This window comes from Paraglaciecola mesophila KMM 241 (genome assembly GCF_000315015.1).
In the GTDB taxonomy this organism is placed as follows: Bacteria; Pseudomonadota; Gammaproteobacteria; order Enterobacterales; family Alteromonadaceae; genus Paraglaciecola; species Paraglaciecola mesophila.
Map to the genome: position 1 here is coordinate 288,356 of NZ_BAEP01000075.1, position 102,103 is coordinate 390,458.

Here is a 102,103-nt window from a genome sequence, read left to right on the forward strand (position 1 = left end):
AGTTTGCTAAGAGGCAGCGTGCCAGCGGGCAGTGAAATTTGGCTTGATGACAAGTCTATCTTAGTGGGCAATGGTGGCAAATTTGCTTTTGGTTTTAGCAGAGATGATACGTTGGAACATCAACTAACATGGCGTGACCCTGAAGGTAAAAAGCACGAAAAGCGCATCACGTTAACCTCGCGAGAATACGACATTCAGCGTATTGAAGGCCTGCCCAGTAAAATGGTCTCTCCTCCACAAGAGGTGCTAGATAAAATCCGTCAAGATAATGTGCAAGTGGCTGCAGCTCGCGCACGTCGTGATGAGCGCACCGACTTCGCTCAAGATTTTGTATGGCCGGCAGAAGGCCCGATAAGTGGTGTTTACGGTAGCCAGCGCGTATTGAATGGTCAGCCTAAACGCCCTCACTATGGTGTGGATGTCGCAGCGCCTACAGGTACTCCTGTTTATGCGCCGGCTGATGGTGTGGTCACGCTATTTGTCCCTGATATGTATTACTCCGGGGGCACTATGATTATCGATCATGGGCTTGGTGTGTCATCTACGTTCTTGCACTTAAGTAAGGGATTAGCTAAAGCGGGCGATGAAGTGAAGCAAGGTCAATTGGTTGCTGAAATTGGTGCCACAGGACGTGTGACTGGTGCGCACTTAGATTGGCGGATGAATTGGATGAATGTACGAATCGACCCCGCTTTATTAGTGCCTAAGCGATAATCCCCCAAAGTCGTTAGGCGCACCATGTTGAATATTGGCGTTTTAGCACAAATATAACGCTGGCTCAGATACTCAATGCGTTTCAGAGAATTTACCCTCAAGCTCTTGAGGGTTTGAGCGATAACCTAGTTAATCAATCATTTTACTATCTGCCGTTTTACGAACGATATTTATTGGTGAGCTAGGCTTGCAGGAAACTCAATCAGCACAACATAATCAAACGGTCAATAAGGCTTCTCAGGATCTTGAATTCGGCGGGTCGCTTAATCGCGCGTCGAACCAAGGAGCGAAATTTGCCCTGTTGTTATCGATGCTGCAACAAGACGTATTAGCTCGCCCTCGCATTGGTCCCACAAGCGAATCTGTTACGCAGCATGCTTATGACGTCCAATCTGATTACCCCGAAGCCCCATTGCAAGCAATTGCCCAAGACTGGCCTTTAGCGGATACAACCTCGCAAATACTGCACAGCGATGGTATTCGCAGTGCTCAGCTATGGTTAGCAATGCACCCACAACCTTTATCATTGCACAATGATGCTTTTCATATTGATGAAGATATTTTCGAGAATTGCGATATACATACCCAAAGCCGCTATGCACAACACTTTGCTCATAGCCAAGAAGCGGAGGGGTTCAATGGATCGCCAAATGAAATTAAAGTGGATGAAACCGGTATCTTTGATTTGCTGGAAGAAATAGGCCTGCAAATGCAGGCCTGATAAACGCTAAATCAACCTAAACGTTCGGAATAAGCTAATGGAGTTTAGCCGTCTTGATTAATCTTCCGGGTGATTTCTTGCAATACTGCTTCGGCTTGCTCGGTGGCAATTTGACAGGTACCGGCATTCTCATGACCGCCGCCCCCGTGTTTCAAACACACTTCACCAATATTAGTATTAGACGACTTATTCAGAATCGATTTACCAATAGCAAGCACCACATTCTGTTTCTGAAAGCCCCACATTTTATGAATAGAGATATTGCATTGTGGGAACAAGGCATAAATCATAAAACGATTGGTGGCATAAATAGGATCTTCGTCTTTTAAATCTAAAATCACCAAGTTGTCTTTGATTGTCGCGCAGCGTTTAATTTGTTCAACCGCTAACGGGCGGTGCTCTTGATAGATTTTGATCCGTTCTTGTACGTCGGGAAGTTGAATAATTTCATCTACGCTGAGATCTAAACAGCAATCGATAAGCTTCATCATCAAATTGTAGTTTGAGATAGTAAACTCACGGAAACGGCCTAACCCAGTGCGTGCGTCCATCAAGAAATTCATTAAATCCCAACCTTGTGGGTCGAGTACTTCTTGCTGGTTAAAGTTGGCTGAATCCCCTTTATCAACCGCGTCCATTAGCTCGTCAGAGATTTTAGGGAATTTACTTTTACCGCCATAATAGTCGTATACCACTCGCGCGGCAGAAGGGGCGGATGGGTCGATAACGTGATTATCGTGCGCTTTGTTACGCATGGTTTCACTGTGATGATGGTCGAAGCACATATGACAGCCTTCGACATAAGGCAAGTTGGTTAAAATGTCTTGCGGCCCTACCTCAATTTTTCCGTCTTGCATGTCTTTAGGATGAACAAACTTAATGTCGTCAATCATGTTCATGTTCTTAAGCAAAGCTGCACAGACTAAGCCGTCGAAGTCGCTGCGGGTGATAAGTCGAAAAGTACTGTTTGACATAATGCTCTCTTGGTTGTGAATTGAAACTTGAACGTTTTTAGTGCTCTGAATATGAAAAATCAGACTAACTATTATCGCCGAGTGTTAATTGAGTCTAAAACGTAACAAAGTATTATTCAAAAACTAAATCTCTGATAAGTATTGATATTTAGTCTAAGGACGACGTGACTAGTTATATTTTTGAGTAAAAATAATACCGCGTACAGCGTAAGGTATAAGACACACAGGGAAAAAAGAAATTTTTATTTTTATCTTCATTAAACTTTTTGCCTGTATTTGGCGACTAACCTAATGACAGCGTAGTGAACTGTCGTATTATCCCTGGGCCGCTTCATGTTTCATGTTGCGGCTTTTTAATGGGCGTCACAATGGCGCAGCAAGGTTAAAACCCTTAGACGAGGGCATAAGGTTGGCAAAAATAATATCCTTGTCCGTAATCCACACCGAGCTTCTTTAGTGCTTCCATCGTTTTTTTATCTTCAACAAATTCAGCGATAACGTCCTGCTTTGCCGCTTTAGCAATATCACAAATAGATTTAACCGCTGTGTAATCAAGAGGGTTTTCCATCATGCTGGCAACGAAAGAGCCGTCGATTTTAATTTTTTCGGTGGGAAGCTCCTTTATGTAGCTATAAGAAGAGTGTTCGCTGCCGAAATCATCCAGTGCAAAACTGCACCCAAGCGTCTTGATGTTATCCATAAACAATCTTGCCCGTTTAACGTTAGTTATTGCGACCGTTTCGGTTATTTCAAAACATATTTTGGTCGCTGGGATAAGCCCGGTGTGTACCTTAGTAATAATAAACTGCTCTAACTCTACGTCATTCATTGAGTGACCTGACAGATTAATTGAAATCATTTGGATACTGTCGAGCTGCTTTTTGTTATCTGCGTAATGCTTGAATACAGCGTTAATCACCCAGCGATCTATCTTGCTGGTAAGGCGGTAACGCTCGGCAATGGGGAAAAAACTTGCGGGACTAATAATGATGTCATCTGGTCCCTTCATGCGCAGCAATATCTCAAAGTGCTGATCCGGCTGAGTATGTTGAAGCGATATAATATCTTGCCTATATAGGACAAAGAGATCGTTTTTAAGGGCGTTATTGATTTGATGTACGGATATTATGTCTTGACGCTTGTTGACGCCCGTTTCATTGCTCACATCATATAAATGCACCGTATTACGCCCAGCATTTTTTGCTAACCCGCAAGCCACGTCAGCTGAATTAAGCAGCTCAGTGGTCGTACTACCATGTACTTTAGGTGCCACGCCAATACTGGCACTGAGGTGGAAGGTTTCACCTTCCCAATGATATGTTAAGCCTCGAATATTCTCTTTTATATTTTTGGCGATTTGCAATGCGTTATCAAAAGGACAGTCTTTAATTAAAATTGAAAACTCATCGCCTCCTAAGCGAGCCACTACGTCGTTGCTTCTCACATTGGCTTTTAAAATACGCGCGACCTTGACCAGAATTTCGTCCCCAGCAGCATGACCACAGGTATCATTGATCGTCTTAAAGTAATCTAGGTCTATAAAACACAAAAAGTAGCTAAGCCTTCTGTCACCCATTATCTCATGGAGATTGCGCTCAAACGCCCTTCGGTTTTGTAGCTCAGTCAGTGGGTCGTGAGATGCTTGATGAAACAGCGTCTCGGTTAAATGCTTAAAGTCGTTGCTCAGCTCTAAAATTTCTGTTGGTGCCTTTTTAGAGGCTTCAAAATCATGACCTGAAAGGGCGCGGTGCGATGAATAAACTAGGCCGTTCAATGGCTTACAGATCCGATTGTTAGCCCACCACCAAAGACCGACTATTAACATAAAAAAGCCAATACGCGTCATCCAGCTTACTTCGACCATGCGCTGTTTTTCGTTTTCTAACTTTACTGCCTCTAGCTTAATAAGTTCGGTGGTTTTTTGGGTTAAAAACTGAATGTTGCGAGATAGAGTCAAACTGACGGGATCATATTGATTGAGCAATTTACTCAAGCTCAGTTGTAAATTGCTCGGCGGGAGATCTGAAACAATATCAAGTGTACCGATAATATTTTTAACCGAAGATCGAGATTCGTATATCTTAGAGGTGAGCTCAGGAAAACGCACATCGGATTGCATTACCTCTAGCTCATCTACGAGATACTGTCCCATGTTTTTAGCGCCGAATATAAGGTAGGTATTGCCGGAGCCAATCACTAAATCACAGGACACTAAAAACTGGGAGGCGGTGCTTTCAATTCGCTGTAAATCTTTCTCCCAAAGTAGGCTTTTACTATGCTCTTCCGCTAGGGCCTGTACATTGTTAAAACGATAAGCGAGCACCTGCTCTAATACATATGCACCCAGTAAGCAGGCGCAAACAAGTAAAGCTAAGTAACTGCGTATTCTCATTAACTTCCTTAGTCTCGCTGAGTGATATTCTGGATTTCGTGCTGCCAACTAATATCGGTAATAGCCAGGGTTTTTAACGCTGAATGCAAGGTCAGAAGAGCTAAATTAGGGGCGATAGGGAAGGCCGCTTCACCGGTAGCAGACAAGGCGTTTCCATCCTCACTAAGTAAGCCCTTTAGTTCAGAAAAGTTTTTGCCTTTCAACGCCTTAGAAATGCTTGCTACAACGGAGTCATTGCATTGTGGGCTTCGGCAACGCTGAAAATAAAACCCTTTTACACTTCTATCTAGATTCATTCCCCAAGCAATTTCCACCAATCCCCATTTTGCCCATTCAGAACGGGCCTGTAAGAATCCCTGAGGCGTTTCGCCGTTATAAACGACGTACAAGGTGTGCTTGGCCACTTCACTTTGATGTATTGTAAAGGGCAGTAATTGCTTAAGTTGCTCTCGGTCTTCGTGTGTCACATCGGTGACCACAGAGCGAAATTGATTATCTTCATCAAACAAAGTTTGAATGGCTGAAATAGGATCTCGTAACGAACAAAAAGCCGCGTTGGCGGTGGGTACAGCTAAGGCTAAAACGAGCAAGCCTAAGCGAATGGTGGGGGCGATGAAACGTGGGTATTTGTTCTTCATTATAATCTATACCTTACTTGCAGGCTTAAATCTGGCGCTGTCTCAATTGTAGACGCTGAATTAAGATCATGTTTAAACTGAGCACTTAAATCAAACCCATCGTCATTTTGCCATCTCAGTCCGAATATCCAATAGCTGGCAAAGTCGTTCCTTTGTTCCACGTCAATATCTTGATAAACCAACTGAAGGTAACTTTTCCAATGCTCTTGAGGGCTCATCCAAGCGATCTCGGCAAAGCTGTGACTTGTGTCATTGCCTTGTGTTTCACCCAAGGATGATTCAAGCATAAACTGCCACTGGTAATAGAAGTACGATACGTCAAAGCCATATCTTTCTCGCTCTACCACGCCATTTCTTGTAAGTACGTCACCTTTGAACCAAGAAATACCAGTGATCAGGTTACGATGGCTCGGTGAACCAATCCGACCTGAAAATACATGAGGGTTGTCAGTGCTCTTTATCTCGTTCCCTGAGCCCCGCGTAAGGGCCACTTCATATTCTAGGTAGGGTAAAATGCCGTTAAGAGAAATACCCCAATCTGCTTTTATGCCACGATCACTGGCCGTCAATTGTCTTAAAGTGCCATTGGTGTCTTCGGCATACTCTAAACCATAAGGTATTTCAAAGTGACCTAGACGAATATTGAATTTACCTTGCGCTAAAGCGGTGTAGTTAAAATTTGCAATTCGCCAGGTCAGTTCAGTGTCATCACCATCATCAAACGTAAATGGGGGGCGAGCTACATTACTGATTTTCACTAAGTAAGGCTGAAAGGTAAGGGTGCCGATATCGTGAGAGTCATCGCTAAATACTTTATGAAAATCCAATCCCAATGCATAGGTTTGTGCATTTTTTTCGGTGTCAGTATTGCGACTGCCCCGCGCGGAAGCGTCGATTGTCCAGCGGCTTGAATCAATCCATGAGCCGGATGTTTGGGATGCGGCTTGAACGAAAAAAGAGATTAGATAAGCACCTATCGCCAGAATGAAATAATTAAGTGCAAGGGTGAATCTCATGAACAGCAGCGTTCCTTAATTTACTTTATGTATCAGAGGCAGTAGGGTAGCTTTGAATCACAGCGTTTCATATTAGACCTATACCTGATTGGTACATCAGGATGACTGAAACTGTTATTCATTCTAGTCGAGCTGCGCTGAAAATTAAATCTGACATAGGGTTTTAAGCATAGCGTGCTGCAAAATGGTTATTTTCCCATAGTGAACTTTAATAACGCCTTGCTGCTGTAATTCTTGCAATAGCTTATTCACCGTTTGCCTTGAACTGTGCAGCATCAAGGCGAGAGATTCTTGAGAAATGCACAAGCTCGCCCCATTTTCGATAGGAGCTTGATGCTCTAAACCCTCTGCGAGCAGTAAAATACGGCCGCATAATTTCCCTTTTAGAGACAAGCTTCCGGTTTCATCGATGAACGAAAATGTGGTGCGAATGCGCTGACATAGCAAACGCATGAAATGTGGGTAAAGCGCGGGACGCTCAATCAGCAAGGCTTTAAAGTCCTGACTGGAAATTTTCAGTAACTCACAGGGCTCATCTGCATGAGCATCGTGAGCCCGTGGTAATCCGTCAAACAGTGAAATCTCCCCAAACCAATTGCCGGGTTGCATCCAAGTTAAAATGAGCTCCTTTCCTTCCAGAGTGACATTACTTAAACGTACCTTACCCGACATTACGCAATACAAGCCGTCGCCTAAATCATGCTTTTGATAAACCAATTGACCTGTGTCTACGCGCTTCAATTTTGCCGCGGTGACAAGCTGTTCAATCGCGTCTTGAGGAAGTGATTTGAACCAAGAACTTTGATTAAGAATGGGCCTGATAGAGTCTAATAACATGGGATTTATTTTTAATTGTCGCATAGGCGACAGTTTGAATGGTGTCGGTAGATTAAGTTGTGAGCACAAATTTAACAATCGAAAAGAAGTAAATTAATGTCATCAGTAAAGCAACATGTCAGTGAACAAGAATGGAAAGCCAGAGTCGACCTAGCGGCAGCCTACCGTATGGTTGCTCATTATGGTTGGGATGATTTGGTCTTTACTCATATCTCAGCACGAGTGCCTGGGCCTGAGCATCACTTTTTGATCAATCCATACGGCATGATGTTTGACGAAGTTACTGCATCCAGTTTGGTGAAAGTGGATTTACAAGGCAACAAGGTAATGGAATCAGAATATGACATAAACCCAGCTGGTTTTGTTATCCATAGTGCTGTGCACGAAGCGCGAGAAGATGCTCAATGTGTGATGCATTTACACACTACGGCAGGTATCGCTGTGTCTACGCAAAAAGAAGGATTGTTGCCCCTAAGTCAGCAGTCTTTATTCGCGTTATCCTCTATTTCATATCACGAATATGAAGGGGTTGCGTTAAATCCGGATGAGAAAAAACGTTTGGTGGCAGACCTTGGTACCACTAGCTTTATGATTTTACGCAATCATGGACTACTCACTTGCGCTGAGTCTATCGCAGATGCATTTTTAGGGATGTTTCTGTTGCAGCGCTCTTGTGAGATTCAGCTGCAAGCGCAAGCATCAGGACAAGAGCTTAATCCCATTCCGGAGCATATTCTGGCTGGTATCAGAGCGCAAGCAAAACAAGTGACACGCTCAGCTGGTGGCGCTCTCGCTTGGCCGGGTATTTTACGTAAACTTGACCGTACCAACCCAGGCTACGATGAATAATGCATGATTTTCCTACTCTTGCGCAGTATCAATCAAGTGCGAGTTACGCCCAGATTGGTGAGTACCAAATTGCCTACTGGACTGCACAAGACAAGGAAGCTGTAGCAAATGACGCACCATGGATCTTACTGATCCATGGCTTTCCCAGCGCAGCATGGGATTGGCACTATCAGTGGCAGATATTACGCCAACAATACCGGTTAGTGTGCCTGGACTTACTGGGATTAGGGTTATCAGATAAGCCGCATAAACACGATTATAGTTTGCTCGAGCAAGCGGATATCGTTGAAAAGCTGATGGCCTATTTAGATATTGGGCAATGCCATATTCTTGCTCATGATTATGGAGACTCAGTCGCCCAAGAATTATTGGCTCGCCAACATGAAAAAAGAATGGGCTTGAACGTCAAAAGCCTTTGTTATCTAAATGGAGGGTTGTTTGCGGATCACCATCGCCCGCTGCTAACACAAAAGTTACTTAAAAGCCCTTTGGGGCCTTTGGTGGCAAAATGTATGAGCTTGAGGAGTTTGCACAACAGTTTTGCGAAAATCTTTGGACCACGAAGCCAGCCTGAAGCAGCGCATGTTGCAATTTTGTATGAGTTACTTGAATGGAAGCAAGGAAAACGAGTACTGTCCAGCTTACTGGGCTACATAGATGAGCGCAAAGTGCATGGTGCACGATGGATCACTGCCATGCAGCGCACACCAGTTGCTCAGTGTTTCGTGAATGGTATACACGATCCAATATCGGGTCGGCATATGTTACGTCAATTTGAAAAACTACTGCCTAGTGCTCAAACCCATGGGCTGGACGTTGGCCACTATCCTCAACTTGAAGCGCCCCAGCAAGTCACAGAATTATATCAAGCATTTGTGGCGCTACACAGCTGATAGAGCGATAACCCTGGGTTGCTTTGATAAACCTGTATGGTTTGCGTCTTTTGAATTGCGGATTTTGTCTACATTCAGTCGCGCAAGTGATTAGACCATTACCTAAACACCCTAGAAAATCTCTTATGGGCATTTAGCTTATTGATTCACCGTGGCATACTTGCGCTCTTTTTTTCGGGCGTAGCGGCAATTCGCTGGCGTGCTATGAGGTCCCATCAGTTGAAAATTTATTATGAAGACAGTCTGCCTTATGCTGCTGAATTTTTTGCAGGGTTAGGTGACAGCCAGATTTTTTCCCACAAAGACGTCAATGGCGCGCTCGTCGCAGATGCTGACGTGTTATTGGTGCGCTCGACGACTAAGGTCAATGCTGAGCTTCTTAAAGCCAATCAAAACATCAAATATGTGGGCACAGCGACCGCAGGTATTAATCATCTCGATAAAGATTACTTGCGCAGCCGTGGATTAGATATTCACTCTGCAGCAGGCTGCAATGCAATAGCGGTTGCCGAATATGTCCTTAGTGCGTTATTCGTTATGGCTGAAAAACTTGGTTGGCAGTTAACCGCTAAAACGGTGGGTATTGTCGGAGCGGGCCACGTAGGCACTCGCTTAACTGAGAAACTGACAGCGCTGGGTATTCGCTACCATTTGTGCGATCCCCCGTTGGCAGATGCTGGCGACACCAGAGATTTTGTCGATATGGATACCATCATGCAGTGCGATATCATTAGCTTGCATGTGCCTTTAGTTGAAGGCGGTCAATACAATACAGGGCATATGTTTGATGCTAAACGTATCGGGCAATTGGGTGAAGACCAGCTTTTGATTAACGCTTGTCGCGGTGAAGTCATTGATAATAAAGCGTTGCTAGATAGCTTTGAATCAGGGCGCAAGCTAAATGTTGTGTTAGATGTGTGGGAAAACGAACCAGATATCGACCAAGCACTTGTACCCTATATCGCATTAGCCACAGCGCATATTGCTGGGCACACCGTTGAGGGAAAAGCGCGCGGTACTGAAATGCTTTATCAGCAAGTGTGCGAACAATTTGGTTTTAATGCGACGAAAAAGCTTAGCGATTATTTGCCAGCACCACAGCCAGACAGTATTACTCTTGATGAAACTTTAAGCGGGCAAGCGCAACTAAGTGCATTAGTGCTCAGTGTGTATGACATTCGAAAGGACTCAAAGCAGTTTAAAGAGACCATTGAACAGCCGGATCAGTTTAGATATATCCGAAAAAACTATTCTATTCGAAGAGAATTCGCTGCACTTAGCGTAAATACTGGAAATTATACCGGATCAGAGGCAATCTACGCACTCGGATTCAACCGTAAATAAGTTACTTAAATAAACAATCACATTTTAGGAGTTATGCTACATGTCTCGGTCTTTTGATGTCGCCGTGTTGGGTGCTACTGGTTTAGTAGGACAACACATGATTGAAATTCTTGAACAAAGAGGATTTCCAGTCAATAAACTTTACCCATTAGCGAGCTCACGTTCAGCTGGTGGTACGGTGACGTTTAAGGGTGAAGAAGTGACGGTGCTAGACGCAGATACCTTCGATTGGAGCCTAGTGCAATTAGGTTTCTTTTCAGCGGGCGGCAGTGTTTCTGAGAAATTTGCTCCTATCGCTGCAGAAGCAGGTTGCGTGGTTATCGATAATACATCGCACTACCGTTATGAACCGGATATCCCACTAGTGGTGCCGGAAGTGAATGCCCATGCATTGGCTGACTTTCGTAATCGCAACATCATCGCTAACCCTAACTGTTCAACCATTCAAATGATGGTTGCACTTAAGCCAATCCACGACGCAGTGGGTATTGATCGCATTAACGTGTGCACTTACCAGTCGGTATCAGGGGGCGGTAAAGAGTCTATGGATGAACTGGCGAAGCAAACTGCCGCGCTACTAAATGGGCAAGAAGCAAAGCCTGAAGCCTTTAGTCGCCAAATCGCGTTTAACGTTATTCCACAAATAGATGTGTTTTTAGACAACGATTACACCAAAGAAGAAATGAAGATGGTGTGGGAAACTCAGAAAATTTTGGGTGACGAAAGCATTCGTGTGAACGCCACAGCAGTGCGTGTTCCGGTATTTTATGGTCACGGTGAAGCGATACACATAGAAACGCGTACCCCGATTGATGCACAAGATGCGAAAAACTTACTGGCTGAAGCGCCAGGTATTGTTCTAAAAGCGGACCCAGCCGACTTCCCTACTCAAGTAAGTGATGCGAGCGGAAATGATGATGTGCACGTAGGGCGTGTTCGTAACGATATCAGTCACCCCAATGGCCTAAATATGTGGGTTGTTTCTGATAACGTGCGCAAGGGCGCAGCGACTAACAGTATCCAAATTGCAGAGGTGCTTATTCGCGATTACATGTGATCAACGAATAGCTCAACTTTAACCCACGGTGCGTACTTCACGGCCGTGGGTTAATTATTTGTGCAGTCAATAGTTCTAAATATTTGCTTATAGTTTAATGGCTTATATATTCATATTTTTACTGCATGTGCCGATAATAAGACATAGCCTTAGCATAAATCGTGTGATGTTTTAGTTGTTATGTTCTTAGGCGAATTGATAGGAAAATGGCAATTATGCCATTCTAGATCATCTGAATCTTCTGGTTTATAGTAAGTCGTGAAGATGTAATCCACTTAGTTTATGAATTTGTGGAATATTCTTTGCTATGATTCGTCGTATGCAAGTGCGCGTATCGATAATAATAAATGATATTGTAGATAACCAGATGGCGGCTTATTTACCCTAATTTCGAGGCATAAAGGATCAATGAATTTGCGAACGCTAGCCCTCTTATTTGTAGCGAGCCTCACCTTAACCTTTTCTATTGGTTTACACTCAGCCGATTTTCAGCAAATCCGTATTAAAGGTCCCAAAAGTAGCGATTCAGATTACTCAGGTCAAACATATGGCCCAATAACGGCCGCTGACACACTTTGGCGTATCGCAAGTGACGCAAGACAGAATACCAATCACTCCATATATCAAGTGATGCTCGCCACCTACGAGCTCAACCCCGATGCGTTTGAACGCAATAACATAAATCTGATGCGAGACGGAGCCATTTTACGTCTTCCGGCTTCTAAGTATGTGAAAAGGGTAAACGAAGCCCAAGCGATTTCAAAAGTGCGCTACGACAACCAGCTACTTAATTTAGGTGGTGAAACTCTTGGTGCTGGCGCAACAGGTAACGTCAATAAAAAATTAGCCAGTAAAGACGATTTAGACGAAACCAAAGACATAATTGAAAAACGTTTAGGTGCTATCGATGAGGAACAAAATCGTCAATTTCAAGAAATTCGGCAACAATTTGCCGAGTCTATTCTTAGCGTTCAAACTATTATCAATGAAAACCAGCGCGTTTTCGAAAGCCTTGATTCGGTTAACAAAGACTTAGCAGAAATTCGCAATCAAGAAGAAATGCGAGACGAACAAATGTCGCAAATGGGCAAGAGCATTGAAGAGCTTCTTGCTAAATCTCGTGACGCTGAGGCCAAAGCGTTAGCAGAGCAGCAACGAGGCGGTTTCACGGATTGGTTGATGAAACCACTGACCCTGATTATATCCTCAATCTTAGTTTCTTTGCTGATCTTAGGTGGTTTTGCTTACTGGCTGGTGAAGCGTAAAAAGCCGCAGGAGATGGATCTAGACTTATTGGCAACAAAAGACGAGCCGGCTGATACCTATGTGGCCAGCGAGATGGACGATCTGTCTGATGCCTTAAGCGAAGAATTAACCTCGGAACTAGATGACGATAATTTATTTGGCGAACAAGATGTTCCCGACGACGTATTAGCAGAAGAGCTGAAGGAATCATTTGACGACGCGCAAGAGCTCGATGACACCCAAGAACTTGATGGCAAAGAAGAATTCGATGATCTTGGCGATGATATGTTGGTGCCAGATAGCGAACTCAATCCGACAGAAGAGTTCGAAGCAGGAAGTGACGAACTTGACCAAGATGATCTAGACAACCTATTCGAAGATGAAGACGATCTGTTGGCTGAAATCGATGAGGAAATGGATAACATCAGCCTGTCTGATGAAGATAAGGAAGAAAGCCAGGCAGACGCGCAAGAAGCCGAAACTGCGAAGGTAGAAATAGACGAAACTCAAGCAGAAACTTCTGAAGCTGAAAACACAGAGGAGTCGAGCGCCCTAGACGACGAAAATTTTGACTTTGATATAGATCTCGACGAGTCGGCGAAAGTAGAAAGCGCAACTGAAGCCGAAATTGTCGAAGAGCTAGGGGATGAAGACCTAGATTTAGACGATAACGATTTGGATGACATCGACGTCGAAACCACTGATGATGCATCTAACGAGCCACTGCAGGAAACATCAAGCGACGCTGGGGCAGTCTCCCAGGTGGATGACACTGATGAGCAACCTGAAATCAGTATCGATGATTTACTCGTGGAGCCTAAACCTGAGTTGCCAGAATCATCTGAAGTGAATGCAGATGACCCCATCAATGAAGATATGCTCGAGCAACTCGATAAAGAGATTGCATCGCAAAGTGAAGAGCTAGACAACATCACCAGCAACTTGATTGATGAACTTGAACAAGTCGAGATGATGCAGGACATGCTCCCTGATGAAGAGGATGCATCCGAGCCAGAATTTACCGGTACGCCGCAACATGATATTCAGGAACTAGACAAGATTACGGAAGGCTTAGGCGATATTTTTGCTGAAGCTGATAGCCATGGAACTGAAAAAATTGAACATGATGTTGAAAATCTGTCAGTAGAAGATTTGACGCCAGCAGATGAAGATATTGGAACTGAAGTTGAAGAGCCAGCGCTAACAGCTGAGCAGGCCGATGAGTTTGAAGCAGAAGAATCAAAGTCTTTAGAAGAGGAATTACCCCCAGAGGCCGCAAACACTGACGAATCAGTAGATGAAATCCCGGGGACAGAGGACGTGCCGCTTGAAGAGGCTGCAACAGACCATGAAGAATCAACGCCGATAGCTGGGCAGGCCAATGAGTTTGAAGCAGAAGAATCAAAGTCTTTAGAAGAGGAATTACCCCCAGAGGCCGCAAACACTGACGAATCTGTAAATGAAGAATTAACACCGACGGCTGAGCAGGCCGATGAGCTTGTAACAGAGGAATCACAGTCTCTAGAAGAAGATTTAACTCCAGAAGTAGCAGAGACTAACGAGTTATTAGAAGTCTCAGTAGATCAAAATTCGGCGACAGAAGACGAGCCGCTTGAAGAGGCTGGGACAGACCATGAAGAATCAACGCCGATAGCTGAACAGACCGAGGAGTCTGTAACAGAGGAATCACAGTCTCTAGAAGAAGATTTAACCCCAGAAGCAGCAGAGGCTAACGAGTCATTAGACGACTCAGTAGATGAAAGCCCGGCGACAGAGGACGAGCCGCTTGAAGAGGTTCGGGCAGACCATGAAGATTCAACGCCGATAGTTGATCAAACCGACGAGCTTGCAACAGAGGAATCAGAGCCGTCAGCGGAGGAAACCGCACCTGAGACGGCAATCACTGACGAACCAGTCGATGAGCCAGAAAGTGAAGAGCTGGAATTAGATACTGACTCAGATGTTATCAGTGAAGATAATGCGTTAGAGCAAGCACTTGCTGATTTCGATGAAACGACGTCTGAGGCGAATGACGAGCCCTCTCAAGCGGATGAAAGCGAAACGTCATCTGATCCGATGAATTTGGACGATATAGATGCCTTAGGTGATTTCGATGATGGCGAATTAGAAAAAGCCCTAGCAGATTTTGACGATGATGGGCCTAAAACGAGTGTTGAGCCATCTCAGCCTAAGGAAAGTGCTCTGCCATCTGATGCGATGGATTTAGACGATATAGATGCCTTAGGTGATTTCAATGATGATGAATTAGAGCACGCGCTAGAGAACTTTGTTCTAGACGATGATTCTGGCAATAGCGAGACGTTGTCCGATAACGAATCATTAACACCTTCTTCTGCGAAAGATAGTGAAGAATTAGATGAATTTCCTGAACTTGGGGATTGGTTAAACGAAGTCAATGAAGACGATAAAGGGGCTATTGAGAACCTAGAATCAGCCTCATTCGATGACATGTTACAGACTTTAGATGAAGATTTAGGCGATGCCATTTCTGCAACGTCTGAAAGCGAGCCATCACTCAGCAACACCAATCAAGCTGGGCAAGATATTGATGGCGCGGTGGACATAGCAACGTTACTGGAAGAAAGCGATCCCCATGGGCAAGATCGCGATTTTCTAGACGTTGACGACTTGCTGAATGACAGTATCACTGCGGATCCCTCACCGGAAAAAGCACTAGATTTAGAATCCGTGATGGGTGAATTCTCAGGGGCACAAGGCGACGTTGATCATATCGACGTGGACAGTGATGACGGCTTTGGCGCTAAGCTTGATTTAGCCCATGCCTATATCGAAATAGGTGAGACTGAATCAGCTACAGAGCTACTTGAAGAAATCATTGAAAACGGACATCCCCCGCAATCAGATGAAGCTAAGCGTGTCTTGGCTAGCCTATCCGAAAATGACTAAGTAAGAAATTACGACAAAGACGACGTGATGTCGTTGTCTCTACCCGATTAAATGTCGTAAAAAAGCGTCTTTATTTAATACATCAACAAAAAATAAGTTAGTATTATTCAAAAAATTGAGGCGGCTGTGACTAGGTTCATTTTCTTTCTATTGCTAATCATGGCAAATTCAGTCAGTTATGCTGGCAACATTGCGGTTACTCTTTTGGATAATCAGCAAAAACCGTTAGTGAATGCTGTGGTTTATCTTTTACCGAAAACGGCATCTGTAGAGCCCGTTGAAAACATGGCGATCATGGATCAAGTCGACACCCAGTTTTACCCGCATATTCTTGCAGTTCAGCGTAACACTCAAGTGAGTTTTCCTAATTCTGACTCGATTCAGCATCACGTATACTCGTTCTCTAGCGCTAAGGTATTTGAGTTAGAGCTATACAAGGGGTTGCGGGCGGATCCGTTGTTGTTCGACAACCTTGGTGTGGTGGAAATGGGGTGTAATGTGCATGACTGGATGCTGGGTTATATTTATGTAGTGGATACGCCGTATTTTAAAAAATCGGGCAGCGCAGGTGAGGTGACAATCAACGTGCCTGACGGTGAATATACGCTTAATGCATGGCATCCACGTATCAGCGATAGCCCAGAGTCATTCCAAATGATGTTATCAGTAAAAGGTGATACTCAGATTAAGATGAGTGTGCCTTCAGCTCTGTTACCTGATGTAAATGCCTTTGAAGATAGTGCAGATGAATTCGGTGAATATGAGTAGCAAAAGCGTGTTGATTAAACCCTCTTTGCAAATGCGAATGTCATTCATATTTTTGCTCTTGCTTGGTATTATTGTTGTGGTGACCATTTATTTCGTTCAGCAAGCCACCTACAAACACGCTAGAGCTCAACTGTTAAGTCATATTCAAACCTCTGCTGGCGTTGTGCAAGATAATGTTGAGGGACGAGCCAGTGCGCTAGATAACGGAATGGCTACACTCGCCAAAGATTTCAGCATGAAGCAACTCATAGCAACAGCTAAAAATGATCAACGCTCTTTAGGCTCTGCTATGTCTAACTACCAAAGCCGCTTAGGAGCAGATATCTACTGGGTTTTGGATAAGGACTTCACACCACTTATTGCAGCGCAATCGCCGTTTGCAAACAGCAAACAAGTTGTTCCTGCATTTTCCAAAGCCACTCTGCATTGGTTTACTTACCAAGGGCGTAACTATCTTATGCGCTCAATTCCTGTGCGCTTTGTTGAAACTTCGGCTCAAATCAATGCTTGGGTCGTGATGGGGATTGATGCAAAGAAACTGTTCACACCGCATCTGGTGGATTTAACCGATATGCAAATAACACTGTTCGGTGGCAATGCTAGTGTGCTTTTGGGAGCGACCCCTGAAACGCATTTCGTTGTGGGCTCAAGGCAAGGCGAAATCGCTGAAACGCGAGGACTTCACAGTTTACCAGTAAATTCTACCAGCATAATTTACAGTGCTTTTGAGCTTGGTACTTGGCAAGGTGAATCGGCTTTTATCGTATTGTCGATGGATGAAGATGATGCGTTTCTTTCTAATGAAAGTTTAATTGGTCAGTTAATCTTCATTTTGTTGGCCGCTGCCGCGCTGGGTTTATTAGGTGCGACACTGCTATCACGGGAAATTACCAAGCCGTTACATAAACTGATAGATGCCGCGCGCAGAATGCGTGCAGGTGAAAATGTTGATAGTTTTCCCAATGCAAACACCCGAGAAGTAGAAACGCTTTCCAGCGCCTTTAGTGATATGCAACTAGGTATACAAGATCGTGAAGCACAAATTCACCAACTGGCTTATTTTGACGAGCTAACCCATATCCCAAACCGGATCCAATTTTCTAACCATATCAGGGGCATGATCAGGCAAACTCCAGAATGCGAGTTGATCGTTTTAATGATAGATGTAGACAGGTTCAAAGAGATAAACGATACCCTAGGTCATGATTTAGGCGACGAACTGCTTATTGCCATCGCCAAGCGCTTACATAACCACACGCAAAACAAGGGTTTTTGTGCGCGATTAGGGGGAGATGAATATGCTTGGGTCGGCCTTCAAGAGGTTGATACACGCCCGCAAGATGTGGCTCAAAATCTTCTAAGCGTGTTCGAGCAGCCCTTTAAGATAGAAAATCTAGTGCTAGATGTGGACTGCTCAATGGGGATTGCCCTTTATCCACAACACGCTTCGTCGCTGCAAGGGCTTATGCAATGTGCTGATATTGCGATGTACAGTTGTAAAGAGCAGCATAATCCATTCGCTCTTTATAATGATGCACTTAACAAACATTCAGTGGTTCGATTAAGTCTTATGTCACAGCTTAAAGGCGCGTTAGCTGAGGGACAATTAGAGCTACATTACCAACCCAAATTAACCATCGCGAACGATAAAATAGAAACGCTAGAATGCCTAATACGCTGGTTTCACCCTGAACATGGTTTCGTTCCCCCTGATGACTTCATTCCATTAGCCGAGCAAACAGGCGCTATTCGCCACGTTACCCAATGGGCATTAAGAACAGCGTGCGAGCAACTTAAACAATGGCGCGATAAGAACATATATTTTTCCGTGGCAGTGAACATTTCAGCGATCGATTTAGTTGATCTGTCGTTACCAGCGAGCATTAATTCCTTGCTCAATGAGTTCGATTTACCTCCCAGTTCATTGACAATGGAAGTGACTGAAAGTGCGGTTATGGGCGATCCAGAAAATGCCCTCAAGGCATTAAACTTACTGCGAGATATGGGCGTGTCCTTGTCTATTGATGACTTTGGTACGGGCTATTCTTCGATGGCTCAACTAAAAAAAATGCCTGTAGATGAACTCAAAATTGATAAGGCATTTGTACTTGCGTTAGCCACAAATCAAGAAGACAGAGTGATGGTGAAAACGCTAGTCAGCCTAGCGCGAAATTTAGGGCTTACAACAGTAGCTGAAGGGGTTGAAGACCTCGCAACGTTAGAGTTTTTAATAGAAGTCGGTTGCACCAAGGCACAAGGCTATTACATGACTAAGGCATTGCGCGCTGATGAATTAATCGCTTGGTATGAAACGTTTACCGAACAGGGATTAGCTTCGTGCTCACAATGAGGTGGCCGCGTTTTGGGCCTGCAATGTTACTTGGTTTTTATATAATAGTCGGTTGGCAAAATCCTGTAAGTGCCCAGCAATTCAGCGGCCTCATTCAGGTGAATATTGTGCACGGTGGTGATCATACACCGTGGCTTGATAAAGGAACCGGTATTCTTGCGTATCAAGATAATGCAGTGCATTTACAGCAAGGCGTATTAAGAGTAGCGGATCGGTTATCATCGAGTTTCTCCTATGATGTCAGCGCTAACCTGTATCAGCTAGGTGAGCAACGCTTGGGTATTTCACAAGCAACCATACACTATAAGCCTTTGTCTCATCGTCAGGTCCGTTTTAAATCGAGAGCAGGGTTCTTTTACCCGCGTTTGTCTCTTGAGAATGTGGATTTAGGATGGCTATCGCCCTATACCTACACGCAATCTGCTATCAACAGTTGGGTTGGCGAAGAACTCAGGATTGCAGGTATCGAAGGATCGTTATTTAGTTCAGGGCGCAGTCGTCGCAGTCCATTGACTTGGGAAGTAACAGCTGGGGCTTTTAAAGGCAACGATACCTTGGGTACCGTGCTTAGCTGGCGAGGCTTTGCAATGCACGATAGACAAAGCTTGCACAATGATAGAGTTGTGTTCGCTAATTACCCTACGGTTGTGGATCCTAACGGAATCTTTCATCCGTCTTATGTGGAGCCATTTCATGAGCTTGATAGCAGAGTAGGGTATTACCTAGGTGCACACCTGAATTACTATCACAGCAGTAAAGTCCGTTATTATTTTTACGACAATCAGGCCAATCCAAACGTCGTGAATTCTCAGCGTTTATACGCTTGGCGTACTAAGTTTCATTCGTTGGCGCTCTCACATGACGTCACGCCAAATGGACGATTCATTGCCCAATGGTTAACAGGCAGCAGCCACATGGGGCAGCGATTTGTATACATCAATTTCGACGCATACTATGTCATGTATAGCCATAAAGTCGGCTCACATCGATTCAGCGCCCGCTACGATGACTTTAATGTTGGGGAAGATGACATATTCCCAGACGATCCAAACAACAGCGACGGGCAGGCTGTGACCTTCGCATGGCGTTATACCATTGATAAAAATTGGCAAGTGGGGCTAGAGCAACATTTTAATCGTAATAGCGCTGATATTCGTTCGACGCTTGGCGAGCAACAAAGACAAAATCAGCAACAAACCCTTGCCGTGGCCCAGTACAGATGGCGCTAGAAGCACTAATATATAGATACAAAAACGGCAACCCATGGTTGCCGTTTTTTTCACGCTTGACCGTTGTTTAGAAGAAAGTGTAAACGATGGTTGCTGCTGTTTGCGTATCTAGTTTTTCTGTTCCCTCAGACACACTTGAGTTGTGATCGAAAGTTAAGGTTAGTTTCATTGACAATGAACTGTTTATTTTGGCTGAGATAGAGCTAATGGACTTAGATTTGGTGTTATCTTCACCCACTTCCGTACTCATTGTTTGTTTGAACGTTGCCGTATCAGAAATTTTCCAATTGAAGCCTAATGCGCCACGAACGATGAAACTATCTGCGTCTTCACCTTCAGAGGTTTCAGCAAAAGAGTAACCAGGACCGATACTGTATTCAAACTTGGTGGTTTCGTTGTCCCACAACTTTTGGCTCCAACCCGCGGCAACGGTTGACTGATAATTAAAGCTGCTGAAGCGGTCATCTTCGTATGAACCGAACGCGAATAAACGGTGATCAGGGTTGGCTAACTTGTAGTTACCTTGACCAGAGATAAAGAATTTCTGCGCTGTAGTTTGGCTTTCACTGGTATCATCATCGAGGGTGACATCATCTTTCTTATATAGCCCTTCGAACAAGAAATCATTGCTCCATTGCTCTAATTCTTGATGAGCAGATAACTTAGCATTTAAAGACGTGGTCTCTGTGTTGCCCGAGGTGGCGATAAAGCCTAGCTCGCCATCCATAGTAAATGGTTTAACTTCTTCTTGGGCGAAGGCATTTCCCGCGAGGAGTAATCCAGAGGCGATAAGCGTTTTTTTCATTTAAAAATATCCTTAAGTTGAAAAGTAAAATTTGTTAGGGCAATGGCGAATTAGAAAAATTGATACACGAGCGTAACAGCGGTTTCCGTGTCTAGGCTCTCTTGGGCCACTTCGGCGTTGCTGTTGTGTTCCATAATAAAAGACAGCTTCATGGCCAAAGAGCCAAAGATTTTAGTGGAAAGTGACGTCTCTGATTTTGTTCTGGTGTATTCAGGATCGGTTTCAGTACTGATGAACTGGCGAAACTGCGCGGACTTAGATATTTCTAAGGTGTATTCCAAAGCGGTGCGAAGAATGACGCCTTGTAAGTCATCATTTTCTTCGTCGTTTTTGGCTTCAGCAATAGCATAACCCGGTCCTACACTGTATTTGAACTCGCTAAATTCGTCGCGCCAAAGGCGTTCACTCCAACCGCTGGCGACTAAAGTTTGGTAGTCATAAATATCGAACCGATCATTTTCATATTCGGCATAAATAAAGATCCGTTCATCCGGCGAGGCGAGCTTAAAGTCTATTTGGGTGGAGATAAAGTTCTTCTGAGCCGTAGTAACGTCATATTCATCCCCACCATCGTCTGCTTCTTTTGAGGTTTTATACCGAGTATTGGCAATCGCTTGGTAGCTCCATTTCTCGAGCTCGTGACTGATATTAAATTTAGCATTGATACTGGAAGAGTTGGTGTTGCCTTTGTTATACAGTAAACCTAATTCACCGGTGGCCGTGATGTTGCTTCCAGATGCTGGAAGGTTACCACCGCTATCGGACATGTAGAGCGAGCGCATAATGTTTATTTGAGCGTGGCAGGGGAAACACAGTGCCAGCAAGATGAGGTATCTAAGCATTATTCTTCGAAACATGTTAGGTGGCTAAAAGACAATGCCGTGCAGTATAGCTAAACGGGATAGTAAATGCATCCATAAACATGGCTGAAGCCTTCTACTTTAGGCTACCACCAGAACATCATGGGCTAAGAAGTTCAATCATAGTTTGTGCTTCCATGTGTGCGAATTTTATACCGTCCGTTACGTCTTGTTCTTCTAAACCCGCTTTGCGTAAAATCATCGGGTGAATCAAACTCAAAGCACTAAATTTATCAGGAGAAACCATAGCCACAGCTACGCGGCAAATGGTAAACATTAGGCTTACTTCGCGGCTCGAGTTTGCTGCCGTTTCATTGTTGGCATCTGGCAACACTTGGTACAAATGTGCAGGGAGTCCCCATTGTTTTAATAAAGCGTAGGTGCAATCCGTATAAAAGAACCCCAGTACCGACTTTTGGCGTTTCCAAGGTGGTACATGTTGGTCGTAATCGTTACAGGCAATTGCCAGTTCAGGGGTTTGCACTGCAACGATGAGTTCTCCGATATTGTGCAATAAGCCGATAACAAAATACCGAGCACTGGTGCGGGTTTGCGTCATTTTTGCTAAGTGTTTAGCCACCAATGCAGCGTAGATACTTTGTAACCAGAAACGCTTTAAATCAATTACGTCGTTGCTGAAATGTTCAAACGCAGACCCAGCCGTCTCGGCCATCACCAAATTGTACAGGGCTTCACCGCCCACTACATTAACGGCTTTATTCATGTTATCCACTTGAGACTCAAAACGGAATAAGGCACTGTTGGCCAACTTCAGAAGCTTAGAGCTAAGGGCTGGGTCGGTAGACACAAGTCTCGCGATATCGTCCGTGCTGGCATTGTTGCTGTCTAGCAGCGTGCGAATTTGTACACAAATTTTAGGTAAGGCGAATGACTCAGTAGCACGGGTTGCGTATTCATCAGCAGAAAACATAAGCTAGCCCTTTGATTTTTTTATTATTAGTTGCTCAGTATAGCCCCCATTGTTGCAATATTGATATTGAACTAAAGGCGCTTTTACAGGCCAAAACGGAGTGTCTTCATTTAGGTCTTTTTTTATGTCCAATGCTCTACCTGTAGAATTGAGAAATCACTCCGGCGCTGTTCGCCTTGCTTTTGATGCTTTTGGTGAGCGCGAAAATCCTCCCATCATGTTGATTATGGGGCTAGGGGCTCAGCGGTTTTTTTGGGAAGATGGATTTTGTAAAATGCTCGCAGAACAAGGCTTTTGGGTGATCCGTTTCGATAATCGAGATGTGGGTGAGAGCACAGTACTAGCTGATAGGTTGCCTCCAAATTTATTGCAGTTGGCGGCAAGCGGATTGTTTGACGCAGCCGTTTCTACTCCATATTCATTAAAAGATATGGCAGACGATGTGGTTAGTTTGATGGCGCAACTGGGGATCACTAAAGCCCATATAGTGGGCGCATCAATGGGAGGAATGATCGCTCAGCTATTAGCCATACATCATCCGCAAAATGTTCTGAGCTTGACTTCTATTATGTCTAGTACGGGTAATAAAAACCTGTATAAGCCTGACAAAATGGTATTACTTAAGTTGCTGAAACCGATGTCTAAAAAGCGGGAAAAATGCATCGAAAGTGGTGTTGAATTTTGGCGATCACTGCATGGCCATTTTTATACCTTCGACTTACTACGTACTGAAAGTCTAGTGCGACGAGCTTATGAAATAGGGGTTAGCACGGATGGGGTACTACGCCAGTTTGCCGCTATTTTGACTGCTAAGGATCGCACCAGCGGCCTGAATCGTTTATCTGTGCCAACATTGGTTATTCACGGCGAGGATGACCCCTTGCTTCCGGTGAGTAATGGTCACGCAACCGCGAGCGCAATTGATAACGCGATATTAAAAATTTATGCAGGAATGGGGCATACCTTGCCCATTGAATTGTGGCGGTCTATCGTCAGCGATATAGCAAACATGGCGCACCGTGCAGATTTAAGCGAGGATTGCGAGCGACTACGGGCCGCGGTTTAGTCCAGTAAGTCGCCCTGGATAGGGGGAGCAGGGGGCTGCGCATCTTGGTTACGCTTACGCGCAAAAGCACGCTTTTTACGCAAGGCACAAGCCTTCACAATTTTACTTTTCACCTGGTCGTCTAAGTTCACCCAATGCAAACGTTCTTCTCTGGAGCGATAACAGCCTAAGCAATATCCACGCGGGCCTGCTTGGCAAACGCCAATACAAGGACTTTCAATGTGGAATATTTCAAGTTGCTGCAACAGGGTGTTCCTATATGAGGGATAACATAAAGTTTACGTCGAGCGAGGGACAATTGGTACTGTTTAGGTCACACATACCGGTTGGCAAGATACTAGAAAGCCAACTAGGGTGCGAAACCCTAGTTGGCTTTTTTAAAGCAAATTGTTTAAATCTGTGGTGTTTGCTCTACCAGATTTTCACACGATCTTCTGGTTTCAGATACATATTGTCGTCTTCTTTCACGTCAAACGCTTTATAAAATGCATCCACATTGCCAACGATACCGTTTACTCGGTACTCACCAGGTGAATGGGGGTCACTAAGCAAACGTGCGCGAAGAGCATCTTCACGCATCTTGCTGCGCCACACTTGCGCGTAACCCATAAAGAAACGTTGATCGCCCGTTAAGCCATCAATTACCTTGCCCTCTTTTTCACCTAATGACATGTGGTATGCCTTATAACCTATGGTTACACCGGCTAAATCACCAATGTTTTCGCCTAGGGTCAACTCGCCGTTAACGTTTTGACCAGGGATTGGCTCAAAAGCATCAAATTGGGCAACAAGTTTTTTGCCAAGCACATCGAAAGCGGCGCGATCTTCGTCGCTCCACCAACTACGTAGATTGCCTTCGCCATCGTACTTTGAGCCTTGATCATCAAAGCCATGGCCGATTTCGTGACCTATGACTGCACCAATAGCGCCATAGTTGACGGCATCATCAGCGGTCATATCAAAAAATGGTGATTGCAAAATACCCGCTGGAAAGACGATCTCGTTACGCACTGGGCTGTAGTAAGCGTTAATTGTTTGCGGTGTCATGCCCCAATCAGCTTTATCGACAGGTTTGCCAATTTTGGCTACATCTACGGCGTGATCGAATTCGAAATAACGCAGATAGTTGCCCACCAAGTCGTCTGCGGCAATGGTTAAGTCATCGTAATTCAACCATTTATCTGGATATCCGATTTTAGGCGTAAATTTCGCGAGTTTTTCACGTGCTGCTTTCTTAGTCTCGGGCGTCATCCACTCGAGCTGATCAATGCTTTCTCCGTATGCTTTGGTCAAGTTTTTAACTAACTCATCCATTTTTGCTTTCGCTTCAGGAGTAAAGTGACGCTCAACATATTGCTGGCCTAATACTTCACCTAACACACCACTGGTTGCGGCGACAGCGCGTTTCCAACGAGGTTGCTGCTCTGGTATACCATTGAGAGTTTTCGAGTGAAAATCAAAATGCAGGTTTACCAACTCTTCATCTAAACGCGTGGCATAGGCATCGATCAAATTGTAAGTGAGGTAGTTCTTCCAAACTTGTACGTCATGGTTAGTGTATATTTCGCCTACGGCTTCAAAATAAGGCATATTACGCACGATGACTTCATCTACACTGCCGATACCACTTGCATCAGCATAAGCCTGCCAGTCAAAGCTACTGCCCATTAGGCTGATTACTTCTTGCGTGCTGCGTTTGTTGTAATTTTTTTCTGCGTCGCGGCTTTCTACGCGCGAGATATGCTTGGAGGCAATGTCTTTTTCTAAATCCATTAACTCTGAAGCGGCTTGAACAGGGTTACTTACGCCAGCTTTTTCTAGTAGAGCTGCCATGTATGTTTGTGTTGCATTACGAAAGTTAACGAATTTTTCTTCGTCTTTACTGTAATAGTCACGATCAGGCAAGGTCAAGCCGCCTTGCACTAAGTACATACCAACAACTTCAGGCTTTTTGGCATCAGGTGACACATAGAAATTGAAGATCCCGCCAATACCTTTGGTGTAAAGCTCGCCAAATTTAGCCGATATTTGCTTCATATCACTGATATCGTTAATACTGTCAAGCTCAGCTTCAAGTGGTGAGAGGCCTAACGAGTTGGCTAATTCAACGTTCATGTAACTATTATACATGTCGCCTAATTTTTGCGTATTTGTGCCTTTCTCGGCGTTGCTGTCAGCAGCTTCTTGGATAATGGTTTTAAGATGATCTTGGGTATCATCGTATAACACGTTAAATACACCGTAGTTTGACTTGTCGCCAGGGATTTCTGTGGTTTCAAGCCATGCACCATTCACATGGCGAAATAAATCATCTTGAGGGCGAACGGTTTTATCAATTGCTGTTAAGTCTATACCTGATAATTCAGGGGCCTTTTGCTCGGCGACTTTTGTGGTGTCTTGCTTTGTTTCTGGCTCTTTTTCAGGGCTAGGACTACAGGCGCTCAAACCCAATGCAATGCATACGCTCATTGCCACTAAAGATAGCTTTTTCATATTTTTCCTTGTGAAGTGATGTTACACCATTATGCCTAAAGTTCGTGATACGTCACGAGAACGGGCAGTGCACTCACTTTTATTCTGTCGTTTAGGCAGCGAGCAGTCTAATGTCAACGAACGAGAAGTGCAAAATCCTTAACTCCAAGAATCGTATAATAAGTGTGAAAATTTGTAACATCCTATATTTAGCTGAATTTTAGGTAATTTCAGCGCATTTCACGCTATAAAGGTTATTCGGCGAGTCTTCGCCGTTGGAGGTCAGACCGCATGTTGGGAGAAATAAAAAAGGGCCCTGAGGCCCTTTTTAAAATTTAACGTGCAAGCGGTTGAGTGTTACTTACTTTTTCTTTTTCGCTTTCGGGTTAGGCAAATCTGTAATGCTACCTTCGTACATTTCAGCGGCCAGACCAATAGACTCATTCAAGGTAGGGTGAGCATGGATAGTCAATGCGATATCTTCAGCATCTGCACCCATCTCGATCGCAAGGCCGATTTCGCCTAGCATTTCCCCTGCGTTGGTACCCACAATGGCGCCACCGATAATACGGTGAGTGTCTTTATCGAAAATAAGCTTAGTCATTCCGTTGGTCGCAGCAGAAGCGATTGCTCGACCAGAAGCTGCCCAAGGGAAGTTAGCTGTTTCAAAGCTTATGCCTTGCTCTTTTGCTTCTTTTTCAGTTAAACCAACCCAAGCCATTTCTGGCTCAGTGTAGGCAACAGAAGGAATGCATTTCGGGTCAAAGTAATGCTTCATACCAGAGATAACTTCTGCAGCTACATGGCCTTCATGTACGGCTTTGTGAGCAAGCATAGGTTGACCTACTAGGTCACCGATAGCAAAAATGCTGCTAACGTTGGTACGCATTTGCTTATCAACATTGATAAACCCGCGCTCATCAACGGTTACGCCAGCTTTGTCAGCGTCAACTAACTTACCGTTAGGACGACGACCAACAGCCACCAATACTTTGTCGTATTTAACCGGTTCTGCCGGTGCTTGTTTACCTTCAAACGTGACATACAAACCGTCATCTTTTGCTTCAACCGCAGTCACTTTGGTTTCAAGCATGATGTTGAATTTGTCTTTAACGGTCTTTTGATAAATCTTAACGATGTCTTTATCAGCTGCTGGCACCAATTGATCCAAGAACTCAACCACGTCAATTTGTGAACCTAACGCACTGTAAACCGTACCCATTTCAAGACCGATGATACCACCGCCTAAAACTAGCATTTTACCAGGGATGTCTTTCATCTCTAGGGCGCCAGTTGAGTCGATCACCCGAGGGTCATCTTGAGGGATAAAAGGCAAACTAACAGGCTCAGAGCCGGCTGCAATAATAGCGTTATCAAAAGAAATTGTGGTCGTGCCATCTTCGCCTTTCACTTCAAGGGTGTTACTGCCTGTGAATTTGCCGTAACCTTGCACGTGTTTGACTTTACGCATTTTAGACATACCAGCAAGACCGCCAGTGAGTTTGTCAACTACACTGTCTTTCCAGTCACGAATTTTGTCTAAATCAAATTTTGGCGCGCCAAAATCGACACCATGAGCAGATAATGCTTTGGCTTCTTCGATTACTTTTGCTACATGCAGTAACGCCTTAGATGGGATGCAACCTACGTTTAAGCACACACCACCCAGCTTGCTGTTTACGTCAACAATTACTGTTTCGATTCCTAAGTCAGCAGCACGGAAAGCTGCGGAATAACCACCAGGGCCCGCACCAAGCACTACCAACTGAGTTTTAATTTCACTCATTTTGACCTCAATCTATTGATTTTCTTCCAGACTCCGGGAAATTCTACCTAGCCGATGTCTGGTTAGCAAAGAAAAGGCGATAACTTTTTGTACATTATCGCCTAGCTGTTCGTTACAGTAACATTTCGCGCAAGTCACCTAGGACTTTGCCCAAGTGTACAGCGAAGCGTGCGGCAACTGCGCCATCAATGACTCGGTGATCGTAAGACAAAGATAAAGGCAACATTAGCCTTGGTTCGAAGTCTTTACCGTTCCATTTCGGCTTCATTTCACTTTTAGACACACCTAATATGGCGACATCTGGCGCATTTACAATAGGAGTAAACGCGGTTCCGCCAATTCCGCCTAGGCTAGAAATGGTGAAACAACTGCCTTGCATGTCAGCCGCCTTAAGTTTGCCGTCTCGCGCCTTGATGCTGATTTCCATCAATTCTCTCGATAGCTCGTAAATGCCTTTCTTATCAACATCACGTACCACAGGTACCACCAAACCGTTTGGTGTTTCCACCGCAATACCCACGTGGAAATACTTCTTCTGGATCAAGCTCTCACCTGACTCAGACAAAGAAGAATTAAACACAGGGTACGCTTGAAGAGCATCCGCTACGGCTTTCATCATGAAAACCAACGGCGTTATTTTAAAGCCAAGCTTTTTCTTTTCAGCAACCACATTTTGTTGTTTGCGGAATGCTTCTAAGTCTGTGATATCAGCTTCTTCAAACTGGGTGACGTGTGGGATAGTGACCCAATTACGATGTAAGTTCGGGCCAGAAATCTTCTGGATACGGGTCAATGGAATTTCTTCTACTTCGCCGAATTTGCTGAAATCCACTTTAGGTGGCGCAAGTACTTGTAAACCGCCACCGCCAGCGTTAACCGAAGACCCTGAGGTCATCTTAGGACGAGACAATTCATACTTAACGTAAGATTGAACATCTTCTTTTAACACACGGTTTTTAGGGCCAGTGCCTTTGACTTGAGTTAAATCAACTCCAAATTCACGAGCAACACGACGTACCGAAGGTGACGCATGTACTTTCCCTGCTTTGCCGCGCTCACCCGCAGACGGGTGGTGAGGCACAGGTGCTGATTTAGGGGCCTGTTGCGCAGGCGCCGATGTTTGTGCTGCTTGTGGCTCAGGTGCAGCCTTTGGCGCTGCCTTCACAGCGCTACCAGCAACTTCAAGCAAGAGCACGACTGAGCCTTCAGAAACCTTATCGCCCACATTGATCTTAAGCTCCTTTACAACACCGGCTTTAGGGGCCGGGACGTCCATGGTCGCTTTGTCTGTTTCAAGGGTGATCAAACCGGTTTCTTCTTCGATTTTATCGCCCACAGCAACTAAGACTTCAATGACATCAACGTCGGTGTCGCCACCGATATCCGGTACGGTCACTTCAATTGTTTCAGGCTCGCCAGATGCTTGTTCTTCTTGCGCTGCAGGGGCACTTTCGGCTTGAGTCTGCTCTTGGGCAGGTGCTGCTTGTGCTTGAGGAGCGGAGTCAGCTTGCGCTGGCGCACTGCTTGCGACTTCTAGCAAAATCACCAACGAGCCTTCAGATACTTTATCACCAGTACTTAGCTTCACTTCTTTCACAACACCGGCTTTAGGTGAAGGAACGTCCATGGTGGCTTTGTCTGTTTCAAGGGTGACAAGGCCTGTTTCTTCTTCGATGCTATCGCCGGCGGCGACAAGAATTTCAATGACCTCAACATCGGTGTCACCACCGATGTCGGGTACGGTCACTTCAATCACTTGTGCTGCTGAAGAAGCCGCTGGTGCTTCTTCTTTCGCAGGGCTGGCAGTTTCAGTCTTAGCAGGCTCAGGGGCTTGTTCTTGAGGTTCTTCAGCTGCGGGTGCGCTATCACCACTAGACATTTTCATGATTAGTTGGTCTTGGCTGATTTTGTCACCGACCTTGACCGAAATATCACTGATTTTACCAGCGAAAGGGGCAGGGATATCCATGCTCGCTTTATCGCTTTCTACCGTGATAAGGGATGCTTCTGCGTCAACGTCGTCGCCAACAGCAACAAGTACTTCAATGACTTCTACTTCGTCGCCACCAACATCGGGTACCAATACATCTTTTATATCTGACATTTTGATTTAATCCTCAATGGTTATGCGTAAAGCGGGTTAATTTTATTTTGATCAATGCCATATTCTGAAATTGCATCTACCAATACTTTCTTATCGATGTTACCCGCTGTAACCAATTCACGAAGGGCAGCAATGACCACGAACTTAGCATCTACTTCAAAATGATGACGCAAGTTAGCGCGGCTGTCTGAGCGGCCAAAACCATCTGTGCCTAGTACTTTGTATTGACCAGGAACAAACGCACGTACTTGGTCTACGTAACTCTTCATGTAATCTGTTGCTGCAATGGTCGGGCCATCAAAGCCGTCCTTTAAGACTGTTGTGATGTAAGGAACGCGTTGCTCTTTTTCTGGATTTAACAAGTTAAAGTGTTCGCAATCTATACCGTCACGACCTAACTCATTGAACGAGGTCACGCTATAAACTTCTGATGCAACAGAGTATTTGTCATGCAATATCTTAGCGGCTTCACGCACTTGCTCTAAGATAGTGCCAGAGCCAAGCAGTTTTACCTTGGTCTTGTTGCTGGCGTTACCTTGATGCTCAAGTTTGTAAATACCTTTGACGATACCTTCACTAACGTTCTCAGGCATAGCTGGTTGAACGTAGTTTTCATTCATTACGGTCAGGTAATAGAACACGTTCTCTTGCTCTTCAAACATGCGACGCATACCGTCTTGAACGATAACGGCTATTTCGTAACCATAGGTTGGGTCATAAGAAACACAGTTAGGAATTAAGCCCGCTTGAATATGGCTGTGACCATCTTGGTGTTGTAAACCTTCGCCGTTAAGGGTTGTTCTACCCGCAGTACCACCCACTAAGAAACCACGTGTTTGACTGTCACCCGCTGCCCACGCCATGTCACCAACACGTTGGAAACCGAACATTGAGTAGTAGATATAAACAGGGATCATAGGCAGATCGTTGGTCGAATATGACGTGCCAGCTGCAACAAACGAGGCCATTGCGCCTAGCTCGTTAATACCTTCTTGTAGTACCTGGCCTTTTTCGTCTTCACGATAATAAGCCACTTGGTCTTTATCTTGAGGAACGTATTTTTGACCGCCGTTTGAGTAAATGCCGACTTGACGGAATAAGCCTTCCATACCAAACGTACGCGCTTCATCAGGAATGATTGGCACGACGCGAGAACCGACCTTTTTATCTTTCAACATAACGGTTAATACGCGAACGAAGGCCATAGTTGTCGAGATTTCACGATCACCGGATCCTTTAGTAATAGCTTCAAACGCTTTAAGAGGAGGAGCAGGCAAGTCTTCAGTGCTCTTTGCGAGGCGCACTGGCATATAACCATGGAGTGACTCACGACGAGCACGCATGTATTTCATTTCCTCGCTGTCTTCAGCGAACTTGAAATATGGCAAGTTGGCAATATCTTCATCAGCGACAGGAATATTAAAACGGTCACGGTATTCACGTACTGAATCTACGTCCATTTTCTTCACGTTGTGAGCGATATTTTTCCCTTCGCCTGCTGAGCCCATGCCGTAACCTTTCACGGTTTTGGCGAGAATAACCTGTGGGCGACCTTTGGTTTCAGTTGCGCGCTTGTATGCTGCGTATACTTTAACCGGATCGTGACCACCACGGTTCAAGCGCCAAATGTCATCGTCTGACATGTTTGACACCATTTCTTTTAGCTCAGGGTATTTGCCAAAGAAGTTCTCACGAGTGTAAGCACCGCCTTTCGCTTTGTAGTTCTGGTATTCGCCATCAACTGTTTCATTCATAACGTCAAGCAACTTGCCTGATGAATCGCGAGCCAATAGTGGATCCCAATAGCGACCCCAAATCACTTTCAATACTTCCCAGCCTGCGCCGCGGAACGTACCTTCTAGTTCCTGGATAATCTTGCCATTACCACGAACCGGGCCATCTAGGCGCTGTAGGTTACAGTTGATAACAAACGTTAGGTTATCTAGGCCTTCGCGTGATGCAAGACCGATAGCGCCCAAGCTTTCTGGCTCGTCTACTTCACCGTCACCCATAAAGCACCATACGCGTTGGTCTGAACAGTCTTTCAGGCCTCGGCTGGTTAGGTATTTCAAGAAACGTGCTAAGTAAATCGCCTGCATCGGACCTAAGCCCATAGATACAGTAGGGAACTGCCAGAAATCAGGCATTAATTTGGGGTGCGGGTAAGATGAAACACCTTTACCGTCTACTTCCTGACGGAAGCCGTCAAGTTGGTCTTCGCTCAAACGCCCCTCAATGAAAGCACGTGAGTAAATACCAGGAGATACGTGACCTTGTACGAACAAGTAATCACCGCCATCTTTCTCGTTAGGTGCACGGAAAAAATGGTTAAAACCGACATCGTACAACATAGCTGAAGAGGCGAAGCTTGAAATATGGCCGCCAAGCTCTAAGTCTTTTTTAGAGCCGCGAAGCACCATCATCATCGCATTCCAGCGAATGGCTCTGCGGATGTTGGCTTCAATGGTTTGGTCACCCGGCATAGTTGGCTCTTGGCCTGCAGGGATCGTATTGATATATGCTGTGGTCGCATCATAAGGCAAATACGCACCATTGCGACGGGCTTTTTCTACTAAGCTTTCTAGCAAATAATGCGCACGGTCAATGCCTTCTTCTTCTAATACTGCGTCTAAAGCATCTAACCATTCTTGCGTTTCTTGTGGATCCACATCCGGATGCATCATATCAGCCATGGTGCTCTCCTATATTTAAAGTTGTTTATCAAATTTACTTTTATTTCAGTAGCACTTATGTAGTGCATACTGGTTATAAAAGCGATTCATTGTTTACTTAAAACGACTACTCTTTTACTTCTATTCTTCGCAACGCTCTTTGCATACGCATGTCTTGACGATTAATATCTAACAAGGTTTTTTCTATGTATCCAAGATGTTCGTTACTTGCCTCGCGAGCCAATTCAGGGTCGCGTTTAATAATGGCCTGTACAATATTTTTACGTTGTGAATTAATCATCAGCTGAGCGTCAGGGTAGGCAGATAAAAAAACTAAATTTCGATAAATATTATCTTTCAAAAGGGCTTCGAAGCTGCGCATGACATGTAATAACACCACGTTATGGGCTGCAATAGCCATTGTCAGATAAAATTCAACCAATGCTTCGGCTTCTTTATTATGATCACTTTGCTGTGTTGCACTGGGTAAATTTGACAGTGCATTTTGCAAGGCATCGTAATCACTCTGCTGTCCTCGCAGCGCAGCGTAATAAGCTGCCATTCCTTCGAGTGCGTGGCGAAATTCCAGTAAATCAAATTGAGTTTCAGGCCGGGTAGTTAACAAGGCCATTAACGGGTCGGTGAGCAACGTGTTCATCCGACGTTTTACAAATGTTCCGCCGCCTTGCTTGCGTTCAACTAATCCTTTGGCTTCCAATTTTTGTATTGCTTCACGAACGGAAGGGCGTGACACCGCAAACTTTAATGCCAACTCACGTTCAGACGGCATTTTTTGTCCAGAAAGAAAAGTGCCGTCAATTAACATGGATTCAATTCGCTCCATTATTTCATCGGACAATTTTTTTGTACGAACATGCTGCATGTCGTGTAACCACTCCTGTCTTTTAAAATTGCATGCTTGGGACGCAAAACCTGCAAATTGGACAATTGGTAAGACCAATTAACCCAATAGCTTAGAGCAGTATCTCCATTGGGTAAATGTCTAATTGTTTAAAAGGAGCTGAATAAAGTAAAAAAAAGTGAACAGATAACCCAAATCGCGGGAGATTAAGGGGATCTAGTCCGACTGGTCTGAGGTGTTAACTAAGCCAGCCTCCAAGGGTTAATCCAGCGATAACGGCCATTAAGAACAGAATATTTCGTTTTGCTAGCTTGACGAGGGTGCAAGGTTCTTCAGTGCAATTGCGTTCATCAGGCTCAATTTCTTCTGCTGCTCTTGACACATCCACCAGCAATTTCTTAGCGGAAATACTCGGCGTGAGAAAGTGACCCAGCCAAATGGGTAGTGCACGAGAGAAATGCCCGACAAGCAAAAAGCCTAAAGACGTAATGCGTACAGGCAGCCAATCAAGAACATGCATGAGTTTATTAGCGGTTTTATTCTCAAAGGCCATTAGAGATTGCATCGCCCGCGCCAATACGTAAAAAACCGCGCCCGGTGCGCCAAGTAGCACAAAGAATAAAATGACAGCGGCATAGTGACGATAATTTTGCCAAACTAAATTTTGCCCGAATGTGGCTGGGATGTGTTCGCTCTCACAGATTTGGTCTTCATATAAGCTACAAGCTTCCATGTCACCGCGATTAGCAGCTTGTAAATAACACTTATAGGTTGCACGAACGCTAGGGCAGCCCATGCACACCATGAGTATGGTCGTGCTTATGATAAAAGCGATAATCTGACCAACAGCAAATGCCATAAAACAAAAAATAATCACAGGGGGAATAACAATCGCTATAAGTAAAAATAGCAATGAGGTGTCACTCGTTAACCGTTCGCGCTTTTGCCACGCGGCTAAGTATTTAATGCTATAGAAATCGGCCTGCCAGTATTTGGACTTAGTGGTAACGCGCTCCACAAATAGCACTAGTAATAAACTGATCAAGGTCATGTCTTATTCCTCATTTTTATCGTTTTTATCGTTATTTTTATATTTTATTAAAAGCACAAACCTTGTCTTAAGCGTTGCCAGTTGAATGAGCTTCCTGGGTCTGTTTTTCGGCCTGGGGCAATATCATTATGCCCTACTATTCGGCCAAGTGTGATTTTTGGGTAAGCCAGCATGATAGCTTGGGCGAGTTGCTCTAATGCGTCGTATTGCTTTGTCGTATAGTCACTATCGTCAGTTCCCTCAAGCTCAATGCCGATGGAATAGTCATTGCAGCGCCCACGTCCTTGAAAACTGGATACGCCGGCGTGCCAAGCTCGTTCATTAAAGGGCACAAATTGTATGACTTCACCGTCACGCTTAATCACGCAATGGGCTGACACGCGTATTTGGTGGATCTCTTTAAAGAAAGGGTGTGCAGTTGGGTTCAGTTTGCCAACAAAGAAGTCTTCAATATAGCTATTGTCGAACTGATTTGGCGGCAGCGATATATTGTGAATAACCAAAACGGAGATATCTTGTGGGTCAGGGCGTTCATCTTTGTGAGTCGTTGTGATGTGCCGCGCTTGCATGACGCTATGCTGCTTGATGATTAATCGAGTGGAAATATCAGATGGTGGTAATGAGGACAACACAGCAACCCTGTTAAATCTCAGTGAGGTTGGTATTATTTAACGTCACAGGATAAAAGTCGAATTGAATATGCCAAAAGATGGGCCATCGCAGGCCGCACAGACTGAACAGAGCCCGATGGGTAAATGGATGCTAATACTGGCTTGGGCCGCAGGGTTGGGGCTTTTGACCTTGTTGTTTCATAAACAACTTGCCCAGCAACTCAATCCTAATACGATGCCGCAAAGCCAAACCCGAGGTGAGCGTATCGAGGTACAACTACAGCAAAATCGGTACGGGCATTACGTTACCAGTGGTTTAATCAATGCTCAGCCAGTTGTATTTATGCTGGACACAGGCGCGACTAATGTCTCAATCCCCAGCGCGCTGGGCCCGTCCCTTGGGTTAATGCCTGGTCGTCAAGCTTGGGTGCAAACAGCCAATGGGCGTTTGCGCGTCTCGCAAACCAGTATTGATGAACTGCAAATTGGCGGTATTGTTTTGCGCAATGTCACGGCGCATTTGAATCCCGGTATGATGGGCAACGAGATATTGCTTGGGATGAGCGCCTTGAAACAAGTAGAATTCGCGCAAAGAGGCGACCAACTAATACTGCGAAGCGATTAACGCTTTGCTCATCGTTAAATTTTCTTATTCATAAATAAAGAGTCAACATGTTACAACACGCAATTCAAGAGGCCGTTAAGGCTGCATTACTCGAAGATTTAGGCGGACCAGAGTGCACCGTGGGCGATATTACTGCCAACCTCATCCCTGAACCCCAGCAAATCATGGTGAATATTATCACCCGTGAAGATTGCGTGATAGCGGGTAAGGAATGGGTGAATGCGACATTCAGGCAGTTAGACGACAGTATCGACATCAGTTGGCACGTAGAGGATGCACAGCACGTCAAAGCAGATACTGTATTGTGTCAGATTAGCGGTAACGCCCGGGTGATTTTAACCGGCGAGCGAACCGCTTTAAACTTCTTACAGACCTTGTCTGGCACTGCCACGGTTGTGGCTGATTATGTACAGGCTTTAGGTGACAGTAACACTAAGCTGCTAGATACCCGCAAAACCCTTCCAGGCATGCGCCTAGCGCAAAAATATGCGGTGACCTGTGGCGGCGGCAAAAACCATCGTATCGGTTTGTTTGATGCGTATTTGATTAAAGAGAACCATATTTTGGCCTGTGGCTCTATCGCTAACGCCATAGGAAAAGCGCGTGAAATGCACCCAGATATTCCTGTTGAGGTTGAAGTAGAAAACCTAGAGGAACTCAAACAGGCATTAGATGCGAAAGCCGATATTATTATGCTGGATAATTTCTCAATACAGGATACGCGAGAAGCGGTTGCGTTGACCCAAGGTGCGAGTAAATTAGAGGTGTCCGGTAATATCACCAAAGAGCGTATTGCTGAACTTGCACAAGTGGGAGTGGATTACATTTCAAGTGGTGCACTCACCAAACATGTGCAAGCCATTGATCTATCATTGCGCGTGGTCGGTTAATTTTTGATACCGCCTTGTTTTTCAATAGGATTAGGTTGGTGATGAGTTAAGTCACTAATTTCATAAACCTAGGTATAGCCCCGCATACTTGTCAGTTGGTCGGGGCGTTCTATACTGAACTGGAATTAACAACACGCCTTGTTACAAAATCGTGACTAGGGCCTAACTTACAAAACATGCACCGAGCAAGTGCAGGAGAGCTCCATGAACACAACTGACAACAATACAGTCGCGACAAAAAAACAAAGCGGTTTTACCTTAATCGAATTAATGATCGTGGTGGCCATCATCGGCATCTTAGCCATGATTGCCTTACCTGCCTATCAAACTTACACCGCAAAAGCCGGTTTCAGTGAAGTGGTATCAGCAGCTGGTCCAGCGAAAAAAGCAGTAGAGATTTGTGTGCAAACCGGTATTCCTGCGGACTGCACAGATATAACGGTTCAAGCTGGTTGGACTAACGCTGAGCTAGTAGACACCATAGCTATAACAGGAGATGCAGCAGCCTATATTATTACTGTTACGCCTGACGCGGGCGTGCAATCAGGTGTTACGGCACTTGAAACTTATGTGTTAACAGGCACAGTGGCCAACGGCGCAGTGAACTGGGCTACAACAGGTGGCTGTACTGACGCTAATTTATGTTAATTAGCTAATAAAACGAATTTTTGCCCAGCCTCTTGCTGGGCTTTTTCATTTAAGAGAGTGCCCTATGCCAAAAGCCACCACTACCTTTGTATGGAGCGGAGCCAACCGTAAAGGTCAAACTGTAAAAGGGGAGATCAGTGCGGTATCGGTATTAGAGGCAAAAAACCTGTTACGTCGCCAAGGCGTATCGGCTAAGAAAGTCAAAAAGCTCTCAAAGCCTTTCTTCGGTGCTCAGAAAATCAAACCCGTGGACATCAGTATTATCTCTCGGCAAATCGCTACTATGTTAAGTGCCGGGGTCACTTTGATCCAAACCATAGATATGATAGCGGGTGGGCATAACAACCCGAATATGCGCAAAATGCTCGGTGAAATAGGCGGCGAAGTAAAAGCCGGAAACCCTTTTTCAAGTGCGCTGCGCAAACATCCAGAGCAATTTGATGATTTGTATTGTGATTTAGTGTCGACTGGGGAGCAATCGGGTGCCCTTGAAACCATTTATGACAGGATCGCCACGTACAAAGAAAAGGCTGAAGCGTTAAAATCGAAGATTAAAAAAGCGATGTTTTATCCGGTGGCCGTTATTGTCGTGGCCTTTATTGTCACCACCATATTGCTCATATTCGTGGTGCCGCAATTTGAAGAAATCTTCAGCAGTTTTGGTGCTGAGTTGCCGGCGTTTACTCAGTTTGTGTTAGCTATTTCCCGCTTTTTGCAAGATTACGGTCTTTTTGTTGGGGCGGGCTTAGTGGTAGCGAGTATTTTATTCAGTAAGACTTATAAAAAATCAAAACGATTGCGGGACAACCTAGACGGCAAAATGCTTAAAATCCCTGTGATTGGTGAAATATTAAAAAAAGCCGCGGTGGCGCGCTTTAGTCGCACCTTGGCCACGACTTTTGCTGCCGGTGTCCCCTTAATTGGCGCCCTTGATTCTGCTGCGGGAGCGTCGGGTAATGCGGTGTTTCGGGATGCTATTTTATTTGTTAAAAAAGAGGTGGCTGGCGGTACGCAAATGAACACGGCCATGCGCGCCACGGCTGTATTTCCTGATATGGTGACGCAAATGGTTGCTATTGGTGAAGAGGCCGGCGCAGTAGATGATATGCTGAGTAAAATAGCGACGATATACGAGGCAGAAGTCGATGATATGGTGGATGGCCTAACCAGTTTACTAGAGCCTATGATAATGGCCGTGCTCGGGGTGGTGATTGGTGGGTTAATTGTTGCCATGTATTTACCGATATTCGAAATGGGCAATGTGGTTTAAGGATTAAAAAGGCTGCAACAGCTGTACAATCTATCCTGAGGCCTAGTTTCGTCTTGCCTTTTCTGGCAAGCTAGCGGCCATTAATCGCCTTTAAAAGCTTCTGTATAATGGATGCAATTTTTCAGCTGATGGCTGACTCTCTCATTTTTTTCCTCGGTTTTGTTTTTATCATTAGCTTGATGATAGGCAGCTTCTTGAATGTAGTTATTTATCGCTTACCCATTATGATGGAGCGCAGCTGGAAAGCGGATTTTCACGCGCATTTTGATACTGACACAGCGCTGGAAAATACATCTAGCAACACACCTACTGAGCCTGCCAATTTTAACCTTGTGAAACCCGATTCAACCTGTCCAAACTGCCAGCATAAAATTCGTGCGTGGGAAAATATCCCGGTGCTAAGTTGGTTGTTGCTCAAAGGGAAGTGCAGCCAATGCCATACCGCTATTTCAGTTCGCTATCCTCTTGTTGAGCTAGGCACTGCACTTTGCTCTGTGTGGATAGCCTGGCATTTTGGTTATTCTTGGTCAGCGCTGGCAGGCGTAGTGTTGACTTGGGGTTTGGTTGCGCTGATTTTTATCGATATTGACACCATGTTATTGCCTGACCAGCTCACGCTACCGTTACTGTGGATGGGGTTACTGTTCAGTATTATTAACCCCGACGTAACAACCACAGATTCAATTATAGGCGCGACCGCAGGCTATTTAAGTCTTTGGTCTGTGTATTGGGCATTTAAGTTACTCACAGGTAAGGAAGGCATGGGGTATGGTGACTTCAAATTACTGGCTGCGCTTGGTGCTTGGTTGGGCTGGCAGTATTTGCCTATCGTTATCTTAATGTCGTCATTGGTTGGGGCTATTATTGGAGTAACCGTATTGACGATTCAAGGCAAGGACAAAGGTCAAGCAATTCCCTTTGGACCGTATTTGGCCATTGCTGGTTGGCTAACCTTGTTATACGGAGATTGGATTTCTGCCTATTACTGGCAGTGGGTTGGTATACGATGAGCAACATCATGATAATAAGATACGAGAAAGCGCTATGAGTAACTATGTTGTTGGGATCAGCGGCGGTATTGGCAGCGGTAAAACTACTGTTACCAACGAGTTCGCCAAATTAGACGTTGATATTATTGATGCAGATGTTATTGCCAGAGATGTGGTTGCACCAGGAACCGAAGGTTTACGCGCCATTGTTGCTAAATTTGGCTCAGGGATTTTAGATCAAGGGCAATGCCTAAATCGGCGCGCGCTTCGGGAGATCATTTTCAGTGATGAGCAGGCTAAAACGTGGCTTAATGCATTATTGCACCCCCTAATTAGACAAGAAACCTTGCGCCAAACAATTGAAGCTACGTCAGCCTATTGTATGTTAAGCGTTCCCTTACTTGTTGAAAACGGTAGTTACAAAACTGTCGATAGGGTTTTGATCGTCGATGTGCCCGAGGAAATGCAATTGCAGCGAAGCATGGCGCGGGATAAAGCAGACGAGACTTTGATTAAATCGATTATGGCGTCTCAGGCAACTAGGCAACAACGGCTTGAGGTTGCTGATGACGTGATAGATAATAGTGGTAACGAAATCGCGCTGGTAAAACAGGTTGCTAATCTTCATCATAGCTACCTTAAGTACGTTGGCGCTATCGACCAGTCTTGATTTGAGCTGATTATCGACGTTATATAGCTGTGTCGATGCGCTAAATCGAATGATAAACAAATTGGATTTTTTGATGTCCAACTGTTTACGCCTTTTTTCATACCCACATTCACATAACTTTGAGAGAGTAATGCCCCAAGCTATTTACGAATTTCCGCTCAATGAAAAGGTCAGAACTTATCTGCGCCTAGAGCAACTTTTTCAACAATTAAATCAAGTGAAAGAAGCCACCAAGAGTTGGCAATATATTCAGTTTCTATCTTCATTATTCACTTTGTTAGATTTACTTGAGCGTTTGGACCTTCGCACAGATGTGCTAAAAGATATTGAAATACAAGAAAAAAACCTTGTTCTATGGTCGCAACACCCCAACATTGATAACGACGCTTTACAGTCTGCTTTGCAGCAGATATTGCGTTTGCGTGAAGAGCTTAAAAGTGCCAAAAAATTCGGTTCAGATTTAAAAGAAGACCGCTTTCTTGCAGCGATACGTCAACGTTTTTCCATACCAGGAGGAACCTGCAGTTTCGACTTGCCGAGTCTACATTTTTGGCTGCAACAGCCTTTTGAGCGAATTCAAGGAGATATCAAAGGATGGATGTCTGACATTGATCTAATCGATCGCGGCTTACAAGTCATTCTGGCATTTTTGCGCGAACGAGGTCGATTTGTACCAATAGAAGCCGCGAAAGGCTTTTACCAAGGTATAGCAGATGATAAAAATGAACTCATCCGTGTTATCAGTGCAACTGATCAAGGTTATTACCCCATGTTAAGCGGTAATAAATATCGCTATGCGATCCGCTTTATGTTGTTCACACCGAACATGCAAGGCTCAACAACAGTGGACGAACAAGTGACGTGCAAGTTGGCCTGTTGTTGACCAACAATAGTTTACGATTTGAAAGAGGAACCGGTCATGAAGGTGAATTGTCCGTCATGTAAGACATCGGTCGAGTGGCATGAAAGTAGTCCATTTCGACCCTTTTGCAGTAAGAAGTGTCAGCTAATTGATTTAGGTGAATGGGCAGACGAACAAAAAGCGATACCCTGCGGCCCGTCAAAAGACGCAGAAACGTCACAATTACCTGATATAGAAGAGATTGAGGCGATGCTGAGTCAACAAGGAGACGACTTTTTCAAAGAGTGAGGTTCAAGGGAGGAGCATACAGGCGAAGCCTCTGTCCTTAATCGAGTAATTAGATTTAGCTGATAGATTTTAATTGTTTTTTATGTTCGTGGTGGTGGGCTATAGTAGCTACATCAAATTGATTAACCCAATAACTAACTGGAGATATTATGTCTAATCCAAATTTTGCAGATAAAACAGGCCAACGTGTTCCTGATGTGACTTTCCCTGTACGTGTGAACGACGAATGGGAAAAGCGTACTACAGATGAAATATTCTCAGGAAAAACAGTAGTTGTGTTCTCTTTACCTGGCGCATTTACGCCGACCTGTTCATCTACTCACTTACCGCGTTACAACGAATTGGCGAAAGTGTTTAAAGCCAACGGTGTAGACGAAATAGTATGTGTTTCTGTAAACGATACGTTCGTGATGAACGCGTGGGCGCAAGACCAAGAAGCACAAAACATCAGCTTATTACCAGATGGTAACTGTGAATTTACTGACGGCATGGGCTTGCTTGTTGATAAAGCCGACCTTGGGTTTGGCAAACGCAGCTGGCGCTATTCTATGCTGGTAAAAGACGGTGTGGTAGACAAGATGTTCATCGAGCCGGACTTACCAGGTGACCCGTTTGAAGTTTCTGATGCTGATACCATGCTTGAGTATATTGCTCCAAATGCGGCTAAACCCGCTCCCGCGGCAATTTTCACTAAACCTGGTTGTCCGTTCTGTACCAAAGCAAAAGCCTTGTTAACAGAAAAAGGTTACGAGTTTGAAGAGCTCGTGATGGGCAAAGAAATCACTTTCACTGGTATGAAAGCTATCTCAGGTAAAGATACTTGGCCGCAGGTGTTCATCAATGGCCAGCACATCGGTGGAAGCGATGAATTGGCAGAGTTTTTTAATAAGTAAACTTATCGCAGCACAAATACCTTAAGGGCTAACCATGTTAGCCCTTTTTTGTGGGCGAGAAAAATGCCAGCCGTGGTAATCGATGGCACTGCCAGCTATGATAAGGCCAAAATTTATTGGACAGACACCTATTTTATGTCATTTAAGCGATTGGTATTTAAACCATTATTAACTCTCACTTTTATATTACTAAGTGCATCACAAGCTAACGCCACCGTGACTGTTGGTTTAGCCAAGTTTGATCAGCTTTATAAAAATCAACTAGGCCAGACTTTGCCATGCTCAACTCAGCCAGCGTATCGCCATAAGGTATGCTCCTCGTTGCTAAAAAATGAAGGTAACGCGCCGTTTGTTTTGCATCATGGTGACAAAACCCAAAAGGTGTTCGTGCTTTTTCATGGACTCAGTGATTCGCCTTTTTTCTTAACGACGATTGCTCAGTCGCTATATGATCAAGGCTACAACGTGTTGGTTGCTCTACTGCCTGGGCATGGTAAAAAAGAGGCTGATGCAGACATGCAAGATCCTGAATTGGCGGCGCGTTGGCATGATAATGTACAAAATATGATTGGCTTAGCACCAGAGTTTGGCATTGATTTATATATCGGCGGATTCTCTACTGGTGGCGCATTGGCTGCGCAATATGTACTTGAAAACCCAAATGAAGCAACAGGATTACTGCTATTTTCTGGGGCGTTAGCGCTAGATTCAAGTGTTGAAACCATGGCCAATATTTGGGGCATAAAGTGGTTAGCCAAAACGTTAGATGGTGATTATCAAAGCGTTGGGCCGAATCCTTTTAAGTACCCCAGTGTGGCGCGTTATTCGGCGTTTCAGTTAACGGACGTTATATTCTCAGTTCGCGACTTGATAGAACAACAAAAGCCGCTAGATATTGCTCTTTTTGCGGCGCACTCCGAGGCGGATAACACCACGCCCATTTCTGGCGTGAAAGACCTAATTGCATACAATAAAGGTGAGAGTATCTTATTTTCCATCGAAAAAGATTTGGATGTTTGCCACGCGGATTTGGTGGTAAATAATGAGCAAATCCAGCAAATGGACTTTGACGAAAGCCAAGTCACTGAAATTCTGCCTTGCAGTGTGCCAAAAGCTAACCAGATGCACCAAGAAATGCTTGCGGCCCTTAAAGCATTCATAAGCAAACATTAGCGAGTTGTAGGCCTTTTTGATAACAAGGCCTACAATACAACTCGATAGTTTTCGTGCACTTATGTTCCAATATCAGTGAACAAAATGATCCGCCGGCACACTGCGTATTAATCTAAGTACACGTCTTACTCGCGGATATCTTTTTATGTACACCTTATATGGCTCAGAAGTCTCACTCTATACTGGCAAAATTCGCGCCTATCTCAGGTTTAAACAATTGCCTTTTATGGAGGAGCTATCCACTGTTAAGGTGTATAAAGATATCATTCTCCCTGAGACAAAAGTGGCGTATATCCCTGTTGTAAAAACACCGCAAGGGCAATATTTACAAGATACCGCACGTATTATCGACCATTTAGAAGCGCAGCATAGCGAGCGCTCTATCATACCTACTGCACCCACACAGCACTTGGTCAGTGAGTTATTCGCGTTGTGGGGAGATGATTGGTTAGTGATCCCTGCTATGCATTATCGCTGGAATAAAAACAACTTTCCCTTTATTTATCAAGAGTTCGGGCGAGTTGTTGCGCCTAAAGCTCCAGGCTTCATAAGAGCATATTTTGGCAAAAAACTGGCTAAGAAGTTCAGTGGTTTTGTGCCGGTACTGGGAATCACACCTCATTCTATTCCCAGTATCGAGGCGTGGTATGAAAAAACAGTGTTGCATCATTTGAACGTGCATTTTGCCACGCATCAATACTTACTCGGCTCTCGTCCATGCGTGGGAGATTTCGGGCTGATGGGCCCATTATATGCTCATTTATATCGCGACCCAGCCCCAGGTAAATTAATGAGAGAAATTGCACCGAATGTGGCTGCATGGGTGGAGCGAATGAGCAAACCAGACGTGGAGCTTGGTGAGTTCCTGCCAGATGATGACATTCCGAAAACCCTGTTGCCCCTGATCCAGAACATATTTGAACAGCAATGGCCTGTACTTAGAAGCACAGTTTCAGCACTCAGTGAATGGCGAGAGGCTAACCCTCATGAGCATTTTATTCCGCGCAGTGTTGGCCAGCATAGCTTTTCAATTAACCAAGTGTCTGAAAGCCGCGCGATATCAAGTTTTCATCAATACAAGTTGCAAAGAGTGCTAAACACATACCAACAGTTTAGCGCTTCGGAAAAAGAAAACGTCAGCGCTTTTTTAGCAAGTGTCAAAGCCGATAACTACCTGCAGATGACGGTGAAAGATAAGGTGATAATGGAGCATAATAAGTTGGTTTTTGCCCAAGACTAAGTTAGCTGTGCAAGTCTACTGATAGTCTATTGGGCTTGTATTTAGGTTGAGCCTTAAGCCTAAATAGCCTTAAACCGCTATAGTCCTAAGCCAATAGAGCGTTACATCGGAATAGTTAATTCAAAGCGCACGCCGCCGTTGACACTGGTATGGCAATCGATTGTGCCTTTTAAAAACTTGACCACTAAGTTATAGCAAATATGCATGCCTAGGCCGTTATCACTATTTTTATCAGCAAGGCTGAAAAACGGTTTATATAGATTGCTAACGCTCGTTTGCTCCATACCCTGACCGTCATCAATGTAAACAATGTGCAAGCTTGGCCTTGAGTCGATATACGTGTTGCTCGCCTCAATGGTAATCTTTCCAGCCTGGTTTTCTGTATAAGCATGCTCCACCGAGTTGATAATTAGGTGGGTTAGTACTTGCCCAATTGCGCCGGCATGACAAACAACAGACAAATCGCTCGGTATATCCAAACATACTCTGTGGCGGGTGGTTTTTAATTTGGGTTTGAGCGATAGCAAGACTTCAGTCAAATAATGACAAAGATTGATTTCACGCTTACTGCGCTGGTGCTGGTCTTGCACCAATTGGGTAAAATTTTCCATAAGTTGATCAGCTCGCAACACATTGCGCTTGATGATAGTGAGCGCGGTGTGAGCGTCTTGATGAAACTGCTTTAGCTCAGATTTTTTCAGTGAGTTGTTTGCTAATTTCTGCCCACAACGCTCATTGAATGTTTCCAGATGAGATGCGGCCGTCAAAGCAGCGCCTAAAGGGGTGTTCATTTCGTGAGCGAGGCTCGAAAGCATAGTGGTCAAAGCAGTAGCGTTCTCCATTTCGACGAGTTGCTCTTGAACACGATCCCGTTGATACAGCGCTTTTTGCAGCACGAGCTTTGATTCATCTATCTCTTGTTGTTGTTGAGCAATTTGTATGGATTGGTGTTTTTTAAGTGAGCGTAACTGGCGTGTATTCGCTTCATTGTGCATCACCTGACAAAGAGCAGAGCAGAGTATATCGATACGCGCTTGTTGCATTTTCGACACTGTTGTATTGACAAGATTAAATGCACTTACCACAGCGAGGAGCTCATTTGCATGGGTGACAACTGGAAGGGCAATGCAATTATCGATTGCTAGCTTCTGTGTATCCTGATGCAAGGCTACCCAATTCGCATCAGCACTGATATTAGTGATGAATTCTGTCTGCAAGTGAGTCAACACACTGTGAGGCAAGCTTTTTGATTGAGTTCCATTTAGGGCTAACATGGCATTTAATAACGCATCAGGTGTGGCCAAGTTTAACGCTACAGACACGCTGTTATTCAGCTCTGTGTGCCACAGAACTAGATATTGGCTGTTTAAGGTTTCTTTGAGTAATGTCGCGAGAGTATGAACAGCACTTGCTGTGTCTCCAAGCAGCGCTGCCAGTACATCGGACTTAAAGTTATCAATGCTAGGCGTGTGGGCTCTGCAAAATGTGCTGTCATGCACAGTGTCATACCTCGACGTTTGGGCTTTTTATCGCACACCATCAATTTAATGTTGGCGGCTTAAGCCTCTTTATTATGGGGGAACAGTCACGTTAACGTGCGCTTAGTCTCAAGCTTTAGTCAATATTTGCCTAGCTAAGATGCTCAAAATAGCACAAAAGTTGGCCAAGTATACATAGTTGTCAGGTTTATATATCGCCGTAAATGGCTTGCAAGGCGCTGATAGCGGTGATTGCAGCGGTTTCAGTACGCAGTACCCTTGGGCCTAATTGAACGGTTTGAAATCCGCCTTGTTCGGTTTGGTAAAGCTCCTGATCGGAAAACCCACCTTCCGGGCCGATTAGCAAACGTACGCCATCTTTGCCGACGTTGATATGACGAAAGCTCTTCTGCGCTCTAGGGTGCAAGGTTAAGCGCAATGCTTGAGTGGATTGATTAACCCAGCTCTGAAAATCCATCGGCATATGTAATATGGGCAAGACATTACGGCCGCACTGTTCACACGCCGCAATAATAATTTTTTGCCACTGTGCATGTTTCTTCTGCCAACGTTGTTCGTCTAGCTTAACGCCGCAGCGCTCTGTGATAAGTGGCGTTATTTCAGTGACGCCTAACTCAACAGATTTTTGCAGCACCCAATCCATTCTGTCGCCACGTGAAACGCCTTGGCCTAAGTGAACGCTTAAAGGTGACTCAAGACTCATGCTGAGCTTGGCGTCGATTTGTACACGTACCTTACGCTTGGACACATCGATAAATTCACCGCTGTACTCATTGCCATCACCGTTAAACAGGACAACAGGCTGGCCGACCTTAGAACGCAATACATTGGCCACATGATTACTGGCGTCAGGGGTTAATGCCAATTCTTGGTCAGGATGGAGGGTATCAGGGTGATAAATTCTGGAGATTCGCATAGTTCAAACAATTAGTCGGTTTGCGTCTATGGTATCAAGGTCTCTTGGAATTAGGAAAGTGTATTAGAAACGTGTAGTAGAAGAGTGAATTAGAAAAAAGTCGTAAAGTCAGTTTGCGGTCAATAAATCAATTCTAATACTTAGAACAATACTCGATAGGGGGTTCAAGCCTATCGAGTATTAGATTTAGTTTACTTCTGCTACCTCACCAGTATCTATTGATGACGCCTGAGCTATGGCGTTAGCCCCCTTGCGTGCATACTTAGTGTTCTTACCCGTGTCTTTAAATAACGAATAAGCAAATAGAACTGCTACGATAGTCGCGAGTATTACGAGTAGCAACATTTTCAATTCCTTTAAAAATATTATGCCAAATCGATTAAGTCGACGAGGCCAGTATATCACCAACAGCAAAGCGTGTTCAAAGAATAAACATGTCTCCTTCATGTCTTACAACTAAAGGGTAGTAGCCGAAAGTTGTAAGCAAAAACAATATATTTATTAAAAATTACAGGTATATTAAGCCAGCGTAAAAAAGCACTGTTTTTGTATTATTTAATCAATATGTAATATTAAGTAGTACCTGCACAGATATGCTAGGCGTGATGGTAGAGGATTCGGAGTAACCATCGAAAAATAATGAAATAAATGGAGAAATACATGTTTGAATTTGACTCAGAACAAATGTCACAAATGATGGACACTTACGTTATTCCTTGGGGAATTAATATCGTAATGGCCATCTTGATCTACATCGTTGGTAAAATAGTTGTTGGCATCATCGTTAACTTGTTTGGCAAGGTAATGAAGCGCTCTAAATACGACGATATGTTAGTAAATTTCATCAAAGCGATATTGAACGCCATTCTGATGTTGTTCGTTATCATCGCATCATTGAACGAATTAGGTGTTGATACTACCTCACTTGTGGCGATTTTAGGTGCTGCTGGTTTAGCCATTGGTTTATCTTTACAAGGCTCACTACAAAACTTTGCTGCAGGCGTTATGTTACTTGTATTTCGTCCATTTAAAGCGGGTGACTTTGTTGAGGCGGGTGGAGCAGCAGGTGTCGTTAAGAGCATCAGTATTTTCACTACTATCATGACCAGTGGTGATAACAAAGAAATTATCGTACCTAATGGCCAAATATACAGCGGCACCATCACTAACTACTCAGCAAAAGAAACGCGCCGTGTAGATATGGTCGTTGGTATCGGCTATGACGCCGACCTTAAGCGCGCTAAAGAAGTATTGAAAGAGCTAACAGCTGCTGACCCACGTATTCTTCAAGATCCAGCGCCGACTATTGCTGTTGCTGAGCTTGCTGATAGCAGCGTTAACTTTGTGGTACGTCCTTGGGTGAAATCTGCTGATTTCTGGGGTGTTAAATTCGATTTTACCGAAGCGGTTAAATTACGTTTCGACCAAGAAGGTATTTCAATTCCATTCCCACAAATGGATGTACACCTTCACAAAGACGCAGAATAATTTTTAGTGTCTTACAAAAATGCCGCTTTAAAGCGGCATTTTTTTTGTCTGTTATTTGCATGACTAAGCTGATTATTTCTTACATTGGGGACGGTCTTGAGCCTGTTGATATAAAGCAAGGGCCGGCCCCATATTCTCACCTAACTTTTCGATTCTGCTTTGCGGTGCGGGGTGGGTAGACAGCATCTCTGCTTGGCGATTGTCACCACTGGCTTTATCCATGTTCTGCCATAGGTTGACCGATTGCTTTGGGTCAAAGCCTGATTGTGCCATTAACTGTAGGCCAATTAAGTCAGCCTCGGTTTCATGTGTACGGCTAAATGGCAGTTGTACGCCGACTTGCACGCCCATACCGATAGCGGCCATTATCATATTGTTATTGGCGATTTGATTGGCCTGTAGTAATTGATTGGTTGCTTCCATGCCAATACCTATCAAGGTACTGCTCGACATCCGCTCATTACCATGATCTGCGATAACGTGTCCCACTTCATGGCCTATGACAGCAGCTAATTGATCTTGGTTCTCTGCGACACCAAGCAAACCTGTATACACACCAATTTTCCCCCCGGGGAGCGCAAATGCGTTGACTTGCGGGTCATCGAAAACTACCAATTCCCATTCACCAGAGAACACTGATTTCGGTACATGCTTGGTGATGGCATCCGCTACGCAAGACACAAATTTATTGGTGACTTGGGTATTAGAGACTTTCTGCTCTGATTTCATGCCATCAAATGTCTGCTGGCCCATGTTAGCTAGCTGGTCAGAGGAATAAAGCTTAAGTTGGTTGCGCCCTAATGGAGACTTGGCACAGCCGCTAAGTAATAAGGTTGAAACACAGACGGCGGTGAACACTTTGCTAAGTGAAAATGTCATGGCGTACTTCCTGTAAATTAATGTAAAGGGAATAGGGTGATACTACCTTGTTATCTCGATGGGGTTAATACTTAAGTCAATTGATGTTCTTGAGCAAAAAAAAACGTATCAAGCACTTGCCGATACGTTTTTTGTGTCATTGTATTAGTACTCAAGATGCTAGCCAGCAACCAGTCTCTATCAATTATAGATTTGCAGCAGCCCGTAAAGCGTCCGCTTTATCTGTTTTCTCCCAAGGGAATTCTTCACGGCCAAAGTGACCGTATGCGGCGGTGGCTTGATAAATTGGACGTTCCAAATCAAGCATTTTAATTAAGCCGTATGGGCGAAGTTCGAAGTGTTCGCGCACCAAGGCGGTTAACGCTTCATCGGAGACTTGCCCGGTGCCGAAAGTTTCAACATTAATGGAGGTTGGCTCAGCAACACCAATTGCGTAAGAAATTTGAATTTCACAACGCTTTGCTAAACCAGCTGCCACTATGTTTTTAGCAACGTAGCGTCCAGCGTATGCGGCACTGCGGTCAACTTTTGACGGATCTTTACCCGAGAACGCACCGCCACCGTGTCGTGCCATACCGCCGTAGGTATCAACTATAATCTTACGGCCAGTTAAACCGCAATCACCCATTGGGCCGCCAATCACAAAACGACCTGTCGGGTTAATAAAATACTTAGTTTGTGCTGTTAACCATTTAGCAGGTAATACCGGTTTAATGATTTCTTCCATCACGGCTTCACGTAATTGCTCTGTGGTCACGGAATCACAGTGCTGGGTTGAAAGCACAACGGCATCTATACCTACGGGCACATTATCTTCGTATACAAAAGTAACTTGGCTTTTTGCATCTGGGCGTAGCCAATCTAACTGGCCGCTTTTACGAATTTCAGCTTGGCGTTTCACTAAACGATGAGCGTAGGTGACTGGTGCAGGCATTAGTACGTCAGTTTCATCACTGGCATAACCAAACATTAAACCTTGGTCGCCAGCGCCTTGATCTTCTGGGCGAGTGCGGTCAACACCTTGATTAATATCAGGTGATTGCTTACCAATGGCGTTCAATACTGCACATGAATCAGCATCAAAACCCATATCCGAATGGGTGTAGCCAATTTCACGAACGGTATTGCGTGTTAGTTCTTCAATATCTACCCAAGCATTAGTGGTGACTTCACCGCCCACCATTACCATGCCGGTTTTTACGTAGGTTTCACAGGCTACGCGAGCCTTCGGGTCTTGCTTTAGAATTGCATCGAGAACCGCGTCAGAAATTTGATCTGCGATTTTATCTGGGTGCCCTTCGGAAACCGACTCGGAGGTAAAAAGATGCTTAGCCATGTTGGATCCTTATAAAATTAAAATGGTTTAACGAATATAGTGACATTTTACTGATTAAGATCAAAAATACCAGTCTTTACTTCTAGACGTCCAAACGGCTGGGCGTAAACGAACCGTTCCAGTAAAAAAAGTCAACCGCAAATGGAGTTTCGTTAGGTTTTGTCGTTGCAGTTAGGCGAGGCGTAAGCCAGAATGTAGCGCTATATCGGTCGCTATCTTACACTTTCGATGAGTTTTTAACAGCGAGCGTCAACCAGTCATTAATAATCAGGAGACCACATGCCTTCACGTCAACAACTCGCTAACGCAATACGTGCGCTTAGTATGGATGCAGTACAACAGGCTAATTCAGGACACCCAGGCGCCCCAATGGGCATGGCGGATATAGCCGAAGTATTGTGGAACGATTTTTTAAAGCACAATCCGGCTAATCCAAATTGGGCTAACCGCGACCGCTTTATTATGTCTAACGGCCATGGTTCGATGTTAGTTTACTCATTGTTGCATTTGACAGGTTATGAGTTACCCATTGAAGAGTTGAAAAACTTCCGTCAATTGCATTCTAAAACACCAGGCCACCCAGAGTATGGCTACGCGCCTGGCGTTGAAACAACCACTGGCCCCCTTGGTCAGGGCATCAGTAATGCAGTCGGCATGGCGATTGCCGAGAAAATGTTGGCTGCACAATTTAACCAAGAAAAATTCGATATCGTTGATCACTTCACTTATTGCTTCTTGGGCGATGGCTGTTTGATGGAAGGTATCTCTCATGAAGCCTGCTCACTTGCTGGAACATTAGGTCTGGGCAAATTAGTGGCATTTTGGGATGACAACGGTATTTCTATCGACGGCCACGTTGAAGGCTGGTTTACTGATAATACCCCTGCACGTTTCGAAGCTTATGGTTGGCAAGTTATTGCCGATGTTGATGGTCACGACCCACAAGCGATTAAAGCGGCTGTTGAAACGGCGAAAGCCAATACCACTCAACCGACGTTGATATGCTGTAAAACCGTCATCGGTTTTGGCTCACCGAACAAATCAGGTAGCCATGATTCACATGGCTCACCATTAGGTGTAGATGAAGTCACTGCGACCCGCGAATTCTTAAAATGGCCATATGGGGCATTTGAAATTCCGGCAGACATCTACGCAGGTTGGGATGCAAAAGCGTCAGGTTCTGATTTAGAGCAAGCATGGAATGAACAATTCGCTGCATACGGGAAGGCCCATCCTGAATTAGCAGCTGAATTAACACGTCGTCTAAACGGTGATTTACCTGCTGATTTCGCTGAAAAGGCCCAAGCATTTGTTGAGCAATCTCAACAAAAAGCTGAAAACGTAGCGAGTCGTAAGGCGTCACAAAACTCTATCGAAGCATTCGCTGGGATCATGCCTGAAATTTTAGGTGGCTCGGCAGATTTGGCCGGTTCAAACCTAACGCTTTGGTCAAAGTCTAAAGGCGTCACAGCTGACGATGCCAGCGGTAACTATTTATACTACGGTGTACGTGAATTCGGTATGAGCGGCATCATGAACGGTATTGGTTTGCATGGTGGATTCCGTCCATTTGGAGCCACCTTCCTGATGTTTATGGAATATGCGCGTAATGCAGTGCGTATGGCTTCTTTAATGGGTATTCCAAATATCTTTGTATATACCCATGACTCTATCGGTCAGGGCGAAGATGGCCCAACTCACCAGCCTATCGAGCAATTAGCAAACTTGCGCTTAACGCCTAATTTAGCCACATGGCGCCCTTGTGATGGTGCTGAAACAGCCGTTGCATGGAAATCTGCGCTAGAGCGTAAAGATGGCCCGAGTGCATTGGTATTTAGTCGTCAAGGTTTGCCTGCTCAAGTGCGTAGCGCTGAACAACTCGCTAACGTTGCCAAAGGGGGTTACATCCTGAAAGAGTGCGATGGTGAGCCTCAAGTGATTTTGATTGGTACTGGTTCTGAAGTCGGTGTTGCTGTGGATGCAGCTGAGCAATTAGCTGCCAAAGGCGTTGCTGTGCGTGTTGTGTCTATGCCAAGTACGTCAGTGTTTGACCAACAAGACGCGGCTTATCGCGAATCTGTATTGCCGCGCGCAGTGACTGCACGTGTAGCCGTTGAAGCTGCCCATGTTGATTACTGGAGCAAGTATGTAGGTCTTGATGGTGCGGTAGTCGGAATGTCTACTTTTGGTGAGTCTGCACCGGGTGGCGTACTACTCAAGCACTTCGGTATCACAGCTGATGCCGTGGCTGAGAAAGCACAAGGTTTATTGAATTCTTAGGAAATGGCTTCCAGTTGAAACAATAAAACTATAATCTAAGGCGCTTTCGAGCGCCTTAGCTATTTTAGTGACGCACTTTTTACGTTTTAAATTGCGTTTTAAATCATATTGCAAATAGTGTTTTAAATTTCAGTAAGAGCCAAATGATACGAGTAGCAATTAACGGTTTTGGTCGTGTTGGTCGCAACGTATTACGTGCGTTATACGAAACAGGGCAAAACAAACAAATTCAAATTGTGGCGATCAATGAACTCGCCGAGCCTGAGGGCGTAGCACATCTATTAAAATATGATACTGCGCATGGGCGTTTCCGTTTTCCTGTGGTGCTAGACAACCATCAGCTAGTGGTTGCCGGTGACCCTATCACGTTATTGCAGCAAGAAAATATTCACGACCTACCTTGGGCTGACCTAGATATTGATGTGGTTCTTGAGTGTACCGGTGTCAATAATGAGCGGGCTCACGGTGAACAGCATATCGCTCAAGGGGCGAAAAAAGTGTTGTTTTCTCAGCCCTGTGGCCCAGATGTTGATGCAACGATTATTATGGGCATCAATGAGGAATCTCTTAAAACCAGCGATAGTATAGTCTCCGCTGGCTCATGCACGACCAACTGTATCGTGCCTGTCATACAAGTCCTTGATGAAGCGTTTTCAGTTTCAAGTGGCACCATCACGACTATCCATTCATCCATGCATGACCAACAAGTCATAGATGCTTATCACCCAGATTTACGCCGAACCCGCGCTGCCAGCCAATCGATTATCCCTGTGGATACCAAACTGGCGCGCGGAATAGAGCGAGTTTTGCCCAAGTTTGCGGGCAAATTTGAAGCCATCGCCGTACGCGTGCCGACTATTAACGTTTCAGCAATGGATTTAAGCGTAACCCTTGATGCCAAAGTCACTATTGATGAAGTGAATCAAGCGTTAAAAACGGCCAAGAATGGGCGTTTGAATGGTATTTTAGATTTTACTGAAGAACCTTTGGTGTCAGTGGATTTCAATCACGACGCGCATTCTTGCATCGTGGATGGCACACAAACGCGAGTGAGTCACAAGCAACTGGTTAAATTACTGGTATGGTGTGATAACGAATGGGGGTTCTCAAACCGAATGATTGATATCGTACTCGTCATGAACACTTTATCGCTGGGCAAGACGGGAAAATGATTTTTATCCCGTCAATCGAGAATGCATTTCAGCACCTAACTCGCGTAACGCGATATGCAACGAATTTACAGATTACATTTTTTAATTAGCAATTCACGTTTAACACGTCAAATGGGGAAAATATGTCAATAATCAACATGACTGATTTAGATTTAGCAGGAAAGCGGGTACTTATTCGTCAGGATCTGAACGTACCTATCAAGGACGGAAAAGTCACTTCCGATGCGCGTATTAAGGCGTCTTTAGGCACGCTTAAACATGCACTTGAAGCCGGTGCCAAGGTCATGGTTATGTCTCATTTAGGTCGTCCAACAGAAGGTGAGTACGACAGTGCATTCTCATTGCAGCCAGTGGTTGATTATTTAAATGACGTTCTAGAGTGCCCAGTAAGCCTAGCGAGTGACTATTTAAACGGTGTTGAAGTGAAGGCAGGTGAACTGGTCGTTCTTGAAAATGTACGTTTCAACGTGGGCGAAAAGAAAGACGACGAAGCGCTTTCTAAGCAATATGCCGCATTATGTGATGTTTACGTAATGGACGCTTTTGGCACTGCACACCGTGCACAAGCTTCAACTCATGGAGCGGGTAAATTCGCGCCTGTTGCCTGTGCAGGACCACTACTAGCCGGTGAGCTAGAAGCTCTAGGTAAAGCACTGCACAACCCTGCACGTCCTATGCTGGCGATTGTTGGCGGCTCTAAAGTGTCAACCAAGTTAACCGTACTTGAATCTTTATCGAATAAAGTGGACCAGCTTATTGTGGGTGGCGGCATCGCCAATACCTTCATCGCCGCTACTGGCAACAACGTGGGTAAATCCTTGTACGAAGCAGATTTAATCCCTGAAGCGAATCGTTTATTAGCGGCTGCAAAAGATGCTGGTGGGAATATCCCAGTGCCTGTTGATGTCGTCACAGGCAAAGAGTTCTCAGAGCAAGCACAAGCAACGCTTAAGGCCGTTAGTGACGTAGCAGACGATGATATGATTTTTGATATCGGGCCACAGACTGCCACTGAACTGGCAGAGTTGATCAAAAACGCCGGAACAATCGTTTGGAATGGCCCTGTAGGGGTATTCGAATTTGACCAATTCGGTGAGGGCACAAAAGCCATTGCTATGGCAATTGCACAAAGTAATGCATTTTCTATTGCAGGTGGTGGTGATACGTTAGCAGCAGTGGACAAATATGGTATCGAAGATAAGATATCGTATATCTCTACTGGCGGTGGCGCATTTTTAGAATTTTTAGAAGGTAAAGCGCTTCCCGCAGTGACTATGTTAGAAGCGCGCGGCGCGTAACTTACTTGATAATTTGATAAAGCGCGTAAACAAAAGCGCTAACAAGAAATTCAATAATAAGAAAAGCAAAAGCTTTCATTAACCTTTGTAACCTACTAGCCGGTTTACCCCCGGCTCACAACACAATTAAGGAGTGTTGCTCATGGCATCACAAGCACAATTGGATATGCTAAAAAAAATAAAAAGCGACAATGGATTTATCGCGGCCCTTGACCAAAGTGGAGGCAGTACGCCTAAAGCTTTGCGTTTATATGGTGTTGAAGAAACTGAATATAGCAATGATGATGAGATGTTCACTCAAGTTCACTTGATGCGAACTCGCATAGTCACTAGCCCTGCCTTTAATGGTAAGCGTGTACTGGGCGCTATATTATTTGAAAATACATTAGATCGTGAAATTAACGGTAAGTCATCTGCGCGCTTCCTATGGGAAGAAAAGAACGTAGTTCCGTTTTTGAAAGTAGATAAAGGCCTGTTGGATGAAGAGAACGGTGTTCAGTTAATGAAACCTATCGCTGATCTAGATAACTTGTTGGCTAAAGCAAATGCACAAGATGTGTTTGGCACTAAAATGCGCTCAGTGGTTAAACTGGCTAACAAGGCTGGTATTGACGCTATTGTTGCTCAACAATTTGAAGTAGGTAAGCAAATTTTAGCTGCCGGGTTAATGCCGATAATTGAACCTGAAGTGGATATTAACAGTCCAGAAAAAGCGCAAGCAGAAGCATTGTTGAAAGCGGCTATCTTAGCCGAACTTGATGCCCTTGATGCTGATCAAACTGTGATGCTCAAACTGACTCTTCCTGAAGAAACTAATTTCTATAGTGAGTTGGTTGAGCACCCTAAAGTATTGAAAGTGGTAGCTCTCTCAGGTGGTTATAATCGTCAAGAAGCCAACCGTCGTTTGTCAGAGAATAAAGGCATTATTGCTAGCTTCTCTCGCGCGTTGACGGAAGGTGTGAGTGCTAAACAAACAGATGAAGAGTTTAACGCGACATTAGACCAAGCGATTGAAGGTATCTATCAAGCATCAGTTAGCTGATAACGAGCTGAATGTGTTCATGAAAGCCAAGCCTAGTGCCTGGCTTTTTTGTGTTTGAATTTTTTATTTAGCCAAATAGTGTCTATACCTTTGCCTAGTGGATTTACCCTCTACACTTGCTATTATATTAACTAACCTATTTTCGTCATTCCAATAGAGATAAAATTATGTTTATCAACCGCTTAAAGAAAATGGTGCGCGTTACATGCAAGTGACATTGCCCTTGCCATTATATAAAAAACTGTCAGTTACATTCAGGGTAGAGCCTGGCTGTTTAGGGCCAGATGGGGTTGAGCATATTGAAGGGTTTTGTCAGTTTGCGAAAAAGCAAGTGGCCTCATTGCATAGTGACTTTGTGCGCTGGCGTATCATACCTCGATACGACAAAAGTTTGCCTGAAACAGAATACAAAACTAATAATAAGCGTCTTGATCATAAAAAAGCGACCCTGTATTTACGGGTATTCGAGCAAGAGTTAGAGACGTTCGAAGAGCACTTTCAAGACAAACTAGCCGAGTTGATTGACCAGTATTTAGGTCGTTAAGCGTCCAGTAACCACTTTTCACCCACCGCAATTTCCACTTGATTCAAGACATACTCCCAAAGCTTAGGCGCAATATCTTGCAAATGCGTATTTCGTTTAAGGACTTGGCTTTTCTTAACTTGATTTACCTTCCAGCTACCACCTTGATTACTCATGTTTTGCAACACAGGCAATACTCTGTCCATGCCTTTGGCAAATCTTGCATCTGCGGTGTGGGCTTGCTCAAATTCGAGCCACATATCTAACATGCTTTGCCCTGTATGCTTGGGTAACAGGCCAAATATACGTTTGGCAGCTTCTAGTTCTTTTAGTTCTTGCGCTTGATGATCTTGCTCGTCAGCAAAAGCAAATAAATCCCCAGCGTCTATTTCAACAATATCGTGAATAAGCAGCATTTTAGTCACGCGTAATATATCTACGGGCTCGTGCGCATAATCCACCATTATTTGTGCTAAGAGTGCAATGTGCCAACTGTGCTCGGCGCTGTTCTCTTGACGATTATTATCAGCTTCAACAACGGTCTTTCGATACACCGCTTTAAGTTTGTCTATTTCGAGCATAAAGGAGATTTGAGCAGAAAGGTCGTGCATGTCTTGGGGGATCCTAAATGTGGAAAACGGCAACAGCGAAATGCGCGTTGCCTTGTTGCTATTTACAGTTCGCTGGTGTCGTTTCGATCTGCGATTTTTTTTAAGTTTTCGTGAATTTTAAATAGTACGATCAGTAGCTCGCACCAGATTCGAGCTCCCACTGCGCCCGCAATGAGTATCCCGGCTCCAGCGAAAAAACCACCGCCGTAAGAATTAAACATGGTGCCTACGCCTGATACTAAAGCTGCAAGCAGCATCAGCCAGTAAACAACTGTGATAATTTTGGGGGTGAGCATGGAGTCGAAGAAAAAAAGATCTTTCATTGAATAGCTTCCTTGTTATGTAAGTTAGAAACGCCTTTATGCGTCTGAATTAGCACACTGTTAAAACAATGCAGCCGATGAACTATAAAGTAGTTTCGCTTGTAATTACAAGGTGTTATATGCAATGTAAAAAACAAGAAATTGGAATATCACGGAGAAGCATCGCGCTAGGTTACTCATAGCGCAACTGTAGGTCTAAAGCGTGTAGATAGCGCTCTTCAGTTGCGAGATCTGCACTAAATATAAGCTTATTTTCAAGCCATCCTTCGGGGAATGTTAGCCGTATGCTGTTTGCCTTCACTTTCACGCTAACGGGGGGGAGTATGTCGTCCTGACGCTTTATGTTTAACAGCACCGCTAAGCGCAAAATAGCGATTAATTTGTGTACCTGCTCTGCGGGATGTTGGGTAAAATCTGCAATCTCGCTTGGGCGAATTTTTTTACGGTAGTAACGTACTAATGTAGCCATTAGTGTTTGTTGCTCTTGATTAAAACCGGGTAAGTCAATGTGCTGTAAAATATAGGCAGAGTGGCGCTGGGTGCCATGAGTGTTGATTTGCAAGCCCACTTCATGGAGCAGCGCCGACCAACCTAACATGCTCTTGAGCTCTTTGGTGGCAATATTCCAGCTATCTTTACATTGTTGATAGATATCCATGGTCACACTATGCACTCGTCTCGCTTGTTCTATATCAACATCGTATCGCGTCGCAAGACTTTCAGCAGAGCGCTGGCGTACGTCAGGGTGGGTCAACTGGGTTTCCATTTCATATAAGACCCCTTCGCGCAATGCCGCTGAAGAGAACACCATATGGTCAATATTCAAGCTTTTGAAGATGGCAATTAAGATTGCCAAACCCGCAGCGAAAACAGGCTTACGATCTTCACTCATTTGACTGATGTTAAGCTTATCTAGCGTGCCGGCCTCGCAGCTGATTTTCACTAAACTGGTAAGTTGTGACAGCGTGACTTTGCCTTCGGTGGATTTGACACTGTCATTTTGCGCGATTTGAATAATATTGCGAATAGTGCCTGAGGTGCCAATACAGCTTTTCCAGCCTGCGCGTAGATAGGCTTTGTCAATCATCTCCAGTTCTTGCTGGGCTGCGGTGATAGCACGTTCGAACGACTTGTTTTTCAGCTCATTGTTTTTGAAAAACTTTTTAGTGTAACTGACACAGCCCATTTGTAAGCTGCGCAACATCTTAGGTTCAAACCCTTGGCCAATAATAAATTCAGTCGAGCCGCCACCTATATCGACCACTAACCGTTGGCCATTGTCATGGTTGGTATGAGCGACGCCTAAATAAATTAAGCGAGCTTCTTCGGCGCCACCTATCACTTCAATAGGGTAGGGAAGAATATTACGTGCTGCGCGGATAAAGGTTTTGGCGTTGCTGGCTTTACGTAAGGTATAGGTGGCGACGATTCGTACATTCTCTGGTGGGAAGTCCTGCAGGCTCTCAGCCACTACGTTGAGGGCATCTAACCCGCGTTGTTGGGCCTCGTCATCAAGGTGGTAATCACTGCTCAAGCCCTGCGCTAAACGCACTTTTTGTTTAACCCTGTGCAGGATCTGAACTGATCCTGCAACGACGCGGGCGACTACCAAATGAAAGCTGTTAGAGCCAATGTCTAATGCGGCAATTTTGCTGGTGTCTCTTACTTCTACACCATCAAATGGCGCATTGTCATTGGGCATCTTTCTTTTTTTCCTGCTGTTTAATGTACTCATACGTCTCTATTTGGGAGCGCAGCTTTTTGCGATTACCACGACGTACGTATTTGTTCGATTGATGTTGGTCAATGATACGGGCTTTAAGGGTATCTTGAAATTGAATTTCGAGAATATCCAAAATTTGCTTGATGAGCTTGGGTTCGTATATGGGGCAACCCACTTCGATACGAAAATCCATGTTGCGGGTCATCCAATCCGCGGATGAGATAAACACGCGTTTATCGCCAGCATTCTCAAACACCATAACTCGAGGATGCTCTAGGAATCGGTCAACGATGCTGATTACTGATATATTTTCACTCAACCCTTTGACGCCAGGAACCAGTGAACACATCCCTCGAATAATTAAACGAACTTTCACCCCTGCTTGACTGGCTTTGTACAAGTCATCTATTAACAGTTGGTCATCCAAGTTATTCAATTTTAGCGTAATCCCAGCGCTCAAGCCTTCTTTGACGTTCTGTATTTCTTGCCTGATCAACAGTTGTATTTTGGTACGAGCATTAATTGGCGAGATCTGTAAATGCTGGAATTTTTGGCGACGATAAGGCTGCTGAATAAAGTTAAAAACGTTTTCTGCTTCTAATGCCAATTCTTGATTGCGGGTAAATAAACTGAAATCAGTATAAATTTTAGCGGTTTTTTCATTGAAGTTGCCTGTTCCGAAGTGAGCGTAGTGGATCAGCTCACCCTTTTCTTCACGGCTGACTAAGCATAACTTACTATGGATTTTTAGCGCGTGCATACCAAATACGACTTTAATGCCGGCATCGGTCATGGTTTTAGACCAGCTAATGTTGGCTTCTTCGTCAAAGCGCGCTCTTAATTCAACCACTACAGTGACTTTTTTACCGTTATCGACTGCATCAATAAGCGAGTCTATGATGCGCGAATTCTTAGCCACGCGATACATATTCAACTTAATTTGCTTAACTTTAGGGTCAAAAGCCGCTTGGCGCACAAACTCAGTCACATGCAAGAAGCGATGGTAAGGATAGTAAAGCAAGATGTCCTTTTCACTGATCGCATCGAACACAGTGTTGTGGCGGGCAAAATCGCTCGAGGTGATGGCCGGTAGTTTAGGATTTTCCAAGTAGTCACGGCCGACATTTGGAAAGCCAATAAAGTCTTTAAAGTTTCGGTAAGTACCGCCAGCAATTAGGCTATCGTAAGAGGATATCTTTAAGCGTTTCTTCAGGTTACGTACCATGTCACTGGGCATCTGCTCGTCGTATACCACCCGCACGGGCTCGGCAATCAAACGTTGTTTCATGCTTTCTGACATTTTCTCCACGTAGCTTTCTTCAATTTCATCGTTTATGGAGTATTCAGAGTCACGAGTCATTTTGAAGGAATAGGCTTCACCGGATTCAAAATCGACAAAGCCTTTAAAAATGCTTTCAAGATTGAGTCGTATAATGTCATCGAGCAATATAATATATTTCTTTTTACGGCTATTTTCCGGGGGGATCACCACAAAACGTGACAGGGCATTGCTGGGCACTTCAATTGTCGCGTATTGAGTACTCTTGCCGCTATTGTTAATCGCTACATATAAATAAGTGGCTGAGTCATTTAAGCGAGAAACGAGGTTTACTTTGCTATGCAATAATATGGGGGCGATATGGCGCAGTACTTTATTTTTGAAGTAATTCTTTAGCCAAGTGGTTTGGTATTCGGACAACTTTTCATCTTCAAGTAAGAAGATATTATAGCGAGCGAGTCGAGCAACAACGTCTTCACGGACGCGCTCAAAGTCTTCTGTCATGCCTAAGACTTTTTCTTGGATTTGCTCCATGAGTAGCTTAGTTTTATCTGCTTTTTCTGTTTCGCCCTCATCTAAGTGGATGTAAATTTTGCGTTTAACATCCGCCACTCGAACACGGTAAAACTCATCCATATTACTTGAGTAAATACCGAGGAATCGAATCCGTTCAACAATAGGATTTTTGCGATCTGCTGCTTCTTGAAGAACGCGTTGATTAAACGCCAGCCAACTGATTTCACGAGAAAAGTAGATATTGGGTTGAGAATTCATTACGTCTTAATTGTCAAAGTAAACAAAATTTGAGCGATATAGTGTCAATTGTGTATGACGAATTTATGACAGCCATATCGCAGCCTTGTGCGCCTTGCTCACCGCAGACTTAGGCTGCACATAACAGCCAAGCCTAGTATTAATTTATTTTGTCGCTGTTGAGCTTATATCAACCACCAAATCGTTGGCGATGGACTCTAATTCATCACTTAACTCATCCAAATCGAAACCCTCTTCTATGGCAACTAGTGCTTTAGCTTTAAACAGTAAACCACCCCAATTAGGTGCGCTGTCGCAGGTGGAGTCGAATTTAACAATGTTGAGGTTAAAGCGATTTAAAATAGTTGTAAGTTCTTGCACGATCCCAGGCTTATCATTGCCCATAATGTCTATTTGAACCGTTTGAGTGTGCGGGGCAAGGTTAATATCCCCTTCGACCAAGTTAATAGAGAGATCCGGGTGGGTAGAAAATTGCTCTATTAATTTAGTTTGTTTCTCTTCAGGCAATTGAATTTCGACGAAGCCAGCGAAGTGACCTGCCATATAGGACAAGTTACTGCCTAGCCAATTTCCACCCAATTTGAACACTGATTGAGCAAGTGAGTCGACCAAGCCGCGCTTATCCTTACCAACAAGTGTAAAAATCAATGATTTCATATTAATGAACCTCGCGTTAAAGTGATGCCCTAAGTATTGAGATTTAGCATAGCGTAGAATCATAGTGAATGTGTGTAATTTTTCCTTAATAATCAATTGATAGTATAATATAGACCTTCCAAATTTGGCTATGATGGCCGAGCAAATGTGACAGTTTATTGAAATACCAATTGAGCGCTATTATTACCATGTGTTGTAAAACTGATACGAAAAGCACGTCACTGTCATGTTACTGTCATTTTTCTTCAGGTATCATGCGCGACGATTAAATTCGAATTGTAGTATTTAAACCATAGAGATACTTAACGTATGCCAACAAACACATTTCTTGGGGTTTTCGCAAAATCTCCCCTGAAGCCGCTTGAAGATCACATTAAAGTGGTGAATAAATGTAGCCAAGGGCTGCTTCCATTTTTTAATTCTGTTTTCGCCGGCGATTGGGAAAAAGCAGCGCTATTTCAGAAAGAAATTTCTAATTTAGAGAAGCAAGCTGACACGCTTAAGCGAGATCTTCGCATCAGCTTGCCCCGCGGTATTTTTATGCCAATTCAGCGTCAAGACGTTCTTGAGTTGTTGACTCAGCAGGACAAAATTGCCAACAAAGCGAAAGATATCTCTGGTCGTGTGTTAGGTCGACACATGGATATTCCAGTGGTCATGCGTGAAAGCTTCATGGCTTACTTGGAGCGTTGCCTAGATGCAACCAAACAAGCAAAACGCGTGATAAATGAGCTAGATGATTTACTTGAAACTGGGTTTCGCGGACGCGAAGTGCGCTTAGTAGAAGATATGATTGTCGATCTAGATAAAATTGAAGATGATACTGACGTCATGCAAGTTGCTGTTCGTAGAGAATTATTGGAATTAGAGTCACAGCTTAACCCGGTTGATGTCATGTTTTTATACAGCATCATCGAATGGGTTGGGGAGTTGGCTGATATTTCAGAGCGAGTTGGTTCAAGACTCGAACTCATGTTAGCCAATTAAGAGATAGCATTAATGGATATTTTACAAACATACGGCTTCACACTAATTGTTGTAGCCGCTTTGGTCGGTTTCCTCATGGCATGGGGTATTGGTGCAAATGATGTAGCAAATGCCATGGGCACATCTGTTGGCTCTAAAGCCTTGACTATCAAGCAAGCGATTTTGATTGCTATGGTTTTTGAATTTGCTGGCGCTTACTTAGCGGGGGGCGAGGTAACCTCTACCATCCGCAAAGGTATATTGGATTCTACCTTCTTTATTGATAGCCCTGAATTACTTGTTTACGGGATGATATCTGCATTACTCGCAGCGGGTATTTGGTTGGGCTTTGCTTCGTATTTAGGCTGGCCGGTGTCGACCACACACTCAATTGTGGGCGCATTAGTGGGTTTCGCTGCTGTGGGAGTAAGTGCTGATGCTGTTGCTTGGAATAAAGTAGGAGGCATAGTCGGTAGTTGGGTCATTACTCCCGCTATATCGGGTTTCATTGCTTTCCTTATTTTCCAAAGCGCGCAAAAACTTATTTTTGATACTGATAAGCCATTCAATAACGCTAAGCGTTATGTGCCTTTTTACATGGCTGCAGCGGGCTTTGTGATGTCGTTGGTGACGATCAAAAAAGGCCTAAAGCATGTTGGTTTTGAAATTGGTGCCGCAGACGGATATTACGTCTCCATCGCCATCGCCATTTTGGTAGGGATTATCGGCAAGTACGCAATAAATCGCATTAAATACGATGAAAAAGCAGACAAGCGTACCCACTTTGCTAACGTTGAAAAAGTGTTTGCTATTCTGATGGTCGTGACGGCATGTTGCATGGCATTCGCCCATGGTTCAAACGATGTCGCCAATGCTATTGGGCCGCTGGCCGCCGTCGTTAGTATCATTCACAATGATGGTGAAATAACCAGTAAAGCCGGGTTGGTCTGGTGGATCTTACCATTAGGTGGTTTAGGCATTGTTGCAGGTTTAGCGCTTTTTGGTCATCGGGTTATTGCTACCATAGGGAACGGTATTACTCACCTCACTCCTAGTCGTGGTTTTGCAGCAGAGCTTGCTGCTGCATGTACCGTGGTAATAGCGTCTGGTACTGGCTTGCCTATATCAACTACACAAACCTTAGTTGGGGCCGTATTGGGTGTGGGAATGGCGCGTGGTATCGCTGCGATTAACTTAGGCGTAGTGCGCAACATAGTGGTGTCTTGGGTGGTAACCTTGCCCGCGGGCGCTGGCTTGTCAATATTGTTCTTCTTTGTCCTTAAAGGCATTTTCGCCCCATAAAGGAGAAACGTTGGCGGGCAACCGCCAAAATGGAAACAGAACCCGTGTACTTCCAGTCTTAAGGCTAGGTACAGGTTCTGTTTTTTTATATTTGAAATTCACCTGAAAGAAAATTTAGTTCTTTGGCATGACTGTAATATAACCGTTATAAAACTGTCATATTATGGTCAGCTAATCTAAGTCTTTTATGAAAATAGTTGAATGAAACCAAGTGCTTTATCGATAATTTGTGCATGTGTGTGGACGCTAATTAGCGCCCCTGCAAACGCTATGCGCGACTATATCGATGTGGTTGGCTCGTCAACTGTGTATGCCTTCTCCACGGTCGTGGCTGAACGTTTCGGCAAAACCTCACAGTTTCATACACCAAAAATTGAATCTACCGGCTCTGGTGGAGGGTTGAAACTATTCTGCCAAGGTGTGGGGATGAAGTTTCCTGATATTGCCAATTCATCTAGGCGCATCAAACCATCAGAAATTGATCTGTGCCAGCAAAACGGTGTTAACGAGGTGATCGAAATCTTGATCGGATTTGATGGGATCGTGCTTGCGCAAAGTAAATTGGCTGAACATATCCAGTTAACACGCCGCGAACTTTACCTAGCATTGGCTAAAAGCGTGCCGAATCCAGATGGTAGTGCCACTACTATCGATAATCCGTTCATCACCTGGCAAGACATCAACCCTAGATTGCCAAACATCGAAATCGAAGTGTTTGGTCCTCCACCGACCTCAGGCACAAGGGACGCCTTTTCTGAATTGGTACTCGATTATGGTTGTCATACCTTTGACTGGTTAGCACAGATGAGTGAGCCACAAAGTCAGGCACAGACGTCGTCAAGAGAAGCAAGAACCCGAAAAAACCAGCAAAGACGCTTATGCCGGATGTTACGAGAAGACGGCGCATACATTGATGCAGGGGAAAATGATAATTTGGTTGTGCAAAAATTAAATGCCAATCCAAATGCGCTGGGTTTATTGGGCTTTAGCTTTCTTGATCAGAATAGAGATCGCATTAAAAGCGCTAAAATTGATGGATTCTCACCGAGCTTTAGCTCTATTGCCAATGGTGATTACCCTATTTCAAGGCCACTCTACTTTTATGTTAAAAAAGCACATATTGGTATGATCCCAGGAATAGAAGCGTTTATACGCGAATTTGTTAGTGATAATGCGTCCGGCGAAAGTGGTTATTTGCCGCGCAAGGGCATGATCCCACTGTCCAAATCAGAACGCCAAGCCATCGAATATCGAATCAACGCCCTGCACACAATCATGCATCAATAGATAAGATATACGAGCTATGAAAACCCCGACTCTCATCATTTTGACCCTACTATGTGCTGCAGGCGCTTATATTTTAGTGCGTAATCGTGCCTCGGATATCGCCTACCGTGCTGGCAAGAAGCCTGCGCTTCATTCGTTACCCTATTACTACGGTATGCTTAGCGCACTTTGGTGCGCCTTGCCTTGCTTGTTAATTGTGTTTGTTTGGACTGTCCTCGATGATTACGCAGTCCACGCCGCCATTGTGAATTTGTTACCAGAATCGGTGCAAGCCTTGCCCGCAAGCGAAATTGATTTAGTGGTCAACACTGTCATCAATCTAGCCTTGTATCCTAATGCGTTGTTAAGCAGCAGCACGCCAGATTACTTAATTCAAGCAGGGCAAGATTACTTGCGATGGCAGCAACTTAGCCAGCTTAGTCTGACGGTCGTGGTGTTGGTCAGTTTGTTTTTGGCTTTTTCATTATGCTGGGCGCGAATAAAGCCCAAAGTGAAGGCGCGTCAACAAGTTGAGCGTATATTCCAATGGGCACTCCTACTGTGCGCTAGCATCGCTATTTTGACCACTATCGGTATTGTGCTATCGGTATTATTTGAATCCTTGCGGTTTTTCCAATCTGTGAGCTTTTTTGAATTTATATTCGGTACACATTGGAGCCCTCAGACAGCCTTGCGTATTGATCAAGTGGGCGCTTCCGGTGCTTTTGGGGCGGTTCCTTTGTTTGTTGGTACATTGCTGATTTCTTTTATCGCCATGCTAATTGCTGTACCCGTTGGCTTAATGTCAGCTATTTATTTGTCTGAATATGCCACTCCACAATTGCGTGCCATCGTCAAACCCATGCTTGAAATTTTGGCGGGTATTCCTTCGGTTGTGTATGGTTTTTTCGCGGCACTCACCGTGGCACCGTTTATTCGTCAATCGGGCGGATTTTTGGGCTTAGAGGTATCCTCTGAGAGTGCGCTAGCAGCAGGCTTAGTGATGGGCGTGATGATCATTCCGTTTGTGTCATCTTTATCCGATGATGTTTTAAAGGCGGTGCCTCAGTCGCTACGTGATGGGTCATTAGGATTAGGGGCAACCCAGTCTGAGACCATCAAGCGAGTGGTTATTCCCGCGGCGTTGCCGGGTATTGTCAGTGGGGTGTTACTGGCGGCATCACGGGCGATTGGTGAAACCATGATAGTCGTGATGGCGGCCGGTTTGGCCGCGCATCTTACGGTAAATCCACTCGAGTCAGTGACGACCATTACCGTGCAAATAGTCACGCTATTAGTAGGTGATCAAGAATTTGATAGCCCTAAAACCTTGTCTGCATTTGCTTTGGGCTTAATGCTGTTTACCGTGACGTTAGCACTTAATTATGTGGCCTTGTATGTGGTGCGCCAATATCGTGAAGAGTACGAATAATCATGCGCAAGGCCAGTCATAAATCGTCCACTGCTAAGGTGCCTAGCACAATCGACCTAGTTAACCGTAATCTTGCTAAACGTAAGCGCGCAGAATGGCGTTTCCGTGTGTACGGCATCGGGGCCATCCTATTCGGTTTTATCTGTTTGCTCATTCTGTTTACCGATATTATCAGCAAAGGACACGGGGCCTTTTTCAAGACCCAGATTCATTTACAGATTCATTTTAACCCCCAGCGGTTGCAGGTATTACAGCCCGGTGCTATCGAGCAATTTAACAATGCCAACTACGATAATGTTATCCAGGACGCCCTATTTGCAGATAATGCACGTATATCACCAGCATTATTGAGTGCTGTGGATAAGAGGCAACTGCTGAGTTTGATCAGTACCGGAGCGGTGTACAGCCTGAGGGAAACCTTGACTGATTCACCTGGCGTACTTAACCAATCTGTCGGGGTATGGCTAACAGTCGATGATGATGTGGATAATTACGTCAAAAGTCTTGCCCATGGCGGAGAGGGTTACACTGGCCGTTTAAGTCAGCAGCAGCAAAGTTGGGTAAACCGCTGGATTGAAAACGGGCAAGTAAGGCAAACATTCAATACCACTTTCTTTACTTCAGGTGACTCCCGAGAGCCAGAGCAAGCAGGTATTCGTAGCGCACTAATGGGCTCTTTATATATGTTACTGGTTACCATTGGCTTGTCGTTCCCCATTGGCATTGCCGCCGCTGTATACCTAGAGGAATACGCGCCTATAAATAGAGTGACTGATTTCATTGAAGTGAATATCAACAATTTAGCCGCAGTGCCCTCAATTATTTTTGGGCTGTTGGGGTTAGCCATTTTTATCGGATTTTTCGATATGCCGCGCTCAGTCCCGTTAGTTGGGGGATTGGTATTGACCCTGATGACCTTGCCAACCATTATTATTTCAAGTCGCGCGGCGATTAAAGCGGTTCCATCCTCGATAAGAGATGCAGCCTATGGACTTGGCGCATCGAAAATGCAGGTTGTGCTTCATCATGTTTTACCGCTTGCTATGCCCGGGGTGTTAACCGGCGCTATTATCGGCTTCGCTCAAGCATTAGGTGAAACGGCCCCATTACTCATGATAGGTATGGTGGCATTTATTGTGGATGTGCCTGCGGATTTGATGGATCCGTCAAGTGCTTTACCAGTACAGATTTTTCTGTGGTCTGATAGCCCAGAGCGAGCCTTTGTTGAGCGTACCTCAGCGGCGATCATGGTGTTACTTGCTTTTTTAATTTCAATGAATGGCTTAGCGGTTTGGTTGCGCCATCGTCTTGGTCGCAGTCATCAATAGTAGGAATAGATAGTGAATTCAAAGTCAGGATATAACCGTTTGTTCGACCCTATGGCTGAGACAGGGCAGGCCTTAGATTTTTCTCAGCATGGCCTGGGGCAAAAAACCGTCGGTAACCCTTTTTCAGTCAAGGCTAAAATGTCGGTGCGTAATCTGAATGTGTACTACGATGACAAGCAGGCTATTCATGACGTGAGTTTAGATATTAACCGGAATGAAGTGATGGCGATGATTGGCCCTTCAGGTTGCGGTAAATCGACTTTTCTGCGCTGCCTTAATCGCATGAATGACACCATAGAAAACTGCAATGTTAATGGTGAAGTCACACTTGATGAGCAAGATATTTATCATAAAAAGCAAGATGTTGTACCGCTGCGAGCGAGAGTCGGTATTGTGTTTCAAAAGCCTAACCCGTTTCCTAAATCGATATACGAAAATGTGGCCTATGGGCCAAAAGTCCATGGGCTTGTCTCACGACGTGCCCAGTTAGATGAAATTGTCGAAGACAGCTTACGTAAAGCTAGCCTGTGGGATGAAGTAAAAGACCGCTTGTTTTCTCCAGGTACCGGCTTATCTGGCGGGCAACAACAACGTTTGTGTATTGCGCGCACGATAGCGGTAAGCCCAGAAGTTATTTTAATGGATGAGCCCTGTTCAGCGCTCGACCCCATTGCAACGGCTAGAATAGAAGAGTTAATGGCGGAGTTAAGCCAAAACTTTACCATCGCCATAGTCACGCACTCTATGCAACAAGCCGCTAGGGTGTCGAGTCGAACAGCTTATTTCCACATGGGGCGGCTGATCGAAGTAAACGACACGCGCCGCGTATTTACCAATCCAGAGCATGAGCTTACCGAAGCCTATATTACCGGCCGATTCGGTTAACCTAAGGAGCACCATATGGAACGCCATATTTCTCAGCGCTTTGACTCTGATTTAGAAGCACTGAAAAGCCAAGTCCTAGAAATGGGCGGCATAGTTGAGCAACAGATTATCGATTCAGTCAAAGCGATAGAATCCGTCAATCGACCTCTAGCCGAACATGTTCTGGAAGTTGAAGATGATGTCGATCGCCGCGAGGTTTTACTCGACGAAAATTGCACCATGATTTTAGCGTGTCGCCAACCCGCAGCATCAGATTTACGTATGGTGCTATCAGTTACTAAGATGACCCGTGACTTGGAAAGAATGGGCGATGAAGCACAGAAAATCGCTCAAATGGCCATCGCCCTAAGTGATGATGGTGCAGCGCCAGGTGGTTACGAAGAAATTCGTCACATGGGGGCTTTAGTGCAAAAAATGGTGAATTCAGTGCTAGATGCATTTGCTCGTTTCGATGCAGACAAAGCCTTAGATGTCGCTCGCGCCGATACCCAAGTAGACAGAGAATATAAGTCTGCTATGCGTGAAATTGTTACCTATATGATGGAGGATCCGCGCTCTATTGGCCGTGTTATGAATATTTTGTGGGCCCTTCGTTCAATAGAGCGGATTGGTGATCATGCACGCAATATCGCTGAGCACATTATATATCTGGTCAAAGGGTATGACGTGCGTCACACCAGTGTGCACGAAATAGAAAAGAGACTTAACAAGCCTTAAACTCTCTTGTTTTGGCTGAAACGCGCGCCTGAAACGCGCATTTCAGCGATTCTAAGCTAATACTGCCTTTCGTTCGATAGATTAGCTCTCTCCAACACTCCACTTTTCATAAATTATTCACATAACTGTCATTTTGTCATGCAATCGTCACAAAAGTGTCATACATTGCGCGCAATTCAGTACAATGCCCCATATACTGAACATATGAGCAAATACCGTATGTTTATTGGGCATTGATAAAACAAAGTAAGCCGTAACATCGATACCTATAGTGTTAGCCAATGGCATATGCAGTCAGGGACAATCAGACACGAAGTCATCAGCAATTTGATTGGTATGTATCATTGCCCTTTGCAGAAGTTTACGGCTGCGTAATTGGAACTCGTTTGTATGAATATTAAATCCTCCTTGATTGCTTGCGTCTCGTTAGCCGCCCTGTTGCCTATTAATGCCATTGCACAAACTATTACTGATGAAGATTTAGGTGCGCTTATCAAACGCATAAATCAGTTAGAGCAAGAAGTGCGTTCATTACGCAGCGAACTGGACTCTGTTGGCTCTAAGCAGGTTGGCTTAGCGCAAAAAGAACAGAAACAAGACCAGAACAAGGGCGTTATTGTGATTAAAGATGACTCAGACGATGAACCTTCTGTCTCTTTTAATTGGAAAGGCGCCCCTGAAATTAAAGGTGACGGCGGGTGGAGTGTTAAACCCAAAGGCCGCGTGCTTTATGATTTCAACAATCTTTCATCTGTGCCTTCAAGCCTTGATATACCAGGAGAAGGCCTTTCCAGTGAAGCTAGGCGTCTTCGTTTTGGGATCCAAGGTACGATGCCTGGGAGCTTTGGTTACAAACTTATCGCTGATTATCTAGATGGCGTTAAGCTGACGGATGCATACTTTACCTACGAAGATGGACCGTTAACTCTCACGCTTGGCCAGCACAATACTTTCCAAGGGCTTGAAGAGCTATCAAGCAGTAATGATACTAGTTTTGTAGAGCGCGCAGCTTACACAGATGCTTTTGGTTTCGAGCGTCGAGTAGGCCTTTCTGCTACCTACAAGCTCAATGACTTTCTACTCGAAGGTGGTGTGTTTACTGATAACATTGATGATTTAGACGATGGTAATAATTCGTTTAGCGTTGATGGTCGAGTTAGCTACACAACTGTGATTGACGATACTTTTATTCACTTAGGTAGTTCAGTGCATGTGCGCGACTTAGGTAATGAAATTGACAGTATTCGTTATCGCCAGCGTCCGTTTGTTCACAGTGTTAATACCCGCTTTATCAATACAGATGACATTTCAGGGGCAACGGATGAATTGAGTTATGGCCTTGAAGCGGCGGCAATTGCTGGGCGTTTTCATGTCGTAGCTGAAACCCATTGGGCCCACGTGGCCCGTTCAGAATTTGCTGACCCGACCTTTTTTGGTGGCTCTATTGAAGCTGGCTACTATTTAACTCAAGACACGCGCGAATATAAAGGTGGGGTCTTTAAAGGTGTGAAAGTAAACGATCCTGTAAGCAATGGTGGAACAGGGGCGTGGCAGATTAACTTTCGCTTTGACCGACTGGATTTGGTTGATGCAGGTATAGTGGGCGGTGCACAGGACGCCTACATGGCATCGCTGATTTGGACACCGGTAAATGAAGTGCGCTTCTTGTTTAATTATGCTCATCTGTCCTATACGGATGCCCTTAATATTGTAGAAGGGGCACCAAATGACTTTTCTGTGAATGTGATTGGTTTACGAGGGCAACTAGGGTTTTAATTAAGCTGGTGCGGGCACCTCTTATCGTCATCTTTGACGCTAAAATGCACTTGCGAAATGCCTGTAACTTGTCAAATTAACAGCAACAAATCTGGGCAATGCTGTTGTCAGGAGCGGCTTTAGCATTTATTGCATAACTTTTACATTTGAGTGATAAAAAGAATGCAAAATCAACAAGAAACGCCTGCATATTTGATTTAAACTTCGTTTATCAATCGTTTTTTTTAATGAGTCTTACATGAAGTGGCCTAATCTTAAACACCTGCATTATCTTGTCACCTTGCACCAGGAACAGCATTTTCACCGAGCTGCTGATCATTGCCACGTAAGCCAATCCACATTGAGCACTGCCATTCAGAATTTAGAAGAGCAGTTTGGCTGTCAGTTACTTGAGCGTGAACACAAAACCTTTGTTTTTACGCCTTTTGGATTGGAGCTGGTTGAGCGCAGCCGCCGCTTGTTAAATGAAGCCAATGAGCTGGTAGATTTCGCCCAAACGGCGGGTGATTGGCAATCTGGTAATTTGAAAATAGGCGTGATCCCTACCATTGCGCCGTTTTTTTTCGAGGGTTTGATCAGTGCTGTGCAACAAAACTTGCCTGGTATCACGTTACAGCTTCAAGAAGACACCACCACTAATTTATTGAGCCAGTTAAATGAAGGTATTTTGGACCTACTGGTTTTAGCCTTGCCCATGGAAACACCGGGCTGCAAGCAGTTAGTGATTGGCCATGACCCGTTTCATTTAATCGCCCATTCTGATTTGGTGGACACCCTGCCAATGCCTATGGATGTGTCTGCATTGCCCGCTAAAAGTGTCTTTTTGCTGCAGCAGGAGCATTGCATGACCGGGCACGCGGTAAGTGCCTGTAACCTGCGTCACAAAGAACAAGTCAATACACTTGCCGCCAGCAGTTTGTATACTTTAGTGCAGCTGGCTAACAGTAAACTGGGCTTTACTTTTATGCCTGAACTAGCGATACAGAATCATATTCTGAGCACATCCAAATTGGTCTCGCTACCCGCAGAAGACAGTGCTTATCGCGAAATTGGTTTAGTATGGCGCAATGCAACCACACGCGTTCGCTTGTTTCGCTATCTAGCAGAATTGCTGGCTCCTTTGACACCGATCCCCACCTTGAAAAAATAAATGTTCTTTTATTCAAACTTTTTAAACCGGCCTTTCGACTTTATTTATAGTCAACACAATAGGGAATCGATTTGGTGTTTGAGAAGAGCGATGAGCAGCTAATAGAGAAAGCACTGAAAGGGCACAAAAAAGCCTGGTTTAGTCTACTCAAACGCTATGAAAAGCCTGTTTATCACTACGGGCTGCGCATGACAGGTAATAACGCCGACGCGCTGGATCTGCTGCAAGATGTGTTTATTTCGGTATTTCGAAACCTGTCCAACTATCGTGGTGATGGGAGCTTTAAAGGCTGGTTATTTAGAATTGCGCATTATCGCTGCATCGAGTTTTATCGCCGTAAGCGCCCTATGCAAGGGCTTGATGATGCCCCGGAAATACCCTGCGACACCGCTCCCGCTGACCAACGTATAGAGAGCACCCAGCGCAATGCGCAGTTGGTCAGTGCGATGCAGCAATTGCCTTTGGCACAAAAATCAGTGATAGAGCTGAAATTTTTTGGTCATTTTACCTTTGAAGAAATCGCTGAACAAACGGGTATGTCGGTTAATACAGCAAAGTCTCGTTTATACAGCGCGTTATCTAGAATGAAAATCTTAATGGAGGTGGATTATGTCGAACTATGACAACGCCGAACTTCTGGCCTTGTGGCTAGAAGACAAGCTGACCCCAAAACAACGGGACGAATTTGAACAACGCTGTATCAAAGATAGTCAATTTGCTGAGCAGGTGGATACGGCCGCTATGGTTAAAGTAGGTGCTGATGTTTATTCCTCTTCTGAGGTCCCACAATGGAATAAAGCCGCAACCTTTGAGCCCCAGCAAGCTCGTAATAGTTGGTCGTGGTTATCCGGCGTATCTTTCGTGACGTCAGCGCTGGCTATTGTGCTGGTGTTAACGGGGACGCAAGTCACCACTTCTGAAGGGGAGCTGCGTATTCGCTTCGGTTCAGGGCAGTCAGAACAGGCATTAGTGAAATTAGTGGATAGCAAGTTAGATGCGTTTAAACAAAATCAACAAGACGCATTTACTTTGTATGCGCAAACGCTGCAGCAACAGCAGTTAGAAAGCGCAAGCCAACTGACGAATTATTTATTGAGTTCAAGTCGCAAGGAGCGCCGCGAAGACTTTGCCGAACTGATTAAGTTTGTTAATCAGCAGCGCAGCGACGATCAACTTTTTTATGCGCGCCAACTCAATCAATTACAACAAGACGTTTATCATGATGCGACTGGCGTCGCATTAGAAAGTATTCAACAGTAGAGGTAGCCTTATGAACATGTCTAAACGTATTTTCGCCCTCAGCACAGTGCTTGTCGCCATGTGGACATCCCCCGTTTTAGCTGACACGGATAAGCAGGATTTGACCGGCGAGCTAGAAATAATGAGCAGTATTTTACAAACTGCACTCAAGCAAGATAACCAAAGAGGAAGTCTGAGCATACGAGATATCGGCTATACCTATCTGCAAAATCAAGGCGTGGTATTTAAACTGGATTTAAATCGCTATGGTAGCAGGCAGGTATTCTTTATCGATGGTCACCCATCTGTGCCTGTCGCGCCGCTTGCGCCTAACGTTTTTGATATGCAAGACCTCGATATCGACATTCACATGGACGAAGATGAAATAGAGGATGCAGTAGAAGACGCTATGGAGCGAGCAAAATATTTATCACGTGAATCAAGCAGTAAATTGCGGTCCCTTGGTGAAAAACTACGGGAGTTCTCGAGGGAACAGCGCGAGTATGAGCGTCGTAGTCGAGATCTTGAGTTTGAAAAAAGCAACAGTAACAGCGAACGTAAAGCTAACATCGATGAGCAGTTAGGAGAGTTAAACGCTGAGCTCAAAAAACTTCAAACAAAACGCACAGAGGTCGAAAGATACAAAACGAAAATCGAGACCGAACGCCAAGCGCAATTACAACAACGAAAAGAGGCCGCCGAACAAGAACGTAAGCGCTTTTTAGCCAACTTTGAACAAAATTTAGGCCAGGTGTTGTGCCGCTATGGTGCTGGGCTTAACGCCCTTGATGATAAAGAGCATGTGAATTTTGTACTTAGTCATTTTGCTTCATCGACCAGTAACAGCAATCAAGACCGAGTCTATGTCTTTAAACACAGCGACATTCAGGCCTGTGTAAAAGATAAAATTAATCACGAGACACTGCTGAACAACAGCCAAGTGTACGCCTTTTAGGTTTAGCGTTATCGCATTTATCTTCTTTTCATCGGTAATCAAATGCCTACAAAAAGGCGGCTATAACGTAAGTTTAGCCGCCTTTTTAGGTAGATAGTTAAAAACACGATCGACGATTTTCTCTAAATCGCTATATCTAATCCTCTTCTCTAAATTCTTATATAACCTTTTATCACCGACATTTATTGGTAATTGTCCTGTTCGTTCCATAAATTGTTGTTCTTTTATCGCTGTCGATGCTTTCAAGCATGATGGTGACTTGAGTTTTGCCAGCCGCCAATGTGGATATTAATTCGAGCTTAGGTATTAATTTGAAAAGGGTATCAAGATGAATATTGCAAACATGACGGGTCTTGAATTGATGCAGGCCGTTGCTAGGGGCGATTTACCACATCCCAATATGGCAAGCACTATCCCAATGAAATTTGTTTCGGTGGAAAAGGGCGTGGCCATTTTTGAGGCCACCGCCGATGATAGACATATTAATCCATTAGGTGGCGTTCATGGAGGCTTCGCTGCGACGGTGATGGATTCGGTTACCGGTTGTGCCGTGCATAGTATGTTGGAAGCGGGTGTCGGTTACGGGACAATTGATTTAAATGTGAAAATGCTTAAGGCCGTGCCGAAAGATAAAGCACTGAAAGCCGAAGGTAGAGTCATCAGTATGTCAAATTCACTCGGCGTGTCCGAGGGCAAGCTAATTGATGAAACGGGGAAAATTTATGCTTATGCGTCCGCGACTTGTATGATTATGCGACCTAAGGCGTCCTAGCCAGCTTTTTTTTATGTAGATGCTTTGCACAGCAGCATGCTAATTGTCTGCAAAGTGTCATCTTTTTGTGGGCATAATCGCCTTTTTTATTTTCTGGAGTAGGTAATGGGTTTGAGGTTTGTAACTAATCATTTGGCGAAAAGTATTTGGCTCAAAGGTGCCATCGTCACACTAGCGTTTGGGATGAATGTAACTGCATTTGCTGAAAATAGAATTGATACCCAGCGCCCAGATGCTCCGGAGCTTGCTGCGTATGGTGAGCACAGCATTGGTGTACGTCAGCTTGAAGTGGCTAACCCAAATCAAATCGAGATGCTAAAGCTCGACCCCACTAAACCTGAGCCTGAAACGTTGCCCCGTTACGATCGGCCGCTTACATTAGAGGTTTGGTACCCGGCTTTAAAAGGCAGTACGGGCAATACTACCCTTAAAGCTTACATGCGTGACGGTAAAACCGAAGTGGATTTACACGGTAAGGCTGTGCGAGATGCTAAGCCAAAAATGACTGACAACGCTTTTCCGCTGGTGCTTATTTCACATGGATACCCGGGGAATCGTTTTTTGCTCGCACATTTAGCTGAGAATATTGCCTCGAAGGGCTATGTGGTTGTGTCTATCGATCACACCGACTCAACTTATCGAACAAAAGCGGCATTTTCTTCGACCTTGGTTAATCGCCCAGTGGACCAGCTTTTTGTGTTGTCGCAAATAGAGGGTATGGCGAAAGACAAAGATTCATTTTTGTACGGTTTGGTTGATACGTCTGACACCGGTTTAATCGGATATTCAATGGGTGGTTATGGTGCTGTGATTAACGCCGGCGCAGGGGTGACCGAACAAGTCGTTACGAGTAAGCAGAGCCCGCCATTTGGTGCGCTTGAACGCCATCAGTCAGGTATTAAGCCCAATGCTGATAAACGTTTAAAGACCGTTATAGCGTTTGCACCTTGGGGTATGAATTACCATATGTTTAGCAGTGAAACGCTGAAAGAAATTAGTGTTCCTATGTTGCTAATAGCAGGCTCTCAGGACGATGTGTCGGGTTACGAAAATGGCGTTCGAGCCATTTGGCAGGGGGCAAGCAACGTGGATCGCTCACTTCTGACTTATGATAATGCCAATCACAATGCAGGGGCGGTGATGCCAGCACCAGAAGAGTCCTATGTATTTGATAAAGAACTAGGTTTTAATATCAGCGAGCATTACGTCGATGCGGTTTGGGATAATGCGCGCATGAATAATATTGCCCAGCATTTTGTTACCGCATGGCTAGATAAATACCTGAAAAATGATATTTCAAAAGATGCGTACTTGGATATTGTGCCAGATTCAAACGAGGGTGTTTATGCCCTTGACGAAGAAGGCGAGGCGAAACCAGAGCATTCCTATTGGAAAGGCTTTGGAAATCGCACTGCCAAAGGCCTGCACTTCGAGACGCTTTCTTCAGAAAAATAACTAAGACAGTACAACCCCTACGCCACTCATTGGTGTAAGGAGGAGATCTGATTAGCCATTGTAAACACTGCGCTGCTTGCAATGGCCTTTTCCCGCTTACTGTGGCCGCTAATTGTTTCGGCTTCGTATCTAGCGCTTTCATATGCTCTTTCTCTTCACTTTCATTCTTCACAGGTCATGTGAATACACATGGTCAAATAATGCGGTTATACCACGGTAAAATTTACACAGATTTTTCCGTATTATCTTCATTTAAGTCTTTTAACCTTCATAACATTATGATTTTTAATAATTATTTATCTGGCGTTGGTTTTGCTTTGCTCTTTGCTACAAACTCTTTACTACAAAATAACACGCTTCTTTGAAATACAGAGCGTTACATCGCAAAACATTTAAACAGCAAGCATTGATACACAAAGCAGGGCGTCAAGATGGATATTATTCCTGAGCATCTTATTAATTTTGAAATTAATCTTCAGTTGGTGGTGTATCACCTATTCCAGCTCGGGCTAGCATTTTTATTTGCCTTGCCCATTGCCTTGAACCGAGAGAGTGGATCTAAGGGAGCAGGGTTGCGTACCTTTCCGCTGGTGGCGCTAGCTTCATGCGCGTTTATGCTCATCGCTATGAATGCTTATGCAGAAGGCGACGGCGAAGCAGAAGCAAGAGTGATGTACGGTATCGTAACGGGGATTGGCTTTATTGGTGGCGGTGCTATTTTTAAGCAGGAAAATGGCGCCAGTGGCACAGCAACCGCAGCGGGTATCTGGAACACTGGCGCCATAGGAGTAGCGGTCGCCTATCAAAACTATGAAATCGCGCTGATTTTATCCTTGATGAATTTCTGCATTTTCCGTTTCGCCCGTAGCGTCAAGGTTCAAAAAGCGAAACACTTAGATGATTGAGCCCGTTTGAACGCAGAGGGTTAAAACTGTAAACGGGTTTTGGGTTTGTGTAACCGATATTAGCAGTGTGTGGTTGCGGGCGTTCAAAACAAGACAATTGAATTTAACTTTTGGTGGGGAACGCATTTTAGCCGTTCACTGGATGTTATACTCGGTTTGATACTGGTTTATGCAGCTTGTAAAGCATAACGCCAACCAGGACAGTAAACAAAACGAAAATTAGAGGTAAAGCAATTCATAACGACGCACGCAATACATCAAACCAAACCGTCAGGCAATAATGAGACGCTGGGTGGAACCGGCCGAATGAGGGACAAAAATGAAAACGAATATAGTGCTATTACTCACTGCGATACTGCTGGGCGGTTGTGAAAGTCAGCCTGACTATCGTGAAGCGACCAAAGGTGGCTTTGGGTATACCGAAAGCAAATTTACTGACACTCAATATCGCGTGAACTTTAAAGGTCGTGGTACCGATAAGTCAAAAGCGATGGACTACGCCATGTTGCGCGCCGCCGAACTGACCTTAGAGCAAGGTTACGACTGGTTTGTGGTTACAGACAGGGAAACCTTAGTAGACAAAGAAAACGTGCAACTGAGCCCGCAGGTGGGTTTTAGTCGTCGCTACGCCACGCTTACCGATTGTGGGGCGTTAACCTGCCGGACATCTCGCTTCCCCCGCAGTCAATTCGAAACTGGAGTATTTATTGGCGGCTCTGAGCAAAGTGAAATAGAGAGTATCTTGAATATTAAGATGGGCAAGGGGGCAAAACCTAATTCGGGGACCAGTTTCGACGCGAAGCAAGTGACTGAAAACTTGGGACCTAAGAAAGACACAGTGCAAGACTGATATACTCTGTGGTAGGTGTTGATTTTGCGGCTTTCATTTTAAGATCAGGTACTCAGACGACCTTTGATACACCATTACAAAAAAAGCTCAACGCTATAAACGTTGAGCTATTTTGTCGTTGCTATTCAGAAAATAAGAGTTAGTAAGCCACGCTAATGCGCTGATTAATATGCTCAGCATTTTCTGCTTCATCCACTAAGGCTTTGGCGTAATCAGTGACCGAAATTTTACTTTCACCATCGCTATTGGTAAAAAACGCATCACCGCCAATACGAAACTCTCCTTCGCTATCACCTGGGTAAAGCACAGCCGCTGGGCTAACGAAGGTCCACGATGTTTTCGATTTAGTGCTGCGAAATACGTTAAGGGCTTCCCCTTGTGCTAGGGCTTCGTCCTTATATTCAGCAGGGAAATCAGGTGAGGTTACAAGTGCCACGCCTGGAGCAATTTCCAAACTACCGGCGCCGCCTACCCATATTAAACGTTTACCGCTATTGGCAAGAGATGTCAGCAGACGTTCAGCGGCTTTTGCCACTATCTCATGGTTACCTGCCGCGCGGCCGCCAATAGATGCGATAACCACATCTGCATCGGCAACGACAGGTGCGAAATCAGCCGTACTTTGTAAGTCGTAAACACGTGATGTAACCCCTTCGGCGGTTAACTTTGCAGCATCACGTACGATTGCCACTACTTCGTGTCCCCGGCTTTTCGCTTGTGCTACTACTGTGCTACCAACCCAACCTGTTGCCCCTAAAACTGCGATTCTCATATTGATTCTCCAATTGTCCATTGTGTTACGTTAAGAAAGTGAAGCCAGTTTACTTGTGTTGGCATAAGTGATAAATATCGGTAAATGATTAATATTGTTTCATTTTGAGATGCTAATGGACCGGATAACGTCGTTACAAAGCTTTATGGAAGTAGCTCGTTGTGGCAGCTTTACTAAAGCCGCAGATAATATTGGATTAAGTCGTTTACAAGTGACTCGCCACGTTCAGGATATTGAACAGTGGTTGGGTTTACGCTTGTTTCATCGCACCACACGTAAAGTAAGTTTGACCATGCAAGGTGAAGAAGCGTTGGGGTTTGCAAAGCAAATACTCAGTTCGGTTTCGGATCTGCAAAGTCGTGCTCATAGTCACAACCACGAACTCGTTGGTACCATTCGAGTTGCGACCCCAATTGGACTTGGTCAAAATATGCTGTTTGATGCCATCCAAGCGTTTGTGTCTATTCACCCCAAAACCCATATTCAAATGGTTTTATCTGATGGGCTGTCGCAGCTAGTAGATGAACGAGTCGATATTGCGCTGCGCTACGTTGATCAACCACATCAGCAATTAATTGCTAGAAGGCTAATGCATATCGATAGTGTTCTATGTGCGTCCCCGAACTATATTGCGCAGCACGCCAAATTGAATCAACCCAATGATTTGCTAGCGCATAATTGCCTTGTTCACAGTAGTAGTCATCAATGGCGGGTTATGTCACCAACAAGCGATGAACAAATCAGTGTGTCAGGGAATATTCAAGCTAATGAAATGGGCGTTATTTTAAAGGCGGCGCTGCGCGGGTTAGGCATTGCGTGTTTACCATGTGATTTGGCCAATCGTTATTTGCTAAACCGTGAACTGGTTCAAGTGCTGCCTGGTTACAACATGCCTGGCAGTAATCTGTGGGCGGTGTATTTGTCTCGTGATCACCAGCAAAATGTGGTGCGTGCTTTTATTGATTTTATCGCCGAGCGTTGGCAAGCGGATATTCAACGGGTTACAAATTGATTAATATTGAAAGGTGAACTTTTACACCGTTGTGCGTATCAATAGTTAATATCCCTCAACATTCTTTGGAAAAGCTTTATATGCTAAATCAAACTAAGAGTGCATCACGCTATTTACCTCAGGCGGCAGTGTCTATTGTGTTTTTGTTGTCAATATCTGCCTGTACGAACAAGCAACTCTACAAAGCGGGGCAGTCGTATCAGAAAAGTGAATGCGAACGCACTGCGCTTTCTGATGTGCAATTTAGAGAGTGTAAAGATGTGGAGGCAAAGCGTTTTGAAGAGTACGAACGTGAACGCCAAGAAACACTTGAAACGAGTAAACCTTAAAGCAACTCGTAATAGAGTAATTGTACTTTAGTCCAGATTGAGTGTTTTTTAACTCAGTGCTATACACTGCTTTTACCTGCCGTTCGTATTTTGCAATTTTTTAAATGTTTGATACATAAGTTAAAATTAAAATGGTGTTGTTCTTGCTGTTAAGGCTGTGATTTTACTAAAAGGAATGTCACATGCAGAATAATAATAGCAAAAAAATACGTTCTAACCTGATCACTAAAATGGTCAAACTACTGAGTTTAACCGCTGTACTGAGCCTGTCTTGTAATGCTTTAGCGGCCCCAATTAATGGCACAGGCAATATTACTCCTGACGTCATTTTTGGCGATGGTAATGCAAACGGCTCGTGGACAGGGGAAGCATTGAATGGCGTTGAAGTAGCCCTGCGAGGGAAGCTAAGATATAACGCAGCAGGAAGTCCTGAAAATACCTTTAACTACGACGGCGATCGTACTTATACATTTGACCCTACCTTAAGCTTATTACCTGCAAATCGTTCAGTATTTAATTTCGAGTACGCGGTGAATGTTGACGCGGGCGCTAACCCATCGGGCGCGATGTTAGATAATTTTACTTATCTGTTTGAGTTTGATGTAGACCCCACAGCCGGCACTGACTTTGTCAGCTTCGATATCATTACTTTAAAAACTGACAACGAACTTGGCGATAGCGGCACTGCGAATGGTGATGGATTAAAGGATATACCCAACTACGCCTCTAATTTAAGTAATTATAGCGTTGCGCAGAATTCTCAGAATCGCGGTTTTGGCTATTCTGGCCTACTTGATGCGGCTACTGAGGGCATGTTTACTTATAACTTAACGGTGCTTGATGCAAATGGTGGAGAAGTGGCCATCAGTTCAATTGATATTGTTGTTGGAAGTGTCCCGGTGTCAGCACCATCGACTTTTGCATGCTTATTTGCAGGTGTATTTGTGCTTAGTTTTGCAGGGTTGCGCAGACGTAGAAAACAAAATAGCTAACTGCTAAAGAGTCCCTAAAAAGGCTATTCAAAAGGGCATCTACCACAATGCGATTACTGAGGTAGCAGCCCTTTTTATTTGGTTTAATCTCTAACGGTTTTCTAATCGATTGTAATCTAGCAGTCCACCTTCGATTGGGTTGTGTTTCATGAAGGTTTGATAGAGTTTATCGCTGAATTCCCAAAAATCTTTGGTTGTGCGCCTTACCGCAAATAGATCTAAGAAGGCTTCGTAATCTTGTTCGTTTTCAATTTGCTGAGCTTTTGCCACTAATTTGGCGATATCCGCCTCTTTTACACGCCAGAATACATCGGGGTAACTACCGAGCAACCCATGTACTAGCGTCACGTTATCATTGGCATGATCGCGATTAACATCTTCAGAAAACAAGCTGTTCACATTGAAATGCGCACTGTTGCGCACCAAGGTGAAAATCTCAGGTTTATCACTGTCTGTGGGTTCGACCATGATCATGCTCAGCTCTGGCAATATTGAGGCGCTTTGGCCTTTGATGTTGGCTAGCTGTCCGAGCAAGGCTTTGCTATTTCTACCTAGTTCGCTGTCCTGTAATCGGTAACGGCTGGGTTGCACACCTTGTACATGTTCAGCAAAAATATCGTATAACTCTTTCTTGTGGTGCTGGGTCTTAAACTGCATACCACTGGGCTGGTCGAATGGGTTGATTTTACCTTCAACAAATTCGGTTAGCTCTGGACCCGCTTTTTGATACCAAGAGGCCAACTCTTGGTGACGTGTTTCAGGCGGTAAAAAGGCCAAAAAGTTTGATTCACCTTCCATACGCAGAAAGTCCATGTACAGGCGCGTCATCAACTGATGACCATAATTGCCATAAACATCAAACCCAGCGACTAACAGATAATGAATACGCTCTAGTAGTGCGTAATCGATAACCCAAGCGGTTTTAGGCGGTTTGCCAATAAGCCCTTTCACAACGGTTGCGTTATCGAAGTGACGAAACACCGTCAGCGTGGCGTTGTCATTTTCACCGTCACCGTCCCATATATCGTTCTCAGTGAAATGCTGGCCATCTTCCAATGCGGTGGCCATGAAATCATGTCGTGCACGCATGTAATCACCTTGACGTGAGGCATACTCAAGCCAAGTCACTGCAAATGCGGTGCTTTCGTGCTCCGCTGGGAGGCGCAGGTTGTCTTTTTGTGACTCGTAGAAAGCGTGTATCTTGGGGGAATCTGCCACTTCTGGCTTTACAAAGTACACCCAGAAACGATCGTTAATCACATTCAACGCCACCTGACCACGACACACAGGCCCTTTGATGTAACCCATGATGGTGTTTTGAGCACGCTCAAGCATAAAGCGGTAGCGCGCGTTTTCCGGTAGCTGGGTGAATGCTGTTAGCGGGTTTGCCGCCACTTTGGGCTTATAACTCGGTAGCTCGGTCACTGTATAATCAGCGTCTACAAACCACTTCTGCCATTTGTCGGTGAGTGCTTTGTGAATAGCGTAAGGCTGGTGGGTTTTGTTGACTATGGTCGACATAACAGGCTGCAAGCGATAATAAACGCGTTTTACCCCAGGCTCATCAAATGGGCGGCGACTCGGAATGACATCAATAGCTTGCCCTGATGGAGTTCTTGAGCGCACAAGATTAAAAAACTGTGGCTGGGCATCAGGCGCGGTTATCTCGCTAAAATACAAATGAGAGCTAAATAAATGTTCATAAATGTAGCGAGCGCTTAATTGCACTTTCAGATTGTCGGCATTCAAAAAATCTTCTAATGAGTTCACCGCTGATTCTTGCGCTTCAGACAGTGGTGCGCGAGCAGGCAGATAAGCGCCGCTGTCTATCCAACTCATGAGTATGTTGTGCTCTTCACCGGTTAATTCTGGGAGCGCGTAGGGCATACCACCAAATGCTTGGCTTTTCGCATAGCCATCAAATTCGGCAATGGTGGGGCATTGCTGGCTGCGATCGATAGAGACATCGAAACGTTCGTCTAACAACTTGTCATCAGGCAAAGGGTGCTGCTGCTTAAGCATCAACATTTTTGCTAAAACGGACGCTTGAGTGTTAGCGCTAGGGGTTTGTTCTCGCTCATTTAAAACTGGGTAAAAGCCGCGCTCGCGCCAATCGGGAGAATCTAATGCATCCAAAAATAATCGATTTGGCGTGGCGGCAAGTATACGCGACCCGTGATACACAATTTCTTTGTTCGCGCCGCGTTCTATGCCCTCAGGCGAGCTCATCTTAAGCTGGCAAGGAGCGTCGTAGCAGGCATGGCAAACCACACAACGTCCTTCGATTACTGGAGCAACTTTGGTTTGATAAAATGCGGTGGCAGGGCTTTCTAATGATGCTTGAGCGACACTGGCTGGCGCGCGGTTTACTGGATTTTCTTCGCCGTAAAGCTTGTTCAAATCGAGATTGGCAATGGTCGCGCAACCCGAGCAGACGAGAATGACGGTGATGAATACTTTAATCCATCTGGAGTGTGTATTTTGCATAAGAGTCCGATTAAGGCAGTCACCCTGAGTTTAATCAAAACAGAGCGTTGTGGTGTGGCGTGTGTGTTTGCGCCGCAGTTTACCCTCTAGCGGGCATTGACTCAACCAAGAAGCACTCAAGCTGGGTGCTTTCTAAGCTAAATGCTGCCTGAGCTGGTTTTAGTTCATAGGCTTATAAGTAACCACTCACTTGACAGCATCAACGAAAGCAGGAACGCTACCGTGACTTCTTTAACAGGTATTTGGTAATTTATGCAGCGTGACGACAAGGTGACATCAGTATTCGGTCATATCCTCATTATTATACTGGCGGGAGAGTTAATTTTCGCTTTACCTTTTCATTTAGCACGCTTTTTTCGCCCTACGTTTCTACAAGCGTTTGAGTTAACTAACACCCAATTAGGCGATATTTTTGCTGTTTATGGCGTTGTGGCCATGCTGTCATATTTCCCTGGGGGCATTATTGCTGACAAGTATGCTCCAAATCGCCTGATGAGTTTTTCACTGTTGGCGACAGCGGCAGGGGGGTGTGTATTTACTCAGCGGGCCGAGTCACTTTGGGCTTACATTGCTTTTTGCGTATTGGGGGGCAACCACGGTTTTGGTTTTTTGGGCGGCGATGATCAAAGCTACTCGGCTCTCGGCCCCGCCCCATCGTCAAGGGTTTGCATTTGGTTTGCTCGACGGGGGTCGCGGATTAGCGGCAAGTCTATTTGCCAGTGTCGGCATATTGTTATTGAGCTTCGGGACGTTTAGCTCGCAAGGTGATTTTAACAGCGCAGCTGAAGCGTTCGATGCTATGAGTACACTGATTATTTACTACACCACGTTAACTGCGCTGGCAGCTGGGTTAACCTGGTTTTTTATCAGTTCACAGACAGATAACCCATCTGACGTGAACGCTCAACAGCAGCAACAAGCATCTGGCTTGTCATTAGGAACAACGCTTATTAACCCTCTGGTGTGGTTGCAAGGTGGTATCGTTATTTGCGCATATTGTGGATATAAAGCGCTGGATAATTACAGCCTTTTCGTTGTACAGCACTACGGTTGGTCACAAGTGGAAGGCGCGAAATTCATAACGTTTGCCAGTTATATGCGCCCCGTTGCCGCACTTGGGGCAGGATTGCTCGCCGATCGCTTACGTACGAGTAAAATGACCTACTTGCTGTTTGCGTCACTGGGGGCGGTTTTCGCGGCTATTGCGTGGATGACGCATTTCAATGCTGGGGTGACATTGATGTTGGCCATGTTGCTGTTTACCTTTTTTGCAGTATTTGCCTTACGTGGGATTTACTTCGCGCTGGTGGACGAGAGCCAAATTCGTATGGGGGCGACAGGCACTGCCGTGGGGATCATATCGGTACTGGGTTTTACCCCAGATATTTTTTTCGCGTCTATCTCAGGGCGCATGTTAGATGCGGGGCAATACGGCTTCGCCTATTATTTTTTGTTTGTTGCAGCGATTATGTTAGTTGGCTGTTTTTGCGCTTTGCTATTGGCCAAAAAGGTTAACAAATTACGCGCCGCTATGGCTGCAAGCCCCAAAAATTAAGCCGTGTCGTTAACATTCTGAAGGCGCTACTGTGGTAGTCAAAACGTTGCGGTGTCGCTTTAAGGCGTCAAAATGTCATATTCGCGACATATCATTAACGCTTAACATCTGTTTTAATTAATAAAATTATAAGTAAAAAGTAAATCTATGTTTGGTATTTTTAAACCTGCTCCACACCAATCTCGACTCCCCAAAGAAGAAATAGACAAAGAATACAAAGCCCTGCGTTGGCAAGTGTTTATCGGTATTTTTGTGGGTTACGCTGGTTATTATTTAGTGCGCAAAAACTTTTCGTTGGCAATGCCTTTTCTGATTGAAGAACAAGGCTTTACCAAGGGCCAGTTGGGAATTGCATTATCGGCGGTCTCTATTGCCTATGGCTTGAGTAAATTTTTAATGGGCAGTGTGTCTGACCGCAGTAATCCCCGTTATTTTTTGATGACAGGGTTGCTAGTATCCTCCGGCGTTATGTTTCTATTTGGTTTTGCCGACTGGGCCACTCAAAGTGTTGCTAGTATCTTTGTGTTGCTGTTTATCAATGGCTGGGCACAAGGCATGGGATGGCCAGCGTGTGGACGTACCATGGTTCACTGGTATTCAGGAAATGAAAGGGGCCAAACGGTCTCGTTTTGGAATATCGCGCACAATGTTGGCGGTGGCTTAATTGGTCCGATATTTATTTTAGGCATGGCGTGGTTCAACGACTGGCACAGCGCCTTTTATATGCCTGCTGCTGCAGCAAGCTTAATTGCCGTGTTTATTTATTTCGTGATGCGCGATACGCCTCAGTCATGTGGTTTACCGCCAATAGAAGAATATCGAAACGATTATCCTGCTCAATATTCTCAAAGCCATGAAGAAGAACTAACAGCAAAGCAAATATTTATGCAGTTTGTACTGAATAACAAATTGTTGTGGTTCATCGCTGTGGCGAATGCGTTTGTCTATTTAATTCGTTACGGCGTGCTTGATTGGGCTCCTACCTACCTGTATGAGGTAAAAGATTTTTCATTTGATAAAAGCTCATGGGCTTACTTTCTTTACGAGTGGGCAGGTATTCCCGGCACCCTGCTATGCGGCTGGATAAGTGACCGCTGGTTTAAAGGCCGACGAGCACCAGCAGCCATATTGTATATGATGTTGGTATTGGTGGCCGTCGTCGTTTACTGGTTAAACCCGGCAGGTAATCCAAGCGTCGACATTGCTGCGCTAATGGCAATTGGCTTCTTGATCTATGGGCCTGTCATGCTGATTGGTTTATTCGCTCTTGAGCTGGTGCCTAAAAAGGCCGCTGGCACTGCCGCTGGCTTAACCGGGTTATTTGGTTATTTAGGCGGAGCTGTTGTCGCCAACATTGCGCTTGGCTATACGGTTGACCATTTCGGTTGGGATGGCGGCTTTGTATTATTGGTTGGCGGTTGCATAGGCGCTATTTTACTTATCGCGTTAACCTTAAAACACGAAGTCGCACATGAGAGCCATCAGCGGGAAGAAGGTCATCAGCGGGAGGAGGGCGCTAAGGGTCAGGCTTGAGCCTTAGTAGGGTGCTAGTCCTTAGCACCCTACTTATAGCCCCCATAAATTCAGAGTCTGCCCACCTCTATTTTAACCCTATCGAAAGCAGAGATGGGCGAGCTTTGCTTGCCGCTTGCACTCAGCACGAAATTGCCCAGTTTGCATTAAGACTTGGTACTCCCTTCAGGGCTCAAGAAACTCAATATCGCCAGCTCATTTTCGATATTTGTTACAGAATTTCTATTGATTATTCACCTGCTAAAGCCCTTTAACTACAGGATATGCAGGCCTAGAAATCCACTTATGCACTATTTATGAGCACGATAGGAAGGGTAAACGTTTGAACACTCATGACATTTCGTCGCCAAAGCGATAAGCTAAAGGGATATTTCAAGTGGAAAAACAAACATGACAAATTCTGTAGTGATCAGTGGTTCAGGATTATGGAATCCACCGCATAGCATCTCAAACGAAGAGTTAGTAGATGCGTACAACGCGTATGCTCAGCAGTTTAATGAGCAAAATGCCGATGAGATTGAATCAGGCGCCGTAACAGCGAAGCCTTTCTCAAGTGCTGAATTTATTCAAAAAGCATCCGGTATCCGCAGTCGCTATTGCTATATGAAAGATGGCGTACTGGACATAAATCGTATGCGTCCCATCATTCCTGAGCGAAGTGAAGAAGAACTATCTGATCAAGCCGAAATGGCGATCAATGCGGCTAAACTGGCCCTTGAAGCGGCAAATAAAACCGCTGAAGATATCGATGTAGTGATTGTTTCTTGTGCTTATACGCAGCGCTCGTATCCCGCATTAGCCATCGAAGTGCAAGGCGCTTTGGGGATCAAAGGTTTTGGTTTCGATATGTTAGTGGCTTGTTCAGCAGCGACTTTTGCCTTGCATCGTGCTTATGAAATGATCAGCGCGGGTACTGCAAAAGGTGTATTAGTTATCAACCCAGAATTGACGTCACCACAGGTAAATTACTGCGATCGCGACAGTCACTTTATTTTCGGGGATGTGGCGACCGCCATGGTGGTGGAGCATGCAGATACCGCGACGTCTGAGCACGTGTTTGATATTTTGAGCACCAAAGCGATTACCCAATATTCAAATAATATTCGCTCAAATTTTGGTTATGTTAGCCGGGCTAACGATGTTGATCCGTACGGAGCAGATAAACTGTTTCATCAAGAAGGGCGTAAAGTTTTTAAAGAGGTGTGCCCTATGGCCGCTGAGCATATCAGCGAGCACTTAGAGCGGCATCAGTTAACCAGCGCTGATGTGAAGCGTTGGTGGTTACACCAAGCAAATATCAACATGAACACGCTTATTAGTAAAAGACTATTAGGCCGTGAAGCGACTGCTGAAGAAGCGCCGATTGTACTAGACAGATATGCCAATACGGCATCTGCTGGCTCAATTATTGCGTTTAATCTACACCACAAAGACTTGCAGTCAGGCGATTACGGATTACTGTGTTCATTTGGCGCAGGATATTCAATCGGCAGTTTGTTAGTCAGAAAAAGGTAATCTTGTTACGTTAAGACGCTTGAATAACACAATAGCAATCACGTCAGGGACAACACTATTATGCTAGCAGTTTGGGGATATGCAGCCAGTGCTCTGGGTTACGCACTGTTGCTGTTGTTATTGTTAACGTCGCGCAAGTCGGGCTTAGCTAAATATTTGTTAATATTGGCCACGGCTGCTACGTGTGTGTGGTCGCTGTCACCTTTTTTTATTGGCGAATTAACTGTAGAGCGTCTCATCGTTTTTGATAACGTCAAACAATTGTTCTGGCTGCTCTTTCTGGCTGCGTGTTTAAAAGATAACTTCACTAGTTTGGTGGGCGTGCTTAAGCGCCCTGAAACATGGTTGATTCTGGCGTTGCCAATTACCGGCGTTATTATTCCCCTATTTCTAGATATTAACGACAGTTGGTTATTTTTACTGCAGACCATTTTGGCGCTACAAGTGTTGGTTCTACTAGAAATTATCTATCGTCAATCAGGTGAAAATCGCTGGGCGTTCAAACCGCTTATTTTATACTTAGGTGCCACAAACCTGTTTGAATTCGTTACCTTCGCCAATGCGCTGATGGTCGAGCAAATTGACTTGACGTATATTGCCGCCAGAGGCTTTATTTACACCGCTATGATCCCGCTATTGGTGCTTGCTATACGCCGAGTACAACATTGGGGCGTTGACATATTTGTCAGTCGTGAAGTGGTGTTGCACAGCTCTTTGCTACTGGTGGCGGGCTGCTATTTGTTTGTTATGTCGCTTATCGGTTATGTGGTGAAATACTACGGGGGAGAATGGAGTACTTCAATTCAAGTCGCGCTAATATTCCTGTCGTTGGCGTTGCTTGCCACGGTCTTCTTGTCGACAAGCTTTCGCACCAAGGTCAAAGTGTTTATTACTAAACACTTTTTTGCTAATCAGTTTGACTATCGTTATGAGTGGGTCAAGTTAACTAAGTCATTGGAAAGTGATCAATCTGGGCAGGCTGTTTATCAAACCGTTCTAAACGCTTTTTTGCAGGCGATGGATTACCAATCTGGCTTGCTACTTAAGCGAGTCGATAGCAAAGTAGAATATTTAGCAGATGAAGACGCTGAACCTTTATGTGAAGAGCAGCTCGAAGTGATGAGGCAGTTTTTTGCGTTTTTTGAGCAGAAAAACTGGATCATCGATATGGCAGAGCTACGCACCAAGCCCTATGTTTACGAGGGCTTAAAAGTGAACCACGGGACCTTGAATAAAATTGCATTTCAATTGGTTATCCCCATGTATCGAGGCGATACGCTGTGGGGCTTAGTGCTGATGAGCAACACCAATGATACTTCGCGCAATTTGAATTGGGAATTGCGTGATTACCTTACTGCGGTGACCGCGCAAATCACTAACTTTTTATTCCATCATGAAGCGGCAAAAGAAGTGGCTGAAAATGCCCAGTTCGCCGCGTTCACGCGTATGTCGGCTTTCGTGTTACACGATTTGAAAAATGTATTGGCACAAATAGACTTAATTTTATGTAATGCTGAGCAGCATAAGGATAATCCCGAATTTATCGAAGATACCTTTGAAACGCTGCATCACACCAAGGCACGCATGGATAAAATGCTGCGCCAGTTATCAGAGAAGAATGCAGAGCCAGCGAGTCAGCACAGGTTGATTAATTTGTCGGCGTGTATCGAAAAAGTCATTGAGCAGCGCTGCGCAACATACTTGCCCAAGCCAGAATTGAGAATCGATAGTGAAGTCGACGTTGTGCTTGACCAAGAAAAGTTCGCCAACGTCATGTATCACTTGATCAGCAATGCGCAACAAGCCACCGCCGACGATGGTTTTGTGCGGATTAACGTCAGCCATGCCCCACAAAGCGAAAACATGGTGGTGACTATTTCTGATAACGGCTCGGGCATGAGTAAAAGCTTTATTCAGCAGCGCTTGTTTACGCCTTTTGATACCACCAAAGGTAATGCCGGCATGGGCATAGGTGCTTACGATGCGAAAACGTTTTTAGAAAAAATAGGTGGATTTTTACATGTTCAAAGTGAAGAGAATGTTGGTACAGTCTTTACATTGAACATACCAGCGAACTAATAGAATAGGTTGCAAGGATAAAGGCATGGAAAAGATTTTAGTCGTTGATGACGACCTGGGTATTCAAAAGCAGTTGAAGTGGAGTTTCACGGGGTATGATGTGGTGTTTGCGGATGATCGTACTTCAGCGATCACCCAGTTACGCCGGCATGAGCCTAAAGTGATTACCCTTGATTTAGGCTTACCGCCAGACCCTGCTAATGCCACTGAGGGCTTAGCAGCGCTGCAAGAGATACTTGCGCTATCCCCTAACACCAAAGTGATTGTGGTAACCGGTAACAACGATAAAGTGAATGCCTTAAAGGCCATTGAGCTTGGTGCGTATGACTTTTATCAGAAACCCATTGACTCTGATACCATCCAAGTATTGGTCAGCAGAGCGGCGCAGCTTTACGATTTAGAGCAAGAAAATCGTCACTTATCTGCGGTAGCGCCCTCAATGGATCGCATTATCGGTAACAGTGAACAGATTCTAGCGGTCAGTAAAAAAGCTGAGCGAATTGCGCAAACCGATATCAGTACCCTTTTATTAGGGGAAAGTGGCACGGGTAAGGAAGTGTTTGCTCGCAGTATTCACGAGCACAGTTTACGCAAGAAGAAAGCCTTTATTGCCATTAATTGTGCGTCGATCCCTGAAAACTTGCTCGAAAGTGAATTGTTTGGCTACGAGAAAGGCGCGTTTACTGGAGCGAACAAAACCACACCGGGCAAAATTGAAAGTGCCCAAGGCGGTACGCTGTTTCTGGATGAAATCGGCGATATGCCTGTAGGTTTACAAGCTAAGATGCTGCGTTTTTTACAAGAGCGCGTTATCGAGCGAGTAGGCGGACGTACTGAGATCCCAGTAGATATTCGTGTTATTTGTGCCACCCACCGTGATTTAAATAGCATGGTCGCCGAGGAGACCTTTCGCGAAGATTTGTATTACCGAATAGGGGAAATTAACATTGTGATACCGCCACTGCGAGAGCGTGGTAACGATGTGATTTTGCTGGGGAAGACCTTTTTAAATCAATACAACGAAGACTTCAAAACGAAAGTGAAAGGCTTCAGCGACAGTGCGACACAAGCCATGTTGCAACACCGCTGGCCGGGTAATATTCGTGAATTACAGAACAAGCTTAAATCTGCGGTGATAATGGCTGAGTCAGCTTACATTCAACCTGATGATTTAGGTTTACAAGTGAATGAAGAACTAAGCACCATGCGAACGCTTAATCTGCGTGAAGTGCGCGAAGAAGCTGAAAGCAAAGCTATTCGTTATGCGTTTCAGGTGGCCGAGCGCAATATGTCGCGTACTGCTGAATTACTTGGGGTGACGCGTCCTACGCTTTATTCGTTGATTGATAAGTACCACCTAGAGGACATTAAAACTGGCTCCTAGTGTGAACAACGTGTACGACGGGTTGGCCGATATTCGGTTAAGCTCTGTGTTTGAGCATATGTAAATGCAATGGCTCAAATACATATTAGCTTTGATGTCGTTGGTTGGCCTATGGTTTGTAGGTTTAAGCCTAAGCGCATTTATACCCCTACCTGCATCTTTATTAGGTTTGTTAGTGTTACTACTGGGCTTGATGTGGCTTAAACGCATTCCTCCTGCATTACTCAAAGTGTCGCAGTTTGTACTCGGACATATGCTAGTGCTCTTTGTGCCTGCGACCATGGGAGTACTGCTCTACGCTGAAAAATTAGCGGATAACCTATTGTGGCTAATATTGAGTATCGTTGTCAGCACAGTACTCAGTCTTGGAATAACTGCACGGATTTGCCAACGCTTATGGCAACCGACAGACCAACCTCCGGCCACGCCCCATGACGATTGACATCTCAGGCGAGGCTAAACAAATGCAACCGATAGTGATGTCATGCTAAACACTTACAGCGAGCAATATCCTCTCGTATCTGCGTTTATGTGGTCGACCATTACCGTAGGGGTGTATTTGCTTTCATTGATCGTTTTTCGCCTATTGGGGCGACGCCCGGCATTTCATCCAATGATTTTTTGTATTGCCATGCTTGCGGTAGTGCTCTTCTATACCGGCGTCACTGTTGAATCATACCAAGGAGATACGAGCCTGCTGACGTGGTTATTAGGCCCAGCGACAGTGGCGCTGGCTGTTCCCCTCTACAGCCAAATAAGAAGTATTCGCGGAAATGGCTTAGGCATTATGCTGCCGATTTTGATTGGTGGTGCCATTGCGCCTATTTTGGCTCTGGCCGGTTTGTATTTTGTGCCTCTGGACAGCGACGTAAAGTTAAGCTTGTTGACCAAGTCGATTACGAGTCCATTGGCGATTGAGACCAGTCAACATATTGGCGGTATTCCTGGGCTTGCTGTAGTGATTGTTATTTTCACTGGCATAGTGGGGGCTATATTTGCATCCATAACGTATCGCATATTTCGCGTCACGTCCCCTCAAGCCCAAGGACTTGCTTTAGGTACTGTAGCCCACGCCATAGGCACTGCTCAAGGATTTCAGATGAGTCAGAAAATAGGTGCATTTGCCACCATAGGTTTGTGCATCAATGGGGTACTAACGGCCATCATTCTACCGATTATTTTTTTCCTCATCAGCTAGTGGTACGAATACTGCTAACTTCCCGCTAAGTTAGCAACGCTCCTATGATTAGTATGATGGGGCGGTACACATGGGTTAATATATTTATGCGCAAAATAGCGGGCGATTCTATTCACATTTGGTTATTGGTGTTTTTCACGAGTGTGGTGTTAACCGCATGCGGCGGTGGTGGCTCTTCAGACTCAGACTCTGATAACACGCCTGATGTCATTGTTAATGCTGGGCCAAGCTCTACGGTCAATGAGGGAACGACAGTCGACTTGCAAGGTGATGCGCTAGGCACCACCGATGCCTTAACCTACGCCTGGTCTGCCTCGCCGACATTATCGATTACCCATGACGATACCACCACGGGTGTTGCATCATTTGTGGCGCCAACCACTAGCGATACGCAGACCTATCAATTAACTCTTCAGGCAACTGATGGCAACGGCAACGTTGGCTCTGACAGTCTAGAAGTGACTGTTTTGCCATTCAACACAGCGCCAAACGCGATCATTTCCTACCAACCGATTGACGGTTTTTCTAATAATATCTTTCCTGCCGGCACAGAAGTTACCTTAAATGGCGACACCAGCACAGACGCTGATACGACGGATGCAGATAACCCTATTGCCGCATATCAATGGCAACAACTTGCCGGAGTTGATGTGCTTTCTGGAGTCAGTAGAGATGCAAGTAACATTACCTTTACCACACCGATTGTCGATGAAGACAATACTTTAACCTTCGAGTTAACCGTCACTGATCAAGAAGGTGCAACGGATACCGAAGAGCTGACCATCACCATATTGAGCGCAAGTAATAATGTGCCCACTGTTGATGCTGGTGTCGATCACCAAGTGTTTTCTGGTGAGAGCATTTTACTTTCAGGAACGGCCGATACTGCTATTCCCTCTGCAAAGCCATTAACCTACTTGTGGTTGACTGACTCTACCTTAGAGCCACAAATTAATAGCGCCAATGTGTTACAAACATACGCTGTGGCGCCTATGGTCACCACGAGTCAGGTGTTGACCTTCACCCTAGAGGTTAATGATGCCAACGGTAATGAGGTGGACGACAGCATCTCTGTAACAGTAAAACCGTTTCCTCGTAGTTTAATAAATGATACGGGGGTGGCACGACAAGCCAGTGTGAACGCAGTGAACAGCTCGCATCAAGGGGATTACCCAGCGCAGGACGGTCAACGGGGGCGGGATATTATTGCTACTAATAATATGCTCACTAAGGCCGGGCGGGGTGAAGGTGGCTTTGACTTCACTCGCCTAGATGACATTGGGGATGAAGTTGACGATGTCAGCCAGCCATGGCGTTGTGTGCGCGATAATGTGACTGGCTTAGTGTGGGAAATTAAGACCACCAATGGTGACTTACACGGCAGACGCCATGCCTACAGCTGGTATTCAGAAGAGAACAATGGCGGATATAGTGGGCCGTTGAATCCGGCCACTCCTAGCTGCTCGTTGAGCGACTGCAACACACAAGATTTTGTTGAAGCAGTCAATGCTCAAGGCTTGTGTGGTTTTTACGATTGGAAGCTACCTAGTCATAACGAGCTGCTTTCTATCGTGCATTTTGGCAAATCTACCAGCCCTATGTTAGATACCGATTATTTCCCCTACGCAGATAGTGGGCAAACTAGCAATTTATGGTACTGGACATCTCAAACCAGCGTCGATGGTACCAACGAGGAAGCTCAGAATGCATGGGCCATTGATCTCTCTAGCGGAAATGACAACTTTCTAAATAAATCTACAGCGGCTAACGTTCGCTTAGTCAGAGCAGGACGATAATATGAAGAAGCTACTGTTTTTAGCGTTACTTAGTTTTAACAGCCTTGCCCAAACGTGCCTAGGGGATGTAACTGAAACGGCGAACGAAGAGGAATTTACAGTCAACACAGATGGCACTGCAACTCATATTAGTAGCGGTTTGATGTGGATGCGTTGTAGCATTGGACAAACCTATAGCGCTGACAGCTGTGTTGGTGAAGCCGATGAGTTGAATTGGCAGCAAGCCCTAGATGAAGCCCATGGCTTCACGTATGCGGGTCATAGCGGTTGGAGAGTGCCGAATTTAAAAGAACTGGCTACGTTAACCGAGCGTGCCTGCGTGCGACCAGCCATAGATGAAAGTGTATTTCCAGATACTTTGTCTGACGATTACTGGACTTCTACCCCTTCCGTACTCGATACGGATCGCGCATGGGTGGTGGCGTTTTTCAACAGCAGTAATGCATTGAAAGAAAAAAGTTTATTCGTATACACCCGTCTGGTCAGAACAGTCGATTAACGTATATTTTAATTCGATTATCGTATCGAGCTTTTAAATTACCCGTTAACTGGTCAGAATATGCTGGTCTTTTTAAGCTAGCGATCTGATATGCGTTTTTTGTGGTTATTTTTTCTGGGTTTTTACGCCGCGAATGTGAAAGCCGATTATAAGTGTGATGTAGAGCTAAACTACGGTTTGGTCGTGACGAACGATCAGATACGTATTATCGATAATAGCCGCACTGTTTACCAAATTAATAACGATGATCAGCTTATTGTTCAAGGGCAATGGGTATCCTTGTCAGTGCAGCAACAAGCTGAACTAAAAGAGCTGGCTGACGGCGTGCATCACGTGGTGCCTAAAATGATTTTACTGGCCAGTGAAGGTGTTGAGCTGGCGATAGAAACTGTGGAACACGTGTATATCGGCTTAGTCGGTGAAGAGCACGAAAGCTACGAGAAATTGCGTTCATCTTTAGCCAGAGTACAGGCCAGAGTCAAAGAAAAATTCATTCATGCGGGCAGTAATTTCTATATGGGCCCTGGCACATTAGAGAACGTCGATGACTTAGTTGACCGCGAATTAGAAGCGCAAATTGAAGAAGCTATGAATACCTCGTTAGGCGGCATCCTATCGGCCATAGGGGGCTTGGTATCAGAAAGCACCAGCACAGAAGAAAAGATCGCTAAACTGGCCGAGAAAATTGACAGCATCGGGAATTCCGTTGACGCCGCAATCAGCCCGAAAAGCCAAACCCTACAACAAAAAGCACACTGGTTTTGTAATGAGTTTAAACGCTTAGACCGTGTGGAAGACCGCTTACGCCGTGATATAACCCAACTCACGAAATATAATGTAGTCACCAGCGAGCAAGGCCATAGCCATTAAGTTGCTGGTTTAGCCAATGTTTTACGATTAAGATAGCCGCCGTTTTTTCAGTCCTAAGAAATCCCCATGTGTTTATTCCAGCAAGATGCCGTTGAATGGTTGCAAAGCTTACCAGCCAACAGCGTTGATTTGGTCATTACCGACCCGCCGTACGAATCGTTAGAAAAGCATAGAGCTAAAGGCACGACTACTCGTTTAAAACACAGTAAATCTTCAAGCAACGAGTGGTTTGCCATCTTTCCGAATACACGCTTCATTGAGCTGGTCGCAGAGATTTATCGCGTTCTAAAGAACAATAGCCATTTTTATTTGTTCTGCGACCAAGAAACTATGTTTGTGATCAAGCCGCTGGCAGAAGCGGCGGGTTTCAAGTTCTGGAAACCCTTAGTGTGGGACAAGTGCGCAATTGGTATGGGCTATCACTACCGTGCGCGCTATGAATTCATTCTGTTTTTCGAAAAAGGCAAACGTAAGTTACAGGATTTAGGCATGCCTGATGTGCTGCAAGAAAAGCGCGTATGGCGAGGCTATCCGACAGAAAAGCCCGTGCCCTTGATTGAAAAGCTGATTGCACAAAGCTCAAATGAAGGTGACTTGGTCATCGACCCATTTTTTGGTTCTGGCGCAACGTTAGTGGCGGCAAAAAATCTTAAACGGCAGTGGCAAGGAGCCGATTTATCACCGTCGGCCCATGCCTTTGCCGCTGAGCGCCTAGGTTGTTAACCGCCATAACGGAATGGTGGTTTAGCACATACATTTATAGGCGCTAAACCAGCATTTCAAGTAAGGTATTTAAATAGCGCCTTCCTAAAGGCGTTACCTGCCAATGAGTTTCGGTTTCTGCTAACAAGCCTTTGCTTATTGCGCTATTCAGATTATTTAATAACTGAGGCTGCTCGGCCATGACCAAACCGGTAAATTCTGTAAAATCCTGTTTAGGGCAAGGTTCGAGTAGGCGCAGACGATTCATAAAAAACTCAAAGGGCAACTCATCATCCTGAACTTCATGTTGTTGATGCATATAAGAGCGGGTGAGATCCATGTATCCCTTGGGATGCTTGACTTTGACCGTACGTATTATTTGACCGTAGTCTTTTAACGTCACTTTGCCATGCGAACCGCAACCAATGCCTAAGTAGTCTCCAAATCGCCAATAATTCAGGTTATGTTGGCATTGCTGACCCGGTAAACTATAACCTGATATTTCGTACTGCTCATAACCTGCTGCAACGAGTATTTCGTGACCTTGCTCTTGTATGTCCCACAATATATCGTCTTCGGGCAGTGTTGGGGGTTTAGAGTAAAATTGTGTATTGGGTTCAATGGTCAATTGATACCAAGATAAATGAGGTGGACTCTGAGCGATACCTTGGCGTAAATCAAACAATGCGTCGTCAATAGTTTGTTCTGGTAAGCCATGCATCAAATCAAGGTTGAAACTATTAAGGCCAGCATCGCGCGCGTAACCTGCAGCATTTAACGCTTGTTGATCATTATGGATACGCCCGAGTCTTTCCAATTTCTCTTGCTGAAAGCTTTGTACGCCGATTGATATTCTGTTCACGCCTGCTTTAGCAAAACCGTTAAAACGTTCGCTTTCTACTGTGCCAGGGTTAGCTTCAAGGGTTATTTCAGCATTGACTGCTAAATTGACGCGCTCACGCACCCCTGCCAACAAACGGCTGATCGCATCGGGGGAAAATAGACTTGGCGTGCCCCCACCTATAAAAATACTGTGCACTAGGCGCGAGCCAATTAGCTTGGCGTCTTGGGCTAAATCATCTAGTAAATGACTGACATACTCAGCCTCTGGCAAGGTTTCCTGTTTTTGACCATGGGAGTTAAAGTCACAATAGGGGCATTTTTGCACGCACCAAGGGATGTGAATATACAAGGCAACTGGGGGGAGTCGCAGGGTTTTGACTGGGGATGGCGTTGTATTCGTTTCACCGGCGTCATTCATATCGCAAGTGTCTGCCATTTCGCTATTCACCTGCTTTTTCAACGTTATCGCTCAGTTTTACTAAAAGTTGCTGCAACGCTTGGCCGCGATGGCTTAGGGCGTTCTTTTGCTCTTTCGTTAATTGTGCAGAAGTACACTTTTTTTGTGCTACCCAAAACACAGGGTCGTAACCAAAGCCACTTTCACCACTACGTTCAACGGTTATTTCCCCATGCCATTCGCCCTGGCAAATAATGGGGGTGGGGTCTTCACTGCTGCGCATATATACCAACACACATAAGAAGCGCGCTTGGCGTTTCACTGGCGCAATACCACTTAGTGAGTGAAGCAACTTATCAATATTGTCGCTATCTGTGGCATTGCTACCGGCATAGCGCGCTGAATATACACCAGGTGCTCCGCCTAAGGCATCAACGGCTAAACCTGAATCGTCAGCAATAGCGGGTAAGCCCGTAATTTTGGCTGCATGACGCGCCTTGATGATGGCGTTTTCAACAAATGTGGTACCCGTTTCGGCTACTTCAGAAACGTTAAATTCACTTTGTGGAACGATATGAATGTTTAGCGGAGTAAGCAATTGACTTAACTCGGCGACTTTACCTTTGTTACCCGTGGCTAAAACTATTTTGCGCGACAAGAGCGGCCCTTCTATCTAAATATGTTTGGTCGAATTTTACCTGTTTCAACAAAAAATTGATATTGCACTGTTGCGCTTTTAATCTTTTACGAAAGGTCGCTTGTGACAAATACACCTTGCTGTGAAAGGGTAAGTTAATTAGTCTAGGTATATTGTTTTTGTTGCAAAATTAATCTTTTAATTTTATCCGCGTACCAGCGCAAGGATGCTTTATGAATTTTTCAGGTAAATTTTTTCTTCTTGGCACTGCAAGCCTAATAACGTGTTACGCAATAGGGGAAACGCTACCTCAAGTACAGAAAACCACAATTAATGAGCCAAGTACGGTGTTGTTAGAGTCCGCTAAACTCCCTGAACCAATAAAGCGCGTGGAGCCTAAGTACCCTGTGAGCATGGCAAGAAAAGGCGCTGAGGGTTGGGTACAACTAAATTTTGTGGTGGGTACTGACGGCAGCGTCAACGATATCGTTGTGGTTGATTCAACTGGTATGAAAGCCTTCGAAAAAGCAGCAGTAAAAGCAATGAAAAACTGGCAATACAGCCCAGCATTTATTGATGGCAAGCCAATCGAGCAATGCCACAACAAAGTACAAATGGACTTTCGGTTAGATGGGGGAGAAATAGGGGTTAGGCGTAATTTCAAACGTAAATATGAAAGTGTGCGCGGGGCACTAAGCAGCAATGATATTGCCTTAGCGGGCGAGCTGAGTGACAACATGAAAGACAAAGGCTTGCTCAATAGCATTGAGTTTACCTTTTACTCGTTGCTACGTGCAGACTTGGCAAAAGCACAAAACGATGATGTTTCAGAGCTTAAGCATGTTGAACATATATTGAATACTGACAGAAAAGGCGAGTACTTAGGCAGCGAAGCGCATCGATTATTGTTAAACCGTATGTTTGTGCTGCAGATAAATCAGTCGCAATACCTTGACGCCTTAGATACGTTTCAGCGCGTTGAGACGCAAGAAAATAACGACGAAAACATCGCCATGCTCAAACCTTATGTGACCCAAATACTCAACGTGCTCAAAAGCGACCAAGTAATAGCTATTCCAGGAAAAGTCAAACAAGACGGTGATTGGTGGCATGCCCTGAGCAGGCGCGCCTTTAGTTTACGTGACGTGAACGGCACCCTAAATACAGTGGAACTTCGTTGCCACAATAAAAGCGAGCTATACACAGCCACCACAGACAGCACATGGAATATACCCGCCAGTTGGGGCCGTTGCAGTGTAAGAGTGGTAGGAGATACCGACAGCCAATTCACCTTGCTAGAAATACCCACCACGAGTGAGCAGAGTTGATTTCAGACCGTCTCCATGTGTGGCAGCTGGTATAAACAAATAGGTTTGAATATAAGGTCGCTTTGGGCTTCGCCCTTTTGATTGTAAATATATCGCGGAATTGGAATCTTAATGTCGCGTGATCGCTAGAATCTAGGACTTAAAATGCATAGCACTTTGAAAGCTCGTAAACCAATATTGTTGTTTGCCTTTGTCTCTATGGTTTTAGGTATGAATGCATGCGCTTTGGAATCAAGCGCTGAAAACATTCAAACGTTAATATCCGGTAATGCCCTAAAAGTAGTCAACAGGTTTGGCGCAAGCATTATATATTTTGACCCTAATGGCTCTTTTGAACACCTCGCTGAGCGAGGTCAAATGAGCAGCGGTAAGTGGCGAGTCACCACCGATAGCATGTGTGCAACTGTCCTTCCTCAGCCCAACAATCCAGCTAAAGAGTTTTGCCTAAACATGATAAATCGTAAATTAGGTGAAAGTTGGACTGAGCATGATGTTAGAAATGGTGAATTAAAAAGAACACTGCTACAGGGCCATCCAGCACTGTAAACGTGAGGAATTTGAATAAAGTTACAACAAATATATCTTTTGATAGTACGCGGCTATACCGAGCCCCACACTGCGAACACCAAACTCAATTAACACAAAAAAAACCTG

General features: G+C 44.7%; 90 protein-coding genes (1 of these 90 only partly in view). 60 read left to right on the forward strand and 30 right to left on the reverse strand.

Features of this window, described 5'->3' with window-relative positions; genetic code table 11:
• Positions 1 to 714, forward strand: the 3' portion of a protein-coding gene (locus tag GMES_RS19070; protein WP_006994437.1) for a M23 family metallopeptidase. Its footprint begins 96 nt before the window's first position; only the last 714 of its 810 coding nucleotides appear in the window; the start codon falls outside the window, past its left edge; the stop codon is at positions 712 to 714.
• A 187-nt stretch (positions 715 to 901) separates the two neighbouring features.
• Positions 902 to 1,435: a VC2046/SO_2500 family protein gene (locus tag GMES_RS19075; protein WP_006994438.1), complete on the forward strand. Its 534-nt coding sequence runs from the start codon at positions 902 to 904 to the stop codon at positions 1,433 to 1,435.
• A 44-nt stretch (positions 1,436 to 1,479) separates the two neighbouring features.
• On the opposite strand, the gene GMES_RS19080 is transcribed toward GMES_RS19075, so the two are convergent.
• The 5 genes from GMES_RS19080 to GMES_RS19100 form a co-directional block, all read right to left on the reverse strand.
• Positions 1,480 to 2,409: an exopolyphosphatase-related protein gene (locus tag GMES_RS19080; RefSeq protein WP_006994439.1), complete on the reverse strand. Its 930-nt coding sequence runs from the start codon at positions 2,407 to 2,409 to the stop codon at positions 1,480 to 1,482.
• A 391-nt stretch (positions 2,410 to 2,800) separates the two neighbouring features.
• Positions 2,801 to 4,801 carry a putative bifunctional diguanylate cyclase/phosphodiesterase gene (locus tag GMES_RS19085; RefSeq protein WP_006994440.1) on the reverse strand — a complete coding sequence of 667 codons (2,001 nt, stop codon included), beginning with the start codon at positions 4,799 to 4,801 and terminating at the stop codon, positions 2,801 to 2,803.
• An 8-nt stretch (positions 4,802 to 4,809) separates the two neighbouring features.
• On the reverse strand, positions 4,810 to 5,439 hold the full coding sequence (locus tag GMES_RS19090; protein WP_006994441.1) for a hypothetical protein: 630 nt from the start codon (positions 5,437 to 5,439) through the stop codon (positions 4,810 to 4,812).
• Positions 5,439 to 6,455 (reverse strand): putative porin, encoded by a 1,017-nt coding sequence (locus tag GMES_RS19095; RefSeq protein ID WP_006994442.1) that lies wholly within the window; start codon positions 6,453 to 6,455, stop codon positions 5,439 to 5,441. The genes GMES_RS19090 and GMES_RS19095 overlap by 1 nt, the downstream gene beginning before the upstream one ends.
• 144 nt (positions 6,456 to 6,599) lie before the next feature.
• A complete protein-coding gene (locus GMES_RS19100; protein ID WP_006994443.1) occupies positions 6,600 to 7,292 on the reverse strand; it encodes a Crp/Fnr family transcriptional regulator in 693 nt (230 codons plus the stop codon).
• Between the two features lie 96 nt (positions 7,293 to 7,388).
• Between GMES_RS19100 and GMES_RS19105 the strand changes: the two genes are divergently transcribed.
• The 8 genes from GMES_RS19105 (at position 7,389) to GMES_RS19140 (ending at position 19,955) form a co-directional block, all read left to right on the forward strand.
• A complete protein-coding gene (locus tag GMES_RS19105) occupies positions 7,389 to 8,141 on the forward strand; it encodes a class II aldolase/adducin family protein (protein WP_006994445.1) in 753 nt (250 codons plus the stop codon).
• Positions 8,141 to 9,034: an alpha/beta fold hydrolase gene (locus GMES_RS19110; RefSeq protein ID WP_006994446.1), complete on the forward strand. Its 894-nt coding sequence runs from the start codon at positions 8,141 to 8,143 to the stop codon at positions 9,032 to 9,034. The genes GMES_RS19105 and GMES_RS19110 overlap by 1 nt, the downstream gene beginning before the upstream one ends.
• Positions 9,035 to 9,253: 219 nt before the next feature.
• A complete protein-coding gene (locus GMES_RS19115; protein ID WP_006994447.1) occupies positions 9,254 to 10,378 on the forward strand; it encodes a 4-phosphoerythronate dehydrogenase in 1,125 nt (374 codons plus the stop codon).
• Between the two features lie 40 nt (positions 10,379 to 10,418).
• Entirely contained in the window at positions 10,419 to 11,435 is a 1,017-nt protein-coding gene (locus tag GMES_RS19120) for an aspartate-semialdehyde dehydrogenase (protein WP_006994448.1), read from the forward strand.
• A 408-nt stretch (positions 11,436 to 11,843) separates the two neighbouring features.
• Positions 11,844 to 15,608 carry a FimV/HubP family polar landmark protein gene (locus tag GMES_RS19125; RefSeq protein WP_006994449.1) on the forward strand — a complete coding sequence of 1,255 codons (3,765 nt, stop codon included), beginning with the start codon at positions 11,844 to 11,846 and terminating at the stop codon, positions 15,606 to 15,608.
• A gap of 126 nt (positions 15,609 to 15,734) precedes the next feature.
• Positions 15,735 to 16,376 (forward strand): methylamine utilization protein, encoded by a 642-nt coding sequence (locus GMES_RS19130; RefSeq protein WP_226990342.1) that lies wholly within the window; start codon positions 15,735 to 15,737, stop codon positions 16,374 to 16,376.
• Positions 16,369 to 18,726 (forward strand): putative bifunctional diguanylate cyclase/phosphodiesterase, encoded by a 2,358-nt coding sequence (locus tag GMES_RS19135; RefSeq protein ID WP_006994451.1) that lies wholly within the window; start codon positions 16,369 to 16,371, stop codon positions 18,724 to 18,726. The genes GMES_RS19130 and GMES_RS19135 overlap by 8 nt, the downstream gene beginning before the upstream one ends.
• A 23-nt stretch (positions 18,727 to 18,749) precedes the next feature.
• A complete protein-coding gene (locus GMES_RS19140) occupies positions 18,750 to 19,955 on the forward strand; it encodes a hypothetical protein (protein WP_006994452.1) in 1,206 nt (401 codons plus the stop codon).
• Positions 19,956 to 20,022: 67 nt separating this feature from the next.
• Here the strand turns inward: GMES_RS19140 and GMES_RS19145 are convergent, their stop codons facing one another.
• The 3 genes from GMES_RS19145 to GMES_RS19155 form a co-directional block, all read right to left on the reverse strand.
• Positions 20,023 to 20,760: a DUF481 domain-containing protein gene (locus GMES_RS19145; protein ID WP_006994453.1), complete on the reverse strand. Its 738-nt coding sequence runs from the start codon at positions 20,758 to 20,760 to the stop codon at positions 20,023 to 20,025.
• A 50-nt stretch (positions 20,761 to 20,810) separates the two neighbouring features.
• Complete coding sequence (locus tag GMES_RS19150) at positions 20,811 to 21,527, reverse strand: DUF481 domain-containing protein (protein WP_006994454.1); 717 nt, start codon at positions 21,525 to 21,527, stop codon at positions 20,811 to 20,813.
• 193 nt (positions 21,528 to 21,720) lie between these two features.
• On the reverse strand, positions 21,721 to 22,551 hold the full coding sequence (locus tag GMES_RS19155) for an HDOD domain-containing protein (RefSeq protein ID WP_006994455.1): 831 nt from the start codon (positions 22,549 to 22,551) through the stop codon (positions 21,721 to 21,723).
• A 124-nt stretch (positions 22,552 to 22,675) separates the two neighbouring features.
• On the opposite strand from GMES_RS19155, the gene GMES_RS19160 reads away from it, so the two are divergent.
• On the forward strand, positions 22,676 to 23,617 hold the full coding sequence (locus tag GMES_RS19160; RefSeq protein ID WP_006994457.1) for an alpha/beta fold hydrolase: 942 nt from the start codon (positions 22,676 to 22,678) through the stop codon (positions 23,615 to 23,617).
• Here the strand turns inward: GMES_RS19160 and GMES_RS19165 are convergent.
• The 8 genes from GMES_RS19165 to ampD form a co-directional block, all read right to left on the reverse strand.
• The gene (locus GMES_RS19165) at positions 23,614 to 23,862 is read right to left on the reverse strand and encodes a DUF1289 domain-containing protein (RefSeq protein WP_006994458.1); all 249 of its coding nucleotides are present in this window, start codon (positions 23,860 to 23,862) and stop codon (positions 23,614 to 23,616) included. The genes GMES_RS19160 and GMES_RS19165 overlap by 4 nt on opposite strands.
• 166 nt (positions 23,863 to 24,028) lie before the next feature.
• Complete coding sequence (locus GMES_RS19170) at positions 24,029 to 26,110, reverse strand: M13 family metallopeptidase (protein WP_006994459.1); 2,082 nt, start codon at positions 26,108 to 26,110, stop codon at positions 24,029 to 24,031.
• 340 nt (positions 26,111 to 26,450) lie between these two features.
• Entirely contained in the window at positions 26,451 to 27,875 is a 1,425-nt protein-coding gene (gene lpdA, locus GMES_RS19175) for a dihydrolipoyl dehydrogenase (protein WP_006994460.1), read from the reverse strand.
• Positions 27,876 to 27,987: 112 nt separating this feature from the next.
• On the reverse strand, positions 27,988 to 29,979 hold the full coding sequence (gene aceF, locus GMES_RS19180; protein WP_006994461.1) for a dihydrolipoyllysine-residue acetyltransferase: 1,992 nt from the start codon (positions 29,977 to 29,979) through the stop codon (positions 27,988 to 27,990).
• Positions 29,980 to 29,999: 20 nt separating this feature from the next.
• Entirely contained in the window at positions 30,000 to 32,672 is a 2,673-nt protein-coding gene (aceE, locus tag GMES_RS19185; RefSeq protein WP_006994462.1) for a pyruvate dehydrogenase (acetyl-transferring), homodimeric type, read from the reverse strand.
• A gap of 106 nt (positions 32,673 to 32,778) precedes the next feature.
• On the reverse strand, positions 32,779 to 33,534 hold the full coding sequence (locus tag GMES_RS19190) for a GntR family transcriptional regulator (protein ID WP_006994463.1): 756 nt from the start codon (positions 33,532 to 33,534) through the stop codon (positions 32,779 to 32,781).
• A 217-nt stretch (positions 33,535 to 33,751) separates the two neighbouring features.
• Positions 33,752 to 34,564, reverse strand: coding sequence for a beta-lactamase regulator AmpE (gene ampE / locus GMES_RS19195; RefSeq protein WP_006994464.1), 813 nt, complete (start codon positions 34,562 to 34,564; stop codon positions 33,752 to 33,754).
• A gap of 47 nt (positions 34,565 to 34,611) precedes the next feature.
• Positions 34,612 to 35,196, reverse strand: coding sequence for a 1,6-anhydro-N-acetylmuramyl-L-alanine amidase AmpD (gene ampD, locus GMES_RS19200; protein WP_006994465.1), 585 nt, complete (start codon positions 35,194 to 35,196; stop codon positions 34,612 to 34,614).
• 67 nt (positions 35,197 to 35,263) lie between these two features.
• On the opposite strand from ampD, the gene GMES_RS19205 reads away from it, so the two are divergent.
• The 11 genes from GMES_RS19205 (at position 35,264) to GMES_RS19255 (ending at position 44,723) form a co-directional block, all read left to right on the forward strand.
• Positions 35,264 to 35,800: a retropepsin-like aspartic protease family protein gene (locus GMES_RS19205; protein WP_407636012.1), complete on the forward strand. Its 537-nt coding sequence runs from the start codon at positions 35,264 to 35,266 to the stop codon at positions 35,798 to 35,800.
• Positions 35,801 to 35,847: 47 nt separating this feature from the next.
• Positions 35,848 to 36,690 carry a carboxylating nicotinate-nucleotide diphosphorylase gene (nadC, locus tag GMES_RS19210; RefSeq protein ID WP_006994467.1) on the forward strand — a complete coding sequence of 281 codons (843 nt, stop codon included), beginning with the start codon at positions 35,848 to 35,850 and terminating at the stop codon, positions 36,688 to 36,690.
• A gap of 204 nt (positions 36,691 to 36,894) precedes the next feature.
• Complete coding sequence (locus GMES_RS19215; protein WP_006994468.1) at positions 36,895 to 37,338, forward strand: pilin; 444 nt, start codon at positions 36,895 to 36,897, stop codon at positions 37,336 to 37,338.
• Between the two features lie 64 nt (positions 37,339 to 37,402).
• Positions 37,403 to 38,608, forward strand: a complete 1,206-nt coding sequence (locus GMES_RS19220) for a type II secretion system F family protein (RefSeq protein ID WP_006994469.1) — start codon at positions 37,403 to 37,405, stop codon at positions 38,606 to 38,608.
• A gap of 107 nt (positions 38,609 to 38,715) precedes the next feature.
• Positions 38,716 to 39,618 carry a prepilin peptidase gene (locus tag GMES_RS19225; protein WP_006994470.1) on the forward strand — a complete coding sequence of 301 codons (903 nt, stop codon included), beginning with the start codon at positions 38,716 to 38,718 and terminating at the stop codon, positions 39,616 to 39,618.
• Positions 39,619 to 39,652: 34 nt separating this feature from the next.
• Positions 39,653 to 40,267 carry a dephospho-CoA kinase gene (gene coaE, locus GMES_RS19230; protein ID WP_006994471.1) on the forward strand — a complete coding sequence of 205 codons (615 nt, stop codon included), beginning with the start codon at positions 39,653 to 39,655 and terminating at the stop codon, positions 40,265 to 40,267.
• Positions 40,268 to 40,397: 130 nt separating this feature from the next.
• Positions 40,398 to 41,150, forward strand: coding sequence for a cell division protein ZapD (gene zapD, locus GMES_RS19235; RefSeq protein ID WP_006994472.1), 753 nt, complete (start codon positions 40,398 to 40,400; stop codon positions 41,148 to 41,150).
• 36 nt (positions 41,151 to 41,186) lie between these two features.
• The gene (gene yacG / locus GMES_RS19240; RefSeq protein ID WP_006994473.1) at positions 41,187 to 41,417 is read left to right on the forward strand and encodes a DNA gyrase inhibitor YacG; all 231 of its coding nucleotides are present in this window, start codon (positions 41,187 to 41,189) and stop codon (positions 41,415 to 41,417) included.
• A 149-nt stretch (positions 41,418 to 41,566) separates the two neighbouring features.
• Positions 41,567 to 42,310 (forward strand): glutathione peroxidase, encoded by a 744-nt coding sequence (locus GMES_RS19245; RefSeq protein ID WP_006994474.1) that lies wholly within the window; start codon positions 41,567 to 41,569, stop codon positions 42,308 to 42,310.
• 63 nt (positions 42,311 to 42,373) lie between these two features.
• Entirely contained in the window at positions 42,374 to 43,483 is a 1,110-nt protein-coding gene (locus GMES_RS19250) for an alpha/beta hydrolase (protein ID WP_006994475.1), read from the forward strand.
• Positions 43,484 to 43,628: 145 nt separating this feature from the next.
• Positions 43,629 to 44,723, forward strand: coding sequence for a glutathione S-transferase (locus tag GMES_RS19255; protein ID WP_006994476.1), 1,095 nt, complete (start codon positions 43,629 to 43,631; stop codon positions 44,721 to 44,723).
• 101 nt (positions 44,724 to 44,824) lie between these two features.
• Here the strand turns inward: GMES_RS19255 and GMES_RS19260 are convergent, their stop codons facing one another.
• The 3 genes from GMES_RS19260 to GMES_RS22715 form a co-directional block, all read right to left on the reverse strand.
• Positions 44,825 to 46,222, reverse strand: a complete 1,398-nt coding sequence (locus GMES_RS19260) for a sensor histidine kinase (RefSeq protein ID WP_006994477.1) — start codon at positions 46,220 to 46,222, stop codon at positions 44,825 to 44,827.
• 187 nt (positions 46,223 to 46,409) lie between these two features.
• Positions 46,410 to 47,138 (reverse strand): 16S rRNA (uracil(1498)-N(3))-methyltransferase, encoded by a 729-nt coding sequence (locus GMES_RS19265; protein ID WP_006994478.1) that lies wholly within the window; start codon positions 47,136 to 47,138, stop codon positions 46,410 to 46,412.
• Between the two features lie 186 nt (positions 47,139 to 47,324).
• A complete protein-coding gene (locus GMES_RS22715) occupies positions 47,325 to 47,483 on the reverse strand; it encodes a hypothetical protein (protein WP_006994479.1) in 159 nt (52 codons plus the stop codon).
• A 315-nt stretch (positions 47,484 to 47,798) separates the two neighbouring features.
• Between GMES_RS22715 and GMES_RS19270 the strand changes: the two genes are divergently transcribed.
• Positions 47,799 to 48,626 (forward strand): mechanosensitive ion channel family protein, encoded by an 828-nt coding sequence (locus tag GMES_RS19270; RefSeq protein WP_006994480.1) that lies wholly within the window; start codon positions 47,799 to 47,801, stop codon positions 48,624 to 48,626.
• A gap of 72 nt (positions 48,627 to 48,698) precedes the next feature.
• On the opposite strand, the gene GMES_RS19275 is transcribed toward GMES_RS19270, so the two are convergent.
• Together GMES_RS19275 and metK are read right to left on the reverse strand one after the other, a co-directional pair.
• Positions 48,699 to 49,505 (reverse strand): M48 family metallopeptidase, encoded by an 807-nt coding sequence (locus GMES_RS19275; protein ID WP_006994481.1) that lies wholly within the window; start codon positions 49,503 to 49,505, stop codon positions 48,699 to 48,701.
• A gap of 184 nt (positions 49,506 to 49,689) precedes the next feature.
• Positions 49,690 to 50,841 (reverse strand): methionine adenosyltransferase, encoded by a 1,152-nt coding sequence (gene metK / locus GMES_RS19280; protein ID WP_006994482.1) that lies wholly within the window; start codon positions 50,839 to 50,841, stop codon positions 49,690 to 49,692.
• Positions 50,842 to 51,120: 279 nt separating this feature from the next.
• Between metK and tkt the strand changes: the two genes are divergently transcribed.
• The 5 genes from tkt (at position 51,121) to GMES_RS19305 (ending at position 57,177) form a co-directional block, all read left to right on the forward strand.
• Entirely contained in the window at positions 51,121 to 53,121 is a 2,001-nt protein-coding gene (tkt, locus tag GMES_RS19285) for a transketolase (RefSeq protein WP_006994483.1), read from the forward strand.
• Positions 53,122 to 53,264: 143 nt separating this feature from the next.
• Complete coding sequence (gene epd, locus GMES_RS19290; RefSeq protein WP_006994484.1) at positions 53,265 to 54,293, forward strand: erythrose-4-phosphate dehydrogenase; 1,029 nt, start codon at positions 53,265 to 53,267, stop codon at positions 54,291 to 54,293.
• Between the two features lie 122 nt (positions 54,294 to 54,415).
• On the forward strand, positions 54,416 to 55,591 hold the full coding sequence (locus GMES_RS19295; protein WP_006994485.1) for a phosphoglycerate kinase: 1,176 nt from the start codon (positions 54,416 to 54,418) through the stop codon (positions 55,589 to 55,591).
• 142 nt (positions 55,592 to 55,733) lie between these two features.
• Positions 55,734 to 56,633, forward strand: a complete 900-nt coding sequence (locus GMES_RS19300; RefSeq protein ID WP_006994486.1) for a fructose bisphosphate aldolase — start codon at positions 55,734 to 55,736, stop codon at positions 56,631 to 56,633.
• 205 nt (positions 56,634 to 56,838) lie between these two features.
• Complete coding sequence (locus GMES_RS19305) at positions 56,839 to 57,177, forward strand: hypothetical protein (RefSeq protein WP_006994487.1); 339 nt, start codon at positions 56,839 to 56,841, stop codon at positions 57,175 to 57,177.
• Here the strand turns inward: GMES_RS19305 and GMES_RS19310 are convergent.
• The 5 genes from GMES_RS19310 to GMES_RS19330 form a co-directional block, all read right to left on the reverse strand.
• Positions 57,174 to 57,767, reverse strand: coding sequence for an HD domain-containing protein (locus GMES_RS19310; RefSeq protein ID WP_006994488.1), 594 nt, complete (start codon positions 57,765 to 57,767; stop codon positions 57,174 to 57,176). The genes GMES_RS19305 and GMES_RS19310 overlap by 4 nt on opposite strands.
• Before the next feature lie 62 nt (positions 57,768 to 57,829).
• On the reverse strand, positions 57,830 to 58,090 hold the full coding sequence (locus GMES_RS19315) for a DUF4282 domain-containing protein (RefSeq protein WP_006994489.1): 261 nt from the start codon (positions 58,088 to 58,090) through the stop codon (positions 57,830 to 57,832).
• A 172-nt stretch (positions 58,091 to 58,262) separates the two neighbouring features.
• On the reverse strand, positions 58,263 to 59,792 hold the full coding sequence (gene ppx, locus GMES_RS19320) for an exopolyphosphatase (RefSeq protein ID WP_006994490.1): 1,530 nt from the start codon (positions 59,790 to 59,792) through the stop codon (positions 58,263 to 58,265).
• Positions 59,782 to 61,866, reverse strand: coding sequence for a polyphosphate kinase 1 (gene ppk1 / locus GMES_RS19325; protein ID WP_006994491.1), 2,085 nt, complete (start codon positions 61,864 to 61,866; stop codon positions 59,782 to 59,784). Before ppk1 ends, ppx begins: the two co-directional genes overlap by 11 nt.
• 144 nt (positions 61,867 to 62,010) lie before the next feature.
• On the reverse strand, positions 62,011 to 62,523 hold the full coding sequence (locus GMES_RS19330) for a glycine cleavage system transcriptional repressor (RefSeq protein ID WP_006994492.1): 513 nt from the start codon (positions 62,521 to 62,523) through the stop codon (positions 62,011 to 62,013).
• A gap of 309 nt (positions 62,524 to 62,832) precedes the next feature.
• Here GMES_RS19330 and GMES_RS19335 point away from each other — a divergent pair, with 309 nt between their 5' ends.
• The 16 genes from GMES_RS19335 (at position 62,833) to GMES_RS19410 (ending at position 79,521) form a co-directional block, all read left to right on the forward strand.
• Positions 62,833 to 63,510: a TIGR00153 family protein gene (locus tag GMES_RS19335; protein ID WP_006994493.1), complete on the forward strand. Its 678-nt coding sequence runs from the start codon at positions 62,833 to 62,835 to the stop codon at positions 63,508 to 63,510.
• Positions 63,511 to 63,522: 12 nt separating this feature from the next.
• The gene (locus GMES_RS19340) at positions 63,523 to 64,791 is read left to right on the forward strand and encodes an inorganic phosphate transporter (protein WP_006994494.1); all 1,269 of its coding nucleotides are present in this window, start codon (positions 63,523 to 63,525) and stop codon (positions 64,789 to 64,791) included.
• Positions 64,792 to 64,992: 201 nt separating this feature from the next.
• The gene (locus GMES_RS19345) at positions 64,993 to 66,078 is read left to right on the forward strand and encodes a PstS family phosphate ABC transporter substrate-binding protein (protein WP_006994495.1); all 1,086 of its coding nucleotides are present in this window, start codon (positions 64,993 to 64,995) and stop codon (positions 66,076 to 66,078) included.
• Positions 66,079 to 66,094: 16 nt separating this feature from the next.
• Positions 66,095 to 67,489, forward strand: a complete 1,395-nt coding sequence (pstC, locus tag GMES_RS19350) for a phosphate ABC transporter permease subunit PstC (protein WP_006994496.1) — start codon at positions 66,095 to 66,097, stop codon at positions 67,487 to 67,489.
• A gap of 2 nt (positions 67,490 to 67,491) precedes the next feature.
• Positions 67,492 to 68,817 (forward strand): phosphate ABC transporter permease PstA, encoded by a 1,326-nt coding sequence (pstA, locus tag GMES_RS19355; RefSeq protein WP_006994497.1) that lies wholly within the window; start codon positions 67,492 to 67,494, stop codon positions 68,815 to 68,817.
• Between the two features lie 12 nt (positions 68,818 to 68,829).
• The gene (gene pstB / locus GMES_RS19360) at positions 68,830 to 69,702 is read left to right on the forward strand and encodes a phosphate ABC transporter ATP-binding protein PstB (RefSeq protein ID WP_006994498.1); all 873 of its coding nucleotides are present in this window, start codon (positions 68,830 to 68,832) and stop codon (positions 69,700 to 69,702) included.
• Positions 69,703 to 69,717: 15 nt separating this feature from the next.
• Positions 69,718 to 70,419, forward strand: a complete 702-nt coding sequence (gene phoU, locus GMES_RS19365) for a phosphate signaling complex protein PhoU (RefSeq protein WP_006994499.1) — start codon at positions 69,718 to 69,720, stop codon at positions 70,417 to 70,419.
• Between the two features lie 390 nt (positions 70,420 to 70,809).
• Positions 70,810 to 72,195 carry an OprO/OprP family phosphate-selective porin gene (locus GMES_RS19370; protein WP_006994501.1) on the forward strand — a complete coding sequence of 462 codons (1,386 nt, stop codon included), beginning with the start codon at positions 70,810 to 70,812 and terminating at the stop codon, positions 72,193 to 72,195.
• Between the two features lie 238 nt (positions 72,196 to 72,433).
• Positions 72,434 to 73,345, forward strand: coding sequence for a hydrogen peroxide-inducible genes activator (locus GMES_RS19375; RefSeq protein ID WP_006994503.1), 912 nt, complete (start codon positions 72,434 to 72,436; stop codon positions 73,343 to 73,345).
• 74 nt (positions 73,346 to 73,419) lie between these two features.
• Positions 73,420 to 73,968, forward strand: a complete 549-nt coding sequence (locus GMES_RS19380; RefSeq protein ID WP_006994504.1) for an RNA polymerase sigma factor — start codon at positions 73,420 to 73,422, stop codon at positions 73,966 to 73,968.
• On the forward strand, positions 73,955 to 74,605 hold the full coding sequence (locus tag GMES_RS19385; RefSeq protein WP_006994505.1) for a hypothetical protein: 651 nt from the start codon (positions 73,955 to 73,957) through the stop codon (positions 74,603 to 74,605). Before GMES_RS19380 ends, GMES_RS19385 begins: the two co-directional genes overlap by 14 nt.
• Before the next feature lie 10 nt (positions 74,606 to 74,615).
• Positions 74,616 to 75,539 carry a hypothetical protein gene (locus GMES_RS19390; RefSeq protein WP_006994506.1) on the forward strand — a complete coding sequence of 308 codons (924 nt, stop codon included), beginning with the start codon at positions 74,616 to 74,618 and terminating at the stop codon, positions 75,537 to 75,539.
• A gap of 328 nt (positions 75,540 to 75,867) precedes the next feature.
• A complete protein-coding gene (locus GMES_RS19395; RefSeq protein ID WP_006994507.1) occupies positions 75,868 to 76,311 on the forward strand; it encodes a PaaI family thioesterase in 444 nt (147 codons plus the stop codon).
• Between the two features lie 105 nt (positions 76,312 to 76,416).
• Positions 76,417 to 77,766 carry an alpha/beta hydrolase family protein gene (locus GMES_RS19400; protein WP_006994508.1) on the forward strand — a complete coding sequence of 450 codons (1,350 nt, stop codon included), beginning with the start codon at positions 76,417 to 76,419 and terminating at the stop codon, positions 77,764 to 77,766.
• 431 nt (positions 77,767 to 78,197) lie between these two features.
• Entirely contained in the window at positions 78,198 to 78,671 is a 474-nt protein-coding gene (locus GMES_RS19405) for an MgtC/SapB family protein (RefSeq protein WP_006994510.1), read from the forward strand.
• A gap of 319 nt (positions 78,672 to 78,990) precedes the next feature.
• Positions 78,991 to 79,521, forward strand: coding sequence for a CC0125/CC1285 family lipoprotein (locus tag GMES_RS19410; RefSeq protein WP_006994512.1), 531 nt, complete (start codon positions 78,991 to 78,993; stop codon positions 79,519 to 79,521).
• Positions 79,522 to 79,660: 139 nt separating this feature from the next.
• On the opposite strand, the gene GMES_RS19415 is transcribed toward GMES_RS19410, so the two are convergent.
• Positions 79,661 to 80,293: an NAD(P)-dependent oxidoreductase gene (locus tag GMES_RS19415; protein WP_006994513.1), complete on the reverse strand. Its 633-nt coding sequence runs from the start codon at positions 80,291 to 80,293 to the stop codon at positions 79,661 to 79,663.
• A gap of 115 nt (positions 80,294 to 80,408) precedes the next feature.
• On the opposite strand from GMES_RS19415, the gene GMES_RS19420 reads away from it, so the two are divergent.
• The 3 genes from GMES_RS19420 (at position 80,409) to GMES_RS19430 (ending at position 82,626) form a co-directional block, all read left to right on the forward strand.
• Entirely contained in the window at positions 80,409 to 81,305 is an 897-nt protein-coding gene (locus GMES_RS19420) for a LysR family transcriptional regulator (RefSeq protein ID WP_006994514.1), read from the forward strand.
• A gap of 80 nt (positions 81,306 to 81,385) precedes the next feature.
• On the forward strand, positions 81,386 to 81,634 hold the full coding sequence (locus GMES_RS19425) for a hypothetical protein (protein WP_006994515.1): 249 nt from the start codon (positions 81,386 to 81,388) through the stop codon (positions 81,632 to 81,634).
• 182 nt (positions 81,635 to 81,816) lie between these two features.
• Positions 81,817 to 82,626 carry a hypothetical protein gene (locus GMES_RS19430; protein WP_006994516.1) on the forward strand — a complete coding sequence of 270 codons (810 nt, stop codon included), beginning with the start codon at positions 81,817 to 81,819 and terminating at the stop codon, positions 82,624 to 82,626.
• A 90-nt stretch (positions 82,627 to 82,716) separates the two neighbouring features.
• Here the strand turns inward: GMES_RS19430 and GMES_RS19435 are convergent, their stop codons facing one another.
• Positions 82,717 to 85,113, reverse strand: coding sequence for a fatty acid cis/trans isomerase (locus tag GMES_RS19435; protein WP_006994517.1), 2,397 nt, complete (start codon positions 85,111 to 85,113; stop codon positions 82,717 to 82,719).
• A 529-nt stretch (positions 85,114 to 85,642) separates the two neighbouring features.
• On the opposite strand from GMES_RS19435, the gene GMES_RS19440 reads away from it, so the two are divergent.
• The 11 genes from GMES_RS19440 to GMES_RS19490 all read left to right on the forward strand — a co-directional run bounded on the left by GMES_RS19440 (position 85,643) and on the right by GMES_RS19490 (position 98,265).
• Positions 85,643 to 86,668, forward strand: a complete 1,026-nt coding sequence (locus GMES_RS19440) for an MFS transporter (protein WP_226990343.1) — start codon at positions 85,643 to 85,645, stop codon at positions 86,666 to 86,668.
• A gap of 147 nt (positions 86,669 to 86,815) precedes the next feature.
• Positions 86,816 to 88,201, forward strand: coding sequence for a glycerol-3-phosphate transporter (gene glpT / locus GMES_RS19445; RefSeq protein ID WP_006994518.1), 1,386 nt, complete (start codon positions 86,816 to 86,818; stop codon positions 88,199 to 88,201).
• Positions 88,202 to 88,591: 390 nt separating this feature from the next.
• Complete coding sequence (locus tag GMES_RS19450) at positions 88,592 to 89,716, forward strand: beta-ketoacyl-ACP synthase III (protein ID WP_006994520.1); 1,125 nt, start codon at positions 88,592 to 88,594, stop codon at positions 89,714 to 89,716.
• Between the two features lie 60 nt (positions 89,717 to 89,776).
• Positions 89,777 to 91,795, forward strand: coding sequence for an XrtA/PEP-CTERM system histidine kinase PrsK (gene prsK / locus GMES_RS19455; protein WP_006994521.1), 2,019 nt, complete (start codon positions 89,777 to 89,779; stop codon positions 91,793 to 91,795).
• A gap of 25 nt (positions 91,796 to 91,820) precedes the next feature.
• Complete coding sequence (gene prsR, locus GMES_RS19460; RefSeq protein ID WP_006994522.1) at positions 91,821 to 93,179, forward strand: PEP-CTERM-box response regulator transcription factor; 1,359 nt, start codon at positions 91,821 to 91,823, stop codon at positions 93,177 to 93,179.
• Between the two features lie 64 nt (positions 93,180 to 93,243).
• Positions 93,244 to 93,621, forward strand: a complete 378-nt coding sequence (locus GMES_RS19465; protein WP_006994523.1) for a CidA/LrgA family protein — start codon at positions 93,244 to 93,246, stop codon at positions 93,619 to 93,621.
• A gap of 42 nt (positions 93,622 to 93,663) precedes the next feature.
• Entirely contained in the window at positions 93,664 to 94,377 is a 714-nt protein-coding gene (locus GMES_RS19470; protein WP_006994524.1) for an LrgB family protein, read from the forward strand.
• A gap of 86 nt (positions 94,378 to 94,463) precedes the next feature.
• On the forward strand, positions 94,464 to 96,173 hold the full coding sequence (locus GMES_RS19475) for an Lcl C-terminal domain-containing protein (protein ID WP_006994525.1): 1,710 nt from the start codon (positions 94,464 to 94,466) through the stop codon (positions 96,171 to 96,173).
• A 1-nt stretch (position 96,174) separates the two neighbouring features.
• On the forward strand, positions 96,175 to 96,672 hold the full coding sequence (locus tag GMES_RS19480) for an Lcl C-terminal domain-containing protein (protein ID WP_006994526.1): 498 nt from the start codon (positions 96,175 to 96,177) through the stop codon (positions 96,670 to 96,672).
• 90 nt (positions 96,673 to 96,762) lie between these two features.
• Entirely contained in the window at positions 96,763 to 97,542 is a 780-nt protein-coding gene (locus GMES_RS19485) for a YggN family protein (protein ID WP_006994527.1), read from the forward strand.
• A 66-nt stretch (positions 97,543 to 97,608) separates the two neighbouring features.
• Complete coding sequence (locus tag GMES_RS19490) at positions 97,609 to 98,265, forward strand: DNA-methyltransferase (protein WP_006994528.1); 657 nt, start codon at positions 97,609 to 97,611, stop codon at positions 98,263 to 98,265.
• 43 nt (positions 98,266 to 98,308) lie between these two features.
• On the opposite strand, the gene hemW is transcribed toward GMES_RS19490, so the two are convergent.
• Together hemW and GMES_RS19500 are read right to left on the reverse strand one after the other, a co-directional pair.
• Positions 98,309 to 99,457, reverse strand: a complete 1,149-nt coding sequence (gene hemW / locus GMES_RS19495) for a radical SAM family heme chaperone HemW (RefSeq protein ID WP_039987844.1) — start codon at positions 99,455 to 99,457, stop codon at positions 98,309 to 98,311.
• 70 nt (positions 99,458 to 99,527) lie between these two features.
• Positions 99,528 to 100,142 carry an XTP/dITP diphosphatase gene (locus GMES_RS19500; RefSeq protein WP_006994530.1) on the reverse strand — a complete coding sequence of 205 codons (615 nt, stop codon included), beginning with the start codon at positions 100,140 to 100,142 and terminating at the stop codon, positions 99,528 to 99,530.
• Positions 100,143 to 100,354: 212 nt separating this feature from the next.
• Between GMES_RS19500 and GMES_RS19505 the strand changes: the two genes are divergently transcribed.
• Together GMES_RS19505 and GMES_RS19510 are read left to right on the forward strand one after the other, a co-directional pair.
• Positions 100,355 to 101,449, forward strand: a complete 1,095-nt coding sequence (locus tag GMES_RS19505; protein ID WP_006994532.1) for an energy transducer TonB — start codon at positions 100,355 to 100,357, stop codon at positions 101,447 to 101,449.
• A 144-nt stretch (positions 101,450 to 101,593) separates the two neighbouring features.
• Positions 101,594 to 101,995 carry a hypothetical protein gene (locus tag GMES_RS19510; RefSeq protein WP_006994533.1) on the forward strand — a complete coding sequence of 134 codons (402 nt, stop codon included), beginning with the start codon at positions 101,594 to 101,596 and terminating at the stop codon, positions 101,993 to 101,995.
• Positions 101,996 to 102,103: the final 108 nt, after the last annotated feature.

Bases quoted from the DNA above. Each gene is read 5' to 3' on its own strand.
- GMES_RS19080 (WP_006994439.1), bottom strand. From the start codon at position 2,409: ATGTCAAACAGTACTTTTCGACTTATCACCCGCAGCGACTTCGACGGC.
- GMES_RS19085 (WP_006994440.1), bottom strand. From the start codon at position 4,801: ATGAGAATACGCAGTTACTTAGCTTTACTTGTTTGCGCCTGCTTACTG.
- GMES_RS19090 (WP_006994441.1), bottom strand. From the start codon at position 5,439: ATGAAGAACAAATACCCACGTTTCATCGCCCCCACCATTCGCTTAGGC.
- GMES_RS19095 (WP_006994442.1), bottom strand. From the start codon at position 6,455: ATGAGATTCACCCTTGCACTTAATTATTTCATTCTGGCGATAGGTGCT.
- GMES_RS19100 (WP_006994443.1), bottom strand. From the start codon at position 7,292: ATGTTATTAGACTCTATCAGGCCCATTCTTAATCAAAGTTCTTGGTTC.
- GMES_RS19105 (WP_006994445.1), top strand. From the start codon at position 7,389: ATGTCATCAGTAAAGCAACATGTCAGTGAACAAGAATGGAAAGCCAGA.
- GMES_RS19110 (WP_006994446.1), top strand. From the start codon at position 8,141: ATGCATGATTTTCCTACTCTTGCGCAGTATCAATCAAGTGCGAGTTAC.
- GMES_RS19120 (WP_006994448.1), top strand. From the start codon at position 10,419: ATGTCTCGGTCTTTTGATGTCGCCGTGTTGGGTGCTACTGGTTTAGTA.
- GMES_RS19125 (WP_006994449.1), top strand. From the start codon at position 11,844: ATGAATTTGCGAACGCTAGCCCTCTTATTTGTAGCGAGCCTCACCTTA.
- GMES_RS19135 (WP_006994451.1), top strand. From the start codon at position 16,369: ATGAGTAGCAAAAGCGTGTTGATTAAACCCTCTTTGCAAATGCGAATG.
- GMES_RS19140 (WP_006994452.1), top strand. From the start codon at position 18,750: ATGTTACTTGGTTTTTATATAATAGTCGGTTGGCAAAATCCTGTAAGT.
- GMES_RS19145 (WP_006994453.1), bottom strand. From the start codon at position 20,760: ATGAAAAAAACGCTTATCGCCTCTGGATTACTCCTCGCGGGAAATGCC.
- GMES_RS19150 (WP_006994454.1), bottom strand. From the start codon at position 21,527: ATGTCCGATAGCGGTGGTAACCTTCCAGCATCTGGAAGCAACATCACG.
- GMES_RS19155 (WP_006994455.1), bottom strand. From the start codon at position 22,551: ATGTTTTCTGCTGATGAATACGCAACCCGTGCTACTGAGTCATTCGCC.
- GMES_RS19160 (WP_006994457.1), top strand. From the start codon at position 22,676: ATGTCCAATGCTCTACCTGTAGAATTGAGAAATCACTCCGGCGCTGTT.
- GMES_RS19170 (WP_006994459.1), bottom strand. From the start codon at position 26,110: ATGAAAAAGCTATCTTTAGTGGCAATGAGCGTATGCATTGCATTGGGT.
- lpdA (WP_006994460.1), bottom strand. From the start codon at position 27,875: ATGAGTGAAATTAAAACTCAGTTGGTAGTGCTTGGTGCGGGCCCTGGT.
- aceF (WP_006994461.1), bottom strand. From the start codon at position 29,979: ATGTCAGATATAAAAGATGTATTGGTACCCGATGTTGGTGGCGACGAA.
- aceE (WP_006994462.1), bottom strand. From the start codon at position 32,672: ATGGCTGATATGATGCATCCGGATGTGGATCCACAAGAAACGCAAGAA.
- GMES_RS19190 (WP_006994463.1), bottom strand. From the start codon at position 33,534: ATGCAGCATGTTCGTACAAAAAAATTGTCCGATGAAATAATGGAGCGA.
- ampE (WP_006994464.1), bottom strand. From the start codon at position 34,564: ATGACCTTGATCAGTTTATTACTAGTGCTATTTGTGGAGCGCGTTACC.
- GMES_RS19205 (WP_407636012.1), top strand. From the start codon at position 35,264: ATGCCAAAAGATGGGCCATCGCAGGCCGCACAGACTGAACAGAGCCCG.
- nadC (WP_006994467.1), top strand. From the start codon at position 35,848: ATGTTACAACACGCAATTCAAGAGGCCGTTAAGGCTGCATTACTCGAA.
- GMES_RS19215 (WP_006994468.1), top strand. From the start codon at position 36,895: ATGAACACAACTGACAACAATACAGTCGCGACAAAAAAACAAAGCGGT.
- GMES_RS19220 (WP_006994469.1), top strand. From the start codon at position 37,403: ATGCCAAAAGCCACCACTACCTTTGTATGGAGCGGAGCCAACCGTAAA.
- GMES_RS19225 (WP_006994470.1), top strand. From the start codon at position 38,716: ATGGATGCAATTTTTCAGCTGATGGCTGACTCTCTCATTTTTTTCCTC.
- coaE (WP_006994471.1), top strand. From the start codon at position 39,653: ATGAGTAACTATGTTGTTGGGATCAGCGGCGGTATTGGCAGCGGTAAA.
- zapD (WP_006994472.1), top strand. From the start codon at position 40,398: ATGCCCCAAGCTATTTACGAATTTCCGCTCAATGAAAAGGTCAGAACT.
- yacG (WP_006994473.1), top strand. From the start codon at position 41,187: ATGAAGGTGAATTGTCCGTCATGTAAGACATCGGTCGAGTGGCATGAA.
- GMES_RS19245 (WP_006994474.1), top strand. From the start codon at position 41,567: ATGTCTAATCCAAATTTTGCAGATAAAACAGGCCAACGTGTTCCTGAT.
- GMES_RS19250 (WP_006994475.1), top strand. From the start codon at position 42,374: ATGCCAGCCGTGGTAATCGATGGCACTGCCAGCTATGATAAGGCCAAA.
- GMES_RS19255 (WP_006994476.1), top strand. From the start codon at position 43,629: ATGTACACCTTATATGGCTCAGAAGTCTCACTCTATACTGGCAAAATT.
- GMES_RS19265 (WP_006994478.1), bottom strand. From the start codon at position 47,138: ATGCGAATCTCCAGAATTTATCACCCTGATACCCTCCATCCTGACCAA.
- GMES_RS22715 (WP_006994479.1), bottom strand. From the start codon at position 47,483: ATGTTGCTACTCGTAATACTCGCGACTATCGTAGCAGTTCTATTTGCT.
- GMES_RS19270 (WP_006994480.1), top strand. From the start codon at position 47,799: ATGTTTGAATTTGACTCAGAACAAATGTCACAAATGATGGACACTTAC.
- GMES_RS19275 (WP_006994481.1), bottom strand. From the start codon at position 49,505: ATGACATTTTCACTTAGCAAAGTGTTCACCGCCGTCTGTGTTTCAACC.
- metK (WP_006994482.1), bottom strand. From the start codon at position 50,841: ATGGCTAAGCATCTTTTTACCTCCGAGTCGGTTTCCGAAGGGCACCCA.
- tkt (WP_006994483.1), top strand. From the start codon at position 51,121: ATGCCTTCACGTCAACAACTCGCTAACGCAATACGTGCGCTTAGTATG.
- epd (WP_006994484.1), top strand. From the start codon at position 53,265: ATGATACGAGTAGCAATTAACGGTTTTGGTCGTGTTGGTCGCAACGTA.
- GMES_RS19295 (WP_006994485.1), top strand. From the start codon at position 54,416: ATGTCAATAATCAACATGACTGATTTAGATTTAGCAGGAAAGCGGGTA.
- GMES_RS19300 (WP_006994486.1), top strand. From the start codon at position 55,734: ATGGCATCACAAGCACAATTGGATATGCTAAAAAAAATAAAAAGCGAC.
- GMES_RS19305 (WP_006994487.1), top strand. From the start codon at position 56,839: ATGCAAGTGACATTGCCCTTGCCATTATATAAAAAACTGTCAGTTACA.
- GMES_RS19310 (WP_006994488.1), bottom strand. From the start codon at position 57,767: ATGCACGACCTTTCTGCTCAAATCTCCTTTATGCTCGAAATAGACAAA.
- GMES_RS19315 (WP_006994489.1), bottom strand. From the start codon at position 58,090: ATGAAAGATCTTTTTTTCTTCGACTCCATGCTCACCCCCAAAATTATC.
- ppx (WP_006994490.1), bottom strand. From the start codon at position 59,792: ATGCCCAATGACAATGCGCCATTTGATGGTGTAGAAGTAAGAGACACC.
- ppk1 (WP_006994491.1), bottom strand. From the start codon at position 61,866: ATGAATTCTCAACCCAATATCTACTTTTCTCGTGAAATCAGTTGGCTG.
- GMES_RS19330 (WP_006994492.1), bottom strand. From the start codon at position 62,523: ATGAAATCATTGATTTTTACACTTGTTGGTAAGGATAAGCGCGGCTTG.
- GMES_RS19335 (WP_006994493.1), top strand. From the start codon at position 62,833: ATGCCAACAAACACATTTCTTGGGGTTTTCGCAAAATCTCCCCTGAAG.
- GMES_RS19340 (WP_006994494.1), top strand. From the start codon at position 63,523: ATGGATATTTTACAAACATACGGCTTCACACTAATTGTTGTAGCCGCT.
- GMES_RS19345 (WP_006994495.1), top strand. From the start codon at position 64,993: ATGAAACCAAGTGCTTTATCGATAATTTGTGCATGTGTGTGGACGCTA.
- pstC (WP_006994496.1), top strand. From the start codon at position 66,095: ATGAAAACCCCGACTCTCATCATTTTGACCCTACTATGTGCTGCAGGC.
- pstA (WP_006994497.1), top strand. From the start codon at position 67,492: ATGCGCAAGGCCAGTCATAAATCGTCCACTGCTAAGGTGCCTAGCACA.
- phoU (WP_006994499.1), top strand. From the start codon at position 69,718: ATGGAACGCCATATTTCTCAGCGCTTTGACTCTGATTTAGAAGCACTG.
- GMES_RS19370 (WP_006994501.1), top strand. From the start codon at position 70,810: ATGAATATTAAATCCTCCTTGATTGCTTGCGTCTCGTTAGCCGCCCTG.
- GMES_RS19375 (WP_006994503.1), top strand. From the start codon at position 72,434: ATGAAGTGGCCTAATCTTAAACACCTGCATTATCTTGTCACCTTGCAC.
- GMES_RS19385 (WP_006994505.1), top strand. From the start codon at position 73,955: ATGTCGAACTATGACAACGCCGAACTTCTGGCCTTGTGGCTAGAAGAC.
- GMES_RS19390 (WP_006994506.1), top strand. From the start codon at position 74,616: ATGAACATGTCTAAACGTATTTTCGCCCTCAGCACAGTGCTTGTCGCC.
- GMES_RS19395 (WP_006994507.1), top strand. From the start codon at position 75,868: ATGAATATTGCAAACATGACGGGTCTTGAATTGATGCAGGCCGTTGCT.
- GMES_RS19400 (WP_006994508.1), top strand. From the start codon at position 76,417: ATGGGTTTGAGGTTTGTAACTAATCATTTGGCGAAAAGTATTTGGCTC.
- GMES_RS19405 (WP_006994510.1), top strand. From the start codon at position 78,198: ATGGATATTATTCCTGAGCATCTTATTAATTTTGAAATTAATCTTCAG.
- GMES_RS19410 (WP_006994512.1), top strand. From the start codon at position 78,991: ATGAAAACGAATATAGTGCTATTACTCACTGCGATACTGCTGGGCGGT.
- GMES_RS19415 (WP_006994513.1), bottom strand. From the start codon at position 80,293: ATGAGAATCGCAGTTTTAGGGGCAACAGGTTGGGTTGGTAGCACAGTA.
- GMES_RS19420 (WP_006994514.1), top strand. From the start codon at position 80,409: ATGGACCGGATAACGTCGTTACAAAGCTTTATGGAAGTAGCTCGTTGT.
- GMES_RS19425 (WP_006994515.1), top strand. From the start codon at position 81,386: ATGCTAAATCAAACTAAGAGTGCATCACGCTATTTACCTCAGGCGGCA.
- GMES_RS19430 (WP_006994516.1), top strand. From the start codon at position 81,817: ATGCAGAATAATAATAGCAAAAAAATACGTTCTAACCTGATCACTAAA.
- GMES_RS19435 (WP_006994517.1), bottom strand. From the start codon at position 85,113: ATGCAAAATACACACTCCAGATGGATTAAAGTATTCATCACCGTCATT.
- glpT (WP_006994518.1), top strand. From the start codon at position 86,816: ATGTTTGGTATTTTTAAACCTGCTCCACACCAATCTCGACTCCCCAAA.
- GMES_RS19450 (WP_006994520.1), top strand. From the start codon at position 88,592: ATGACAAATTCTGTAGTGATCAGTGGTTCAGGATTATGGAATCCACCG.
- prsK (WP_006994521.1), top strand. From the start codon at position 89,777: ATGCTAGCAGTTTGGGGATATGCAGCCAGTGCTCTGGGTTACGCACTG.
- prsR (WP_006994522.1), top strand. From the start codon at position 91,821: ATGGAAAAGATTTTAGTCGTTGATGACGACCTGGGTATTCAAAAGCAG.
- GMES_RS19465 (WP_006994523.1), top strand. From the start codon at position 93,244: ATGCAATGGCTCAAATACATATTAGCTTTGATGTCGTTGGTTGGCCTA.
- GMES_RS19470 (WP_006994524.1), top strand. From the start codon at position 93,664: ATGCTAAACACTTACAGCGAGCAATATCCTCTCGTATCTGCGTTTATG.
- GMES_RS19475 (WP_006994525.1), top strand. From the start codon at position 94,464: ATGCGCAAAATAGCGGGCGATTCTATTCACATTTGGTTATTGGTGTTT.
- GMES_RS19480 (WP_006994526.1), top strand. From the start codon at position 96,175: ATGAAGAAGCTACTGTTTTTAGCGTTACTTAGTTTTAACAGCCTTGCC.
- GMES_RS19485 (WP_006994527.1), top strand. From the start codon at position 96,763: ATGCGTTTTTTGTGGTTATTTTTTCTGGGTTTTTACGCCGCGAATGTG.
- GMES_RS19490 (WP_006994528.1), top strand. From the start codon at position 97,609: ATGTGTTTATTCCAGCAAGATGCCGTTGAATGGTTGCAAAGCTTACCA.
- GMES_RS19505 (WP_006994532.1), top strand. From the start codon at position 100,355: ATGAATTTTTCAGGTAAATTTTTTCTTCTTGGCACTGCAAGCCTAATA.
- GMES_RS19510 (WP_006994533.1), top strand. From the start codon at position 101,594: ATGCATAGCACTTTGAAAGCTCGTAAACCAATATTGTTGTTTGCCTTT.